This window comes from Mycobacterium sp. MS1601 (genome assembly GCF_001984215.1).
GTDB lineage: Bacteria > Actinomycetota > Actinomycetes > Mycobacteriales > Mycobacteriaceae > Mycobacterium.
Genome location: NZ_CP019420.1, coordinates 1425364 through 1538266 on the forward strand (window position 1 = coordinate 1425364; position 112903 = coordinate 1538266).

Annotated in this window: 110 protein-coding genes, 1 tRNA gene and 5 pseudogenes (2 of these 116 running past the window's edge); 41 read left to right on the top strand and 75 right to left on the bottom strand. The window is 66.2% G+C overall.

The genetic code is table 11. The features are described from left to right. From BVC93_RS06900 to BVC93_RS06960, 13 genes and pseudogenes are all read left to right on the top strand, one after another. Positions 1-768 carry the 3' portion of an SDR family oxidoreductase gene (locus BVC93_RS06900; protein WP_083736512.1) on the top strand. 24 nt of this gene lie to the left of the window's left edge, so 768 of the gene's 792 nt are visible here — the last part of the coding sequence; its start codon lies off the left edge, out of view; it ends in the stop codon at positions 766-768. 92 nt (positions 769-860) lie between these two features. Further along, positions 861-1103 (top strand): hypothetical protein, encoded by a 243-nt coding sequence (locus BVC93_RS06905; RefSeq protein WP_083736513.1) that lies wholly within the window; start codon positions 861-863, stop codon positions 1101-1103. Between the two features lie 11 nt (positions 1104-1114). Next, positions 1115-1375, top strand: coding sequence for a hypothetical protein (locus BVC93_RS06910; protein ID WP_083736514.1), 261 nt, complete (start codon positions 1115-1117; stop codon positions 1373-1375). A gap of 57 nt (positions 1376-1432) precedes the next feature. After that, positions 1433-1675 (top strand): hypothetical protein, encoded by a 243-nt coding sequence (locus BVC93_RS06915; protein ID WP_083736515.1) that lies wholly within the window; start codon positions 1433-1435, stop codon positions 1673-1675. A 60-nt stretch (positions 1676-1735) separates the two neighbouring features. Beyond that, complete coding sequence (locus tag BVC93_RS06920; protein ID WP_083736516.1) at positions 1736-2962, top strand: Nramp family divalent metal transporter; 1227 nt, start codon at positions 1736-1738, stop codon at positions 2960-2962. A 54-nt stretch (positions 2963-3016) separates the two neighbouring features. After that, the gene (locus BVC93_RS06925; RefSeq protein WP_236950415.1) at positions 3017-4021 is read left to right on the top strand and encodes a poly-gamma-glutamate hydrolase family protein; all 1005 of its coding nucleotides are present in this window, start codon (positions 3017-3019) and stop codon (positions 4019-4021) included. A gap of 125 nt (positions 4022-4146) precedes the next feature. Further along, positions 4147-4422: an ANTAR domain-containing protein gene (locus tag BVC93_RS06930; protein WP_083740870.1), complete on the top strand. Its 276-nt coding sequence runs from the start codon at positions 4147-4149 to the stop codon at positions 4420-4422. 59 nt (positions 4423-4481) lie between these two features. After that, a complete protein-coding gene (locus BVC93_RS06935) occupies positions 4482-5783 on the top strand; it encodes an NAD(P)/FAD-dependent oxidoreductase (RefSeq protein ID WP_083736518.1) in 1302 nt (433 codons plus the stop codon). Next, positions 5780-6546, top strand: a pseudogene (locus BVC93_RS06940) (DUF1365 domain-containing protein). Before BVC93_RS06935 ends, BVC93_RS06940 begins: the two are co-directional and overlap by 4 nt. Further along, the gene (locus BVC93_RS06945) at positions 6543-7829 is read left to right on the top strand and encodes a class I SAM-dependent methyltransferase (RefSeq protein WP_083736519.1); all 1287 of its coding nucleotides are present in this window, start codon (positions 6543-6545) and stop codon (positions 7827-7829) included. The pseudogene BVC93_RS06940 and the gene BVC93_RS06945 overlap by 4 nt, the downstream one beginning before the upstream one ends. Then, positions 7826-8611, top strand: a complete 786-nt coding sequence (locus BVC93_RS06950) for a DUF1295 domain-containing protein (RefSeq protein WP_083736520.1) — start codon at positions 7826-7828, stop codon at positions 8609-8611. Before BVC93_RS06945 ends, BVC93_RS06950 begins: the two co-directional genes overlap by 4 nt. Next, positions 8608-9189 carry a sigma-70 family RNA polymerase sigma factor gene (locus BVC93_RS06955; RefSeq protein ID WP_083736521.1) on the top strand — a complete coding sequence of 194 codons (582 nt, stop codon included), beginning with the start codon at positions 8608-8610 and terminating at the stop codon, positions 9187-9189. The genes BVC93_RS06950 and BVC93_RS06955 overlap by 4 nt, the downstream gene beginning before the upstream one ends. After that, on the top strand, positions 9186-9887 hold the full coding sequence (locus tag BVC93_RS06960) for an anti-sigma factor (RefSeq protein ID WP_083736522.1): 702 nt from the start codon (positions 9186-9188) through the stop codon (positions 9885-9887). Before BVC93_RS06955 ends, BVC93_RS06960 begins: the two co-directional genes overlap by 4 nt. Here BVC93_RS06960 and BVC93_RS06965 read toward each other — a convergent pair. Beyond that, positions 9880-10941 (bottom strand): glutamate--cysteine ligase, encoded by a 1062-nt coding sequence (locus BVC93_RS06965; RefSeq protein ID WP_083736523.1) that lies wholly within the window; start codon positions 10939-10941, stop codon positions 9880-9882. The genes BVC93_RS06960 and BVC93_RS06965 overlap by 8 nt on opposite strands. 52 nt (positions 10942-10993) lie before the next feature. Here BVC93_RS06965 and BVC93_RS06970 point away from each other — a divergent pair, with 52 nt between their 5' ends. Further along, positions 10994-11809: a TIGR03621 family F420-dependent LLM class oxidoreductase gene (locus tag BVC93_RS06970; RefSeq protein WP_083736524.1), complete on the top strand. Its 816-nt coding sequence runs from the start codon at positions 10994-10996 to the stop codon at positions 11807-11809. Here the strand turns inward: BVC93_RS06970 and BVC93_RS06975 are convergent. After that, positions 11806-12000 (bottom strand): CsbD family protein, encoded by a 195-nt coding sequence (locus BVC93_RS06975; protein WP_083736525.1) that lies wholly within the window; start codon positions 11998-12000, stop codon positions 11806-11808. The genes BVC93_RS06970 and BVC93_RS06975 overlap by 4 nt on opposite strands. Before the next feature lie 66 nt (positions 12001-12066). Here BVC93_RS06975 and BVC93_RS06980 point away from each other — a divergent pair. Continuing rightward, a tRNA-Arg gene (locus tag BVC93_RS06980) sits at positions 12067-12139 on the top strand. A gap of 295 nt (positions 12140-12434) precedes the next feature. Here BVC93_RS06980 and BVC93_RS06985 read toward each other — a convergent pair. The 3 genes from BVC93_RS06985 to BVC93_RS06990 form a co-directional block, all read right to left on the bottom strand. Beyond that, positions 12435-13286 carry a hypothetical protein gene (locus BVC93_RS06985; protein ID WP_157516808.1) on the bottom strand — a complete coding sequence of 284 codons (852 nt, stop codon included), beginning with the start codon at positions 13284-13286 and terminating at the stop codon, positions 12435-12437. A gap of 184 nt (positions 13287-13470) precedes the next feature. Beyond that, a complete protein-coding gene (locus BVC93_RS32980) occupies positions 13471-13833 on the bottom strand; it encodes a hypothetical protein (RefSeq protein WP_157516809.1) in 363 nt (120 codons plus the stop codon). Between the two features lie 639 nt (positions 13834-14472). Further along, complete coding sequence (locus tag BVC93_RS06990) at positions 14473-14955, bottom strand: hypothetical protein (RefSeq protein ID WP_083736527.1); 483 nt, start codon at positions 14953-14955, stop codon at positions 14473-14475. 755 nt (positions 14956-15710) lie between these two features. Between BVC93_RS06990 and BVC93_RS07000 the strand changes: the two genes are divergently transcribed. After that, positions 15711-16034 carry a MerR family transcriptional regulator gene (locus tag BVC93_RS07000; protein WP_083736529.1) on the top strand — a complete coding sequence of 108 codons (324 nt, stop codon included), beginning with the start codon at positions 15711-15713 and terminating at the stop codon, positions 16032-16034. 20 nt (positions 16035-16054) lie between these two features. Here BVC93_RS07000 and BVC93_RS07005 read toward each other — a convergent pair whose 3' ends face one another. The 10 genes from BVC93_RS07005 to BVC93_RS07050 all read right to left on the bottom strand — a co-directional run bounded on the left by BVC93_RS07005 (position 16055) and on the right by BVC93_RS07050 (position 25955). Then, positions 16055-17131, bottom strand: coding sequence for an MSMEG_0565 family glycosyltransferase (locus tag BVC93_RS07005; RefSeq protein ID WP_083736530.1), 1077 nt, complete (start codon positions 17129-17131; stop codon positions 16055-16057). 2 nt (positions 17132-17133) lie between these two features. Next, entirely contained in the window at positions 17134-17970 is an 837-nt protein-coding gene (locus BVC93_RS07010) for a carbon-nitrogen hydrolase family protein (protein ID WP_083736531.1), read from the bottom strand. A 10-nt stretch (positions 17971-17980) separates the two neighbouring features. Continuing rightward, on the bottom strand, positions 17981-19411 hold the full coding sequence (locus BVC93_RS07015) for an MSMEG_0567/sll0787 family protein (RefSeq protein ID WP_083736532.1): 1431 nt from the start codon (positions 19409-19411) through the stop codon (positions 17981-17983). Further along, positions 19411-20466, bottom strand: coding sequence for an MSMEG_0568 family radical SAM protein (locus BVC93_RS07020; protein ID WP_083736533.1), 1056 nt, complete (start codon positions 20464-20466; stop codon positions 19411-19413). Before BVC93_RS07020 ends, BVC93_RS07015 begins: the two co-directional genes overlap by 1 nt. A gap of 11 nt (positions 20467-20477) precedes the next feature. Next, positions 20478-21914, bottom strand: coding sequence for an AMP-binding protein (locus BVC93_RS07025; protein WP_083736534.1), 1437 nt, complete (start codon positions 21912-21914; stop codon positions 20478-20480). 4 nt (positions 21915-21918) lie between these two features. Beyond that, positions 21919-23193 carry an MSMEG_0569 family flavin-dependent oxidoreductase gene (locus tag BVC93_RS07030; protein WP_083736535.1) on the bottom strand — a complete coding sequence of 425 codons (1275 nt, stop codon included), beginning with the start codon at positions 23191-23193 and terminating at the stop codon, positions 21919-21921. Beyond that, positions 23190-23486, bottom strand: coding sequence for an MSMEG_0570 family nitrogen starvation response protein (locus BVC93_RS07035; RefSeq protein ID WP_083736536.1), 297 nt, complete (start codon positions 23484-23486; stop codon positions 23190-23192). The genes BVC93_RS07030 and BVC93_RS07035 overlap by 4 nt, the downstream gene beginning before the upstream one ends. After that, the gene (locus BVC93_RS07040) at positions 23479-24369 is read right to left on the bottom strand and encodes a carbon-nitrogen hydrolase family protein (protein ID WP_083736537.1); all 891 of its coding nucleotides are present in this window, start codon (positions 24367-24369) and stop codon (positions 23479-23481) included. The genes BVC93_RS07035 and BVC93_RS07040 overlap by 8 nt, the downstream gene beginning before the upstream one ends. A 7-nt stretch (positions 24370-24376) precedes the next feature. Beyond that, a complete protein-coding gene (locus tag BVC93_RS07045; protein ID WP_083736538.1) occupies positions 24377-24898 on the bottom strand; it encodes an MSMEG_0572/Sll0783 family nitrogen starvation response protein in 522 nt (173 codons plus the stop codon). Between the two features lie 265 nt (positions 24899-25163). Continuing rightward, positions 25164-25955, bottom strand: a complete 792-nt coding sequence (locus BVC93_RS07050; RefSeq protein WP_083736539.1) for a helix-turn-helix domain-containing protein — start codon at positions 25953-25955, stop codon at positions 25164-25166. Positions 25956-26036: 81 nt separating this feature from the next. Here BVC93_RS07050 and BVC93_RS07055 point away from each other — a divergent pair, with 81 nt between their 5' ends. From BVC93_RS07055 to BVC93_RS33885, 5 genes and pseudogenes are all read left to right on the top strand, one after another. After that, entirely contained in the window at positions 26037-26735 is a 699-nt protein-coding gene (locus BVC93_RS07055) for an SDR family NAD(P)-dependent oxidoreductase (protein ID WP_083740871.1), read from the top strand. 15 nt (positions 26736-26750) lie between these two features. Next, complete coding sequence (locus tag BVC93_RS07060; RefSeq protein WP_083736540.1) at positions 26751-27137, top strand: YchJ family protein; 387 nt, start codon at positions 26751-26753, stop codon at positions 27135-27137. Positions 27138-27285: 148 nt separating this feature from the next. After that, the gene (locus tag BVC93_RS07065; protein ID WP_083736541.1) at positions 27286-29319 is read left to right on the top strand and encodes a toprim domain-containing protein; all 2034 of its coding nucleotides are present in this window, start codon (positions 27286-27288) and stop codon (positions 29317-29319) included. Positions 29320-29328: 9 nt separating this feature from the next. After that, positions 29329-31458: a DNA gyrase subunit A gene (locus tag BVC93_RS07070; protein WP_083736542.1), complete on the top strand. Its 2130-nt coding sequence runs from the start codon at positions 29329-29331 to the stop codon at positions 31456-31458. Between the two features lie 179 nt (positions 31459-31637). Then, positions 31638-31850, top strand: a pseudogene (locus BVC93_RS33885) (DUF222 domain-containing protein); the annotation flags it as partial. A 49-nt stretch (positions 31851-31899) separates the two neighbouring features. Here BVC93_RS33885 and BVC93_RS07080 read toward each other — a convergent pair. The 5 genes and pseudogenes from BVC93_RS07080 to BVC93_RS34715 form a co-directional block, all read right to left on the bottom strand. After that, positions 31900-34278, bottom strand: coding sequence for an AAA family ATPase (locus BVC93_RS07080; RefSeq protein ID WP_083736544.1), 2379 nt, complete (start codon positions 34276-34278; stop codon positions 31900-31902). A 121-nt stretch (positions 34279-34399) separates the two neighbouring features. Further along, positions 34400-35086 carry an ANTAR domain-containing protein gene (locus BVC93_RS07085; RefSeq protein ID WP_083736545.1) on the bottom strand — a complete coding sequence of 229 codons (687 nt, stop codon included), beginning with the start codon at positions 35084-35086 and terminating at the stop codon, positions 34400-34402. Between the two features lie 100 nt (positions 35087-35186). Next, positions 35187-35621, bottom strand: a complete 435-nt coding sequence (locus BVC93_RS07090) for a hypothetical protein (RefSeq protein ID WP_083736546.1) — start codon at positions 35619-35621, stop codon at positions 35187-35189. A 9-nt stretch (positions 35622-35630) separates the two neighbouring features. Continuing rightward, the gene (locus BVC93_RS07095) at positions 35631-36764 is read right to left on the bottom strand and encodes an ATP-binding cassette domain-containing protein (protein WP_442929073.1); all 1134 of its coding nucleotides are present in this window, start codon (positions 36762-36764) and stop codon (positions 35631-35633) included. After that, positions 36756-37112 (bottom strand): annotated as a pseudogene (locus BVC93_RS34715) (ATP-binding cassette domain-containing protein); the annotation flags it as partial. The gene BVC93_RS07095 and the pseudogene BVC93_RS34715, both read right to left, overlap by 9 nt. Before the next feature lie 229 nt (positions 37113-37341). Between BVC93_RS34715 and BVC93_RS07100 the strand changes: the two are divergent. Beyond that, positions 37342-37782 carry a cupin domain-containing protein gene (locus BVC93_RS07100; RefSeq protein WP_083736548.1) on the top strand — a complete coding sequence of 147 codons (441 nt, stop codon included), beginning with the start codon at positions 37342-37344 and terminating at the stop codon, positions 37780-37782. A gap of 291 nt (positions 37783-38073) precedes the next feature. On the opposite strand, the gene BVC93_RS07105 is transcribed toward BVC93_RS07100, so the two are convergent. Genes BVC93_RS07105 through BVC93_RS07125 form a run of 5 tightly spaced genes read right to left on the bottom strand, consistent with a single transcriptional unit; the run spans position 38074 to position 41684 of the window. After that, the gene (locus BVC93_RS07105) at positions 38074-38796 is read right to left on the bottom strand and encodes a 3-keto-5-aminohexanoate cleavage protein (protein ID WP_083736549.1); all 723 of its coding nucleotides are present in this window, start codon (positions 38794-38796) and stop codon (positions 38074-38076) included. A gap of 17 nt (positions 38797-38813) precedes the next feature. Next, positions 38814-39563 carry a VOC family protein gene (locus BVC93_RS07110; RefSeq protein ID WP_083736550.1) on the bottom strand — a complete coding sequence of 250 codons (750 nt, stop codon included), beginning with the start codon at positions 39561-39563 and terminating at the stop codon, positions 38814-38816. A gap of 30 nt (positions 39564-39593) precedes the next feature. Then, positions 39594-40472, bottom strand: coding sequence for an amidohydrolase family protein (locus BVC93_RS07115; protein WP_083736551.1), 879 nt, complete (start codon positions 40470-40472; stop codon positions 39594-39596). Next, the gene (locus BVC93_RS07120; RefSeq protein ID WP_083736552.1) at positions 40469-40852 is read right to left on the bottom strand and encodes a phage holin family protein; all 384 of its coding nucleotides are present in this window, start codon (positions 40850-40852) and stop codon (positions 40469-40471) included. The genes BVC93_RS07115 and BVC93_RS07120 overlap by 4 nt, the downstream gene beginning before the upstream one ends. A 22-nt stretch (positions 40853-40874) precedes the next feature. Continuing rightward, positions 40875-41684 (bottom strand): hypothetical protein, encoded by an 810-nt coding sequence (locus tag BVC93_RS07125; RefSeq protein WP_083736553.1) that lies wholly within the window; start codon positions 41682-41684, stop codon positions 40875-40877. Positions 41685-41793: 109 nt separating this feature from the next. Between BVC93_RS07125 and BVC93_RS07130 the strand changes: the two genes are divergently transcribed. Then, on the top strand, positions 41794-42441 hold the full coding sequence (locus tag BVC93_RS07130; protein ID WP_083736554.1) for a response regulator transcription factor: 648 nt from the start codon (positions 41794-41796) through the stop codon (positions 42439-42441). Beyond that, positions 42434-43996, top strand: coding sequence for a sensor histidine kinase (locus tag BVC93_RS07135; RefSeq protein ID WP_083736555.1), 1563 nt, complete (start codon positions 42434-42436; stop codon positions 43994-43996). Before BVC93_RS07130 ends, BVC93_RS07135 begins: the two co-directional genes overlap by 8 nt. On the opposite strand, the gene BVC93_RS07140 is transcribed toward BVC93_RS07135, so the two are convergent. The 7 genes from BVC93_RS07140 to BVC93_RS07170 are packed head-to-tail and all read right to left on the bottom strand — an operon-like array spanning position 43993 to position 51838. Continuing rightward, the gene (locus tag BVC93_RS07140; protein ID WP_083736556.1) at positions 43993-45231 is read right to left on the bottom strand and encodes an SAM-dependent methyltransferase; all 1239 of its coding nucleotides are present in this window, start codon (positions 45229-45231) and stop codon (positions 43993-43995) included. The genes BVC93_RS07135 and BVC93_RS07140 overlap by 4 nt on opposite strands. Then, a complete protein-coding gene (locus BVC93_RS07145; protein WP_083736557.1) occupies positions 45228-45665 on the bottom strand; it encodes a type II toxin-antitoxin system Rv0910 family toxin in 438 nt (145 codons plus the stop codon). Before BVC93_RS07145 ends, BVC93_RS07140 begins: the two co-directional genes overlap by 4 nt. Before the next feature lie 3 nt (positions 45666-45668). Next, the gene (locus tag BVC93_RS07150) at positions 45669-45932 is read right to left on the bottom strand and encodes an antitoxin (RefSeq protein WP_083736558.1); all 264 of its coding nucleotides are present in this window, start codon (positions 45930-45932) and stop codon (positions 45669-45671) included. Between the two features lie 18 nt (positions 45933-45950). Beyond that, positions 45951-48329: a cation-translocating P-type ATPase gene (locus BVC93_RS07155; protein ID WP_083736559.1), complete on the bottom strand. Its 2379-nt coding sequence runs from the start codon at positions 48327-48329 to the stop codon at positions 45951-45953. Continuing rightward, positions 48326-49942 (bottom strand): serine hydrolase, encoded by a 1617-nt coding sequence (locus BVC93_RS07160; protein WP_083736560.1) that lies wholly within the window; start codon positions 49940-49942, stop codon positions 48326-48328. The genes BVC93_RS07155 and BVC93_RS07160 overlap by 4 nt, the downstream gene beginning before the upstream one ends. A gap of 33 nt (positions 49943-49975) precedes the next feature. Continuing rightward, complete coding sequence (locus BVC93_RS07165; protein ID WP_083736561.1) at positions 49976-51103, bottom strand: MBL fold metallo-hydrolase; 1128 nt, start codon at positions 51101-51103, stop codon at positions 49976-49978. Beyond that, a complete protein-coding gene (locus tag BVC93_RS07170) occupies positions 51104-51838 on the bottom strand; it encodes an enoyl-CoA hydratase (RefSeq protein ID WP_083736562.1) in 735 nt (244 codons plus the stop codon). A 36-nt stretch (positions 51839-51874) separates the two neighbouring features. Here BVC93_RS07170 and BVC93_RS07175 point away from each other — a divergent pair. After that, positions 51875-53346 (top strand): annotated as a pseudogene (locus BVC93_RS07175) (carboxyl transferase domain-containing protein). A gap of 97 nt (positions 53347-53443) precedes the next feature. Here the strand turns inward: BVC93_RS07175 and fgd are convergent. Next, on the bottom strand, positions 53444-54454 hold the full coding sequence (gene fgd / locus BVC93_RS07180; protein ID WP_083740872.1) for a glucose-6-phosphate dehydrogenase (coenzyme-F420): 1011 nt from the start codon (positions 54452-54454) through the stop codon (positions 53444-53446). Continuing rightward, positions 54451-55677, bottom strand: a complete 1227-nt coding sequence (locus BVC93_RS07185) for an amidohydrolase family protein (RefSeq protein ID WP_083736563.1) — start codon at positions 55675-55677, stop codon at positions 54451-54453. The genes fgd and BVC93_RS07185 overlap by 4 nt, the downstream gene beginning before the upstream one ends. A gap of 84 nt (positions 55678-55761) precedes the next feature. On the opposite strand from BVC93_RS07185, the gene hglS reads away from it, so the two are divergent. Beyond that, complete coding sequence (hglS, locus tag BVC93_RS07190; RefSeq protein ID WP_083740873.1) at positions 55762-57165, top strand: 2-oxoadipate dioxygenase/decarboxylase; 1404 nt, start codon at positions 55762-55764, stop codon at positions 57163-57165. Here the strand turns inward: hglS and BVC93_RS07195 are convergent. The 9 genes from BVC93_RS07195 to BVC93_RS07240 form a co-directional block, all read right to left on the bottom strand. After that, complete coding sequence (locus BVC93_RS07195) at positions 57137-58051, bottom strand: FUSC family protein (protein WP_083736564.1); 915 nt, start codon at positions 58049-58051, stop codon at positions 57137-57139. The genes hglS and BVC93_RS07195 overlap by 29 nt on opposite strands. Before the next feature lie 50 nt (positions 58052-58101). Continuing rightward, entirely contained in the window at positions 58102-58581 is a 480-nt protein-coding gene (locus BVC93_RS07200; protein WP_083736565.1) for a (2Fe-2S)-binding protein, read from the bottom strand. Beyond that, on the bottom strand, positions 58578-59441 hold the full coding sequence (locus tag BVC93_RS07205) for an FAD binding domain-containing protein (RefSeq protein ID WP_083736566.1): 864 nt from the start codon (positions 59439-59441) through the stop codon (positions 58578-58580). The genes BVC93_RS07200 and BVC93_RS07205 overlap by 4 nt, the downstream gene beginning before the upstream one ends. Then, positions 59438-61765 carry a xanthine dehydrogenase family protein molybdopterin-binding subunit gene (locus BVC93_RS07210; protein WP_083736567.1) on the bottom strand — a complete coding sequence of 776 codons (2328 nt, stop codon included), beginning with the start codon at positions 61763-61765 and terminating at the stop codon, positions 59438-59440. The genes BVC93_RS07205 and BVC93_RS07210 overlap by 4 nt, the downstream gene beginning before the upstream one ends. Then, complete coding sequence (locus tag BVC93_RS07215; RefSeq protein WP_236950276.1) at positions 61762-62535, bottom strand: ABC transporter permease; 774 nt, start codon at positions 62533-62535, stop codon at positions 61762-61764. Before BVC93_RS07215 ends, BVC93_RS07210 begins: the two co-directional genes overlap by 4 nt. After that, positions 62532-63377, bottom strand: a complete 846-nt coding sequence (locus BVC93_RS07220) for an ABC transporter permease (RefSeq protein WP_083736568.1) — start codon at positions 63375-63377, stop codon at positions 62532-62534. Before BVC93_RS07220 ends, BVC93_RS07215 begins: the two co-directional genes overlap by 4 nt. Further along, positions 63374-64153 (bottom strand): ABC transporter ATP-binding protein, encoded by a 780-nt coding sequence (locus BVC93_RS07225; RefSeq protein ID WP_236950277.1) that lies wholly within the window; start codon positions 64151-64153, stop codon positions 63374-63376. The genes BVC93_RS07220 and BVC93_RS07225 overlap by 4 nt, the downstream gene beginning before the upstream one ends. Positions 64154-64221: 68 nt before the next feature. Beyond that, entirely contained in the window at positions 64222-65217 is a 996-nt protein-coding gene (locus tag BVC93_RS07230) for an ABC transporter substrate-binding protein (protein ID WP_083736570.1), read from the bottom strand. Between the two features lie 314 nt (positions 65218-65531). Next, a complete protein-coding gene (locus BVC93_RS07240) occupies positions 65532-66524 on the bottom strand; it encodes an LLM class flavin-dependent oxidoreductase (protein WP_236950278.1) in 993 nt (330 codons plus the stop codon). Positions 66525-66689: 165 nt separating this feature from the next. Between BVC93_RS07240 and BVC93_RS07245 the strand changes: the two genes are divergently transcribed. Continuing rightward, positions 66690-67289 carry an SRPBCC family protein gene (locus BVC93_RS07245; protein WP_083736573.1) on the top strand — a complete coding sequence of 200 codons (600 nt, stop codon included), beginning with the start codon at positions 66690-66692 and terminating at the stop codon, positions 67287-67289. Positions 67290-67308: 19 nt separating this feature from the next. Here BVC93_RS07245 and BVC93_RS07250 read toward each other — a convergent pair whose 3' ends face one another. After that, positions 67309-67884 carry a RidA family protein gene (locus BVC93_RS07250; RefSeq protein WP_335583122.1) on the bottom strand — a complete coding sequence of 192 codons (576 nt, stop codon included), beginning with the start codon at positions 67882-67884 and terminating at the stop codon, positions 67309-67311. Continuing rightward, positions 67769-68473 (bottom strand): GntR family transcriptional regulator, encoded by a 705-nt coding sequence (locus tag BVC93_RS07255; RefSeq protein WP_236950280.1) that lies wholly within the window; start codon positions 68471-68473, stop codon positions 67769-67771. The genes BVC93_RS07250 and BVC93_RS07255 overlap by 116 nt, the downstream gene beginning before the upstream one ends. A gap of 178 nt (positions 68474-68651) precedes the next feature. On the opposite strand from BVC93_RS07255, the gene gnd reads away from it, so the two are divergent. From gnd to BVC93_RS07270, 3 genes are read left to right on the top strand one after another with little or no spacing between them, the layout of a single operon-like run. Further along, positions 68652-69665, top strand: coding sequence for a phosphogluconate dehydrogenase (NAD(+)-dependent, decarboxylating) (gnd, locus tag BVC93_RS07260; protein ID WP_192860361.1), 1014 nt, complete (start codon positions 68652-68654; stop codon positions 69663-69665). A gap of 5 nt (positions 69666-69670) precedes the next feature. Further along, positions 69671-71047 (top strand): glucose-6-phosphate dehydrogenase, encoded by a 1377-nt coding sequence (gene zwf, locus BVC93_RS07265; RefSeq protein ID WP_083736576.1) that lies wholly within the window; start codon positions 69671-69673, stop codon positions 71045-71047. Next, positions 71035-73707 (top strand): MGH1-like glycoside hydrolase domain-containing protein, encoded by a 2673-nt coding sequence (locus BVC93_RS07270; RefSeq protein WP_197687533.1) that lies wholly within the window; start codon positions 71035-71037, stop codon positions 73705-73707. The genes zwf and BVC93_RS07270 overlap by 13 nt, the downstream gene beginning before the upstream one ends. 6 nt (positions 73708-73713) lie before the next feature. Here BVC93_RS07270 and BVC93_RS07275 read toward each other — a convergent pair whose 3' ends face one another. Then, positions 73714-73980, bottom strand: a complete 267-nt coding sequence (locus BVC93_RS07275; protein WP_236950281.1) for a hypothetical protein — start codon at positions 73978-73980, stop codon at positions 73714-73716. 162 nt (positions 73981-74142) lie between these two features. Between BVC93_RS07275 and BVC93_RS07280 the strand changes: the two genes are divergently transcribed. From BVC93_RS07280 to BVC93_RS07290, 3 genes are all read left to right on the top strand, one after another. Beyond that, on the top strand, positions 74143-74520 hold the full coding sequence (locus BVC93_RS07280) for a heme-binding protein (protein ID WP_083736577.1): 378 nt from the start codon (positions 74143-74145) through the stop codon (positions 74518-74520). Positions 74521-74749: 229 nt separating this feature from the next. Further along, positions 74750-76537 (top strand): molybdopterin-dependent oxidoreductase, encoded by a 1788-nt coding sequence (locus BVC93_RS07285; protein ID WP_442929029.1) that lies wholly within the window; start codon positions 74750-74752, stop codon positions 76535-76537. Positions 76538-76630: 93 nt separating this feature from the next. Continuing rightward, complete coding sequence (locus tag BVC93_RS07290) at positions 76631-77740, top strand: transporter substrate-binding domain-containing protein (RefSeq protein ID WP_236950282.1); 1110 nt, start codon at positions 76631-76633, stop codon at positions 77738-77740. Between the two features lie 14 nt (positions 77741-77754). On the opposite strand, the gene BVC93_RS07295 is transcribed toward BVC93_RS07290, so the two are convergent. From BVC93_RS07295 to BVC93_RS07330, 8 genes are all read right to left on the bottom strand, one after another. Beyond that, entirely contained in the window at positions 77755-78174 is a 420-nt protein-coding gene (locus tag BVC93_RS07295) for a hypothetical protein (RefSeq protein WP_083736580.1), read from the bottom strand. 51 nt (positions 78175-78225) lie between these two features. Further along, positions 78226-78423: a hypothetical protein gene (locus BVC93_RS07300; protein ID WP_192860219.1), complete on the bottom strand. Its 198-nt coding sequence runs from the start codon at positions 78421-78423 to the stop codon at positions 78226-78228. A 185-nt stretch (positions 78424-78608) separates the two neighbouring features. Further along, entirely contained in the window at positions 78609-79514 is a 906-nt protein-coding gene (locus BVC93_RS07305) for a hydroxymethylglutaryl-CoA lyase (RefSeq protein WP_083736582.1), read from the bottom strand. After that, entirely contained in the window at positions 79511-80893 is a 1383-nt protein-coding gene (locus BVC93_RS07310; RefSeq protein WP_083736583.1) for a tripartite tricarboxylate transporter permease, read from the bottom strand. The genes BVC93_RS07305 and BVC93_RS07310 overlap by 4 nt, the downstream gene beginning before the upstream one ends. After that, positions 80890-81357: a hypothetical protein gene (locus BVC93_RS07315; RefSeq protein ID WP_157516811.1), complete on the bottom strand. Its 468-nt coding sequence runs from the start codon at positions 81355-81357 to the stop codon at positions 80890-80892. Before BVC93_RS07315 ends, BVC93_RS07310 begins: the two co-directional genes overlap by 4 nt. Before the next feature lie 10 nt (positions 81358-81367). Further along, complete coding sequence (locus tag BVC93_RS07320; RefSeq protein WP_157516812.1) at positions 81368-82738, bottom strand: aldehyde dehydrogenase family protein; 1371 nt, start codon at positions 82736-82738, stop codon at positions 81368-81370. 110 nt (positions 82739-82848) lie between these two features. After that, on the bottom strand, positions 82849-83961 hold the full coding sequence (locus BVC93_RS07325; protein ID WP_083736585.1) for a zinc-binding dehydrogenase: 1113 nt from the start codon (positions 83959-83961) through the stop codon (positions 82849-82851). Next, positions 83958-85133, bottom strand: a complete 1176-nt coding sequence (locus BVC93_RS07330) for a CaiB/BaiF CoA transferase family protein (RefSeq protein WP_192860220.1) — start codon at positions 85131-85133, stop codon at positions 83958-83960. The genes BVC93_RS07325 and BVC93_RS07330 overlap by 4 nt, the downstream gene beginning before the upstream one ends. A gap of 117 nt (positions 85134-85250) precedes the next feature. Here BVC93_RS07330 and BVC93_RS07335 point away from each other — a divergent pair, with 117 nt between their 5' ends. Then, the gene (locus BVC93_RS07335) at positions 85251-86144 is read left to right on the top strand and encodes a LysR family transcriptional regulator (protein ID WP_083736587.1); all 894 of its coding nucleotides are present in this window, start codon (positions 85251-85253) and stop codon (positions 86142-86144) included. On the opposite strand, the gene BVC93_RS07340 is transcribed toward BVC93_RS07335, so the two are convergent. Both BVC93_RS07340 and BVC93_RS07345 read right to left on the bottom strand, forming a co-directional pair. Beyond that, positions 86130-87728 (bottom strand): AMP-binding protein, encoded by a 1599-nt coding sequence (locus BVC93_RS07340; protein WP_083736588.1) that lies wholly within the window; start codon positions 87726-87728, stop codon positions 86130-86132. The two genes, BVC93_RS07335 and BVC93_RS07340, sit on opposite strands and share 15 nt — an antisense overlap. After that, on the bottom strand, positions 87725-89419 hold the full coding sequence (locus BVC93_RS07345) for an AMP-binding protein (protein WP_083736589.1): 1695 nt from the start codon (positions 89417-89419) through the stop codon (positions 87725-87727). The genes BVC93_RS07340 and BVC93_RS07345 overlap by 4 nt, the downstream gene beginning before the upstream one ends. Before the next feature lie 57 nt (positions 89420-89476). On the opposite strand from BVC93_RS07345, the gene BVC93_RS07350 reads away from it, so the two are divergent. Continuing rightward, positions 89477-90304 (top strand): helix-turn-helix transcriptional regulator, encoded by an 828-nt coding sequence (locus BVC93_RS07350; protein ID WP_236950283.1) that lies wholly within the window; start codon positions 89477-89479, stop codon positions 90302-90304. A 44-nt stretch (positions 90305-90348) separates the two neighbouring features. Beyond that, positions 90349-91671, top strand: coding sequence for an NAD(P)/FAD-dependent oxidoreductase (locus BVC93_RS07355; protein ID WP_442929074.1), 1323 nt, complete (start codon positions 90349-90351; stop codon positions 91669-91671). Positions 91672-91688: 17 nt separating this feature from the next. Here BVC93_RS07355 and BVC93_RS07360 read toward each other — a convergent pair whose 3' ends face one another. From BVC93_RS07360 to BVC93_RS07375, 4 genes and pseudogenes are all read right to left on the bottom strand, one after another. Then, positions 91689-92573: a DUF559 domain-containing protein gene (locus BVC93_RS07360; RefSeq protein ID WP_083736591.1), complete on the bottom strand. Its 885-nt coding sequence runs from the start codon at positions 92571-92573 to the stop codon at positions 91689-91691. Between the two features lie 33 nt (positions 92574-92606). Beyond that, a complete protein-coding gene (locus tag BVC93_RS07365; protein WP_083736592.1) occupies positions 92607-94424 on the bottom strand; it encodes an ABC transporter ATP-binding protein in 1818 nt (605 codons plus the stop codon). After that, positions 94421-96339 (bottom strand): annotated as a pseudogene (locus tag BVC93_RS07370) (ABC transporter ATP-binding protein). Before BVC93_RS07370 ends, BVC93_RS07365 begins: the two are co-directional and overlap by 4 nt. A 99-nt stretch (positions 96340-96438) precedes the next feature. Beyond that, positions 96439-98313: an ABC transporter ATP-binding protein gene (locus tag BVC93_RS07375; RefSeq protein ID WP_083736593.1), complete on the bottom strand. Its 1875-nt coding sequence runs from the start codon at positions 98311-98313 to the stop codon at positions 96439-96441. 118 nt (positions 98314-98431) lie between these two features. Here BVC93_RS07375 and prrA point away from each other — a divergent pair, with 118 nt between their 5' ends. Together prrA and BVC93_RS07385 are read left to right on the top strand one after the other, a co-directional pair. Beyond that, entirely contained in the window at positions 98432-99142 is a 711-nt protein-coding gene (gene prrA, locus BVC93_RS07380) for a two-component system response regulator PrrA (protein WP_157516813.1), read from the top strand. An 8-nt stretch (positions 99143-99150) separates the two neighbouring features. Beyond that, a complete protein-coding gene (locus BVC93_RS07385; protein ID WP_083736595.1) occupies positions 99151-100503 on the top strand; it encodes a HAMP domain-containing sensor histidine kinase in 1353 nt (450 codons plus the stop codon). On the opposite strand, the gene BVC93_RS07390 is transcribed toward BVC93_RS07385, so the two are convergent. Together BVC93_RS07390 and BVC93_RS07395 are read right to left on the bottom strand one after the other, a co-directional pair. After that, positions 100500-100862 carry an FKBP-type peptidyl-prolyl cis-trans isomerase gene (locus BVC93_RS07390; RefSeq protein WP_083740878.1) on the bottom strand — a complete coding sequence of 121 codons (363 nt, stop codon included), beginning with the start codon at positions 100860-100862 and terminating at the stop codon, positions 100500-100502. The genes BVC93_RS07385 and BVC93_RS07390 overlap by 4 nt on opposite strands. A 10-nt stretch (positions 100863-100872) precedes the next feature. Next, the gene (locus BVC93_RS07395) at positions 100873-101595 is read right to left on the bottom strand and encodes an SDR family oxidoreductase (protein WP_083736596.1); all 723 of its coding nucleotides are present in this window, start codon (positions 101593-101595) and stop codon (positions 100873-100875) included. A 36-nt stretch (positions 101596-101631) separates the two neighbouring features. On the opposite strand from BVC93_RS07395, the gene BVC93_RS07400 reads away from it, so the two are divergent. Continuing rightward, on the top strand, positions 101632-101880 hold the full coding sequence (locus BVC93_RS07400; RefSeq protein ID WP_083736597.1) for a DUF2630 family protein: 249 nt from the start codon (positions 101632-101634) through the stop codon (positions 101878-101880). Between the two features lie 3 nt (positions 101881-101883). On the opposite strand, the gene BVC93_RS07405 is transcribed toward BVC93_RS07400, so the two are convergent. The 6 genes from BVC93_RS07405 to BVC93_RS07430 are packed head-to-tail and all read right to left on the bottom strand — an operon-like array spanning position 101884 to position 105071. Beyond that, complete coding sequence (locus BVC93_RS07405; RefSeq protein ID WP_236950284.1) at positions 101884-102171, bottom strand: hypothetical protein; 288 nt, start codon at positions 102169-102171, stop codon at positions 101884-101886. A gap of 10 nt (positions 102172-102181) precedes the next feature. Further along, a complete protein-coding gene (locus BVC93_RS07410) occupies positions 102182-102481 on the bottom strand; it encodes a hypothetical protein (protein WP_157516814.1) in 300 nt (99 codons plus the stop codon). Continuing rightward, entirely contained in the window at positions 102478-103317 is an 840-nt protein-coding gene (locus BVC93_RS07415; protein WP_083736600.1) for a hypothetical protein, read from the bottom strand. The genes BVC93_RS07410 and BVC93_RS07415 overlap by 4 nt, the downstream gene beginning before the upstream one ends. An 11-nt stretch (positions 103318-103328) precedes the next feature. Beyond that, the gene (locus BVC93_RS07420) at positions 103329-103787 is read right to left on the bottom strand and encodes a hypothetical protein (RefSeq protein WP_083736601.1); all 459 of its coding nucleotides are present in this window, start codon (positions 103785-103787) and stop codon (positions 103329-103331) included. A gap of 1 nt (position 103788) precedes the next feature. Next, positions 103789-104436 carry an MspA family porin gene (locus tag BVC93_RS07425; RefSeq protein WP_083736602.1) on the bottom strand — a complete coding sequence of 216 codons (648 nt, stop codon included), beginning with the start codon at positions 104434-104436 and terminating at the stop codon, positions 103789-103791. After that, the gene (locus BVC93_RS07430) at positions 104433-105071 is read right to left on the bottom strand and encodes an MspA family porin (protein ID WP_083736603.1); all 639 of its coding nucleotides are present in this window, start codon (positions 105069-105071) and stop codon (positions 104433-104435) included. The genes BVC93_RS07425 and BVC93_RS07430 overlap by 4 nt, the downstream gene beginning before the upstream one ends. 50 nt (positions 105072-105121) lie before the next feature. Between BVC93_RS07430 and BVC93_RS07435 the strand changes: the two genes are divergently transcribed. Further along, entirely contained in the window at positions 105122-105730 is a 609-nt protein-coding gene (locus BVC93_RS07435) for a hypothetical protein (RefSeq protein ID WP_236950285.1), read from the top strand. Between the two features lie 9 nt (positions 105731-105739). Here BVC93_RS07435 and BVC93_RS07440 read toward each other — a convergent pair whose 3' ends face one another. From BVC93_RS07440 to pdxH, 7 genes are all read right to left on the bottom strand, one after another. Further along, positions 105740-106159 carry a MarR family winged helix-turn-helix transcriptional regulator gene (locus BVC93_RS07440; protein WP_083736604.1) on the bottom strand — a complete coding sequence of 140 codons (420 nt, stop codon included), beginning with the start codon at positions 106157-106159 and terminating at the stop codon, positions 105740-105742. Continuing rightward, complete coding sequence (locus BVC93_RS07445) at positions 106149-107606, bottom strand: MFS transporter (RefSeq protein ID WP_083736605.1); 1458 nt, start codon at positions 107604-107606, stop codon at positions 106149-106151. Before BVC93_RS07445 ends, BVC93_RS07440 begins: the two co-directional genes overlap by 11 nt. A gap of 87 nt (positions 107607-107693) precedes the next feature. Continuing rightward, complete coding sequence (locus BVC93_RS07450; RefSeq protein WP_083736606.1) at positions 107694-108992, bottom strand: citrate synthase; 1299 nt, start codon at positions 108990-108992, stop codon at positions 107694-107696. Between the two features lie 61 nt (positions 108993-109053). Continuing rightward, positions 109054-109722 carry a TetR/AcrR family transcriptional regulator gene (locus BVC93_RS07455; protein WP_236950286.1) on the bottom strand — a complete coding sequence of 223 codons (669 nt, stop codon included), beginning with the start codon at positions 109720-109722 and terminating at the stop codon, positions 109054-109056. A 39-nt stretch (positions 109723-109761) separates the two neighbouring features. Continuing rightward, a complete protein-coding gene (locus BVC93_RS07460; protein WP_236950287.1) occupies positions 109762-110400 on the bottom strand; it encodes a TetR/AcrR family transcriptional regulator in 639 nt (212 codons plus the stop codon). A 68-nt stretch (positions 110401-110468) separates the two neighbouring features. Continuing rightward, positions 110469-111761 carry an MFS transporter gene (locus BVC93_RS07465; RefSeq protein WP_083736609.1) on the bottom strand — a complete coding sequence of 431 codons (1293 nt, stop codon included), beginning with the start codon at positions 111759-111761 and terminating at the stop codon, positions 110469-110471. After that, the gene (gene pdxH, locus BVC93_RS07470) at positions 111758-112384 is read right to left on the bottom strand and encodes a pyridoxamine 5'-phosphate oxidase (RefSeq protein ID WP_083740880.1); all 627 of its coding nucleotides are present in this window, start codon (positions 112382-112384) and stop codon (positions 111758-111760) included. The genes BVC93_RS07465 and pdxH overlap by 4 nt, the downstream gene beginning before the upstream one ends. 160 nt (positions 112385-112544) lie before the next feature. On the opposite strand from pdxH, the gene BVC93_RS07475 reads away from it, so the two are divergent. Continuing rightward, on the top strand, positions 112545-112903 hold the beginning of the coding sequence (locus BVC93_RS07475) for a citrate synthase 2 (RefSeq protein WP_083740881.1). It continues 769 nt past the right edge of the window; only the first 359 of its 1128 coding nucleotides appear in the window; the start codon lies at positions 112545-112547; its stop codon lies off the right edge, out of view.

A 112903-nucleotide genomic window follows, 5' to 3' on the forward strand; every position in this document is an offset into this window, starting at 1 on the left:
GATGACCAGGTGGCCGTAGTCACGGGAGCGGGACGTGGCCTCGGCGCCGCCATCGCGTTGGCGTTCGCGCAGGCAGGCGCCGATGTGGTGATTGCCTCACGCACCAAATCCGAACTCGAAGCCGTTGCCGCCGCAGTTCAGGAAACCGGGCGACAGGCCCATGTGGTGGTGGGCGACCTCGCCGATCCGGAAACCGCCGCCTCCCTCGCACACGTGGCTGCCGACAGATTCGGCAAACTCGACATCGTCGTCAACAACGTCGGTGGAACCATGCCGGGTGCGTTGCTGGACACCCCCACACAGGCCTTCAAAAATGCATTCACGTTCAACGTGATGACGGCACATGCGCTGACTTCTGCTGCGACGCCACTGATGTTGGAACACAGCGGAGGCGGCAGTGTCATCAACATCACGTCGACAATGGGCCGCCTCGCCGGGCGAGGGTTTGCCGCGTATGGTACCGCCAAGGCGGCGCTGGCACACTACACACGACTTGCCGCCCTCGACCTGGCCCCTCGTGTGAGGGTCAACGCCATCGCCCCGGGCTCCATCCTGACCTCCGCTCTCGAGGTGGTGGCCGCCAATGACGCCCTGCGCACTCCCATGGAGAAGGCCACGCCGATGCGGCGCCTCGGCGATCCGCTCGACATTGCCGCCGCTGCGGTCTATCTCGCCTCACCGGCAGCCAGTTACCTCACCGGGAAAACCCTCGAGGTCGACGGCGGGCTCACCTTTCCCAATCTGGATCTGCCCATTCCCGATCTGTGATCCGCTGTCGATTCCCGACATACCGGTCTTCACTGGCAAAGAGCTGTAGGCTGCCCGTATCCATGATCGATTCGAGGTTAAGGACCCCAGGGATGAAGTCTCGTCTGACCGTCGCCGCAATGCTCGCAGCCGCTGGTGCTGCCGGGGCCATCATGGCCGCGCCGCTGGCGTCGGCTGAGCCCACCAACAACTGCACCCAGGCGGGCAACATCGTCTCGGGTACCAGCACCGTGTGCCAGAGCCCGGGCAACGCCCAGATCACCAGCTCGCCCGGCCAGCTCGGCGAGACACAGTGGGGCATGTGGCCGTGGGGTGGAGGCATGTGGGTCCTCTAGACCCCGGCACCATGCACGTCACAACAGTGTGCGCACCGCCGCTGGCAGCCCTCGCGCTGTCGGCGGCGGTGTTGTTCGCGCCCGCAGCAGCGGCGCGGCCGGAGTGCGGCACCGTCGGTGCACAGCCGAGCACCCCGCAGACCACGCTGTGCACCACCAGCGGCGGCAGCACGCAGATCGTCACCGGTCCGCCGGCCATGGGTCAGCCCACCTGGCCGGGCTTCACCTACCGCTACTGGGACTACCCGAACTACATCGTCCAGTTCCCGTAGCCGCCCTGTTCAGCGCCTATTTTCAGACGTAAAATCGCTCCATCGATCGGAGCGACCATGAGCACCACAACACAACTCTTCGCACCGCCGCTGACAGCCCTGGCGCTGTCGGCGGCGGTTTTGTTTGCACCCACCGCAACAGCCCTGCCACGGTGCGTGGACGTCTCACCGCAGACCACTCAGTGCGAAACCCGCGGCAGCACCCAAATCGCCACCACACCTCCACCCATGAACTACGGCTGGGGTTGGGGATGGGGCTGGGGCTGGGGTGGCCCCGGTTTCGCTATTGGGATCGGCTGAACACAAATTTTCGGCTACCCTAACTTTCTGATTCGCCTCAACGGATAGAGAGTCGGGTAGTTGAACCAAACCACCAGCGCTCCCCTGCGGTCCGGTTTCGTGCTGCTCGGGCCCGCCTTCGTCGCCGCCATCGCCTACGTCGATCCCGGCAACGTGGCCGCGAATGTCAGCGCCGGCGCTCAGTACGGCTTCCTGCTGGTCTGGGTGATCGTGATGGCGAACGTCATGGCCGGATTGGTGCAATACCTGTCGGCCAAACTCGGCCTGGTCACCGGACGGTCGCTGCCCGAAGCCGTGGCCGACCACACGCGCAGGCGCACCCGGATCGTGTACTGGATGCAGGCCGAATTGGTGGCCATGGCAACCGATCTCGCCGAAGTGGTCGGCGGCGCCATAGCGCTGTACCTGTTGTTCGACCTGCCGCTGCTACTGGGTGGGATCATCACCGGCGCGGTGTCACTGGTGCTGCTGCTGGTTCAGGACCGGCGCGGACAGCGGATGTTCGAGCGCGTCATCACCGGGCTGCTGCTGATCATCACGATCGGGTTCGTGACCAGCCTGGCGGTGGCGCCACCCTCGATCGATCAGGTTGCACCAGGTCTGGTTCCCATGTTCGACGGCGCCGAGAGCGTGCTACTGGCCACCGCGATGCTGGGCGCGACGGTCATGCCCCACGCGGTGTACCTGCACTCCGGGCTGGCCCGCGACCGCCACGGCCACCCCGAAGCAGGCGCACCGCGAAAGCGGCTCCTGCAGATCACCAAATGGGATGTCACCCTGGCCATGCTGGTCGCCGGCGCGGTGAACCTGTCGATGCTGTTGGTGGCGGCCACCAACCTGCAGGGCAGGGAGAACACCGATTCCATCGAAGGCGCTTACGCTGCGGTGCAGGACACCCTGGGCTCGACAATCGCATTGTTCTTCGCGATCGGCCTGCTGGCCTCGGGTTTGGCGTCGACGTCGGTGGGTGCCTACGCCGGCGCGATGATCATGGACGGCCTGCTCAAGGTCTCCGTTCCGCTGCTGCTGCGCCGGCTGGTCACCCTGATTCCGGCGCTGGTGATCCTGGGCGTCGGCTTCGATCCCAGCCGCGCGCTGGTGCTCTCCCAGGTGGTGCTGTCCTTCGGCATACCCTTCGCCCTGATCCCACTCGTGCGGTTGACCAGCGACAAACAGTTGATGGGCGCCGACGTCAACCACCGCGCCACCACCTCATTCGGGTGGATTGTCGCCGGGTTGATTAGTGTGCTGAATGTGGTGCTGATCTATCTGACGGTGACGGGCTGAGTGTCGGTCCGCCATCTCTACTTCGCGTACGGGTCCAACCTGTGCGTACAGCAGATGGCGCGCCGCTGCCCCGACGCCGTCGCACCACGTCAGGCCACCCTCGCTGATCACGACTGGCTGATCAACGAGCGCGGGGTCGCCACCGTCGAACCGTTCAACGGCTCGCGGGTGCACGGTGTGGTCTGGGATGTGTCCGACCATGACCTCGCCACCCTCGACAGCGCCGAAGGTGTGCCGGTGCGCTACCGACGTGACCGCATGACGGTCGAGACAGCAGCCGGGCCCACCTCGGCGTGGGTCTACATCGACCATCGGGTGGAACCCGGCGCGCCGCGGCCGGGGTATCTGGAGCGCATCATCGACGGGGCCCTTCACCACGGGCTGCCGGCACGCTGGGTGGAGTTCCTGCGCCGCTGGGATCCCGCACACTGGCCTCGTCAGCTCGGACCCGCGACGGCCCACGCCCCGAAGTCGCTGACGGCGCTGCTGGCCCAGCCCGGCGTCTACGAAACCAGCACGCTGCGCTCACGATTCGGGTTCATGGCCATCCACGGTGGCGGCCTGGAGCGGATGACCGAAGTGATCGCCGAGCGCGCCGCCGACGCCGCGGGCGCCTCGGTGTACTGCGTGCACCATCCCGATCACTACCCCGACCACCTCGCATCAGCGCTGTACCGGCCCGCCGAGTCCGAGCGGTTGCGCGAGTTCCTCGACCACGTGGACACCGTGATATCCGTGCACGGGTATGGGCGCATCGGCCGCAGCACACATCTGCTCGTCGGGGGCTCCAACCGTCGGTTGGCTGCCCATCTCAGCGCCCACGTCGATGTCCCCGGCTACCAGCTGATCACCGAACTCGACCAGATTCCGGGCGGACTGCGCGGCCTGCACGCCGACAATCCTGTGAACCTGCCCGGTGACGGTGGCGTTCAGCTGGAACTGTCACCACGGGTGCGGGGTATCAGCCCACGCAGTGCGATGCCGGGAGACGATGGACTCAGCCCGGCCACGTCGGCGCTGATCCACGGCCTGGCCGCCGCCGCCCGCACCTGGGAATGACACCCCAGGGTCGCCGGTCGTTCACCTCTTGTTGAGACATTGCTGGGTTGTTGGTAAATACCCGTCAAAATTGTTGTCTGCCAACTATTGTGGACCCTTCACCCCAATTGGAAGGTCTCAGCGCGTTGCCTCGGAACTCACACACCCCGTCCGCCGACAGTCGGTATCTGGATATCGCCAAGGGTGTCCTGGTGGCGCTGCGAGGTTGCAGCCCCGATGACGCGTTCAACGAGATCGCCCGCACCTCGAAGCAGTTCGGGCTCGGCACGCTGACGTTGGCGCGCGCCCTGGTCCAACTCGCCGAAGGTTCCGTCGCGGCCGTCGCCGGTCCGGCCGCCGAAGCCGCCGCACAGACCTGGGGTCAGCTGGTCGCCGGGGGCGAGGGCGCCGCGCCGGCCTGATTTCACCCACTCGGGCACCCCTACCCATCCGGCTCGTCGGTGGCTCCGAATAGCAGGATGTGCAGGCCAACGAGACGAGCAGACGATCGGTCGCGGTCATCGGAAGCGGGGTGGCGGGCCTCACCGCCGCCCATGTGCTCTCCGCACGCGACCGGGTGACCCTCTTTGAAGCAGGCACGCGGCTGGGCGGGCACGCCCACACGCACTTCCTCGACGACGGCAACGGCGCCACCATCGGCGTCGACTCGGCGTTCCTGGTGCACAACAACCGCACCTATCCGACGCTGTGCCGTCTGTTCGACGAGCTCGGCATCCGCACCCGCGACACCGACATGTCGATGTCGGTGCGTGCCGACGGCAGCGGGCTGGAATACGCAGGCGCCCGTGGGCTCGGCGGCCTCTTCCCCACACCGTCCAACCTGACGCGGCCGCGCTATCTCCGCATGCTCGCGGAGGTGAAGCGATTCCACCGCAAAGCCACCGAACTGTTGCGCAGCGACACCGGCGACAGCGAGACCGTCGGTGATTTCTTGCACACGCACAGGTTCAGCGCGTACTTCGCCGAGCACTTCATGACTCCCCTCGTCGCCGCGGTGTGGTCGTGCGCGCCTGACGTCGCCCTGGACTACCCGGCGCGGTACCTGTTCACGTTCCTCGAACACCACGGCATGCTGACGGTGTTCGGATCACCGACGTGGCGGACCGTCGTCGGCGGTTCTGCCACCTATGTGCAGGCGATCGCGAGACGAGTCGACGAAGTCCTGACGGCGCGGCGGGTGGTATCGCTGCGCCGCGTCCCCGGCGGCGTAGAGATCACCGCGGCTGCCGACGAGCCGCGTTTCTTCGACGCCGCGGTGGTGGCGACACATTCGGATCAGGCACTGGCGCTGCTGGCTGAGCCCACCGCGGCCGAGCGCTCGGTACTCGGCGCCATTCCGTACTCCACCAACCGCGCGCAACTGCACACCGACGAGTCCGTGCTGCCCCGCCGGACCCGTGCCCGCGCGTCATGGAACTACCTGCTGACGCCGGAGCAGGACTCCGTGCTGGTCACCTACGACATCAGCAGACTCATGCGACTGTCAGGGCCCAGGCGTTTCCTGGTGACCCTTGGTGGGCACCAGCACGTCGATCTGGCGGCGGTGTTGGCCGAGATGACCTATCAGCATCCGCTGTACACACCGGAATCGGTTGCTGCCCAACAACTCCTCCCCTCGTTGGACGACGATCGCATCGTGTTCGCCGGCGCTTATCACGGCTGGGGGTTCCACGAGGACGGCGCCGCCGCCGGCCTGCGGGCCGCGCAGCACCTGGGCGCACAGTGGTCGGCTCCGGCGGTCACCGAGGAGGCGATGGCATGAGCACGCCGGCGCTGTACCGCACTCGCATCACACACCTTCGCCGCGCACCGGTGCACCACTACTTCGAGCACAAGAGCTACAGCTGGTACATCGACATCGACCAGCCACCACAGTTACCCAAACCGCTGCGGGCGTTCGCACGGTTCGAGGCGGCCGATCATTTCCAGGCGCCGCCGGACGGTCCGGACACCCTGCGCAGGCGTGTCGAGACATTCCTCGCCAACCACGACGTCCACCTGCCAGGCGGGCGAATCACGGCGCTGATGCAGGCGCGGGTGCTCGGGTATGTCTTCAACCCGCTGAGCCTGTTCTGGTGCCACGACGCCGACGGCGAGGTGCGCGCCGTCATCGCCGAAGTGCACAACACCTACGGCGGCAGGCACGCCTACCTACTCCCCCTGACCAGGGCCGCCCCATCACGGTGGCCAAGAAACTGTACGTCTCTCCGTTCAACGACGTCGACGGCCACTACCTGGTGCGCGCACCCCGCCCGGATTCCACTGTGGACGTGACGATCTCGCTGCACCGCGAACACCAACCTGCGTTCGTCGCCACTCTGCGCGGAACCCGGCGCAAGGCCACCACCGGACGGGTGGCACGACTGCAGTTCACCGCCCCGCTGGCGCCCCTGATGGGGGCACTGGCCATTCGCACACAGGGCATCATCCTGTGGTTGCGTCGCGTGCCATTGGTGCCCCGCGACGCAGGTTGTCCCGCCACCGCCAACACCGTCACGGTATCTGAGAGGGCTCACCAATCGTGACCATCCACGCCACCGGAACTCACTATCCGACAATCGATTCCGACCGCTGGCCCGGCCTGGAACGGATCCCCGCCGGACCAGTCGCCGCATTGTCAGCCAAGGTCGCCGACAACCTGCTGCGCCGCGCAGCCCAGCGGTTGCCGCTGCGCCTGGCCTACCCGGACGGCACTGTGGTGGGCGCCGCAGACTCGACGCTGCCCACTCTGGTTCTGCACCATCCCGACCGGCTCGCCCGCCGGGTCGGCAACAGCGGCCTCATCGGGTTCGGCGAGTCCTACATGGCGGGCGAATGGTCCTCCGATGACCTGGCCGGCGTCCTGACCGCGTTCGCCACGTCGGTGGCCGACCTGGTACCCAAGAGCCTGCAGGCCATGCGTCCCATCGCGCTGGCGCGGCAGCCCCGTACACACCACAACAGCCGAGACCATGCCCGCCGCAATGTCTCTGAGCACTACGATCTGTCCAACGAGCTGTTCGCCGAGTTCCTCGACGAGTCTTTGACCTACTCCAGCGCCTGGTTCGACGACCGGCCGGCAACGTTCGGCGAACTGACCGCCGCCCAGCACCGCAAGATCGACCGCCTGCTCGACCGGGCGAATGTCGGACCCGGTACCCGACTGCTCGAAATCGGTACCGGCTGGGGTGAATTGTGCCTGCGGGCGGCTGCTCGCGGCGCCCAGGTGCGCTCGGTGACACTGTCGACCGAACAACAGCAATTGGCCCGACGCCGCGTCGCCCAAGCCGGCTTCGGCGATCGGGTGGACATCGATCTCTGCGACTACCGCGACGACTCGTTGCTGGCCGGGGGGCGGTTCGACGCAGTGATTTCCATCGAGATGATCGAAGCCGTCGGATATCAGTTCTGGCCCACCTACTTCCAGACGCTGGACAACCTGGTGACACCCGGCGGGCGCGTCGCCATCCAGGCCATCACCATGCCGCATTCTCGGATGCTGGCCAGCCGCAACACCCACACCTGGATCCAGAAGTACATCTTCCCCGGCGGACTGCTCCCGTCGACGGAGGCCATCTTGGGAATCACCCAGCGGCACACCCGATTGCGCACCGTCGACATGTTCTCTCTGCAGGAGGACTACGCCGAGACGCTGCGGCTGTGGCGCGAGCGGTTCGTGCAGCGGCGCACCGCGGTGGCGGCACTGGGCTTCGACGACGTGTTCCGGCGGATGTGGGAGCTGTATTTGGCGTACTCGGAGGCAGGTTTCCGCTCCGGCTATCTCGACGTCTACCAGTGGACCTTCAGCCCGTCGGGAGGTCGTTGGTGAACTTCGCCACCGTCACGCTCACCTCACTGACCGCGGTGATCGCGGTCTTCACAGCCACATTCGTCATCGGCAGGCGCCTGGGGCGCTACAACGTCGTCGACATCACGTGGGGGCTGGGGTTCGTGGCGGTGGCGGCGACGGCCGCGGCGGTGGGCAACGGCGATCTGGTACGACGACTGGTGATGCTGGCTCTGGTGTCGATCTGGGGACTGCGGCTGGCGTGGCACATGTACGGCAAAACCCGAGGCAAGGGCGAGGACCCTCGCTATCGCAACATCCTCGGTGAAAACCCGTCCCCGGCCACCGTGATCCGCAAGATCTTCGCCGTCCAGGCGTTCGCCTGCTGGTTCATCTCGCTACCGGTCCAGGTGTCAGCGGTATCGGGACCGACGCCGCCCGCATTGATTCCGGTGCTGGTCTTCGGTGTGCTGGTCTGGGTATTGGGTGTGACATTCGAGGCCGTCGGCGACTACCAGCTGAAAGCATTCAAAGCAGATTCCGCCAACAAGGGCGCCATCATGGACCGCGGGTTGTGGTCATGGACCCGGCACCCCAATTACTTCGGCGACGCCTGCGTGTGGTGGGGCGTCTGGCTGAGCAGCGTCACTGGATGGGTCGCGCTGTTGACGATGCCTGCTCCGATCCTGATGACCTACTTCCTGGTGTTCGCCACCGGGGCTCGGCTCACCGAGAAGCAGATGGAGGGTCGGCCGGGCTTCCGCGAGTACCAGGAGCGGGTTTCGTTCTTCGTGCCTCGTCCACCGAAAGCGCGCGTGACATGACGATTCTGGCCGCACCGCCGGTTATCCTCATGCTCGTGACGGACCTCGACGTGCTGCTACGCCGGGTGGCGCGCCAGGACGCCGAGGCGTTCGCGCAGTTCTATGACCACACCCGCGCCAGGGTGTACGGCCTGGTCACCCGGGTGCTGCGTGACCCCGGCTACAGCGAAGAGACCACCCAGGACGTGTACCTGCAGGTGTGGCGGTCAGCCGACAATTTCGACCCCGCCGCCGGATCGGCGCTGTCCTGGCTGATGACCTTGGCGCACCGCCGGGCGGTGGACCGGGTGCGTTCCGAGCAGGCGGCGACGTTGCGTGAATCACGCTATGGCGCCGCCAACGTCGAACTCGCCGGTGACCACGTCAGTGATGCCGTGATCTCCCGCGAGGAGCGCCAAGAGGTCGTCGCCTGCCTCGACGGCCTGACCGACCTGCAGCGCGAATGCATCCACATGGCGTACTACGACGGTCTCACCTACGTTCAGGTGTCTGAGCGGCTGTCCGCAAATCTGGCCACCATCAAGTCCCGCATGCGTGATGCGCTCCGTGGGCTGCGCAATTGCCTGGGGCTGCGATGACAAACCCCTCAGAGCCGGATGTCATGGACCTCGCGGTGCCCTACGCGCTGCATGCCCTCAGCGCCGAGGAGCGCGACGCCGTGGATACGCAGGTGGCGCAGAGCGGTCAGGCATCGGCGTTCTACGACGAGGTCCGCGCCGTCCGGGAGGTGATGGCGCGACTGTCGGCGACCACGGCCATCGAACCCCCACAGCACTTGCGCGCGTCGGTGCTGTCGGCCGCCCTGGGCGACAATGTGCGTACGCTGCCCCGCCGTAACTGGCGCCAGGTGGTCTTGGCGGCGGCCGCGGCGGTGGTGATCGGCGTCGGCGCCCTCGGGGTCGGCCTGGCCTTGCGACCCGCGCAGCAGCCGTCGACCACCGAGCAGATCTTCGCGGCTCCCGACGTGCGTACCGTCTCCGGCGAGCTGCCCGGTGGCGGTCAAGCCACGCTGGTGTTCTCGCACGAGCGTGACGCCGCGTATCTGGTGATGAACAACGTGCCGCCCCCATCGGAGGGCACGGTGTACCAGATGTGGCTGCTGCACGACGGGCAGGCAACCTCCGCGGGCACCATGGACGCCGCCGCGGTATCCCCGTCCACCACGGCTCTGGTTCCCGATATCGGTGAATCGACCGCGCTGGCCTTCACCGTCGAGCCGGGCACCGGGTCGGACCAGCCCACCAGCGAGCCCTTCGCGAGTCTGCCGCTCAGCTGACGGTGGCCGCGGCCACTTCGGCCAGGACGTCGTCGATACTGTTGCGCCGCTGCCATGCTCGACGTTGCCGGGCGGCGCCATTGCCGTCCCGCAGAACACGCTGCAGTTCGGCACTCGCGTAGTCGTAGTCACCGGCCGCCTCCAATGCGGGACGCAGTTCGTCGACGAACGCGGTGAGCAATACGGGCATCTTCCCCTGCGTCCCGTCTCGGGCGCAACGCCAATAGGCAGCGCGCAGAACGTGATCCGAGGTCACCCGGTCCAGGTCGGGAAGGCGCAGCGCCGTCATCACCGCGGCGCGGATCAACACGGCCAGCAGGGTGGCGTCGGCGGCAGTGGCCGAGACGTCGGCGGCCCGGATCTCCACTGTCGGGAACTTGGCCGACGGTCGGGCGTCCCAATAGACCATCCCGTCATCGACAATGGTTCCGGAGTCCTGCATTTCAGCCACCACGGTGTCGAACTCGGCAGCCGAATGCAGGTGCGGCGGTGGCCCGGCGCTGGGCCACCGGTTCCACAAGATGTGACGCCAGCTCGCGTAGCCGGTGTCGGCATTGCGATAGATGGCGGAGTTGGCGCTCAGTGCCAGCAGCAGGGGCAGCCACGGCCGTAGTCGCGTACAGACGCGAACAGCGGTGTCTCGATCGGGCACTGCGACGTGCACGTGGCAGCCCGAGATGCCCTGCTCGTGGGCGATCATCCCGAAATCGGCGGCAATGCGCCGGTAACGGGGTTTGTCGGTGATGGGGAATTCGTGCGGAACAGTCGGTGGCAGCGCCACAGCCAGCAGCCGCGCATTCGCCTTCTCCGCGGCGGCTGCGCTGATGCGGCGCAGGCGGGTGATCGCGTCATGCACCTCACCTGGTGTGCGAAGAACGTCGGTGGCGGTCTCCACCTGGCAGGTGGTCAGCTCCATCTGCAGATCCACCCCCTGCTCAGCGGCGTTCTGGGCCACCTCGGTGTTCAGTGCGACGGGCGCGCCGGTATCCGGGTCGACGAGCAGAAACTCCTCCTCGACGCCGATGGTCGGTGGATCGCCGAAATCAGCTGTCATCGCGCCGGGATTCACCGATGTGTGCGCAATCAAACGCGTAGCATCCGACGCGATGAGCGGGAACTTTCGATTCGGGGTCGGCGTCAACCGCGTTCATTCGGGTGCGGCGCTGGTGGAAAATGCAAGGCGCTTCGAAGATCTCGGGTACGACGTGTTCATCGTGCCGGACCATTTGGGCGCCATCGCACCGTTTCCCGCACTGGCCGCCGCGGCGGCGGTGACGTCGACGATCCGGCTGGGTACCAATGTGCTCAACGCCGGGTTCTACAAACCTGCCCTGTTGGCACGCGATGCCGCCGATGTGGACGTGATCAGCGAGGGACGACTGGACCTCGGTCTGGGAGCCGGGTACGTGCGCGAGGAGTTCGAGGCGGCCGAGTTGCCCTACCCGACGGCCGGGCAGCGGGTGCGGCACCTCGAACACACCGTGAGCTATCTGCGGGAGCACCATCCGTCCATCCCGCTGCTGGTCGCAGGTAACGGGGATCGGGTGCTGACGCTGGCTGCACAGCAGGCGCAGATAGTCGGTCTCACGGGCTCGGACATCGGCAAGGGTGTTGATGATCCGCTGGCCGAGCGGGTGGATTTCGTGCGGGCCGCCGCGGGTGACCGCGACGTGGAGTTGAATCTGACGGTCACCGCTGCGCCTGGTGATGCGTCGGGCAAGCCTGATCTGACACTAATGCGGCGGTACGCGCCACAGTCCTCCGACGCGGATCTGCTGCGGTTGCCAGGTGTGCTGTCCGGCACGCCAAAAGATATGGCCGACCAGGTGCGTCACCTGCAGAATCGTTACGGGATCAGCTACCTGACGGTGATGTTCCGGCAGGCAGATCAGTTTGCGAAGGTCATCGCCGAGCTGCGCTAGCGGGTGGTGCGGGAACGGCGCCCCCGGACGGTATCCTTGAGCTTCTCGCCAGCCGAACGCACACCGGCATTCATGCGGTCCGCCTTGCCCTCGAACTGCATGCGCCGATTGCCGGTGGCCTTGCCCACCTTCTCCTTGGCGATGCCGGTGAGCTTGTCGACCTTGATCCATGCCTTGTCTGCTGTGCTCATGGGCTCAGGGTTACCGGACCTCCGCTGGCTGAAACCACCGCCTGCGCCAAGTACACTGCCACCGTCGCCCCCGTAGCTCAGGGGATAGAGCACGGCTCTCCTAAAGCCGGTGTCGCATGTTCGAATCATGCCGGGGGCACGTCGCGTTTTGTCTTGGGTCGGGTGATGCCTGACTTTTCGCCTCCGGTTGATGGGCGACAGTGCTTCGGTTGATCCTTGACACTCCGCTCAGGGAGGTCATGAGCGGCTGATGGGCCGTAATAGGCCTTGTTGGCGGTGTAGCCATTGGGTGGTCGATTTCGCGGTCGCCTACGGTGAACAGCCTCTGGAGGCATCCGGAACACGCCAGGAGCACCGGGGCAGGACGGCGGTTCGTGGAGAAGGCCGCGGAGTAGACCAGCTCAGCGCACCGCTGATTTGACCTTTGGAGTGTGCTACACCATGGCGGCCACGGTGTCGTAGTACACACCCTTGTGTGCTCCCGTGGTGGTCGTGATCCCGTAACCACCTCCATCGCCTGCGGTGTCTTGGTAGCAGAAGAACCACGTGACCGGAAAGTTGGGGTCCTGGTTGGCCAGCTGCCAGGTCAGCCAGTTGGACGCATCCTGTTCGGTAACCTTGCCGGGCGTAATGTAGCCGACCTCGGTGAACGCCATCGGCCGTGTGTCGCTGTGGGATGCCTGGACTGCTTTGAGCGCGTTGATCTGTGCGATGCCGAACGGATTGGTCTGCGGATCCACGAACGTGGCGTTCTGGTCGTCCTTGATGCTGTAAGGGTGGTAGCCCAGCAGATCGTAGTCGCCGTTCTCGCCGCCGGCATACATGCCGTTGAGCCAGTCCACCGGTGACCAGTTCTTGCCCAGCGGGGACTGGAAGGTCGGGTAAGCGGCCATCCCACCTGAGATCACCTGTGATCCGACAGCTCTGATGTGCGGAGCCGCGGCCTTGAGGTAGGTGACATAGGTGGCGGGTGTGCCGATGTAGAACGCAATGAGGTTGGGCTCATTCCACACCTCGTAGTACGGAACATCGCCGAAGATTTCCACGCACTTGCCCACGAAGTTTCCGAACGCCGTGGCATTGTGGTTCAGCGGGTAGTGGATACCCAAGCAGGGCATAGGTATCAAATCGCGAGCAACCAGCGCATTCTTCACCGCAATCACCGGGGCATAGTTGGTAGAGCCGAAGATGTTGCTCAGGTAGCCCCAGTCGACGGCGAATCGTACGGATTCGAAGCCCATTGCCGCGATCTCGTCGAGTGTGGTGGCCAGTTTCGTCGCCGTCATCTGGCACAGGTTGCTCTGATTGATCCCCAGGCTCATACCCGATTTGCCCTTCCTTCCAAGTGTTTCGCCCTACATGAGTGGGCGATTCTGCAGTGGGCCTGCAGTTTTGAGGTAGGTATCGCGTCAGCGTAGGCCCATTCACTGACAAGGGTCGCCGCCCTGACACCGACTGGGCACAGGGCAGTCACCCGATGAAAACCGTTATCCGGAAGGTTAATTCGGCGACGTTGGTTTGGTCGGTTTTTCTGTATCTCGCGCTGCGCTTTAGTCGTTCGGTGCGGAAGTCTTCGCATATCCCATCGTTATTACGATCAATCTTTCGGAATCTGGCGCACATCAACTGCTTCAGGGTGTCGAGGGCGCGGTCAGTTTCCTGCCAATGATGATTCCTGCCGGGCACCCGCCAGGACGTGGATCCGTAGCCATTCGGGCCGGGTGGTCCCGGACGGGCGGCCCATACTGGTTGCAACGCTGCCGGGTAGCCGTCGTTGCGCACCCGCGTCACCGGTGCCGTACGCGTCAGGGTATGCAGCCATGCTCTGATCACGCGCCCCTCCCGCCTCGCGGGTCACCATTTGGGCGAAAACTCACACCAGTTTCAGATTGCGGTGCATATGCTGTGAGCCATGGGGGCGGCACCTTCGGTCTATTTGCTGGTCGGGTTTCTTCGGAATCAAGGGCGATGTCAGTGTGGCTGGACCGGCAAGAGTCGTTGGTTGCGAGGATCGGCGATGGTCGACGTCTTCGAGCACTCCCACCGGACCGGTCACCTGCCCGCCGAGATCGTGGTCAGGCAGTCGATGAACGCGCTATGACCTTCGAATCGATGTCCGGCCAGTCGCCGACACCGCCGCACTCACCGGTTGGTGAAGACGCTGGTTTGGGCGTCCGCCATGTCGAAACGTTCGTACCTTCCGCCAGTGCTTGCGCGAAGTCCCTCAACTCCGAGGCCACCGAGCGCCGATTGTCGACACCGACCGCGGGTGACGTCTCGACCGGCAGCCCAGCCATCACCAGGATTACCGGATACGTTAGCCGTCAATGCTTTTCGCGCCGCAACACAGATACCGAACCGCCGGACACCGTGGTGATGCCGGCGTCCTCGTCCACATCTGCCCCACGTTCACTCGTCGTTGTTGGCAGGCAATCGTGCTGGGGCACTCCCGAACTGCGCTGACCGGCGCAGTCAGTCGGCAGTGACATAGTGGATCCAGACCAGATCTTCGGAGCCGATCCGACGCCGTGATGGTGTGCTGCCCGCCGTGAAATACACAGTGGCCGGTCCGAAGCCGTCGTCGACACTCAGTGGAACCACCGTGTCGATCAGCAGCGCGGCTCGCACGTCCCGATCGGTCCAGTCGATCAGGCTCAGGTACACCTCCAAACCGTCACGCTGCAGCTTGGCAACGCGTTCGGCCAGGTATCCACCTTCAATCTGCAACGAAATCAGTTTTGGCACCCCGCGAGCTTGTTCTCGTTGCTGCCGCTGCGCCGAGAGGGGTTCGGACGGCAGGGTGTCGGATTTCGCTCGATGAAGCTGTCGTTGACTCGGTGGCATCAACTTGCGGCTGCGCGCGAACACCGAACCTCGTCGTAACGGGTCGGGTTGGGGCGCGGCGGCGTGGTGTTCCTCGGTGCCGCTGAGGTCTCGCAATTCTCCGCTGCTCATGGTCTTTATTGTGTGGATCGTCATCTGCATCGTCGGGGCGGTTGAAGCAGCCCGCCCCGGGGAACATGCTGCCTCAGTGAGGCTTTGGCGTCTGGGACGGCCGTCACAACGGTGCCATCACGCCTCGTCGAAGCCCCGGGTGGCGGGCTGAACTGTCCTACGGTGATGCCTCACCCCCTTTCGTCGGTTATCTGCTGGCTGTTCGCGGAGGGCTGCGCTGGTTTACCCACACCCGGCACGCCGGACGACGCCAGACTCGTTCTGCGGGGTGCGGGGCCCGACCAGCCCACCGGGGCATGGGAGTGGCGCACTCTGTGGCTGGCGGTGCCGGCGGAGGAAGGCGCGGAACCATCCTTTCCGCTGCAGCGCACAGGATGGCGTCGACTTCGGCGAACAACCCGATCACTTCGGGCCGGAGCGGCGATTCCAGGACAGACTCGCCGGAACGTCCTCCGTCTGCCGGCACACACTGGATACCGAGCTCCAGCAACGCATTGTCGCCCACGCGCCAGGCGTCCATGGGCATTACCGCCGGACGGGCCGCTGTCCCCGAAACCTGCTGGTTGAAGCGGTCCAGTTCCTGAGATGGGTCGCTACGCACCAACATTGCCGTCTCCCTCCAACACTCCTTTCCAGGTCACTCGGCCTCCTCAAATCTGTGCCAAATGACATAGTTTTTATATAGCTCGAATAGGATGTGACCGCAAGTGCTCGAGACACTTTTTTTGATGACGACGTTGAGGAGCTCGCTCCCCATGACTGACCCCGCACACGACAACAGACCAGCGCCGCATCAGCCGGTCTACGCGATCTCCGTTGCGGCCGAATTGTCCGGAGCACCGGTCCAGTCCATCCGCCTGTGGGAACGGCGAGGGTTGCTCAACCCGCGCCGCAGTCCCGGTGGAACCCGCCGATACAGTGCCGACGATCTGGACCGCATTGCGCGCATCACCAACCTGGTTGCTGCTGGGGTCAACATCGCCGGCATCGGCCGAATCCTCGATCTCGAAGACGAGAACACAGTCCTTCGGGGTGCCCGGCAACAGATCGTGGGCCAACACAAGTCATCGCGCCCGTGAATCCCCGTCGACCAGGAACGTCAGCCTCCACACTGACGGTAGAACTCGACATGTGCGGCGGCAGCAGCGTCCCAGGTCATGCTCTCCGCCAGCGCGCGCCCAGGGCCAGGGTCGGGCGGGTAATCCACGGTCGCCTGCAACGCTGCGGCGAAGTCAGCCGCCGACGAGGCGAAAGCCACTGTATCGCCGAATACTTCACGCAGCACGGGCAGATCCCGTGCCACCAGCGGACGCCCGGCGGCCAGGGCTTCCATGGCGGCCAGGCCGAAGCCTTCCTTGGTCGAGGGGAAGGCGAAGACCTCGCAGGCAGCCACCAGACTCGGCAGTTCGGTATCTTCGACAGCACCGAGTATCACCGGCCTGACGCCCAGCTCCACGCAGCGCCTTTCGAACGTGGCGCGGTAGTCTCGGTAGTCGAACAGCGTCTCTCCACCGGCGATCACCAGCGACAAAGCGGGGTCGCGCTGCTGCAACAACGCCATGGCCTCCACCAGATCGACAGTGCCCTTGCGGGGTTCGATGCCCCCCACCGCCAGCACATAGCGACCCAGCCGAGAACGCCAGTGATCCAACGCCGAAGTATCCGATGAAGCAGCGATGAAGCGCTTCGCCTGAACACCATTGGGGATCACCGTGGGTGATAAACCCCAGCCCGCCCGCACTTCGGCGGCCACTGCCTCGGACACGCAGATCCGCGCGTACGGCTCGACGATGGCACGCTCGTGACACTCGGCCAACACCGGCGTGGTGAACTGATCCAGGTGATGGATGGTGCGTATGCACCGGCCGACGGCGTTGGCGCTGATGCAGTCCTGTGCATGCACGATGTCATACTCTGCAACGGAGAACGCTTCTCGCATCGTCGAAATGGAGCGCACTATCCGATCGGTCACGGTGTCACCGGGCAGGTCCACGAACTCGACCAACTTCACCGTCACCGCTGGGTCGACGTCGCGGAAGAAGCCGCGGTCGCCGGCGCGAGCCAGCGACCACACTGTCACGTCGACACCGCAGGCAGCCAGCGCCTCAGCCAGGTTCAGCGTATGCACCACGCCACCACGGGGTTTCGTCGAGTACGTCAGCAGCGCGACGCGCATCCTCACAGCCTGCTCCGATACGTGGCTGGACGAAGCTCAGCCAGATGGTTGAGCACCTTGCGGGCCCGGGCGATCTCGGCCTCGACGTCGATCTCGACCTTGGCCAGCCCACCCTTGGCGCGCGTGGTCGCCAGGATGTCACCGCCGGGCCCCACCACCTTCGCCTGTCCGAGGAACCGCAGATTGCCCATCACCCCAGTCTGATTCGACGACACCAGCACCACCTGGTTCTCGGCAGCCCGGGCGCAGTCGTACAGATCGAACAGCCGGGATTGCCTGTCGGCGGGTAGACGCGAGGCACGATCGGTGATGCTGGCCGGCCACGCCGACAGTGCGGCGATGATGTGCGCGTCGGCGGTGGCCAGCGCACGGGCAGCTTCGGGGAAGGTCTTGTCGTAGTCGATCAGCATGCCGAGCCGGCCGACCGGGGTGTCGAACGCCGAGAACGCGTCACCGGCCAGGTACGTCAGCGATTCACCGGCAGGCTGATGCACCTTGCGGTATGTGCCCAGCACACCGTCGCCCGTCACGCAGATGGCAGCGTTGTACCGACCACCACCGGGTGCGGCTTCGGCGTAGCCCAGGCACACCGTCATGGGCCCCGCGGCGGCAATCACGGCGGCGATCTCGGGGCCGTCGGGATCCAGCGCGGGCGGCGGGTCCTCTGGATCGGGGGCGCGGAAGTCCCCGATGTACCCACCCAGGCAGGCATCGGGGAACACCAACAGGTCGACGCCCTCCTGCCGTGCGGTCCCGACGATGCCTACGGCTTTCTCGACACAGCGGGGCAGGTCGCGCCCGAAGTGCGCTGCTACCGCAGCGAGGGTCACCATTGCCATCGGGAGTACTCTACGACGATCCGAGGCCGGTCACCGCAGGCGCCAGCACACTCGTCACCACCCCGTCGGGCCAGCGCAGTCGCACGCCGGGTTCGGCTGTCAGCACACCACATTCGGCACTCACCACGCCGGCGGGCAACTCGACAGTCGACTGCTGGCCGGCGGTCAGCATCCCGTAGCCGGGGAAGCAGGTCAGCCAGTCCCCCACCGACGCCTGCGTGGGCCGCGGCACAGCGGCGACGTCGATCTGCGCACCGGTGCCACAGGCCTCGGCCATCATCCCGAGGGTGCCCGCAATGCCGGCCATGCTGACATCCTTGGCCGCCTTGGGCGCCGCATCCGCCACCAGCGACGTCATCGCGACCAACTCCGTACTACCGCGCGAGCTGGTCGAATCCCACTGCCTGCCATGATATCCCGATCGCCACCGGCCGGTGATGTCGGTAGTCAACCGCACCGGGTCACCGACGGATCCACCACCGGCCCGCACGGGCGCACCCGTTCGGCCCAGCGCGGTCACCGACAGCGCCGCGGGCACACCGAGTTGGGTGTGCCCGCCCAGAACCGGCACCTGCCAGGCCGCCGCGGCCCGTGCGACGCCGGCGATCACCCGATCCAGGATCTGTCGCGTGGGGGCTCCGACGGCGTCGAGCAGACCCACCGGGGTGGCTCCCATGGCGGTCAGGTCGTTGACGTTGACCAGCACCGCGCACCAGCCGGCCCATTCGGGATCGCGCTCCACCATCGACGGCACGATCGCGTCGCACGCCGCGATGAGGTCACTACCCGGTACCGGCACTCCGTCGTCACCGACGAACCCGGCCGGCCCCAAGCCCCCGGGAACGGTCCGCAGCGGTGCCAGACTGCCGCCGAGGAAGGACTTCGTTGCGGTGGCGGCCCGTTGGATGGGGTCCATCGGCCAGCGCACCCACGCATGCTCCTGCCCGGCCACCAGACGGGTACCAAGGAGGTTCCAGCCCAGGTGAGCGAACAGTCGCGCATAGCGCTGCTGCACGGTCGCCTCGAAGCGCAGCACGCCCGCCGTCTCGACGTAGGCGCAGGCGGCTCGCACCAGCGCGGGCCCGACACCGCTGGCGCGCACAGCCCGGTCGACCACCAGACGGCTGCCGGTCCACCAGCCGATGTCGGTGGCCATCCCACAATGGTGGGCCGGGGCCAGTCGCACGCCGCCGAGGATGTTCCCATCGGCAGTGGTGGCCACCAGCACCACGGTGCGCGGGTCGTCGTCGAGGTCGTCGCGGTCGGTACCGGCGAACAACCCTTGTTCGGCGACGAACTCCTCGCGCCGCAGCCGCCGGTAGGCGGCCAGCTCTGCGGCGTTTGAGACGGGATTGATCAGAAACGGCGCCTCGGTGCGCGGGGTTCCGCACAGGATGGACAGCCCGACGGGTGCATGAGTGCTGGCGGTGAACGGGATCATCAGGCCCCCAGATTCTGCAGAACGCTGCAGGCTCCGCACGCGGCGCAGCCGGCCCGCTGGTCGGCACCAGTCATTCCCGCCGACTGCAACAGCAGCGCCACCTCACGGCTGACTTTCTCGACCACACCGGCCTCCGGTGCGCGGGCACCGTCGACGTCGACGGCCAGTGAGCCGGCTTGGGGACGGAACGGGACGACAAACGGGTAGACGCCCATGGTGATGAGTTCGGCTGCGCCGGCGATCAATTCCTCGGGATCCTCGCCGAGGCCGACGAGCAGGTAGGTGGATACCCGGTTGCGGCCGAACACCCGAACGGCCTCCTGCCATGCCTGGCGGTAACGCTCCACGGTGACCGTGGCTTTGCCGGGCATCCAGCGCTTGCGTACCTTTTCGTCGAGGGATTCGATGTGAATGCCGATGGCGTCGGCGCCGGCCTCGCGCAGGTCGGTCAGCACGGACAGGTCGGCCGGGGGTTCGCACTGCACCTGGATGGGCAGCGACGGGACGGCAGCCTTGACCGCTCGGACGCAGCGGGCCAGGTGGCGGGCTCCGCGGTCGCTGCCGGCGGAGGTGCCGGTGGTCATCACCATCTGGGTCACGCCGTCCAACCGGACCGCGGCGGCGGCCACCTCGGCCAGTTCGGCTGGTCGTTTGACGGCGGTGGTGGCGCCGGAGCGCAGCGATTCCTCGATGGTGCAGAAACGACAGCGCTGGTCTTCGGCGTAGCGGATGCAGGTCTGCACCACGGTGGTGGCCAGGACATCGCGACCGTGCAACCGGGCCAGCTTTTCGTAGGCAACGCCGTCGGCGGTGGTCAGGTCGTAGAAGCGGGGCCGGTGCACCACTTCGACGTCCAGACCGGTGTCCTCGCCGTCGAGGATCACCCGGGTGCTGTCGAAGACGAAGGGACTGTCCGGGTTTCGCGGAATCGCGGCGCTGAGACCATCGATCACCAGGTGGCCGTCGACGCTGGGGCCGGCGCCTGCTGTGCGGGTGACCGGCGGGGCACCGCGGAAACCCAACAGTGCCAGATCTACTCGGGTGGATACAGACATCTGCGGACCTCTCACACGATGGATGGAATCGGTGCGCGGAAGGCACTGCGGCGGACCTTGCCTGCGGAGTTACGTAGCGGATTGCGGGTCAGTGCGATATGGGTCGGTACTTCGTGGGCGGCGAGCTGAGACCGCACCGCCGACAACAGGGTGGCGGGGTCGATGTCAGCGTCGGCGATGTCCACCACGGCGCACACCTGTCCGTCCTCGGAGCCGTACACGACCGCGTCACGCACGCTGGCATGGGTGTGCAGTGCATGCTCGATGCGGGCGGGATACACCGGATTCCCTTTGTGGTGGAAGACATCTGCGGCACGGTCCATCAGGAACAGGTAGCCCTCGTCATCGAGGAAACCGAGATCACCCAGGGTGTCCCAGCCCTGCGGTGTTCGTCGTGAGACGCCGCCGAGATAGGTGTACGCGGGCTGCTCCCCGCGGCGCATCCAGACCTGCCCGATCTCGCCGGTGGCGGCATCTGTTCCGTCGTCGCGCCGGATGCGCACGACGGTGCCTCCGATGGGGGTGCCGACGCTGCCGGGCTTACGGAGCCAGTCGGCGCCGCTGATCATGGTCAGGCCGTTGGATTCACTGCCGGCGTAGACCTCGACCACCCGGTGGGGCCCCAACCAATCCAGCAGTGCCCGCTTGTCCACCGGCGCACACGGGGCACCGAGGTGCAGCAGCGTCCGCAGCGACGGCAGGTCACTGTGCCGGGCACCGCGCAACACCCGACGGATAGTGCTGGGTGCCAGCATGGTCCAGGTGACGCGGTGAGTGTCCACCAGGTCGGCGAACCAGCGCTCGTCGAAGCGGTCGGTGAGCACCAGCCGGTGGCCGGTCAGCAGACCGCGCATGGCGTAGGTGAACTGCGCGGAGTGCCACAGTGGTGCGGTCACCAACTGAACCGCCCGAAGCGGCAGGAATGGCGCCACCTGCTGGTGCGGGTTCACCAATGCCGGGGCGGCGGCCTGGACGATCTTCGCCGTGCCGGTGCTGCCGGAGGTGGTGGTGGCCTTCCAGCTGTCGGCCCAGGCATCGGGCAGTGGCGCTGCGGACTCCGCGGCGCCTGCCGAGGCAGGTAGCCACGGAATTGCCGCGCTCATCGCGGGCCTGCCGATCACCAGTGCCGGCCGGGCCAACGCTTCGAGGTGGGAGCGGGTGTCCGGCGGCAGCTCGGGCGACACGGGGTTGGGCGTGGCCCCGAGCTTCCAGATCGCCGCGCATGCCACCACGAAGTCCACGGTGTTGCTCAAGACCACCGACACGATGCTGTTGTGCTGCACTCCGGCAGCCCGGTAGGCACGGGCACGCCGGTTGCTCTCGGCGTCCAGCTCAGCAGCGCTGCAGGTGATTCCGTGGTGGTCGTCGACCAGCACGATATCCGTGGGCTGCTCCTTCGCCCGCGCCGCGAGAACGCGGGCGAAGGACTGGCGATCACCGGACGCCATGGGGTCAGCTTCCGACAGCGAGCCGCAACACCGACTCGTGGTAGCCGCTGATGATGGTGGCTGCGATGTGGGACGCGTCGCGGTCGATGCCCAGGAAACGGCCCGATCCCCAGGTGTGCATCCACGGCAGTCCGATGAAGCTCAGGCCCGGCACCGCGGTGACACCGCGGGTCTGCATGGGCCGGCCACCTCCGTCGAACGCGCTGGCCTCGATCCACCGGTAGTCCGGCCGGTATCCGATGGCCCAGACGATGCTGGTGACTCCTTCGGCATCGAGATCCAAAGTGGTGGCTTCGGTTTCGGGTTCCCACACCGGCTCGTAGCGGGTGGCCTCAGGAGCCTCGATACCTTCACGCTCGATATAGGTGTCGATGTCCGAGCAGATCGAGTTGTACACCGAATCGGCATAATCCAGCGCGCTGCGCAGCGTCGGCTCGAACTGCAGCGTGCTGTCCTTGCCGTCGGCAAGCGCACCGTAGAGCTTCATGCCCTCGGCCGCAAACTGCCGCAGATCCACGTCGCGGCCGCCGTCGCGACCGGTGACGTAGTGGTTGGTCTTCTCGATGGCCGCTTTTCCACCCGGATACTGCTGTGCCGCACGGTCATACAGTCCCATATCGGACAACCAGGTCATGCAGTCGCGGCCACGGTAGAAGCGGGCCACCCGCGGTGCGTTGCCCACCGCCAGGTGCACCTGACGACCGGCCAGGTGCAGGTCTTCGGCGATCTGCGCCCCGGACTGGCCGGTGCCCACCACCAGGACCGCGCCGTCGGGCAGTTGCTCGGGGTTTCGGTACTGCTCGGAGTGGATCTGCGTGACGCCGGTGTCCAGGGATCCTGCGAAGGCCGGCGTGACGGGAAGCGGGTAGCCGCCGGTGGCGACCACGGCGTTCTCGCACGTGAGACTCTCGATCCCCGATGGGGTTTCGAGCGTGAGGGCAAACCCACCCTCAGGGCGCTGCGCCAGCTTGGTGACGCGGGTGTGAGTGCGCAGCGGCGCATCGAAGGTCTGCAGCCAGCCCTCCAGCCAGGCCACCACTTCGTCGCGGGTCATGAACCCGTCGGGGTCCGGTCCGGCGTAGGTGTAGCCGGGCAACTTGCAGTGCCAGTTCGGGGTCACCAGGGTGAAGTTGTCCCAGCGACTATCGGTCCACGCGTGCACCGGGGTGTGTGCCTCGAGCACCACGTGCTCGATGCGGGCGCGGCTCAGATACCAACTGACCGACAACCCGGCCTGTCCGCCGCCGATGATCGCCACCGGCACGTGTGTGCCTGTCATGATCTCTCCAGTTCGGGTTGCATGGCAATGATCGTGATCTCTTCGTCGGCGGCAAATCGGCTGGCGGAGAGGGTGATTTCTTCGGTGGTGGCTGCGGCCGAGGTGCAGGCGAAGCCGTACTTCGCGCGCACCCGGTCACTGGCCTGCTGCAGTGCGCTGCTGGCACGATCCACCAGATCGCCGACGGTGTACCGCTGCCCGGTGGTCAGGAAGTCGTGCATCACCAGGCTCGGCGAATAGCACGATTGAGTGGAGCCGTCGGGCCAGCGGATGTCGAACGTCATCTCAGGCATGCGCCAACTCCGCCCACTTCATGGCGTCGGCGTCGGTCAGCGGGCCGTAGACGTCCGGCCTGCGGTCACGCAAATGGAACATGCCTGCCCGCATGGTGCGGAAGGTCTCGTCGACGTCCACTTCGGCAACCGCCATACCGCTTCCCAGCAGGGTGGTGGCCAGGATGTTGCCACCCGGGTCCACCACTTTGGAGTTCCCGACGTAACGCAGCGACCCGAAGGTGCCGCTCTGGTTGGCGGCCACCCAGAACACCTGGTTGTCGAGGGCCCGAGCGATGTCGAACTGGTTGAACCGGTAGGTCCAGCGATCGTCCTGCAGGTTCTCCGCGGTGGCGGTGCGCGCCGCCGGCCACGCCGACAGGCTGGCGATGATCTGAGCGCCGTCGAGTGCCATCATGCGGGCAGCCTCGGGGAACGCCTTGTCGTAGCAGATCTGCAGGCCGATCCGGCCCGCCGGGGTGTCATAGACGTCGTAGCGGCTGCCCGCCGAGTACGACATGCTCTCCCCCAGCGGCTGGTGCACCTTGCGGTAGACACCGTAGATGTTGCCGCCGTCGAGCAATGCTGCTGCGTTGTAGCGTGTTTCGCCATCATCGGCCAGTTCGCAGAATCCGATGGCGACCACCAGGTCACCGGCCAGGTGCTGCACCCGTTTGATCTCGGGCCCGTCGATCCGGATGGCCGGCGGCAGTGATCGGGTGGTGGTCTTGACCGTGTCGCCGTGGTTACCCAATGACGACAGGTATCCGCCGATAGCCGCCTCCGGCAGCGCCAGGAAGTCGACACCGCGTTCGCGCGCCTCGTCGGCCAGCGACGCGATCAGGGCGTAGTTCTGGTCCAGGTCTCTGGTGAAGTTCGCGGAAACCGCTGCGAGAGTGGTCATCGTGAACTCACACCATGTAAGTGGAGTTGATGATGGCGCCCTTGCGGGCGTAGTAGATGAGGGCGTCCTGGACGTCCAGCGGATGCGCCGGGATGACGCCCTCGATCAGGTCCTCTTCGCGGCCGCCGTGCAACGCAAGCCCGAAGCGGCAGGCGAACACCGTGCCGCCCTCGGAGATGAAGGTGGCCAGCGCGTCGTTGATGTTCTGCTCGCCGGGGAAACCCGAGTCACCGGTGGTGGGGAATCCTCGGGTGGCCAGGCAGTTGATGGCGCCGGGGCCGTAGAAGTAGATGGCGGACTCAAATCCCTTGCGCAGGGCGCGAGTTGCCTGCAGGACGGCGACGAAGCTGACCGACGACTCGTGGGCGATGCCGTGCACCAGGGTGAAGTAGCTCTCGCCCTCTTCGGCCTGGTAGTCCGGGAAGATCTTGGTGCCGCCGTAGATGTTGCTGCCCTTGGGCAGCGACGGGTGCGGGATCTCGGCGAGCGAGGTGGCGATGTTCTCGGCGATGGATGCGTCAAATGCCATGGGGGACTCCGTTTTTCAGGGGATTTCGGTGTTGGCGAGCGGCATTGCCCGCCGGTGTGAGGATTTCAGCCGTTCAACTTCGGCTGACACCAATTACAGGCCCGCACTATTTCCTTTTGGTTATCGATGGAAGACGTCTGCGTTGCCGGATGCTCTCCTGGCGTAATGCGGCCGTAACGCAGCCGCTTGTGCACAGCCGGTCACTGCATGGCGGAAACTCGGCCGGAAACCCGCCACAGAGTGACTGGGTGTTACGCCTCTGCGTTCAGGGAGCCAGCAACCCCATCCGCTGCGCGGTCTCGGTCCCCGGCACCGCGTGGTAGAGGTGCAGGTGTTGACCACCGGAGTCCGGGATGGGCAGCCGGGTGCGCCGCAGACGTAGCTCGCCGACCACGGGATGGCGCATGTGGCTCTCGCCCGCCGGCCGGTAGCCGACGTCGGCGCGGTGCCACAGCGTCCGGAATCGTGGGCTCAGCTCGCACATTTCCTGCACCAGGTCATCGAGTCGCGGATCTCTGGCCTCACCACCGGCCACCTGCCGCAACCCGCCGACCACGCCTGCGGTGACGTCTTCCCAGTCGACGTGCAGCAGTCGGTCGGCGGGGTCGAGGAACAGTTGCCGCAGCACGTTGGTACCGGCCACGTAGTTCGGTGACAGCGCGCGGGCCAGAGCATTGGAGGCCAGGCAGTCGACGCAGCGGCCCACCACCACGGCGGGAACGCCCAGCTGGTCGATGAGGCTCAAGACGTCGGCGGACACCACCTCGGCGCCGTCGTAGACCGGTTGGTTCTCGCGAGCCAGCTGATGCAGGTGCGCGGTCCCGGCGTCGTCGAGCCGCAACGCGCGGGCCAGGGCGTCGAGGATCTGGTCGGAGGGGTTGGCATTGCGGCCCTGCTCGATGCGCAGGTAGTAGTCGGCGCTGATCCCGGCGAGAGCAGCCAGCTCCTCGCGGCGCAGCCCGTCGACTCGGCGACGCGGACCAGGCACCAGGCCCACGTCTTGCGGCCGGATCTGGCCGCGCCGAAGTCGCAGGTACTCGCCGAGCGAACTCACCATCTGAGCATAAGGGTGGGTTTGCCAGTACCCAGGATCGATCAGGTGTACCCACCGCGGCCGGACCGCGACGAACCTGGAGTCATGACAACAACACTCATCACCGGCGCCAACAAAGGCCTTGGTTACGAAACCGCCCGCCGCCTCATCGCGGTGGGCCACACCGTGTATCTCGGAGCGCGCGACCCGCAGAAGGGCCAGGCTGCCGCCGACCGCCTCGGTGCCCGCTTCGTCCACCTCGACATCACCGACGACGCGTCCGTCGACGCGGCCGCCAGGACCATCACCGAGCTGGACGTCCTGGTGAACAATGCCGGCATCGAGGAGCGCACACACGACGGTGGATTCGTCCCCACCGCCGACGTCACCGCCGACTCGTTGCGAACATCATTCGACACCAACGTCTTCGGCACGGTCCGGGTGATCCACGCCTTCCTACCGCTGCTGGCGAAGTCCAGCACACCGGTGATGGTCAACGTCAGCAGCGGCCTGGGGCTGCCCCGGGTGCTCATCGACCCCGCCTCTCCCGCACACTTCTACCCCGGCGTGGCCTACCCCGCCAGCAAAGCGGCCCTGAACATGATCACCGTGCAGTACGCCAAGGCCTTCCCCGACATCCGGATCAACGCCGTCGAACCCGGCTTCACCAAGACCGACCTCAACCACAACACCGGCACCCAGACCGTCGAGGAGGGCGCCGAGGTGATCGTGCGGATGGCACAGATTGGCAGCGACGGCCCCACCGGCGGATTCTTCCACTCCAGCGGTGCGCTGGACTGGTAGGAGCAAAATGGATCCATGCACCCCACCGACCCCTGTCCGTGCGGCAGTGGAGAAGCCTTCGGGTCCTGCTGCCAGCCCATTCACCACGGTGAGCTCGCCCAGACCGCGGAAGCCCTGATGCGCTCGCGCTACAGCGCCTACGCGGTGGGCAACCTCGACTACATCTGGGCGACGTGGGATCCGGGCACCCGGCCGGTGGGCACCATGCCCGACGCGGTGCTCCCGTGGGTGGGGCTGGAGATCGTCGATACCGTGGCAGGCGGCCCCGAGGACGACGAGGGCGTGATCGAGTACCGGGCGTTCTACCGCGACGGTGAGGGCTCGTCCGTGCTGCACGAACGCTCCCGCTTCACCCGCCGGGCCGGGCGCTGGTTCTACGTCGACGGCGACCTGTACGAATGATCACCGACGGGCTGGGCGCAGGTGGGGCGCCCCGGGGAACTCACACGCTGTTTCCACTCCTTTAACGCGCCGCCACCTGCGCAATGAGGCACTGTGTCGACCCCTCAGGGCAGAATGTAGGCCGCCTGAGAGGGAAGGACCAGCAGCAGTGAGCTACAACGCCGCAGACATCACCGAGCTCGATGATGTCCAGCACACCCGCCTGCGGCCGGCGGTCAACCTCGGTCTCGACGTGCTCAACACGGCACTGCGCGAGATTGTCGACAACGCCATCGAAGAGGTCGCCGTACCGAGCCACGGTGGGGCGCACGTCACCATCACCCTGCATGCGGACGGGTCGGTGAGTGTCGCCGACGACGGCCGCGGCCTGCCTGTGGACTCCGACCCGATCACCGGGAAGAACGGCATCGTCAAGACGCTGGGTACCGCGCGCGCCGGCGGTAAGTTCTCCGAACATGCCGACGCTGCCAGTACGGGCGCGGGACTGAACGGAATCGGTGCTGCCGCAGCGGTTTTCATCTCAGCACGTACCGATGTGACCGTGCAACGGGCCGGAAAGACCTATCTGCAGAGCTTCGGGCGCGGCTACCCGGGTCAGTTCGAGGGCACAGAGTTCGACCCGGAGGCCCCGTTCACCCGCTCCGACACGCAGAAACTGCGTGGTGTGGGCAACCGCAAGCCGAACGCGCACGGCACCACGGTGCGCATCCTGTTCGACACCGCCGTGGTGCCGGATTCCAGCCTCGACATCGGTGAGGTGCTGCTGCGGGCCCATGCCGCCGCACGCATGTCGCCCGGCGTGCACCTCGAGGTCATCGACGACGGTTGGCCCGGCGACGAGATCGCACCTGCACTGCTCGAACCATTCACCGGCCCATGGGGCAGCGACACCCTGCTCGACCTCATGTGTACCGCCGCCGGCACGCCTGCACCCGGGGTGCGGGCCGTCGTGGAGGGCCGCGGCGAGTACACCACCGGTCGCGGCCCCACTCCGTTCCGGTGGTCACTGACCGCCGGGCCGGCCGAACCGGCCACCGTGGCCGCCTTCTGCAACACCGTGCGCACCCCCGGTGGCGGGTCCCATCTCAACGCGGCGATGAAGGGACTGTCCGAAGCGCTGGCCGACCGCGCGTCCCGCATCCGCGACCTGGGGTTGGCCAAGGGTGAGGACGGACCGGAACCGCAGGATTTCGCCGCGGTCACCGCACTCGCCGTTGACACCCGCGCCCCCGATGTCGCCTGGGATTCCCAGGCCAAGACCGCGGTGTCCTCGCGGTCACTGAACGTGGCGATGGCTCCTGACGTGGCGCGCAGCGTCACCATCTGGGCGGCCAACCCGAGCAACGGCGACGCCGTGACGCTGTGGACCAAGCTGGCGCTGGAGTCAGCGCGGGCCCGGCGCAGCGCCGAGGGTGCCAAGGCCCGCTCGCGTGCGGCGTCCAAAGCCAAGGGCCTGGGCACCAATCTGTCGCTGCCGCCCAAGCTCCTGCCCAGCCGTGAGACCGGCCGCGGGTCGGGCGCCGAGCTGTTCCTCTGCGAGGGCGACTCGGCGCTGGGCACCATCAAAGCCGCACGTGATGCCACGTTCCAGGCTGCTTTCCCACTGAAAGGCAAGCCGCCCAACGTCTATGGGTTCACGGTGAGCAAGGCACGGGTCAAGGACGAGTTCGATTCGATCGAACGCATCCTGGGCTGCGGCCTGCGCGACAGCTGCGACCCCGAACTGTGCCGGTATGACCGGATCCTGTTCGCCTCCGACGCCGACCCCGACGGCGGCAACATCAACTCCAGCCTCATCTCGATGTTCCTGGACTTCTACCGGCCACTGGTGGAGGCGGGCATGGTCTACGTGACGCTGCCGCCGCTGTTCGTGGTCAAGGACGGCAATGAGCGGATCTACTGCCAGGACGAGTCCGAGCGGGACGCCGCCGTGGCACAGTTGAAGTCCAGGTCCAAGCGCAAGGTCGAGGTGCAGCGCAACAAGGGTCTCGGTGAGATGGACGCCGACGATTTCTGGAACACCGTGCTGGATCCGCAGCGGCGCACCGTGATTCGAGTACACCCCGATGACGGCGAAGCGAAGCTGCACCACACGCTGTTCGGCGGGCCGCCGGAAGGCAGGCGCACGTGGATGGCCGATGTGGCCGCCCGTATCGACACCGCCGCTCTTGACCTCACCTAGGACCTCACCATGACTGCAATCATCGAGCAGAACCCGGACCTGGTGCTTGACCAGAGTGCCGACGACTACTGGAACCACTACCAGCTGACCTTCGCGCTCTACAGCGTCAGTGACCGTGCCATCCCCTCGGCGTTCGACGGGCTCAAGCCGGGCCAGCGTCGCCTGCTCTACCAGATGCATGACTCCGGCCTGCAACCCGGGAACAAGCCGCAGAAGTCCTCCAAGATCTGCTCGGCTGTCACCGGCAATCTGCACCCGCACGGCGGTGCGTCGATGTACGGGGCGGCAGCGCTGATGGCCGCCGAGTTCCAGCGCGTGAAAGTCATTGACGGACAAGGTGCTTTTCCCCGGATCCAGGGTGACATCCCGGCCGCCGACCGCTACACCGAAATGCGGCTGTCCGCCCCGGGTGCCGCGCTGACCGCCGAGCTCAACGACCACGCCGTGCCAATGGTGGCGACCTTCGACGGCGAGTGGATGGAGCCGACGATGCTGCCCGCCCAGTGGCCGGTGCTGTTGTGCAATGGCGCCGTGGGCATCGCCGAAGGCTGGGCCACCAAGGTGCCCGCACACAATCCGCGTGAGATCATGGCCGCCTGCCGGGCGCTGTTGAAGACCCCGAACATGACCGACGACCGGTTGCTGAAGCTCATCCCCGGTCCCGACTGGGGCTGCGGAGCAACCGTCGTCGGCACCGCTGGACTGCGCGAGTACATCACCACGGGCCGCGGCCAACTCACGGTTCGCGGCACCGTCTCCGTCGACGGCAAGAACTGCATCATCACCGAGCTTCCTCCCGGTGTCGCGAGTAACACTGTGCAGGACAGGATCCGGGCCCTGGTCGAGTCCGGCGAGATGTCGGGTGTGGCGGACATGTCGGACCTCACCGACCGCCGCAACGGCCTGCGCATCGTGGTCACCGCCAAACGTGGCCACAGTGCCGAGCAGATCCGCGACCAACTGCTGGCCCTGACCCCCCTGGAGTCGACGTTCGCCGCCAGCCTGGTGGCCCTCGACGAGAACCGGGTGCCGCGCTGGTGGAACGTTCGCGAACTGATCGGCGCCTTCCTGCACCTGCGCGATTCGGTGGTGCTGCACCGTAGCGAGTACCGACTGGACAAGGTCACCGCGCGACGGCATCTGGTGTCCGGTTTGATGCTGATCCACCTGGATATCGACACCGCTGTCGCGATCATTCGCAACTCCGACACCGTCGACGACGCCCGCCGGGGTTTGCAAGATCATTTCAACATTGATGAAGAGCAGGCCAATTACGTTCTGGCGCTGCAGCTTCGCCGGCTGACGAAGCTGGACGTCATCGAGCTGCAGGCCGAAGCGGACAAGCTGGATGCCGAGTTCGCCGAGCTCACCGAGCTGGTGTCCAATCCGGACGCCCGCCGCGCGGTGATCGACCACGAACTGGTGGAAACCGCAAAGCTGTTCAAGAGCCCGGAGTTCGACCGCCGCACAGTGCTGGACCTCGACGCCACCCCGGTGACCTCAGGCACCGACGAGGACGGCGCACGTGAGCGCAAGGTCAACACGTCCTGGCGTCTCGATGACCGCGGGGTGTTCTCCGACAGCCACGGCGACCTGCTCAGTTCCGGTCTGGGCTGGGCGGTGTGGACCGACGGCCGGATCAAGTTCACCAACGGCAACGGGTTGCCATTCAAGACCCGCGACATCCCGGTGGCCCCGGACATCACCGGGCTGCTGCGCTCGGGGGTGCTGGCCGAGGGCTATCACCTGGCGCTGGTGACCCGGCGCGGCAAGATCCTGCGCATCGATCCTGCGGCGGTCAATCCGCAAGGTGTGGCGGGCAACGGTGTCGCAGGCATCAAGCTGGCAGGTGACGGCGACGAGGTCATCGCGGCGCTGCCGGTCAGCTGCGGCAATGGCGAGGCCATTCTGTCGAACTCCGAAAAGGCCTGGAAGGTAACCGAAGTCGCCGATATCCCGGTCAAGGGCCGCGGTGGCGCCGGGGTGGGGTTCCACCCATTCGTCAATGGCGAAGACGCACTACTGTCGGCTCAAATCTCGGCGACGGGCTTCGTGCGGGGCGGCAAGCCCGTGCGGGCCGAGAAGCGGGCGAAGCCATCGGTGAAGAGCGCGGGCACAGGCATCACACCAGCGTCGTAATTTGTCGGTGGTCTCTGTTTTGATGTTGGTATGTCCACTGAAACAACGTCTTTCGCCGCTGATGGGGTAAGCCCCACGCAGCGGATGGAGGCGTTGTTCGAGGAACTGGCCGAACTGTCGGGCCCCGCAATGCCATCGACGGGCGCATCGTCGACTACACCCACGACCACACCAAGGAATCCGACACCGACCGCCAATACCTACTCTGTGATGCCACCGGCGAAGTGTGGTTCCAACGCAACAGCCACCCCCTGGGCGCCGGACGCGCCACCCGCACCATCAGCCGTCGCCTGCGCCGCGCTCTGGAGCACCACGACCACCGCACCTGCGTCATCCCCGGCTGCGGCGCCACCCGCGGACTGCACGCCCACCATCTACAACACTGGGAGGACGCTGCGACTGGTGTTGGTACACCCCATACCAACCACCACCAACAGCGGCCTAGCGCGACTCCAGCCACGCGAAGAACTCGTCAGCGGAGAACACCGCCTTGCCGTAATCCAGCGCCTTGCGCGCCTTTCCGGACTGAGTACCTTCTTCGGCGGTGACCAGGACCTCACAGCGGGTTTTGGTCACCGTCTTCACCGGTACCAACCCGGACGCCGCGGCCAACTGCTCCATCCGCTCGCGTGGCACCTCCCGGCCGGAAGCGTCCAATGCTGTTCCGGTGAAACAGATCCGGGCCCCGGGTTCCAGCACAGCCGCGATGTCGTCACCGGCATCGGTGAGCATCGCGGCATCCACCACCTCGACACCCAGCAGCTTCTCCGCCTCCCGTAGGCGGGCCAGTACGGCGTCGGTCAAGCGCACCCGTGAAGCGGCGCAGCGTAATTGGTAGGCGGCGGTGTGCCGGGCGGCGGCCAGCCACGGCGTGCTGTCCAGTTCGGGGGCCGAGTCGGTGAGCAGCACCTGGCTGACCCCACGGGACACTTCCAGCAGCGCTGTCAACGCGGGCAGTGTCACCGACGCCGGCGTCGGCACGTCGTGGTCTCGAGTCAACAGATGCCCGAACGCCACATCCGGATCGGGCTCGTCGAATGGCGTCGACGCAGCAGTGCTCCCGGTGAACGCGGCCAGTACCGACCGAGCCCGCTGCAGCGCCGTCGCGCCGGAGACACGATGGCGCAGTTCGACTCCCAGCGGCATCACGGTGACGTGCCCCAACCTCTTCAACTCGAAGTCCAGCAACCCCAGCGTCTCGTCGATACCGGGGCCCACCGGCGTGCAGCCGGCGAGCATGGGAGCCAGCACACCCCAGGCCTCAGCCAGGGTAGGGGCCAGTAGCACGTCGGCAACGCTGATCCCGTAAGCAGCTCTGGCGTCGGCCAGGTCGCGCTGCGGGTTGATCACCGAACTGATGGCGGTTCCGTCGTCAAAAGCCACCGCGAGCTCGACGGGCCGGGGCCGCGACATCCGCCCCTCGTCGCCGACGGTCAGCATGCCGATTGCGCAGAAACGGCGGGGACGCTGGTCCACCACAGAGCCGTGCAGGAAGCGGGCGATGCGCCGGTCGGTCTTGAGGTCGTTGGCCAGCACAGGCCGCTTGAGCACAAGGCCTTTCATGGACGTGGCGCGGCTCAACGCGACGTACAGCTGACCGGTGGAGAACATGCCGCCGGTCAGGTCGACGATCAGCCGCTCCAGCGTCTGGCCCTGGCTCTTGTGGATCGTGATGGCCCACGCCAGTTTGAACGGCAGCTGCGTAAAGGTACCCACCACCTCGTGGCGTAACGATCCCCCGTCCACCACCGGCCGGGTGGCCTCCCAGCTGAACACGCCGACCTCGGCGTCGGTACCGTCGGTGAAGTCGACTGTGACACTGAGTTCCTTTCGGTCCCAGTGGATCTCACTGATCCGACCCAGAGTGCCGTTGACCCAACGGCCCATCTGGTCGTTGTTGAGCATCATCACCTGGGCGCCCACTTTGAACCGCAGCACCTCGTCGGCAGGCGCGTCGAACAGACTGAGGTCGCCGTGTTGTGCGGCTCGGGAAGTGAACTCGTCACCGTCCAGCAGCTCAAGGCGTTGCCGATTGCGGGCCGTAACCAACCGGTTCGTCGGCGCCAGCGTCAGCCAGAACTCGTCGTCAGGTGGCACAAAATCCGGGTCGGTGCGCGCATTGAGCTGTTCCTGCGCATGCCCGAGCAGCAAACCCTCGCGGATCTCGTTGAGGATGGCAGCCATTCGGTCGTCGCCGAGCTGACGGAATACGGTGGTCAGCGCCACCGTCGGGAACTCGGCGCGATCGAAGCTGTCGGCGGAGAAGAAGTACGGTGTCTCATACCGGGTGGCGAAGAACGTCGCCTCACCCTCTTTGACCACCGGCGGCAGCTGGTACAGGTCACCGACGAGCACGATCTGCACGCCGCCGAACGGGGTGCCGGGCGCGGGCCCGAATCGGCTCAGTGCGGCAGCCAGCATGTCGAACAGATCAGCCCGCACCATCGACGCCTCATCGATGATCAGGGTGTCCAGCGCGCCCAGTGTCTTGGTGAACCGGCCCGGCCGGTAGCTGCCGGTGCGGACATCCTCCAGGGTGGTGGTAGCGGTGAACCCGAACAGCCGGTGCACGGTGTAGCCGTCCACGTTCAGAGCCGCGATGCCGGTCGGCGCCACCACCACGACATTCTTCGGCGTGGAGGCCATGAACCGCCGGATCAGTGTCGACTTACCGGTGCCCGCCTTACCTGTCAGGAACAGATGCCTGCCGCCACCGAGAAGTTCCAGCGCCACCCGGAACTCGTCGGTGAGGACGTATTCCCCAGCCGGTCGCCGAGGCGGCGAGGGACGAGCCGGGGAGAGCGGGCCGGCTGCATCCACCCCAGCCGGTCGCCGAGGCGGCGAGGGACGAGCCGGGGAGAGCGGGCCGGCTGCATCCACCCCAGCCGGTCGCCGAGGCGGCGAGGGACGAGCCGCCGAGAGCGGGCCGGCTGCATCCGTCTCACGCACCGCGAGTGTCGATGACCTGTTTGGCGATGTCGACGAGCTTGACGTTCTCGGACTGGGACAGTTCACGCAGCATCTCGAAGGCGCGCACCGCGTCGACGTTGTAGCGCTCCATGATGATGCCCTTGGCCTGGCCGATCAGATCACGGCTGGACAGCGCCGACTGCAGTTGCTCTTCCTGACGGCTGGCGACGATGGCGGCCGCGGCGTGGGCCGCCAGCACCGACCCGATGGCCTCGGCCTCGGCGTCGAATGCCTTGACCTGGGAGGAGAAGATGTTCAGCGCGCCGGCGTTGCGCTGCGCGGTGTACAGCTTGAACGACAGGGCGCTGCGGATGCCGATATCGACCACCAGCTTCGAATACTCCGGCCAGCGGACCTCTTGCTCGAAGTCGTCGGTCCGCACGATCAGATCATCGATGGCGGCTTCCACACACGGGCCCTGACCAGTGCTGATCTGCATCGCATCCAGCTTGTACATCAGGTCGTCGGTGGGTACCAGGGTTTCGTACTTGCCACCCTTGCCCAGCAGCAGCAGGCCGGCGTACTCGGCACCGGGCACCAGCTCCAGCACTGCGTCGGTGACCCCCCGCAACACGTCGTCTATCGCGACGGGTACCGCCACTTCGCGGGCCAGTGCCGCCATGCGCACCGCCAAGTCATGTTTCGACTCAACCGTCATCCGCACACTTTCCCACAACCGGGCGCCTGCGGAGTAATACCGTCGCGACGATGAGGGGCATTTGACTCCTCGGGGGGCTACCGGAGCGTCTTCACCCGGCTCACCGCGCGACCCGCCGGGCTTTGAGCAGGGAGTCCACCACGGCCCACACCGAGCAGGCCACCGCAGCCGCCGCGGCGCCCGCGCCGATGTAGAGGCCGTAGGCAGCGACTATCGGCGCCGCGACGTGCAGGCGGTAGTAGGCCGCCGTCAGCGCGGCGATCAACACCGAGATCGTCAGTGCCGCCGCCGCGGCGGTACGCGGCGAGAACCCGCGCGCGGCCATGGCCCCGGCCACCAGCAGGGTCGACGCCAGCAGTGCGATCAGTTGGCCGGCCCCGAATCCGGAGCTGAGCTGCACACTGCCCACCGAGCCCCCGACGGCGTTGGCGCGTCCGCCGCCGTCGGCGCTGGTGGTGATCCACGGCAGCCACACGCTGACGGCCAGGATGATGGCGCAGAGCGTCACCAACCAACCGGGGCGGGGGCTTGGCATGCACCGACCCTATCTGTCTTCGATGACCCTTTCACTCACGCAACCCGGCCCCGCCATGGTCAGTGTCCGGTCCAGATCCAGCCTGCTCAGGAAGCCGTCGTCGTGGCTGACCACGATCAGCGCCCCCCGGTAGCTACGCAGCGCGTCCACCAACTGTTCGACGCTCGTGAGGTCCAGGTTGTTGGTGGGTTCGTCGAGGATGACCAGCTGCGGCGGCGGTTCGGCGAGTAGCAGCCGGGCCAGTGCGACACGGAACCGCTCGCCACCCGACAGGGTTCCGACGCTGCGATAGACGCTGTCGCCGCGCAGCAGGAACCGGGCCAGCTGCCCGCGGATACGTTCCGGGCTCGCATCGGGAGCGGCGGCACACACGGTGTCGAGCACTGCTGCGTTGTCGTCGAGTCCGTCGATACGCTGCGGCAGGTAGCCCACCCGGTCGGTCCGCAGTCCGTCGGAGCGCAGCAGCGCCTCCAGGAACGTCGTCTTCCCGGCACCGTTGGGTCCCACCAGCGCCACCCGCTCCGGGCCGCGCACGACGACAGGGCGCCGTAGTCCGGGCAATTCGGCGATCACACGCGACTGCGCCACCCCGGGGTCGGGCAACTCGACGCGGATGTGTTCATCGTCGCGAACCCGGGCGGTGGCGGCCTCGGCGACCTTCCGCGCGGCCTCGATGCGGTCGTCGTGGTTGCCGCGCAACTTGCCCGCCGACACCTGCGCGGCCATCTTCCTGCCTCCTGCCACGATCTTGGGCACCCGCTTCTCGGCGTAGGCCTTCTTCGCGGCACGGCTGCGCCGTGCGAGTGTGGTCTCGGCCTCGATGCGCTGGAGTTTCTCGGCCTTGAGGGCCTGTTCGGCGGTGCGCGCCGCCTGCGCTGCGGCCGCCTGCTCGGCATCCAGGTGTTCCCGCCACTGCGAGTACGGGCCGCCGAACACCGTCAGCGCGTTGCCGTACAGCTCGGCTGTGTTGTCCATCTGATCCAGCAGAGTCACGTCGTGACTGACGATCACCAGGGCACCGGGCCAGCCGGAAAGGCTGTCCGACAGCGCCGCCCGGGTCTCGCGGTCCAGGTTGTTGGTCGGCTCGTCGAGCAGAGTGACCGCCGCACGGCGCAGCCGCAAGCCGGTGATGGCCACCAACATCGCCTCCCCACCGGACAAGGTGCCCACCCGTCGATCCAGATCGATTGCCGTCAACCCGATTTCGTCGAGTTCGGCACGGGCTCTGGCTTCGATGTCCCAGTCGTCGCCGACTGTGTCGAAGTGAGACTCGTCGGTGTCGCCGGATTCGATGGCAGCCAGAGCGGCCATGGTGTCGGAGATGCCCAAGAGTTGGGCCACCGTCGCATCGGTCGCCAGCAAGAGGCCCTGCGACAGGTAGGCGACGTCGCCACTGGTGGTGATGCTGCCTTCGGTGGGCTGCAGTTCGCCGGCGATCAGGCGCAGCAGGGTGGACTTGCCGGATCCGTTGGTTCCGACAAGTCCGGTGCGGCCGGGGCCGAAGGCGGCAGTGATTCCCGACAGCGCGACCGAGCCGTCAGGCCAGGTGAATCCCAAGGTGGAAAGGACCACGCTTGTGAGATGGGTTGATGACATAGGTACTCCGGTGCAGGTCCGACAGAAGGCGTGCAGAACCGGAGTTGTTGATCATGGCCGCCACGGTAGCCAACGGCTTTCGGACCGGGCAACCGAATATTGGTGGCTGGGTACTGTGAGCCCCATGACCGATCTCCCGGACTGGGCACGGCAACTGGACCTCGCGCCGCATCCGGAAGGGGGCTGGTTCCGCGAGACGTGGCGCAGTGAGCTCACCATCGGCCCGACGGCGCTGCCGCCGGACTACACCGGGCCCCGCAGCGCCGGGACGGCCATCCTGTTCCTCTTGATGCCAGGACAGCAATCCGCGTGGCACACCGTGCGCAGCGCGGAGCTGTGGCTCCACCACCGCGGCGGGCCGCTGATGCTGGAAATCGGCACCGAACAGTCCAGCGCCACAACACATCTGCTGGGCAGCGACATCACTGCCGGCGAAAGCCCGCAGGTACTCGTGCCGCCGGGGCACTGGCAGCGCGCCAAACCTCGCGATGACGAGCCCTGCCTGGTGAGCTGTGTGGTGGTGCCCGGGTTCGACTTCGCGGACTTCGCGCTGCACGCGCCCTGATCTCCGGTAGCCCGGCCGGCTCGTCTCTCACCGCATCGGCGACCGGCCTGATCTACTGCAGCCCGGCCCTGCCTCCCCGGCTCGTCCCTCACCGCATCGGCGACCGGCCTGATCTACTGCAGCCCGGCCCTGCCTCCCCGGCTCGTCCCTCACCGCATCGGCGACCGGCCTGATCTACTGCAGCCCGGCCCTGCCTCCCCGGCTCGTCCCTCACCGCATCGGCGACCGGCCTGATCTACTGCAGCCCGGCCCTGCCTCCCCGGCTCGTCCCTCACCGCATCGGCGACCGGCCTAACTGAGCAGCTTCACCGCCGCCGCCACCAGGTCGGCGTTGCCTTCAGCAACAGACCCGTCGGGCAGTTTCAGCGTGTCCTCCATGCCGATGCGGGTCGCCACATTGCGCACACCGGCATGCTCGAGCAGCGGCCAGCAGCTGTCGTTGAGGCCGTGCAACAAGATCTGCGCGGGCGAATTGGCCGAGCGCACCAGATCCAACAGCTCGTCGGCCAGGTCGGCGTCGTCCTCGTCTTGCAACTCGATCATCACCCGCAGACACTTCGCAGCGAGGTCGGAGGCAGCCCATGACCTGGCGGCCTCCGCGTGGAAGATGCCCACCTCGATGCCCATGCCCCTGGACAGGATCAACTCCCCCAGCTCGGGTGACCCGGGCTCATGCCAGTTCAGCGACGTGAAATCCGGGAGCACTTCCCAAGCCGAAACCGCGTCCCAGCGCTGCTGGGCATCGGGCAGCGCCCAGTACCCGGTGGTGACGCCCAGTGGCATCGCGGGCAGCACGCCACGCACCGCGGACACCGCCGCGGCCACCGTCTCCGGAAGCAGCGAGTCCTTACCGTCGGCGCCCTTGGGGTGCATGTGCACAGCCTGGGCGCCTTCTCGGACCGACTCCACCGCGGCGGCCGCCAGCTGCTCGGCGGTCACCGGCAGGCTGGCGTGTTGGTCGGGGGTGCGTGCACCGTTGATGGCTGCCTGGACGAAAATCTTCGGACCACTCATGGGTCCATCTTTGCCGACTACTGCGGTGACGACAGATTGAACGTCGCACCCGTGGGATCCGCCACAGCGGCAAGCCTGCCGTACGGGGTGTCCTCAGCGGCGCGCAGAATGGTCCCGCCGTTGTCGGTGATGAGCGCGCAGGTGGCGTCGACGTCGTCGGCGGCCAGGAACACCGCCCAGTCCGCAGCCGTCCCGAACGACGCGCCGTCCATCACACCGAAGCCCGGCTCACCACCGAAAATAGCGTTCGTATAACGGAATTCGGGAGTGTCGGCCTCCACCTTCGTGGTGATGCCGAACACCGTCGTGTAGAAGTCCAGGGCCCGCTGGTAATCGGTGGCGGTCAGCTGGAACCAGGCCGGGCTACCCGCGGTGCCGGTGGCCTCGAAGCCGCCGTGCCCGCCCGGCTGCCACAACCCGGTCAGTGCGCCGGTGGCATCGTTGAAGATCGCCATGGTGCCTTTGGCGGGGATCTCCATCGCACCACTGCAGGACTGGCCACCTGCGGCGGTGATCTTCTGCAGCGTCTCCTCGATGTCGGGGGTGTGCAGGTAGGTGGTCCAGCCGTCCGGGGCGTTCCACTGCGGGTTGTTGGGCATCAGGCCGGCGACGACCTTGCCGTCCTTGGCGGCGGTGAGGTAACCACCGTACTCAGGGCCCGCCGCGGTGAAGGTCCAGCCGAACACTCTGTTGTAGAACGTCTGTGCCCCGGCCAGGTCGGAGGTGGCCAGGTCAATCCAGGTGGGCGCTCCCGCATGTTGTGTCATATCGGTACCGACCGCGGTGGTGGGAAAAACTCATCGCAGGCCGAGCACGCGCAGCGCGTTCTCCTTGTACACCAGATCCGCAGTCGAGGGGTCGAGGTCCAGTGACTCGAAGTCACGCCGCCAGCGCTCGAGTGTGATGTAGGGAAAATCGGTGCCGAACAACACCTTGGTCTTGAGCTGTCGCGTGATCGCTTTCACCAATTGCGGCGGGAAGTACTTCGGCGAATAGCCGGACAGATCCAGGTAGACGTTGGCCTTGTGCGCGGCGATGGCGATCTGGGCGTCCACCCAGGGCACCGCGGGATGGGCCATCACGATGGTCAGCTCCGGGAAATCTGCGGCCACGTCGTCGAGCAACATGGGATCTGAGTAGCGCAGCTTGATGCCATGCCCGCCCGGCAGTCCCGAACCCATTCCCGTCTGCCCGGTGTGGAACAGCGCGGGCAGCCCGGCCTCGGTGATGGCCTCGTAGATGCCGTAGAAACGGCGGCTGTTCGGTTCGAAGGCCTGCATGCTGGGGTGGAACTTGAAGCCGCGCACCCCGAGCGCGACGAGTTCGGTGACCCGCTGCACCGCGCCCGGATTCCACGGGTCGACGCTGCCGAACGGGATCAGCACGTCGTTGTGTCGGGCTGCGCCGGCGACCAGATCTTCAACGGAATTGGGCCGATGCCCCATCGCTGTCTCGGCGTCGACGGTGAACACCACCGCCGCGGTGTTCTGGCTGCGATAGAGCCGCGCCAGATCGTCGACGGTCGCGGCTGCGGTGTCGCCCATCTTGAAGTAGGCGCGGGTGGCCTCGACCAGTTCGTCGTCGTACGCCGAGTGGCCGTGGCAGTCGATTTCGACGTGGGTGTGGATGTCGATGGCGGCGACGGCGGCGAAATCGACTGCGCAGCTGTAGGTCACGCTTTCTGCGGCTTTGCGTCCTTGAGTACGAGCTTGGGCAGCAGCACGGTGGCCACCGCCGTCACCAACCAGACCACCACGGTGGCCGCGATCCAGGAACCGACGCCGCGGATGGCCAACCCGTTGCTGAACAGCGTCGCCAGGAACAGCGCGGCGAAGGTGGTGAGCAGCCCGATTCCGCCCAGCAAGGCCGAGGCATACCGGTCAGCGAGCTTGGTGAACAGCGGAGCCAGCACCGCCTGGGCCACGGCGAAGATCACGACGGCCGCGATGAACCCCACGATCGACAGGGAAACACCTCGCACCAGCCACGCCGCCACCAGCAGCCCAAGTGCCGCCGAGCCCAGAAACACCCCGAGGCGCAACAGGAATCGAGTCATGCGCTGAGCATAGTGAGACTGCTCACCAATCGGCGCTCATTCGCATCTCACCGGTCGGGGCGGCCTGCGCGATCTCCGCGACCAGACGTCCGGCGGTGTCGAACCAGTCCACCGGGACGACGTCGACCGGCGGCCAGTCGGTGGGCACACGCAGCACCAACATGGGCCAGCGGGCGTGGCGCTGAGGATGATCCGCGGCGGCGGCTGCGGTGAGTGCGGCGATCTCGTCGAGCGCGACATACAGCGCCGCGGCGAAACAACGGTGCAATTCCTGGGTGTCGTGCGGGCAGACGCCCGAGCCGATCTCGATGGGTTCCCACCCGCGTTGGCGGAACTCCGCACGCACCTCATCCCGGCTCATCGTGGGCTGGTACAGGATGGGCAGCACCGCGCCGTCGACCCGGGGATCGTGCAGCGAGCGAGCCTGCCACGCGGTGACGGCCTCGTCCTCGTCCACCAGCGCGGCAACTGTCAGTCCCGGCTCGTCCAGCGCCATGCCCACCGCGTAGGCCAGTGCATAGGAGCGGCCACCGACGCTGGCGAAGCCGCCGGTGGGCGGGTCGCCCGCGCGGGTTCCTTCCAGTCGCGCCACCGCCTCGAGTGCGGCCATGCCGTCACGCACACCGAGCACGAAACCGAACCGTTGTTGCCTGCGCACGATCATCCGGTTCAGGTGCGCGTAGGTCAGGGTCACCGCGGCCACCCCCGGGCGGTTGCCGCCCGGAAGCCCGGAGGCGACGTGGTTGGCCGCCCGCCACCAGGAGTCGACCCGCTCGAGCGTCGTACGGGTCTGCGGAAGGCTGAGGCGGTAGCGTTCGAACAGATCGGTCATGCAACGAGACTGCCCTGGTCAGCACGACCGTTCCAGTGTGCTCGGGACACCGTTGCGTAGGACTTAAGTCCCTACTTGTTCCACCGGGGACAGCATTACTGTGTGTTGCGTGATCTCCGTGTTCCTGGTCGACGACCACGAAGTGGTGCGCCGCGGGCTCGTCGACCTGCTCTCCGGCGACCCGGATCTGACCGTGGTGGGTGAAGCCGGTTCGGTGTCCGAGGCCCTGGCGCGCATCCCGGCGGCCCGTCCCGATGTCGCCGTGCTCGACGTCCGGTTGCCCGACGGCAACGGCATCGACCTGTGCCGTGATCTGCTGGCAGCGCTCGACGATCTACGATGCCTGATTTTGACGTCGTTCACCGACGAGCAGTCCATGCTGGACGCCATCCTGGCCGGCGCCAGCGGCTACGTGGTCAAGGACATCCGCGGCATGGAACTGGCCACCGCCATCAAAGAGGTGGGCGCGGGAAAGTCGTTGCTCGACAATCGGGCCGCGGCGGCTCTGATGTCGAAGTTGCGTCGCGATACCGAGGCAACCGAAGACGACCGGTTGCGTGACCTGTCCTCCACCGAACGGATCTTGCTGGAACTGCTCGGCGAAGGCCTGACCAACCGTGAGATCGGCGAACGGATGTTCCTGGCGGAGAAGACGGTGAAGAACTACGTGTCCCGGCTGCTGGCCAAGCTGGGCATGCACCGGCGCACCCAGGCCGCGCTGCTGGCCGCCGAGCTGCGACAGAAAAGCGATGGCTGACAGGGATATCAGCAGTGGTCTGATCGAGGCCATGCTGGCAGTGACGGCCGGCTTGGACCTGGAGCAGACGCTGCGCACCATCGTCGAGACGGCGATGCGTCTGGTGGACGCCAAGTACGGCGCGCTGGGGGTGATCGCCACCGAGCCTGGTCCGCGGACTCTGGAGCGTTTTGTCTACGACGGTATCGACGACGTGACCCGCGATCTGATCGGTCCCTTGCCTGCCGGTCACGGTGTGCTGGGTCTGCTGTTCCAGCATCCGGAGCCGGTGCGCATCGAGAACCTCTCGCAGCACCCGGTGTCGGTGGGTTTTCCGCCCAACCACCCGCCGATGCACACCTTTCTCGGTGTGCCGATCCGGATCCGCGACCAGGTTTTCGGCAACCTGTATCTGACGGAAAAGGCTTCGGGTGAAGTGTTTTCCGCCGATGACGAGGTGTTGGTGCTGGCCCTGGCCGGCGCGGCGGGTATCGCGATCGAGAACGCCCGGCTCTACCAGGCCGCCCACACTCGCCAGATCTGGATCGAGGCCACCCGCGACATCAGCACCAACCTGCTCGCCGGCGACGACTCCACCGCCGTACACCGTCAGATCACCGCACAGGCCACCGGCCTCACCGGGTGTGACGTCACCGCGCTGTTGCTGCCTGACGGCCAGGGTGAACTGGTGGTCACCGCAGCCACCGACGCCACGCTGGTGGGTGTGTCGCTCCCGGTCCACGGGACCGCAGTGGGTCGCGCCTACAGCGAGCGTCTTCCACTGCGCACCAAAGCTTTCAGTGAGATCGGCGTCGACGGGCCGGCTCTGATCCTGCCGCTGCGCGAACCAGAGGACACCATTGGGGTGTTGGTGTGTGTGGGCGGCACGGGTTTCAGCGCCGACCAGTTGGACATGATGGCGGCTTTTGCCGACCAGACCGGACTGGCACTGCATCTGGCAGGTGTGCAGAGCCGGGCGGTGGCCACCCTGCGGGAGCTCGACGTGCTCTCCGATCGTGACCGGATTGCCCGCGACCTGCACGACCACGTGATCCAACGACTGTTCGCCGTCGGCCTGTCACTGCAGGGCTCCCGCGGCGGGCAGAGTCCGGACACCGCCCGCCGGATCTCCGGCGCTCTCGACGATCTGCAGGAAGTGGTGCAGGAGATCCGCACCGCCATCTTCGATCTGCACGGCGGCAGCGTCACCCGGTTGCGCCAGCGTCTCGAGGAGGCGGTGACGCGGATGACGGCCGATTCTCCGGTGCGCGCCTCGTTGCATGTCAGCGGGCCGTTGTCGGTGGTGGACGCCGCTCTGGCAGATCATGCCGAAGCCGTTGTCCGCGAAACCATCAGCAATGTGGTGAAGCATTCGCAGGCGTCCACCGTGGTGGTGAACGTGACCGTCGACGACAACCTGACCATCGTGGTATCCGACGACGGCATCGGCTTCGCCGACGGCATCACCCGCAGTGGGCTGGCCAACCTGGCCGCGCGGGCCGAGCAGTGTGGTGGACAGTTGCGCGTCGACGGTGACAGTGGCGCCGTGGTTACCTGGACAGTGCCGCTGCCCTAGAACCCGCTGACACCCGAGGCGGTGGTCTTGACGGCCAACACCTGATCGACACCCATGCGGCCTTCCTCGAACGCGAGCCGGCCACCGACGAGATACAGCCGCCACACCCTGGCCACCTCGTCGCCCACCAGATCGACGAACTGCTGCTGATGGGTGTTGAACGTGTCGATCCAGGCGTCCACGGTGCGCACGTAATGCTCGCGCATCGCCTGCACGTCGCGGATCTCGAAACCCGCGTCCTGCAGGTAGCGCAGCGTCTGCCACAACGGGCGCATGTGCATGTCGGGAGCGATATAGCGTTCGATGAACGCCCCGCCACCCGGTGCGGAGTCACGGTGCCGCGACATCTGCTGCAGCAGAAGGCGTCCTCGCGGCTTGAGCGCGCCGAACATGACGCAGGCGTAGGTGGCGTAGTGCGACTCGCCGACGTGCTCACCCATCTCGATGGAGCTCACCGCGTCGAAGGTTTCATCCGGGTCCGGGATCTCGCGATAGTCCTGCAGGCGGACGTCGATCTTGTCACCGAGCCCGCGCTCGGTGGCCCGCACCGCGATGAAGTCACGCTGCTCCTGCGACAACGTGACACCCGTGGCGTGCACACCGTAGTGCTCGGCGGCATACAGGATCAGCGAACCCCAGCCGCAGCCCACGTCGAGCAGTCGCATCCCTTGTCGCAGACCGAGTTTGGTGCAGATGAGGTCCAGCTTGGCGGTCTGCGCATCGTGCAGACCCTGATCATCTGAGGTGAAGTAGGCGGCCGAGTACGCCAGGTGCTCGTCGAGCAGCAACGCGTAGAAATCGTTGGACAGGTCGTAGTGATGGGCGATCGCGGCCCGGTCTCGCAACCGAGTGTGCAGACCCCCGGTCAGCCTGGCCTCTGCCGCGGGCGCTGGGGGTGGCAGACCCAACGCACCCAGCCTGGCTGCAGCCGTTGCCGCTTTGACACGGGATACCCGGACGCCGGAGGACGGGCGGCTGCGGGCAGCCTGCCAGGCCCGGCGGAAGCCGTCGGCCAGATCACCTTCGACATCGATGTCACCGGCCACGTATGCCCGGGCAAGACCCAGTTCACCTGGTGCCCACAGCAGTCGGCGCAATGCCCGACGGTTGCGGATCACCACCACCGGCGCGTCTCGAGGTCCGGACTCGGTGCCGTCCCACGCGCGCAGCCGGACCGGCAGCGGGCCGCCGGACACCTCGCGGATGAGGTCCGCCAGCCGCGCCGCGACCGTCATACTGCGCTGAAGACCGTCTTGAACCGCTGCAGCGATTCGGCGATATCGCCCTTGAGCGCCCCGGCGACCAGCATGCCGACGGGTCCGAACAGCGCGGGCCCGCCCAGGTGGATGTCGAACTGCACCACGGAACCGTCACCGGAGGGCTTGACCTTGCCCATCAGTTTGACCTTCACTCCGCCGCGGCCGTTGCCGTTGAGTGTCATGGACTCCGGCGGCTTGAAATGCACAATGGTCCAGCTGACCCGGTTCATCATCCCCATCACCTCGACGATGGAGTCCAGTGCCGTGCCCTTTTCCAGGGTCTCGGGAATGGGGCTGCGCCACACCCGGTGAATGGAGAGCCACTCCTTGTACCGCGACAGGTCAGAGGCGCACTCCCAGGCCTGCTCGGGCGACAGTGGTACGTCGACCGATACCGACAGTTTCGCCATGGCTCAGTTCGAGGTGGGTGGCGCCGGAGGGGCGGGAGGCGCCGGCGGGCTCTGCGGGGGAGGCGGGCTCTGGGGAGGAGGCGGGGTGCCCTGCTCCTTGACCACCTTCTTGGCCTGCTCCTGCACCTTGTCGACGGTGCCGGCGTACTTGCCCTGCGTCTTCTTGTCCACCAGATCGCCCGCCTTCTCGATGACCTGGTCTACCTTGTCGGCGTTCTTGCCCAGCAGGTCTTTGCCTGTTTTGAGGGCCTTGTCGAGGAATCCCATGATGTTCAACCTACCCGCTCAACCCACCCGCCAGAGCTGGCGTTTCTCCCCCAGAATCCGCCCCTGCAACCACCACAGCACCTCGATGACCAGTGCAGCCACCGCCCCGATGATCAGCGCCGTCGTCGTCACCTCGGTGTTCGACGGGTCCAGCATGAATTTCTCCCTGGCCAGCGGGATGGCGAAGATCACCACATAGGCCAGCCCGGACGTCGCCACCAGCGCCACGCGCCACCATTCATAGGGCCGGGCCACGCAGGCCAACACCCACACTGCCGACACCAGCAGCGTGATCAGCGCCGCCGTGGAGGCCTGGGTCTGTACCTGCACCGGCGCGTCCTGCCCCTCGTAGGCCAGCAGGTAGGACACGAATGTCGCCACACCCACCACCAGACCCGTCGGCAGCGCCGCCACCATGACCCGACGGACGAAGCCGGTGTGGGCCCGTTCGGTATTGGGCGCCAGCGACAGCACGAAGGCGGGGATGCCGATGGTGAACCAGGCTGCGATGGTGACGTGAATGGGCTGGAACGGGAACAGCAGCGGGTCGCTTCCGAACAGTTCGGAGCCCAGACCTGCGATGCCGACCAGCAGCGCCAGCAGCACCGAGTACACCGTCTTGGTGAGGAACAGGTTGGAGACGCGCTCGATGTTGCCGATGACACGACGCCCCTCGGCCACCACATACGGCAGGGTGGCGAACTTGTTGTCCAGCAACACGATCTGTGCGACGGCCCGAGATGCCGGGCTGCCGGAGCCCATCGCCACGCCGATGTCGGCATCTTTGAGCGCCAACACGTCGTTCACGCCGTCGCCGGTCATCGCGACGTTGTGGCCGCGCGACTGCAGCGCATGGACCATCGACCGCTTCTGGTCGGGGCGCACGCGACCGAAAGTGGTGTACTCCTCGAGGGTGTCGGCCAGCTTGCCAGGCTCGGCGGGCAGTTGGCGGGCATCCATCGCCTGCCCCGCCAGGCCCAGCGACCCGGCCACCGCACCCACCGACACCGCATTGTCGCCGGAGATCACCTTCACCGAAACTTTTTGTTCGGCAAAGTATTCGAGGGTTTCACGGGCGTCGGGGCGAACCTTCTGTTCCAGTACCACCAGCGCCGCGGGGGTGACGCGCCCGGGTGCGTCTGCGGCATCCACCGATTGTTCACACGACCCGAGCAGCAGCACCCGCAGCCCCTGGGCACCGATACGCTCGGCTTCCTCCGCATCCGGGGTGGACGGGTCCAGCAGCACATCAGGTGCGCCGATGACCCAGTTGCCGTGCTCACCGAAAGAGATGCCACTCCATTTGGTGGCGGATTTGAACGGCGCACTCGCGGTCGCGACCCATCCTGGCGGGTTCGGGTAGGCCTCGGCGATGGCGAGCATGCTGGCGTTGGGCCGGGTGTCATGGTGGGCCAGGCCCGCCAGCGCATCGGAGATGTCCTGAGCTCCAAGCTGTTTGACCTGCGACAGTCGCATCCCGTTTTCGGTGAGGGTGCCGGTTTTGTCGGCGCACACCACGTCCACGCGGGCCAGGCCCTCGATGGCGGGCAACTCGTTGACCAGGCACTGACGTCGCCCCAGCCGCACCACACCGACGGCGAACGCGATGGATGTCATGAGCACCAGCCCCTCGGGCACCATCGGGACCAGCGCGCCGACCATGCGCAGCACCGATTCCCGCCAGCCGGCGTCGGTGGTGAACAGTTGGGTGTAGATGATCAGCGCCCCGGCCGGCCACAGCAGGTAGGTGATGAATCGCAGAATGGTGTTGATACCGCTGCGAAGTTCGGATTTCACCAGGGTGAACTTGCTGGCTTCCTCGGCCAGCTTCGCGGCGTACGCTTCGCGGCCCACCTTGGTGGCGCGGTAGGCACCGGTGCCGGCAACCACGAAGCTGCCCGACATCACCTGATCGCCGGCGTCTTTGGCAATCGGGTCGGCCTCGCCGGTGAGCAACGATTCGTCGACTTCGAGGTTGACCTCCTCGACGATCTGGCCGTCCACCACGATCTGGTCGCCAGGTCCCAGCTCGATGATGTCGTCGAGCACCACTTCGTTGGGCGGCAGCGGCCGCGTGCCCGACTGGCGGCGCACTGTCGGTTTGGCCTGTCCGACGATGGCCAGCGCGTCGAGGGTTCTCTTGGCCCGCAGTTCCTGGATGATGCCGATGCCGCTGTTGGCGATGATCAGCAGCCCGAACAGGCCGTTGATCAGCGAGCCCGTCGCAAGGACGATCAGGAACAGCACGCCGAGAATGGCGTTGATCCGGGTCAAGACGTTGCCGCGGATGATCTCCGAGACGCTACGCGCCGCGCGGGTGGGCACGTCATTGGTCTGGCCGTCGGCAATCCGCTGAGCCACCTCTGCATCAGAGAGACCTGCTGCTGTGTCGATCATCTCAGGAACGTCCCCATCCCTTCGTCGTCGTAGTACTCCAGTGTCAACCGGTCCCCGTCGAACGTGGCCTTGGAGACGCTGCCCGGCGGCGAGTTCTCGGAGACGAATTGGAACGTGAAAACGTTTCCGTCCCAATGCTTCAGTGGCCACACCTCACCCTTGGGCCCCAGTGTCAGGCCAAGGGTGCCACCGGCTTCGGTGACCGTGGCCGAACCCCAGTAAGGGTTGTTGTAGGTACCCGCCAACTGTTGCACCGGCGGCGCTGGTGCCGGGTTCGGTGGCGGTGTCTGATCCACCAAGTCGCCCACCGGGGCATCCATGTGGGCGAATGCATCGGCGTAGAGAGTGCGCCAGTCTTCGCGGACCTCACCGAACTGCACGAGATCGGCGAACTCAGCGCTGATCGTTTCCACCAGCCCGATCGGGGTCGAGTTCGACAGGGCGATGATGCCGACGTCGGCAGAAGGGAGGATCAGGACGTTGGTGGCCGCCCCGGTCTCGAAGGCACCGGAGTGGCTGAGCTGCGTACGGGCCCCCGAGGTGGTGCCGACATTGAATCCGTAGCCGTAGAAACCCGTCCGCATCGCAGGTTCGGAGGGCGGGCTGGAGACGATCTGCGGGCTCAAGGCAGGCAGCAGCGCTTCCGGGGAAGCGATCTGGGTGGTTTTCCCCGACGCACTGTAGGTGCCGTCGGCCAGGACCATCGTCAGCCAGCGAGTCATGTCGTTCAGCGACGAACTGACACCACCCGCGGGAGCCTGTGCGTCGGCGTTGCGCTGATACAGCGGCTGGTAGCCGCCGTCGATCGCGATGTGCACCAGCGCCTTGTCGGGCCTGGCCTCGTAGTCGGCGAACCGGGAACTGGTCGACGTCATGCCCAACGGCCGGTAGAGCACCTCGTCGCAGAGATCCTCCCAACTCTTGCCCGCACTGGCGGCCACCGCCTCGGCGCCCGCGGTGAGTCCGAAATTTGTGTAGGCGTAGGAGATCCGGAACGGATCCAGCGGCAGTTCTCGCAGCTTCTCGAGCACCTGACGCCGGTCGTAACCCAAGTCCTCGAGCTTGTCCCCGGCGTGGTCGGGCAGCCCGGACCGGTGCGAATACAGATCACCGACGGTCAGTTGGCCGGTCACCGCCGGGTCGGCCAGCGAAAACCACGGCAGCTTGTCCACGACCCGGGTGTCCCAACCGATTGCGTTGGTCGTGACCTGATGAGCGACGACGGTGGCTCCCACGGGTTTGGACAGCGACGCCAGTTGGAACACCGTGTCCGGGTCCACCTTGTTCTCCGGAGAATCGCCGGCCCGATTGTCCTTGACTCCGAAACCCTTGGCATACAGCGTTTCTCCGCCGTGCACCACCGCCACTGCCAGCCCTGGTATCCCCGAGGAGGACATCAGCTCATCGATGATGCCGTCCAGCTTGGCCACCGCGTTGTCGACGGCGTTCTCCGGCAGCGGCATGGCGGGCACCAACGGTGGCGGCACCTGCGCTGTGCTGGTGGCGCTCTCCGGTGTTGTGGTGGTGGCGGCCGGCTGCGATGCCGTCGCGCATCCTGCTGCCAGCAGCACGATCGCAGCAGCAACTCCGGCACGAACCAGGCTCGAGTTCACAGCGAGAACCGTAACCTTTCAAACCGCCACCGGTCAGAACCGCCACCACGGATCCAATTCAGGGTCCGGCGTGGCCGCCAGGTCGGCGCCGACCCGTTCGCCGGGACGCGGCACCGCCGCGGTGACGTTCTCCGCCCGCGCCGCCACCAGCATCCGCTCGACAGGTTCGGACCACGGATGCGGCGCCAGCCGGAAGGTGGCCCAGTGGATCGGCACGAACAGTCCTTTGCCTGCATCGGTGAGGTCGCGATGCGCGCGGACCGCCTCTTCGGGGTTCATGTGGATGTCAGGCCAACCCGGGTGGTACGCACCGACCGGCATCAACGTCAGGTCGAAGGGTCCGTATTCGGCGCCGACGTCTGTGAAGCCCGAGGTGTATCCGGTATCCCCGCCGAAGAACGCCCGGTGCTTCGGCCCGATGACGGCCCATGACGACCACAGCGTGGTGTTGCGGGTGAGGAACCGTCCGGAAAAGTGCCGCGCCGGGGTGCAGACCAGTTTGAGTTCACCCAGTTCACCGGCCTGGCCCCAGTCCAGTTCCACGATCCGCTCCGGCGGGACATGCCATTCCCGCAGATGGGCGCCGATGCCGAGCGGAACGAAGAACGTCGACCGCTGACTGCGAGCCAGCGCTTTGATGGTGTCGACGTCGAGGTGGTCGTAGTGGTCGTGGCTGATGATCACCGCGTCGATGGCGGGCAGCGCCTCCAGTGGGGCCGGCACCTGATGCAGGCGCTGCGGGCCGATGGTCCGGGACGGCGAGCACCGCTGGCTCCACATCGGGTCGGCCAGGACGCGGTAACCGTCGACTTCCAGGACCGCCGACGAATGCCCGTACCAGGTGACCGCCAGCGCCGCGGCCTTGGCGGTGGAGACCGGGGTGACCAACGGTATCTCCCCGCCGGGGTGCCCGGTTGCGCGACTCATCAGCAGGTCACGGACCAGCATGCGCTGTTCCTGGGGTGAGAGTTTGATGGTCGACGACGGCTCGGCGTTGTGGAATACACCGTCGCGGAAGTTCGGGGACGTCTGCGCCGTGGCGGCGATCACGGCGGGTCCCGCGCCCAGCGCCGACGGGGTGCCGTGCAAGGCCCGCAGCGCCCATCCGCCCGTCACCAAGGTGGCGGTCCCGCCGACCAGTCGGATCGCGCCTCTCAGCATCTACGCTCCCTGGAAGTTCGGCGGCCGCTTCTCCATGCGAGCCACCTGAGCTTCGATGACGTCCTTACTGCCCCAGGCGGCGTCGAAAAGCTCCTTGTGGTGCGCAGGCATCTCAGCCAGGTAGGCGCCGTCGTCGTTGAGGATCCGCTTGGAACTCCGGATCGACAACGGCGCCAGACCGGCGATCTCGGCAGCCCATGCCTGCGCGTCTTCCAGCGTGCCGAGCCGGTTGGCCATCCCGGTTTCGAGCGCAGTCTCGGCGCTGAGCCGCTCCGCCCCGAGCAGCATGCCGCGAGCCCGCCCGTAGCCCACCAGGCTGACGAGGCGGTGCACACTCCAGTTGTCGAGCGCCAGGCCGTATTTCGCGATGGGAAACCAGAAATAGGCGTCCGGGGCCACCACACGGAGGTCGCAGATCATGGCCAGCTGCAGGCCCGCGCCGATCGCCGGGCCGTTGATGGCGGCGATCACCGGCACCGGCACCTGGTCGATGGCCTTGTTCAGCGCCACCGCCTTGTCGGGGAAGTCGGCGGCGAAGACGTCTCCCGAGAGGTCGGCGCCCGCGCAGAACACCGTGCCTGCGCCGGTGAGCACGATGGCGCGGACGTCTTCGGCGGCCTCGCGCTGGACGGTTTCGCGCAGGCGGTCGACGAGTTCGCTGTTCAGCGCGTTGCGTCGCTCCGGACGCTGCAGCTCGATGGTCGTGACGTTGCCGACGCGGGTGACACCGATCATGTGGTCAGGGTAGCCAATCGCACTAGCCTCATCTGCGTGAGCCGCATCAGCGCCGTCGCGCTTCGGGACGCTGTCCTGGACAAGGGATCGTTCGTCAGCTGGGACGTGCCACCCGTGGACGTTGGTGCGAACTCGACATACGCGGCCGAGCTGGCCGCTGCGCGGGGACCACCGGGCTGGACGAATCGGTGCTGACCGGCGAGGGCACGGTGTTCGGCCGCCGGGTCGCCGTCGTGGCCTGCGAGTTCGATTTCCTGGCCGGATCCATCGGGGTGGCCGCCGCCGAGCGGATCACCACCGCCATCGAAAAGGCCACCACGTTGGGACTGCCGCTGCTGGCGTCGCCGAGTTCTGGCGGCACCCGCATGCAGGAGGGCACCGTCGCGTTCCTGCAGATGGTCAAGATCGCCGCTGCCGTCACGCTGCACAAGCGGGCTCAGCTGCCCTACCTGGTGTACCTGCGGCATCCCACCACCGGTGGGGTGTTCGCGTCGTGGGGGTCGCTGGGCCACATCACCGTGGCCGAGCCCGGCGCGCTGGTGGGGTTCCTGGGGCCGCGGGTGTACGAGCATCTCTACGGCGAGCCCTTTCCTCCTGGAGTCCAGACGGCCGAGAACCTGCAGCGGCATGGGGTGATCGACGGCGTGGTGCCGCTGTCGCTGTTGCGACACACGCTGGATCGGGCCCTGAAGGTGGTCTCCGATACGCCCGACCCGGCTCCGGTGGCCGAGCCGTCCGGTGACCTTCCCGATGTGCCCGCCTGGACGTCGATCGAGGCATCGCGGCGACCCGACCGCCCCGGCGCCGCCCATCTGTTGCGGCACGGTTGCACCGAACGGGTGCTGCTGTCCGGAACGGGGCAGGGTGAGACGGCGACGACGTCGTTGCTGGCGCTGGCCCGGTTCAATGGTCAGCCCGCGGTGGTGTTGGGACAACAGCGGGTGACGGGCGGCCTGGTGGGGCCGGCGTCGCTGCGCGAGGCGCGCCGCGGAATGGCACTCGCTGCCGGACTAGGGTTGCCGCTGGTGTTGGTGATCGACACTGCCGGGCCTGCGTTGTCCACCGAGGCCGAGCAGGGTGGGCTGGCCGGTGAGATCGCCCGCTGCCTGTCCGATCTGGTGACGTTGGAGGTGCCGACGGTGTCGGTGTTACTGGGGCAGGGCAGCGGCGGCCCGGCGCTGGCGATGGTGCCCGCAGACCGGGTGCTGGCCGCGCTGCACGGTTGGCTGGCGCCACTTCCGCCGGAAGGTGCCAGTGCCATCGTGTTCCGCGACACCGACCATGCGCCGGAACTGGCTGCCGCTCAGGGAGTTCGGTCTCGCGACTTGCTGGCCAACGGGATCGTCGATGCGATCGTCGGCGAGTATCCCGATGCCGCCGACGAACCGGTGGCGTTCTCGCAGCGGCTGTCCCGGGCGATTGCCGTCGAGTTGGCCTCGCTACGGGAGCAGCCTGCCTCGGCGCGCATCGCGGCGCGGTTGAACCGGTACCGGACGTTGGGACTGTAGGCACTCAGAACGGTGCCGGATCATCGGCATCGGCGCCATTCACCGCTCGGCGAAAGCAGGGCGCGCTACCGGTGTTGAGCCAGTCCACCCCACCGGATCAAGCAAGCTTGCGTAGGCGGGGTTCCAGGTCGCGTTGGAACAGCTCCAGGAACCGGCGCTGATCATGACCCGGGGCATGAAACACCAAATGATTCAAACCCCAGTCCAAATAATCCTTGACCTTCTCGACCGCCTCATCAGGATCCGAAGCCACAATCCAACGCTTGGCCACCTGCTCAATCGGCAACGCATCAGCAGCCTTCTCCATCTCGATCGGATCCTCAATCGAGTGCTTCTGCTCAGCAGTCAACGACAACGGCGCCCAAAAACGAGTGTTCTCCAACGCTGCCTCAGGATCAGTGTCATAGGAAATCTTGATCTCGATCATCCGGTCCACACCATCAGGATCCTTACCCGCCGCCTCAGCACCCTCACGCATCGCCGGAATCAACTTGTCCCTATACAACTCCTCGCCCTTACCCGAAGTACAGATAAACCCATCACCAGCACGACCGGCGTACTTGGCCACCTGCGGCCCACCCGCAGCAATGTAAATCGGAACACCACCCTCAGGCACGTCATAAATCGAGGCACCCTTGCTCCTGTAATACTCACCCTCAAAATCGACCCGATCCCCCAACCACAACTCCCGCATCAACCGCACCGACTCCCGCAACCGGGCAAACCGCTCCCTGAACTCCGGCCACTCACCGGTAAAACCCGTCGCAATCTCATTGAGCGCCTCACCCGTACCCACACCCAAGAAAACCCGGCCCGGATACAAACACCCCATCGTGGCAAACGCCTGCGCAACCACCGCCGGGTTATACCGAAACGTCGGCGTCAACACCGACGTCCCCAACAGCAACCGCTCAGTACGCTCCCCCACCGCCGTCATCCACGCCAACGACCACGGCGCATGCCCACCCTCATGACGCCACGGCTGGAAATGATCACTGACCGTCGCACTATCCATCCCATGCGACTCAGCCAACACCGCCAACTCCACCAACTCACGCGGCGCAAACTGCTCCGCCGACGCCTTGTAACCCAATTTCAGTTCCATCAGCAGCAGCCACTTCGTGGTGTGGCGGTCGGGGCCACGGAAGCGAGTACCGTTGCGCCTCGCCAGGTCACACTGCGCGACGGCGGCGGTGTCTGCTCGCTGCGGGTCTCGACCAGCGGAACGCCGTCGACCACCACCGAGGCGATACCCGGAAGGTCGCCCAGCGCAAAGCATTCCAGGCCATCTGTGGCGGTGGAGCCGGTGATGGGACCCAGCACCAGGAAATCGGCGGGACGTCCGAGCTCGAGCACACCGGTGTCCAGACCGTGGGCCGCGGCGGTCTGCCCGGTTCCCGCAGCCACTGCGGCCACCGGATCCAGGCCACACACCGAGGCGAGGAAGCAGATGTTGCGCAGCATGCCGCGCGGGATCACACCGGTGCCGCCTGGGGTGTCGGTACCCAGAGTCAGACGCTCGATCTGTCCACGCGAGATCAGCTGCTCGACAACCAGTTTGGTGGCGCGATAGTTCATGGAACTACACACCTCGAGCCTGGCCGACGGCAGCTCCTCGATGATCGCCAGGATATCGGCGTCCGGCGCGGGGATGGGCCCACCGGAGATGTGGCCGACGATATCGGGCTCGACGGCCAGCACGACGTCGCGACCGGCCACTCGGCTGGACCCCGAGCGCGAGACGCCGCCGGAGTGCATCTTGACCGTCATCCCGCGCTCGTGCGCCCAGGTGACATACTGCTGGGCTTCACCGTCACCCAACCTGTTCCAGTCGTAGAAGATGAACTTCAGCTGGTCGATGCCCTCGCGCGCGGCCCGGTCGAAGTGCTCCTCGGTCATCCCGGGTACCAACAGAATGGTGCCCGCGTTGACCTTGACGCCCGAGGGCCGCATCCGGCCCGTGGTGTGCTTGGACGTGATGGCGATACTGAGCACCAATTCCGGTGTCAGCGCGGTGAAGTCGAGACCCGGGATGTGCAGTTCGCCCGCAGACACCATCGAGGTGGACCCGCCGTGAAGGTAGTTGTGGAACCAGCCGACCGCGTTCTGCGCCGGCGTCCACTCCCCGAAGGTGGGGTGGACGTGCCCATCCACCAGGCCCGGGATGACGGTCAGGCCGCCGGCCGAGAGCACCTGGTCGGGCGCCGGGTGATCGGTCCCGATTCCGGTGATCACCCCGTCCTCGACCACCAGGCTGGTATCACGCAGCGGTGTCCGGTTCCGGTCGCCCTGCACCAGGACACCGATGTCTTCCACGAGCAGAGTTGCCATCGTCCCACTTTCGCACGGATTGGATCCAGTATACGGTACAGGTGCATGCCCCGCCGGGGGAACCAACGCGAGGAGACGCATCGGATGGCCACCGTCAGCTCATGGGAACTGCGCGCACGGTTCGCGCGGTCACTGTCACAGATGTACGGCAACGAAGTTCCCGCCTATCTCGATCTGGTCGAGGTGGCAGCCGAGGTGAACCACGAGGTGCTGGTTCGTCGCGGCGCCGACGCCGAAAGACTGGGCAGCGCAGGACGAGTGGCCGACGAACGCCACGGCGCCATCCGTGTGGGCACCGCCAGGGAGATGCGCCAGGTGGCGACGATCTTCGGCGGTTTCGGGATGCACCCCGTCGGGTTCTACGACCTGCGAGAGGCAGCGTCGGCCGCAGTGCCCGTGGTGTCCACCGCTTTTCGGCCCATCGATCCCGAAGAGCTGGCGCTCAACCCATTCCGGGTCTTCACCTCCATGCTGGTGATCGACGATCGCAGGTTCTTCACCGAGGAACTGACCAACCGCCTCGACGAATTCCTCCAGGCCCGAATTCTTTTCGACGATGAACTGCTGGAACTGGCCGCTGCGGCACAGGCCGACGGCCAGCTCTGCGACGGCGACGCCGACCGTTTTGTGGCCCTGGCCACGGCGGCCTTCGAGCTGTCCGACGAGCCGGTGGACCGGTTGTGGTACGAGACGCTGGACGCCATCTCCTCGGTGGCCGCGGACATCGGCGGCGTGAGCACCACCCACATCAACCATCTGACCCCCCGGGTGCTGGACATCGACGAGCTCTACCGCCGGATGGAAGCCAGGGGCATCACCATGATCGACGACATCCAGGGCCCTCCCGGCTGGGAGGGACCCGATGTGCTGCTGCGCCAGACGTCGTTCAAGGCACTGGCCGAACCGCGCCGCTTCCGGGAGGCGGACGCAACGGTGCGCACCGACTCGCTGCGGGTGCGCTTCGGTGAGGTGGAAGCGCGCGGCGTGGCCCTGACGCCGGCCGGGCGCGACCTCTACGACGTGATGGTGGCCAAGACCGACGCCCGCTTGGCCGAGGAGCCGGGTGCGGTCCGTCAGGACATCGCGCGCGAGGTGTGGCGGGAGTTCCTGCCGACCACCGAACTCGAACTGGCTGTTGCCGATCTGGCCTACTTCACCTTCACCCTGGCTCCGGAGTCCGAGCGCGCCGGGCCACTGGAGGCGAACCTCAAGACCCTGCTGCACCGGGGCTGGCTGGTGCCACACCCCATCGTGTACGAGGACTTCTTGCCCCGATCGGCCGCCGGTATCTTTCAATCCAACTTGTCCTCCGAAGGGCAGAAGGACGCCTCGGTGGCCGGCACCGACCGCACCATCGAGTGGATGTCGGAAATCCTGGGCCGTCAGGTCGCCGATCCCAACGAATTGTATGCCGCACAACGGCAGCGCTCTCTTGATGAGGTGTCGCGGCAACTCGGACTCACGTCCCCACTGCGCGCCACACCCTAGGCACTCCGAAAACGACGGCGACGACGACCAACGCACCAACAACGTTCATCAGCAGTCGGACCCCGCCCTCATACCACGGGAAGACGGCGGGGTACTCGCTGGTCAGCAACAGCACCGGCGGCCCGGCGATCGCCCACCAGGTGTAGTTCACCGGGCGCAGCGCCATGGCCAACAGGAACAGCACCACGATGGCGATCACCAGTGCGGCCGCCGACGGGTGCGTGGCGAGGATGACCGCAGCCAGCACGGCGCCCACCAGATTGCCCGACAACCGTTGCGCCAGGCGAACACCCGTGGCCGACGGATCGGCCTGGATGGACAACACCACGCTGGTGACCAGCCAGTGTGAACCCACCACATCGTCGGGTACCAGAGCCGCGACGGCAGTGGCGATTGCGACGGAGACGCCCATGGCCGCGACGTGGGTGTAGCCCGCCCTGGTGGGCGAACGTGTGCTCTCCACCGGAGTCGCCTTGCGCACGGCCACGACGGACACCCACACCACGGCCGCGCCGATGAGGTACAGCACCAACACCGGCAGAGGTGCGGGCTCGGCCATCCGCCCCATGTGCAGGTCCATCAGCACCACCGCCAGCGCGGCAGTGGCACCCAGCTTGGGGAACACCGCCCCGAGCATCGCCGCCGCCACGGTGCAGGCCGCCAACACCGGCACCCGACCGTCACACAACTGCACCACCACGGCGCCCAGCACCACCGCAACGCTGCGCAACGTCAACACTTCCGCTGCCGCAGAGAGTCTTTCGGGAATCACCGGCACGGCCGTCAAGACAAAGCCCAGAGCCACGCCGGCCCCGCTGGACGACTGCCCCAGCTGATCGCACACCAGGAACACCGCGCCCAGGGCGACGGCCAGCACCGCGGCCATAACCCAGTCGGCGCGGCCGGTCGGGCGAAGCAGCCGCCTCGTCGAGGCGCCTAGTCCGATGTCTCGGCCGCTTCCAACACGGCGTCCACGATCCCCTGATACCCGGTGCAGCGGCAGATGTTGCCCGACAGAGCTTCTCGTACCCCTTCCTCGGTCAGAGGCTTCTGCTTGTCGGTGTCACGGATCAATTCCAGCGCGGATACCAGGAACCCAGGGGTGCAGAACCCGCACTGCAGCCCACGTTGCTTGGCAAAACACTCCCGCAGTCGCGGCGCTTCCTCGAACTCGTCCAGGCCCTCGACAGTGGTGACGCTCCGTCCGTCCACCTGCGCGGCCAACGTCAGGCACGCGCGCGCACTGCGTCCGTCGATGAACACCGAGCAGGCCCCACAGACCCCGTGCTCACACCCGAGATGTGTTCCGGTCAAGCCGAGTTCGTCGCGAAGAAAGTCCGCCAGCATCATTCGCGGCGGCACGGAACGCTCGAACACCTTGCCATTCACTCTCACCGAGATCTGCACGGTTGTCATGCCATCTCCCGTTCGTGCGTCAATCTCCCCGAGGCCACCGTCATCGCCTCCTCCAACGCCACGGCACAGAGCCGCTTCGAGTACGCCACGTCGTCGGTTGACGGTTCGGTCTGCGCAGCCCACTCGGCGGCCAGATGTTCCCAGAGCGCAGCTGACGGCTGCTCCCCGACAGCTCCGGTGAACAACAATGGCCGATCAGCGGCGTTGAGCACCGCGGCCCGCAGCCCCGCGACTCTCCCGGCGGTGTCCAGTGTCAACACCGCACCCGCGCCTGCCATGCCGTAATCGCCGTGCTGATGGGCATATTCGACAAATCCCCAACTCTGCTCCGGCTTGATCGCGGGCAGTGAGATCCACGTGATCATCTCGTCGGGTTCGAGCGAGTTGGTGTAGAAGGACACAAACATGTCCTCGGCGGCCACCTCCCGGCGCCCTCGGGCCGCCGACTCGACGTGACAGGTTGCGCCCAACACCAGTGCAGCCAACGGCATCTCGGCGGCCGGGTCGGCGTGCGCGATGGAGCCGCCGATAGTGCCGCGGTTGCGGATGCCGACGTGGCCGATGTAACCAGCGGCATCTGCCAACAGTGGTGTGCGCGCGGCGATCAGCGGATCGGTCTCCACCGTCCGGTGCGTCACCATGGCGCCGAGGATCAAGTCATCGGTGTCGTCGAAGATGCGGGTGAGCTCGGGCAGGCCGCCGAGGTCGATCACTGCGCCCGGCCGGGCCAGGCGAAGATTCATCAGCGTCAGCAGCGACTGCCCACCCGCCAGCATTTTCGCATCCGGTTGCCCGGCAAGCAGTTCCAGAGCCTGCGCCACGGTTTCGGGGCGATGATAAGAGAACTCCGCCGGTTTCATGCGATCGCCCTGGCAGCGTCGAGTTCCCGGCACAGCGCGCCGGTGTTGATGGGGGTGGCGGTCACGTGGAATCCCGTGCCCAGTGCGTCGTCGACCGCACTGGCCACCGCGGCGTAGACGGCGATGGTGCCGCTCTCCCCCGCACCGCGCACACCGATCGGGTTGACTGGGGTGTCGACGTGCAGATGCCGCACCGCCACGCGCGGCATATCGGTGGACAGCGGCAGATGGTAGGCCGCGAATGTCGTCGACAACGGTTGTCCGGCAGGCGAGTAGCTCCACTGCTCGAACAGTGCGCCGCCCACACCCTGGGCCACACCGCCCACCACCTGGCCTTCGACCACCTTGGGATTGATCTCACGCCCACCCTCGTGTGCCACCGCGTATCGCAGCACGGTGACGATGCCGGTGCGCCGATGCACCCCGAGGATGACGGCGTGCACACCCATGGTCCAGGTCACCGTCGGCGGACGGAAGACCGCTGTCACATCCAGGGCGCCGCCGCCTTCCATACCGCCACCCACGGCCTGCGACTGCGCGAGCTCACGCCAGCCGATGCTGCGGTCACCGGCGGTGAACACTCCGCGGGCGTAGCCGACTCCCGACGACACCCCGAGTACCGCTGCGGCCCGGACGGTGGCCAGCTCGACGAGTTCGCCTGCCGCCTGGTGGATTGCCGAGCCGGACAGGATGGCTGACCGGCTGGCGAAGGTACCCACCCCTTCGGGTAGCCGCTCGGTGTCGGCGGGCACGTAGCGCACCATGTCCAGCGGCACCGCCAACGCGTCGGCGGCCACCTGGGCAAAGACGGTTTCGTGCGCCTGCCCGGCACTGGCAGCTCCCGAGGTGACTTCGAACTCGCCGCTGTGCAGTACCCGGATGCGGGCGGTCTCGTGCGGGCCGCGACCGGTGGCCTCGAGGTAACTCGACAGCCCGTATCCGATGGCGTGATCCGGGTATTCGGCGGCCATCAGTTCCACCTCCGACGGCGGCAGTTCGTCCATGACCGATTCCAGACAGGCGAGGTAGTCGGCGCCGTCGTAGACGACGGGCACCCCGTCGCGGTACGGAATGGGCCGCGAATAGGGCAGATCCGCGTCGGTCAGCAGATTGCGCCGCCGGATCTCGGCGGTGCTGATACCGAGTTCGGCTGCCGCGGCGTCGAGGCTGCGCTCGAGAGCGAACGTCGCTTCGGGTCGGCCTGCGCCGCGGTACTGAGCCACCAGGGTCTTGTTGGTGAGCGCAGCGCGACCCGAGATATGGGCGGCGGGAACGCGGTACGGCCCCAACAGGTGGATCGCGGTGTTGGCGACGATGCCGGCCACCCACAAGCTGCCCGCGCCGATGTCGACCAGGAAGTGGTCCTCCCAGGCCATGATGTGTCCGTCGCTGTCGACGGCGAGCCGGGTGCGGTGCAGCTGATCGCGGCCCTGTGCGCTGGCCGCGAGGTGTTCCTGACGGTCCTCCACCCAGATCACGGCGTAGCCGGTCTGCCGGGCCAGCACCGCCATCACGATCTCTTCGCTGTACACGTTGGCTTTGGTGCCGAAGCCTCCGCCGACGTCGGGCACCACGACCTTGACCTCGTGGGTGGCCCAACCGGTGACCCCACAGATGGCCTTGCGCACCATGTGGGGTACCTGGGTGGAGGTAGCGAGCTCGAGTTGACCTCGGCGCGAGTCGAACTCGGCACGCACACCTCGGCACTCCAGCGGAATCGCACCGTGCCGACCCATCCGGTAGGTACCCGTGACAACCCGGTGCGCCGCGTCCATGGCCGCGTCGGGATCACCGAACGAGTACTCCAGGCTGGCCGCCTCGTTGGTGGACAGATGGTCGAACAGCACCGGGCTGTCCGGGGTCAGTGCATGTTCGACGTCGGTGACCACGGGCAGGGGCGCGTACTGCACCTCCACTGCCTCCAGGGCGTCCTCGGCCCGGTAGCGATCCTCGGCGATCACCACCGCTATCGGCTGGCCTACGTAGTGCACCCGGTCGGCGGCCAGGATCGGCAGGCGCTGCTCGGCCAGCACACAGTTGGTGGCATCGCTGAACTCGGCCTCTGGACGGGTGAGCAACGGGATCGGTACACCGTCGAGACCCAGATCGGCCGCGGTGAACACCCCCAGCACACCCGGCATCTGGCTTGCGCGGGTACCGTCGATCCGCTCGATGCGGGCATGGGCCTCGCTGGAGCGGACGAACACCACGTGGTGTGCACCGGCGGCCTGATCGGCGAGGAACTGCCCGCGCCCGGCGAGCAGCCGCTGGTCTTCACGCCGTGGTATCGACTGGCCGATGTATCCGTCCGACTGCCCACTCAATGGATTCGTTTCTCCCACTGCCACAATGCAATCGAGATCACGAACGACACGGTGATCAACAGCAGGATCGTGGCGACCATCGATGGATACTCGCCATGACTGTAGGACTGCAGCACCACCCGCCCCAACCCGCGCCTGGTGGCGAAGAACTCCGAGAGCACCACACCCACCACCGCCAGGCTGACCGCCAGCCGGATACCGGTGAGCAGCGGACGCCGGATCGCCGGGAAGATGATGTACACCAGCCGCTGCCAGGCATTTGCCTGCACCGACTTGGCCAGTTTCCAATAGACCTTGGGGATCTCCTGCACGCCGGTGGAGACGTTGATCAGCACCGGGAACAGCGCGAACAGCACGCCCATCACCACTTTGGAACCCGACAGCGAGAAGATAGGGAGCAGAACGGGATACAGCACGATCTTCGGAATGCCGTTGAGCATGATCAGCGTCGGCTCGAAGATCAGCCGCAGCTTCTCCGACAGACCCAGCAGCAAGCCCAGGCCGCCGCCGATGGCGGTGCCGATGACGAATGCCAGCACCACAGACTGCGCGGTGACCTGCATGTCGAACAGGTAGGCCGAGTTCGTCAGGTTCTGCAGCAGCACGGTGATGGTGGCTGCCGGCGACGGGATGACGAACGTCAGTCCGGAGACGATCTCCCAGATCAAGACCATCACCGCGGCCAAGGCCACGGACCCGAAGAGCTGGCCGCCGAGGAAGGTGCGGACGCGGCGGGAGGCGAGTGACGGTGGCGCTACCGCGGATGTCACAGGTTCCGTCCTTTCAGCAGCACCCGCTCGAGCAGTGCCAGGAGCACAGTGAGCAGACACGAGAACATCAGCACGACGACGATGTAGGCGAACATCGCTGTGTTGTCGAAGGTTTCATAGAGATACCGGATGCGGTAGCCCAGACCTGCCTGCGCGGTGGTGAACTCCATGGCGATGGTGCCGATCAGGGCGTACACCACGGCCAGCCGCAGGCCGGCGACGATGAACGGACCTGCCGCCGGGATGGCGACGGAGAACAAGACCTGGCGTGGTGAGGCGTTCAGTGAGCGCGCCAGCTTCATGTACACCGGCCGCATGCCCTTGAGACCGACGGTGGTGTTCAGTGCCATCGGGATGGCCGCCATGATGGTGGCCAGGATGATCACCGACATGGCATTGATACCGACGAGCACGATCATCACCGGGTAGAACAGCACCAGCGGCACCGCGTAGAACGACACCAGGTACGGCTCGAAGATCCGGCCGATGTAGGGCAGCTTCCAGAACGTCAGGCCCGCGGCCAGGCCCGCCACGGCGCCGAACACCAGCGACACGGCCACCTCCACGCCCGTGCGTGCGGCGTCATCCCAGAACTGGGGCAGCGCCATCTGGGTGGCCAGCTCGGCGAAAACGGTTGACGGAGCGGGTAACACACTCTCGTTCCACAGACCGGCGCGCACCCCGATCTCGCAGACCGCGATGAACGCCACGATCAGCCCGACGGTGGACAGTGCGCTCAGCGCGCCCTTGCTGATCCCGCGCTTGCGCGGCGCCGGTGCGGGCTGGTGCGCCGGCAACGTCTCGGCCGGGAGGTCGTCGGTAGCGACGTACGAGGAGGTCATGTCGCGGCGGTCTCCTGTTGCTTGAACCCGCGCATGGATTCGGCCTGCAGCGAACTCCAGATCCGGTTGTGCAGATCGTTGAACTGCGGCGTGGAGACCACGCTGGCATCGCGGTTCTCGGGCAGGTCGATGTCGACCACATCGATGATGGTGCCCGGGCGGTACGACATCACCCAGACCTGTTGCGACAACAGGATCGCCTCGGAGATGTCGTGGGTGACGAAGACGATGGTCTGGTTGGTGCGTGCCCAGATCTGGCGTACCTCGGCGCCGAGGAACAGTCGGGTCTGCTGATCGAGTGCCGCGAACGGCTCGTCCATCAGCACCACCTCCGGCTGCACCGCCAGCGTGCGGGCCAGGGCCACCCGCTGGCGCATACCGCCGGACAACTGCGATGGGTAGGACTTCTCGAAGCCGGCCAGCCCCACCAGATCGATGGCGTCCTTGGCCCGCTTGCGCTGCTCGGCCTTGTCGACGCCGATCATCTGCATGGCGAACCGGACGTTCTCCTCGACGGTGCGCCACGGCAACGTCGAATCCTCCTGGAAGACAACACCGATCTTCGGGTCGGGTCCGGTGACCGGTTTACCCGCCACGCTGACCGATCCGGAGGACGCCTTCTGCAACCCGGCGATCACCGCGAGCAGTGTCGACTTACCGCAGCCGCTGGGGCCGACGATCGACACGAAACTGGCGTGTGGCACCTGTTGGGTGACGTTCTTGACAGCGGTCACGGTGGCCGCCGCGGTCTCGAAGACAACGGATACGTCGTCCATCTGAATGCCTTGCGGCTGCATGCTTTTCTCCGATCATCGGCGATGCGATCAGGCTGGGGACAGCCGCGTCACAGGGTGGCGCGGGCGTCCTCGGGCAGGTACTGCTGGTCCAGCACGGTGGCCCAGTCGATTGGCTCGGTGATCTGACCGGCACCGACCATCAGGTTGGAGAGATTCTCCAGACCGTCCTTGTCGACCGTCAGCGAGTACCCCTTGGCCAGGTCCGGGGTGGCTGCCAGCGATGCTTTCATGACCTCTTCGCTGACGCCGACCAGCGGGGCAATCTCGGCGGCGGCGGCGTCCGGCTCGGCGACCACCCATTCGTTGAGGCGGTCAGCCACCTCGAAGAAGGCCTTGAGGTTGTCCGGGTTGGCTTCGGCGTAGTCGTTGTTGACCGCCACCAGATCGGCGGGCAGATCGCCCAGGATGTCGCGGGCGTTGACCAGAACCTCGGCGTTCTCCTCGGCTTCCTTGGCCGCGATGAACGGCTGCATGGCCCAGCCCGCGGTGATCTGGTCGGCCTTGGCGGCGGTCCAGTTGTCACCCATGCCGCCGACTGCCTGGGCCCGCACACCGAGATCCTTTTCCAGTCCCTTTACCAGCAGCTCGGTGGACGAACCCGCGGAGCTGAAGCCGAGCACCGAGTTGTTGTCCAGGGTGCGTCCCGGCGGGGCGATCCAGGCGAAGTCGTTGAGCTGGAACCACGGCGCGATGACCGTCAGGTTGGAGCTGGGCTGCTGAGCGGCCAGCAGGACCGAGGTGTTTCCGGCGATGGCCATATCGGCGTCGCCGCTGGTGACCACACGCAGCGTGTTGCCGCCACCGCCGCCGGAGAACAGGTCGACCTCCAGGCCCTTCTCCTCGAACCAGCCCTTGTCGATACCCACCTGCAGGATCGCCATGAAAGGCAGGCTGTCGACGCCGGTGGCCGAGATGCTCAAGGTCTTGTCACCGCTGCCTTCGGCGGCGGTCTCCGGGCCGGCGGACTCGTCGGCACACGCGGCGGTACCAATGGTGAGCACCGCAGCCAGACCTGCCACGGCACATTTCCTGACGAACGACATTTCAGAACCTCCAGGGTGAATTCTTGTGTTCAACTATCCGGCTCGTCGCGAGCCGCATTTGCGGTTTCGCCGTCGTTGGCGACTGATCAACCGCGCGATTTCCAGTCCGACCGCGACACCGGTCATCGCTGCCGCGGCCGTCAAATTTGTTGGCGCAGTGCTGCTGTCGTGTGTGGCAGACTGCGGTGCCGCCACCGCATCCACTGCGGGCTGGGCCGGTGACCCGTCTGCGGGGGTCAACGCACGTTTCAGCGCCGGCGGTGCGCCGGGCACACCACTGCCAGGAGAGGGAAACGACGCGCCGGCAGACATCGCTACAGGCCCGCGACAATGTCCGCGAAGGTGCGGATGGTCGTCTCTTTGCTCTGGCCGGGCCGCACGAACGGCACGATCGACACCTGGTTGACGCCCAGGGACTCGATCTCCTTCAACCGCTGTGCACATTCATCAGGGGTTCCCGCCAAAGCGAACAAGTCCACCAGTTCGTCGGGCACCAGATCGGCATGCGAGGCCTCGGTGTCCATGTGGTGGTAATAGTCGTACGACTCGCGGATGCGGTTGATGGCGGCCTCCAGCGCCGGGTCCACCTTGGCGGGCAGCGGCCGGATGGCCACGCGAGAAACGTGCGCGCGCACCAGATCCCGCGCCTCGGTGCGGTCCGGGCCGATGGCCGTCGGCGTCCACAGCACGATGTGCAGATCATCGAGCGTGCGTCCGCTCTCCTTGGCGCCCTTCTCGATGGTGGCCAGGGCGGCTTCGATGAAATGTGGTGCGGTGCCGACCAGGACGATCACACCGTCGGCGATGCGGCCCGACATCTGCAGAATCTTCGGTGCCGATGCCGCGATGTAGATCGGGATGTTCATGGGCTCGGTGAGGTAGTTGAGGTGGTATTCGGCCCCGCTGTTGGGCTCGACCGCCTTTTCCCCACGGAACAGGGTGCGCAGTTGGCTGATCGACTCTTCCAGCTCGGCCAGCTTCTGCGGCTTGAGACCCATGGTTCGCAACGAGGAATCACCGGTGCCGATGCCCAAAGCCACACGGCCACCGGTGTATTCGGCCAGGGTGGCCCAGGACGAGGCGAGCAGCGACGGGTGGCGGGTCACTGCGTTGGTGACGCCGGTACCGAAGATCACCCGCTCGGTGCCCACTGCCGCGGCACCCATGACCGTCGACGACTCGCGCCAGATGTTCTGCGAGTCACCGATCCACACATTGTCATAACCCAGGGATTCACACAGATGGACGTAATCGCGCATCGCCCCCACCGGTTCGGTGGGGAAGAGTCCGATTCCTTTACTCAGCACCTGGTGCAGCCTTTCTTGCCATCTTTCATGCCACTGTCGGGGACCTGATCCAGCCTGTCCGACTGCCCGATGGCTGATACTGTATATCGGATCCAATCGCCTCGCAGCGTAACTGCACGATTCCCTTCACCGCGCCGAAACCCACAGGTCATCGAGGAGACAGCCATGCAGCTGATCAACGAATTCACCGTCGACGCATCGCTGGAGTCGGCCTGGACGGCTCTCACCGACATCCCCCGGATGGCGTCGTGCATCCCCGGTGCGGAGATCGACGCGGTGGACGGCAGCAACTACGACGGCCGGGTGGCCGTGAAGGTGGGTCCCGTCGGTCTCACGTTGCAGGGTTCGGCGGTGCTGGTGAGCCAGGACGACGACGCCCACACCATGGTGGTGCGCGGCGCCGCCAAGGACCGCAAGGGACAGGGCTCGGCCGAGGCCACCATCTCCATCGCGGCACATGCCGACGCCGGGCGCACCGCGGTGGTGGTGACCACCGACCTCGACCTCGGTGGCCGTATCGCCCAGTTCGGCAGCGGAGTGATCTCCCAGGTCAGCGGACGCATCATCAAGCAATTCGTGAGCCGACTGAACATCATGATCAGCACCGGCGACAACCCCGCGGATACCGCGGCGCCGACGTCCGCCCCGACCGCCCTGCCGGCGGCCATCGCCGAGCGAGGGGCACTGGTGCAGGTGGGCGCCACCATGCTGGCCGGCATCGCGCTGGGCCTCGCCGTAGGGCGGGCCGTCTACACCACCCGCTGACGCAGCCGGCAACCGCGACTCAGCCGCCAACCGCAACGACGAGTTCGAGTTCCACGCACGCTTGCCCTGGCAGGGACGCAACCCCGATCGCGGTGCGCGCATGCGCGCCGACCTCGCTGCCGAACACGGCCAACAACAGCTCTGAAGCGCCGTCGATGACACCGGGCTGGCTGTCGAAATCCGGCACGGCCCGCACGTAGCCCCGCAGGTGCAGCACGGCGTTCACCGCGTCCAGCCCCACAGCCGCGTCGATGGCGCCCAGGAGATTCAGCGCGGCGATGCCCGCCTGTTCCCTGGCCTGGGCCGCTGTCACGTCGTCACCGACCACACCCCGCAGCCCGGGACCCGCCACGGTGCGGGCGGTGGCACCCGAAACCCAGAGCTGACCGCCGTGCAGTCGGGCCGGAAAGTAGGCCCCTTGGGCGCCGGTGACGGTGGGACCTCGATGCCGAGTTGGCTGAGCCTGTTGTACGGCGAGGTCAAGAAGCTGACCCCTGCTCCGATCCGAGGACGGCCTTGAGGTGCTCGATCGAGTGCGAGCGGTGCTGGCTGTTGAGCGCGACGGCTCGGTCCACATCACCGGCGACCATCGCATCGGTGATCAGAACGTGCTCGCAGTTCACCTTTTCGAGATCCATCAGATCCGAGTACAGCGGACGATACGGGTCGGCCATGTTCCACAGCTGATTGACTATGCGCTTGGTGCGGGACAGTTCGCTCTGCTCGAAGGTCAGATAGTGGAACCGCCGGTTCGCGACGCCGACGGCAACCAGATCACCGTCTGCACCCGCACGGTCCATCTCGTCCATCAGCATGCGCATCTCGTCGATGATCCCCGGAGCCACCGGGATCCGCATGGAGTCGCGGATCAGTTCCTCTTCCAACAGCGTTCTGAGCCGGAAGACCTCGGTGAGTTCTTTCAGACCCAGCTTGACCACGCGATAGCCGCTGTGCGGCTCATAGGTCACATACTCTTCGGCTTCGAGGCTTTTGAGTGCCTCGCGGATCGGAATACGGGACATTCCAAGCTGTTCGGCCAGCGCCTCCTGCACGATGGGAGTCCCTGGAGCCAACCGGCCGGAGGTGATGTCGTTGCGCAGCAATTCGACAACCGCCTGCTGGGCCGTCTTGGGCCGGACGAACCCCGATCTGGGCTCGTGCGCCTGCCTGGCACGTGTCGGCACGGCGACCCCCTTTCTCAAGCAATTGGATACTCTATGCGATAACCGGTCAGGGCGGTGCGTCGAAGCCAGCAAAGACGCAATGGAGAGCTCCAACCACCGCTTCCCGGGGTCAATAGGATCAGGGCCGACCATCGCTAGTTCGCGACTCTGAGGAGAACACGTGACCACTTCGACACCGATGCAGCTCGGAATGGTGGGGTTGGGCAGGATGGGCGCCAACCTCGTCCGCCGCCTCATGGCCGACGGGCATCGATGCGTGGGCTACGACGTGAACCCCACTGCGGTGGAAAGGCTGGCCGGCGAAGGCGCCGCCACGGCGACCTCACTCGAGGACTTCGTGAGCAAGCTGGAAACACCCCGCGCCATCTGGCTTATGCTGCCCGCCGCCATAGTCGACCGAACCCTCGATGCGCTCGTTCCCCTGCTGGCACCTGACGACATCGTGATCGACGGCGGCAACTCTTACTACCGCGACGACATCACCCGGGCTCACAAGCTCGCCGACAACAGCATCCACTACGTCGACTGCGGCACCAGTGGCGGAGTGTGGGGTCTGGAGCGCGGCTACAGCCTGATGATCGGCGGCGAACCCGAAGTGGTGGACCGGCTGGGCCCCATCTTCAAGTCGATCGCCCCCGGCGCCGCCAGTGCCACCCCGACCCCCAACCGGAAGCCCGGTGTCGGCACTGCCCAGGACGGGTACCTGCACTGCGGCCCGAGCGGAGCCGGCCACTTCGTGAAGATGGTCCACAACGGAGTCGAGTACGGGATGATGGCGGCTATCGCCGAAGGGCTGAGCATCATCAAACATGCGAATGCCGGCACGGTCGACCGGCACATCGACGCCGAGACCACCCCGTTGCGCGACCCGTGGGCATATCAGTACGACATCAATGTCGGAGAGGTCGCCGAAGTGTGGCGGCGCGGCTCCGTGGTCGGTTCATGGCTGGTGGACCTGATCGCCGACGCGCTCGCCTGCTCACCCGATCTGGAGCAGTACTCGGGCCAGGTGTCCGACTCCGGCGAGGGGCGCTGGACCGTGCTGGCGGCCGTCGATGAAGGCGTTCCAGCGCCTGTCATCACCGCCGCACTCAACCAACGGTTCGAATCGCGTCAGCTCGGGCACTTCACCGACCAGGTCCTCTCAGCCATGCGCTCCGAGTTCGGTGGGCATGCGGAAAAGTCGAGCTGACACCGATGAACTCCCACCATGCCGATGTCCTGGTGGTCTTCGGGATCACCGGCGATCTGGCTCGGAAGATGACCTTCCGCTCGCTCTACCGATTGGAGCGCCGCGGCCTTCTCACCTGCCCGGTCATCGGTGTGGCGATCGACGACTGGTCCGCTGATGCGCTGCGGGAACACGCCCGCGCCGCGATCGAGGCCACTGGCGAACCCGTTGACGAAGACATCTTTGCCCGGTTCGCGACCCGGCTGTCGATGGTGTCAGGTGACTTCTCCGAAGCTGCGACATACGACAAAGTGGCCTCGGCGATCGCGGGGCGGGCACATCCGGTGTTCTATCTGGAGATACCGCCGAGCCTGTTCGGCCGTGTGGTCGAAGGGCTGGCCGGTGCCGGATTGACCGAAAACGCCCGCGTGGTGGTGGAAAAGCCGTTCGGGCATGATCTTTCGTCGGCCAAAGCACTCAACGACCAGCTCAGCGCGCACCTGCGGGAATGGCAGATCTACCGCATCGACCACTTCTTGGGCAAAGAGCCGTCGATGGACATCCGCTACATCCGCTTTTCCAACTCGATCTTCGAACCGCTGTGGAACCGGGACCGGATAGAGGCAGTGCAAATCACGATGGCCGAGAACTTCGGCGTCGACGATCGTGGCCACTTCTACGATCCGGTCGGTGCGCTGCGGGACGTGGTGCAGAACCATCTGTTGCAACTCGTCGGATTGATCGCCGCCGAACCCTCCAGCGGCGGCCCGGACGGATTTCGGGACAAGCGCGTCGAGTTGTTCCGGTCCATCCGGCCAGCGGATCCCACGCGCTACATCCGCGGTCAGTACCAGGGTTACCTCGATGTCAACGGCGTCGCACCGGGCTCACACACCGAAACTTTCGCCGCTCTTGAACTCCGCATCGACAACTGGCGCTGGTCTGGGGTGCCGTTCTTCATCCGCGCCGGCAAGTCACTCCCCGTGCGCGCCACCGAGATTCGGGTGATTTTCAAGAGACCACCCGAACTGCCGTTCCTTCCGGCCATCGACGCACCCAACGAGTTGATCTTCCGCATCGACCCCGACGCGGGAGTGGATCTGGTGCTCAACGCCAAGCAGACAGGCGCCAACGCCGCTCGTCCGGTCAACTTGTCGCTGGTCTTCGCAGACCAGTTGCAAGAGGCGCCCGAGCCTTACGAGAGACTCCTCGGTGATGCCATGCGCGGGGACTCTGGCCAGTTCATCCGAGAGGACGGAGTCGAGGAGACCTGGCGCGTGGTACAGCCGCTCCTGGAATCGCCTCCCCCGGTGCAGGTCTATCGGCCAGGCACCTGGGGACCAGCCGCTGCCGACGATCTGGTGGCGGGGTATCCAGCTTGGCGTCAGCCGTGGCTTCCTTGAGCTCTGCTGAGCACCGCCGTCTCGACGAGGCGAAATCCGGTGCGGTGCAGTGGCGCCGATGGGGTACCTACCTCAGCGAGCGGGCCTGGGGAACAGTTCGGGAAGACTACAGCGCCGATGGGCAGGCGTGGTCCTACTTTCCGTTCGACCACGCCCGCAGCCGGGCCTATCGCTGGAGCGAGGACGGCCTGGCTGGCTGGTGCGACCTGGACCAGACCATCTGCCTCGGTGTCGCGCTCTGGAATGAACGCGATCCCATCCTCAAAGAACGTCCCTACGGGCTGACCAACGCCGACGGCAACCACGGCGAAGACGTCAAAGACTATTGGTTCTACACCGACAACGTGCCGACCCACGCCTACGCCGCGATGGTCTACAAATACCCCCATGCGGCGTTTCCTTACGAGGATCTGCTGCACACCAACCAATCTCGCGGACCCGATGCGGCCGAGTACGAGCTGTTCGACGCACTTCACGACGAGTGGCTGGCCCAACGGTACTTCGATGTCGCGGTGTCCTACGCGAAGGACGGCCCCGAAGATGTGTACTGCCGCGTGACTGTGACCAACCGTGGGCCGGAGTCCGCACCGATCCACATACTTCCGCAGCTTTGGTACCGCAACACGTGGTCATGGAATATCGGTCAACAGCGACCCCGTATCACCGCGCACGGCACCGGCACCGCACGCACCTGGCATCCAGCCCTCGGTGAACGCTGGTTCAGCGTCACCACATCAGACTCAAGCACACCACGACTGCTGTTCTGCGAAAACGAAACCAACAACCAACTGCTGTTCGGCGCACCGAACACGTCGTCCACCACCAAGGACGGCATCAACGACCACGTAGTCCACGGGATCGCCGGGGCAGTACATCCCACCGAAGGCAGCAAGGTCGCCGCACACACGACCAGAACTCTGCAGCCGGGCGAGACCTTCACCGTCACTGTCCGTTTCGCGACAGCACCATCCGGCACGGATGCGGACACGGTACTGGCGACCCGCAAGTCCGAGGCCGACGAGTTCTACGCCGACGTCGCGGCGCCGGATCTCACAGACGACGAACGGCTGGTACAGCGCCAGGCCCTGGCGGGGTTGCTGTGGTGCAAGCAGTACTACAACTACTCGGTACGCCGCTGGCTCAAGGGTGACCCCGGACAGCCCATCCCACCACAAACCCGCTGGACAGGACGCAACAGCCGGTGGCAACACTTTGCCGTCACCGAGGTGATCCTGATGCCCGATGCCTGGGAGTACCCCTGGTTCGCAGCCTGGGATCTCGCGTTTCACTGCGTGGCGATGGCACTCATCGATCCCGAGTTCGCCAAAGCCCAGATCCTGGTCCTGCAGAGATCCACCGCACAGCACCCGCACGGCCAGATCCCGTCCTATGAGTGGAAGTTCGGTGACACCAATCCGCCGGTTCATGCCTGGGCGGCGTGGCAGGTGTATCAACTCGATCGACTGCGCACCGGTGTCGGCGACAGGGACTTCCTGGCCAACGCCTACCGCTCGTCCACGCTCAACGCCATGTGGTGGCTCAACCAGCGCGACAGCACCAACCGCGGAGTGTTCGGCGGCGGATTTCTCGGCATGGACAACATCGGGGTTTTCGATCGCGACGAACCACTACCAACCGGCGGGCAATTGGCACAGGTGGACGGCACAGCGTGGATGGCCGCACTGCTGATTCACCTGCTGGAGATGGCGATCGAACTGTCGCACGACGACCCGAGCTACACCTACATGTTCAGCCGCTGGGTGTGGGATATCTGGCTTGTCGCCAACGCGCTGGAGAAAGGTACCTACCAGGTCAGCTTCTGGAATGACAAGACCGACTTCTACCACGATGTCATCGAGATGCCGGACGGGAGCAGCCGGTCGCTCGAAGTCTTCTCGATGCAGGCGATCGTGCCACTGTTCGCCGCCGTCGCCATTCCCGTCGGCGCCACCGACGTGATCTCAACCGTCCGGGACAATCTCGACGCGCTGGCCCGCATCTATGAGCACACCGCCGACGACGTACGGCTGGCGATGAGCGGCGGGGACGGCACCCACGTGATGATCGGCGTCGTGCACCAGGAGCGGCTCAACTCGATCCTGCGACGCTTACTGGACCCGGAACAGTTCTTGTCCCCCAACGGTATTCGCTCACTGTCGAGGTTTCATCGCGAAAACCCGTACACGTTCCGCGTAAACGGAACCGACTATCTTGTGGACTACCAGCCCGCCGAATCGGACAGTCGCATGTTCGGCGGGAACTCGAACTGGCGCGGTCCGGTATGGCTGCCGACGAATTTCCTACTGGTGCAAGCGCTCGACTCCTACGCCCGCTTCTTCGGTGACACCTACCATGTCCCTGACCCAGCTGCCCCCTCCTCTCAGATCACGCTGGGAGAGGTGGCCGACCGGATGGCGCGAAGACTCAGCGGTCTGGTGGTTCGCGATCCGGCGGGGCGACGACCTGTGTTCGGGAACAACGAGTACTTCCAGAACGACCCGCACTGGCGTGATCTGGTGCCGTTCCATGAGTATTTCGACGGCGACACCGGCCGTGGTCTGGGTGCCAGCCATCAAACCGGCTGGACCGCCACCGTAGCGCTACTGCTGCAGTTCAGAGGCAAATTGCATTTTGCCGGTGACGGACCCGCGGCTAGCTGAAACGCCTCAGAGGACGCCGATACCGCCACCCCAGGGCCACATTCCGAACTGTGTCTCCCCCAGCTCACCGGGAGAAGTGGTGAGCTGGGCGTTACCGGGGCTTTGACAGACCGTCGAAGTACCCGAAACGATGTTGCCCGCATTCGTGCAGGACGGCATGTCCGGCTCCTCGGCCGATGCCAGGGGTGCAGCCACCGTGCACCCGATCGCACCGGCGGCGAGCAACGTTGCGACTGTCCAACGCGACTTCATCTTGACGACCTTTGGTTGCATCCGATGATGATAGGCCCTAGATCGAGAACCCTGGAGAACCAGCCCGCGCGCAGCATGAACCGGCCTCGGCGACACACTGTTCGGGGGCATGCCGGTACCGCTAATCACCTCACTGGCATAGAGTGACATTTCGACCTAACACTCTGCAGGAGGAGCTGAACGATGTTGCTGACCACCCGTCGAGTAGTTGTTGGTACCGCGGGGAGCTTGGCCGCCGGCATCGTCATCCTCACCTCTGCACAGTCAGCCGTCGCCGAGCCGGCAGCACCGCCGGCAAACTGCAGTGCTGCCGATCTCGCAGGTGTGGCTGCCGGCGTATCGACAGCAACGTCGGCGTACCTGTTCGCTCATCCTCCGGTCAACGACTTCTTCACCAGCCTGCAGCCGCTCGGCAATGATCAGAAGCAAGCCAAGGTGGACGAGTACTTCATCGCCAATCCCCAGGTCGCCGGCGAGCTCAAGGCGATTCGTAAGCCACTACAGGATGTCAAGATTCGGTGCGGCGACACCAATGGCGACGGCGTCGTCGACATTCTCTGATCCTGGCGTCGCCCGGTCCGCAGCCCTTGGCTTCGGGCCGTTGGAGTGGCAACGCAACTGTCGGCTTTGTGCAGGTAAGACAACGGGCGCTCCTGGCTCCTGACGGATGCCGCTGATTTGCCAGATGTGCTGGACGGCGACTGTGCGGCAGGCCCAAACCGAATGCGGATGCTGCTGCAGAAGTTTGTTGCCATCGCCACTTATCCACAGTCAAGCTACGGTGAAGCGCGTGGGAAACAACGGCACTGCAAATTTGGGGACCTCCACCGAAGGCGCTTCCACTCCCGCACCAAGCCAACAATCCAGCGAACGCATCCGGCTGGGTGAGTGGGCAGGCGGCATCGCCGACGAGCCCGCCCACCTCCCGTCGATTCGCATCGGGCGACGCTGGATCAGTTCTGTGTGGCTTGTGCCGCTGGCACTCGTCGGGTTGATCGTGGGTGTTGCCGTTGCCCAGCATCTGCGACAGTTCGGCTGGATGCAGGACTTCATCCTGCGCTACCCCGGGACAACGGCCACCAGAGGCGCCATCGATCCCGGCATCCCGGCCTGGCTGCGGTGGAGCCACCTGTTCAACATCGTGTTCATGATGTTCATCATCCGGGCGGGTCTGCAGATCCTGGCTGATCACCCACGCCTGTACCTCAATTCGGGCAGCACCCCCGGCACCGCCTGGTTGCGGTTGCGCGGACCCGTGCCAGCAGATCGGCTGAATCCGACCGAGCCGGCCCGCGTGTGGACCGCCAAAGACGACTCGGTGTCACTGCCCAAATGGATCGGCATACCCGGGGTGCGTCATACGATCGGCTTGGCCCGCTGGTGGCACTTCACTTTCGACGCTCTCTGGCTGCTCAACGGAATCATCTTCTATGTATTGCTTTTCACAACCGGACAGTGGCGACGGATCGTGCCGCAGTCCTGGGACGTGATCCCGAATGCGATATCGACACTGGTGCAGTACCTGTCGTTGGACTTCCCGGCCAATGACGGTTTCGTGGCTTACAACGGGCTGCAATTGCTTGCCTACTTCCTGACGGTGTTCGTCTTCGCCCCACTGGCCTTCGTCACGGGCATGCTGCAGGCACCGGCAATCGCCGCACGTTTCGGCTTGGGCAGCGGCCCAGCCAATCGGCAGATCGCCCGCTCGATTCACTTTCTGGTGCTGGCCTGGATGGTGTTTTTCATCGTGGTTCACACCGTCATGGTCTTCAGTACCGGACTGATCGGGAACTTGAACCACATCGTGTTCGGTACCAACACCCAGTCATACTGGGCGCTGGCGATCTATCTGGTTGCGATGTCGGCCATCGTGGCGTTGTGGCTCTTGGCCTCGCCCGTCACCATCCGACACCCACGCGCCGTCCAGAAGATCGGCCAAGCGTCGATAGGCCGGATCAAGGGGCTGATGGAGTGGTTTCATCCCCGCGCCAACTACTCGGAAAAAGACATCTCGCCCTACTTCTGGGCCAACGGCACGCTTCCGACATCCAAGCTCTATCGTCGACTTCAAAGTAGCAACTGGGCTGATTACACACTGCGCGTACATGGATTGGTCGAGCATCCCACCGATTTTCCGTACGCCGAACTGCTGGCAATGGACAAACACGAGCAGATAACCCAGCACTACTGCATCCAGGGTTGGTCCGGCATCGCCAAATGGGGCGGCGTCCGAATGGCCGACATCGTGCAGATCGTCAAGCCGTTGCCATCGGCCAAATGGGTGGTATTCCGTTCCTTTGCCGATGGTTCGGAACCCGGCGGTGGCCGCTACTACGACTGTCACAAGATCGAACACATGCGCCATCCGATGGCCCTCCTGGCCTACGAGATGAACGATGCGCCGCTATCCGAAACCCACGGGGCACCGTTGCGGTTGCGCAATGAAGTCGAGCTGGGTTTCAAACAGGTCAAGTGGATAGAGTCCATCGAGTTCGTCGAGGGCTTCGAGCACATCGGTAAGGGACACGGCGGATACAACGAGGACCACGAGTATTTCGGCTACCGAATGCCGATCTGACTCCGCAAGGGCCCGCCGCTGAAGTCGCCGGCCACCATCATGGGGATCACAAAGACAGGGAGTGTCAGAGTTTTGGGTGTGCGAAGCCGCGTATTGGCCGCGATCGTGTTCTGGCTTGTTCTCGTTTCCGGGACACCGCCGGCCAGCGCAGAACCCGCGCTCGACAGCGATCCACAAACCAAAACCATCGCCGTACACACCCTGGAACCGTTTGTGATGAAGAACAGCAGCGGTCAGCTGACCGGCTTCAGTATCGATCTGTGGAACGAGGTCGCGCTGCGGCTCGGTTGGACCACCGAGTTTGTCGAAACCGCCAATGTCGGAGAGCAGTTGGCAGCCATATCCGATGGGCGCGCCGATGTTGCGGTGGGCGCGATCTCGTTGACCTCCGAACGAGAGCGATCTTTCGATTTCTCGCAACCGACTCTTGATGCCGGACTTCAGATCATCGTGCCGGTGCATGACACCCGACCGTCGGTCCCCGGCCTCGGTGGCTACCTCGACCTACTGCTGTCCTGGACGATGCTCGTGTGGCTCAGTGCCGCTGTAGTCGTCAGCATCGTGCCGACTCATGTCTTTTGGCTGATCGAGCGGCGCAGCAAGAATCCGGTGGTCTCACGATCGTATTTCCCCGGTATCTTCCAATCTTTCGGCTGGGGTATCGGATCGCTGGTTGGACGTCAAAGCACGTCAGCAACAAGGACTTTCACCAAGGCTCTGGCGATACTATGGGGCTTCGCCGGCATCGTATTCGTCTCGTTCTACACCGCGAACCTCAGCGCCACGCTGACCGTCACCAAGTTGGACGCAAAGATCACCGGCCCGGCCGACCTGTATGAAAAGTCCGTCGCAACCGTCCGAGACACCACTGCGGCCGCCTACCTACACAACATGGGCATCGAGGCCACCCAAACCGACACCATCGAAGACGCCTATCACCTGCTTCGCGAAGAGGGTTATGACGCAGTGGTGTTCGACGCGCCGGTACTGCGTTACTACGTCGCACATCGAGGTGAGGGGGTGGCGGTCATGGCCGGACCGGTCTTCCAGGACGAGAACCAGGGCTTCGTCTTCAACATCAACAGCCCGCTGCGTAAGCCGATAAATCAGGCGCTGTTCCAAATGCGAGAAGACGGAACATACAACATGATAAAAGAGAAGTGGTTCGGAGACGATGTGGCGACCGCAGGTGACGCTGGCTGAGTTCGCCCGCGCTCCTACGCCGGATCACCGCCGGCACCGGAGAGTCTGTTCGCTTGGCCGCGGGTGCGGTACACCAGGACCGCCATCGCAGCGGCCACCTCCACCGCGGCAATCACGGTGGCGGTGCCCATCAACCTCGATGGGGTTGTGCCCACGAGCTGAACCGGGACACCGTGCCGGTGGCCTGCACTGCTCAGGTGCAGGGCCACCATGCCCAGGTTCATCAGCGCCACCAGCATCCACGCGCGGATTGAGCCGGCGCGCCACAGCTCCCACGCACAGAACAGGCACACCCCCAGCATCGTCGACAAGAGCACGGCCACTGCCAGGGAACCCGCGTGCCCCAGCATCAGCGCATGCAGCACCGCCGAGGCGACTGCCAACAGCGCGCAGACCCGCCTGGCGGTGAGCACGCACGCGGGCCTTATGGACATGGCTCAACTGTGGCAGGCCCGGCCGACATCCGCTGGCCGACCGGGGAACTCTCAGACTCGGTGCGCCACCGCCAGCGGCTCGGACACCTTGTCGGTCGAGATCAGACCACGCTTAGGCAGTTCCGGGAACAGCAGTTCGGCGATGTCGGTGAAGGTGTGCGGACGGACCGCATGGAAGACGTTCACGCCGGCGATGCCGGCGTCGCGCCATTCCTCCAGTTTGTCGGCCACCTGCTCCGGGGTGCCCACGATTCGGCTGCTGCGTTCCAAGGCGCGGCCCGGGTCGGCGACCGTGGGGTCATCGGTGCCCGCGGACTCACCCTGTGCCCGAGCGCGAGTTTCTTGGATCAGACTCCGCGCCCACGCGGGTTCGGGGCTCGAGATGCACCCCGGGCCACCATGGGAGCGTGAGCACGCACCGTCGGCAGTTGCAATCAGCGTGGTTGCAGCGCCGCTGCCACCCGCGACTGGGTGGGCTTGCCCAAGGCCCGGGTCATCGCGGCCCCCGCGTCGACGACAGCTTCGAGGTTCACACCCGTCTCGATGCCGAGTCCGGTCAGCATCCACAGCAGATCCTCGGTGGCCAGGTTTCCCGTGGCCGAGCCGGCAAAAGGGCAGCCGCCGATGCCGCCCGCGGAGGCATCGAACGTGCTGACTCCGGCCCGCAGTCCGGCGTGCACATTGGCCAGCGCCTGGCCATAGGTGTCGTGAAAGTGCAGCGCCAACCGGCTGACATCGGCGTGCGCTGCGACCAGTGCCGCGACATGTCCGGCGGTGCCGACTCCGATGGTGTCGCCCAGCGACACCTCGTAACACCCGGCGTCGAACAGCTCCTGAGACACCGCCGCGACGGCCGACGGTGCCACAGCCCCTTCCCACGGGTCGCCGAAGCACATCGACACGTAGCCACGCACGGTCAGACCGTTCTCCAGCGCAGCCACGGTGACAGATTGTGCCGCCTCGATGGCCGCCGAACGTGTGCTGTTGAGATTGCGCTTGGCGAAAGACTCTGTGGCACTGACAAACACCGCGACCGATCGAGCCCCCGACTCCAGGGCTCGGTCCAGGCCGCGGCGGTTCGGCACCAGCACCGGATACGGCGTCAGGTCCGGTCCGAGGTTGGCGAGCACCTCGGCGGCATCGGCCAACTGCGGCACCCAGCGCGGTGAGACGAAGCTCGTCGCCTCCACGATGGGCAGGCCGGCCGCCCGCAGCGCCCGGATGAAGGCGACCTTCTCCCCCGTCGGCACCACGGCTTTCTCGGCCTGCAGCCCGTCGCGCGCACCCACCTCGTAGACGGTGACGCGGCTGGGTAGTCCCGGCTCCGGGTACACCGTCATCCGAGCAGCACCGGCACCGACAGCACGGAGACGTAGTACGCCATGCACTGCACGCCGACGTGCATGCCGATCACCTTGTTCATGATTCCGCCCACCAGGCCGACGGTCAGCATGACGATGACACCGTAGATCCCGCCCTCGTACATGGCGACGACGAGCACCAAACCGGCGAACGCCCCTATGACGGCCTCATGGGACAACCGTCGAGCCACGAACAGCGCCGCCTGGCGGGCGTAACGCACCACCAGGGGGTAGGCCACCAGACCGGCCAGCAGTACACCGATGAGACTGAAGATGAGGAATTGCGGCGCGGTGAGCATGGTGTGCAGGTTGTTCATCTCCTGTCCCTGTCCACCGACGGTGAACACCGGCGGCGCGTTGAACAGCGGTGCGGCGGCGCCGGCGGCGATGGGGCTCAGCGGCAACCCGATGGCCACCAGCGGGATCAGCGTCTCGGCCAGATAGGTGGAGTCGGTGACACCGTTGCGCACCGAGATCACCCTGGTCAGGCGCTGGTAGGCGTGTTTGACCCTGGCACCCACGATGTCACCCACCAGGATCGCCATGGCCAGCGGGCTCACCACGAAGGTGAGGCTGGTGGCGGTGGCCGCCACCGCGGTGTCCCGAGTCTCCTTGCGGTTCAACACCGTCAGCGGGTTCGGCATCCGCCTGCCACCCGACTCGGCCATCTCCGGCGCCAGCCAGAACGTCGGCCGTTTGTCACGGACCAGCGAGCGGCGAGTCAGCGGTGACGACAGCCCCACCAGGTCGATGATCATCGGACCGATCGCCAGGCCGACGAAAAAGCTGATGGCCAAGGTCTTTCCGGTCTGCTCGGCCACAAAGGTGTTCAGACCCGTGATCATGGCCGTCAGCGGCACCAACGCCAGCACCGACGCCCAACGCCCCTTGGACAGATAGGCGATGACGACGGCGATGACGGGGAACAGGTACGGCACCACGGCGCGCAAGTCGTCGGCCACCGTGGCCAGCAGGCTGGCCGCCCCCACCGCCACGGGTACAGCGATCAGCGCCGCGATCAGGGCCGCGGAGATCATCTTGCGCAAGGCGATGTGTGGGACACCCAGGCGGCGAAGGTAATTGGCCTCTTCCATCAAGGCGATGGCCATGGTGTCGCCCGGGATGCCGAGCAGTGTCGTCGGCACGGCGTGGGTCATGTGTTTGGCGGCGGCGCCGGCGATGAAGAACGCCAGCACGCCGGCGGGCGGAACACCCAACAGCACCACCGCCAATGTCAGCGGCGCCAGGGTGGCCGTCTCGTCGGTACCCGAGACCAAACCGAGCAGCGAGAAGATGACGGCCCCGGCCAAGCCGCCGAGCAACGCGGCCATCAGGCCGTCGAAGATCTCGAGTGTCATGCCTTCTCGTCCACCTTCTGCAGCGCCAGACGGCGTTCGGCCTCGGCGAACACGTCATAGAGCCCGAGCCTGCGCATCTCGCCGCGTTCGGCTTCACTCAGCGAGGACAGGGTCCCCAGCCCCAGCGGCAGCTGCGCCAGGTCCATGGCGGCAGCGATCTGCTCTTCGGGATCGAGTTGCCGCTCGGTCACGATGCGCTTGGGTTTGAAGAACTTCGCGGAGATGACCGCGGCCAGCAGACAGGCGAACAGCCCCGCCAGCATGGCGTAGGTGCGGGCCAGGTCCTGGTTTTCCATGGTGGTGGAGAACAGGGCGCGGGCGCCGAGGAACGACGGCACCGCCAGCACCACGCTGAGGGCGACGGCGCTCTTGACGTGGCGTTCATCCACGGTGTCACCCCAGACCTCGACCAGCCGGGAGTCGTCGATGGAGCCCTCGGACCGCTCCGTTGTTGCTTTGGTCATCATGTTTCTCTCAGGCGATGTCGATGAAAAGAGTTCTGCTGCGGGAATATTCGCGGAGTGCCTCGACGCCCTTCTCGCGGCCGTAGCCGCTGTCGCGGGTGCCGCCGAACGGCAGTTCCACACCCCCGCCGGGGGCGTAGCCGTTGATGTAGGCCTGCCCGACGTCCAGGGTGCGTGCGGTGCGCAGCGCTCGGTCGACGTCCTGGCACCACACCGCGGCGGTGAGGCCGTAGCGGCTGTTGTGGGCGGCGGCGACGGCCTCGGCGTCCGAGCCCACCGCGGTGACCGCCAACAGCGGCCCGAAGACCTCTTCGGCGAACAGTTCGGTGTCCTGGTCCACCGAGTCGAACAGCACCGGCGCCACGAAGTAACCGGTGAGGCCCTCGGCGTCGGCGGCCCGGGCGGCGATCACCGCACCCGCGGCCTGGGCGCGCTCCGAGAAGCCCTGCACCCTCTTGGCCTGCTGCTCCGAAACCACCGGTCCCACAGTCGGATCGGACAGACCGTGGCCAAGCGTGGCGGCTTCGAAATAGGGCGCCAGGGCCGCGACCAGCTGACGGTGTAACGACTCGTGCACGATGACCCGGGTACCTGCCGTGCAGGTTTGGCCGGCATGCAGCAGCAGGGCGCGGGCAATCACCGGGGCGGCCCGGTCGATGTCGGCGCCTTCGAGAACCAGATGGGCGGATTTGCCGCCGAGTTCCAGCAGCGACGGCCGACCGCGTGACGCGCATGCCGCGGCGACCGTGCGCCCGGTGGCCACCGACCCGGTGAACGAGATGTGCTCGACGTGCGGATGGGCGGTCAGTGCGGACCCCGCCTCTGCTCCGCCGGGCAGCACGTTGAGAACGCCTGCGGGGAAACCGGCCTCGCGGGCCAGCCGCGCGTAACTCAATGCCACCAGTGGGGCTTCGTCGGCGGGTTTGACAACTGTGGCGTTACCGACCGCCAGTGCGGCGCCGACCGAGCGGGCGGTGATCTGCGCCGGGTAGTTCCACGGGATCACGTGACCGGTGACACCGTGCGGCTGGTGCTCGACCACCGCCAGCGAATTCCGGCCCAGCGGGATCGAGTCACCGAGGAAGCCCTCGACGACGGAACCGTAGAAATCGAAATACCTTGCGGCGGCTTTGATGTCAGCGCGGCCCTGGGCCAGGGGTTTGCCGGTGTCGCGGGTCTCCAGCCGGGCCAGCACGTCGGCGTCGCGGCGCACCAGGTCGGCAAGCCTGCGCAGCAGGGTGCCGCGTTGACCGGGCGCCAGCGCGCCCCACTCGGGGCTGCCGACCGCGCGGCGGAAACAGCGTCGTCGACCTCTGAGGCGGTCGCGGATCCGACGGTGGCCAGGGTGTCTGCAGTGGCCGGGTCGATGTTGTCCACCCAGCGGGTGGGCTCGCGGAGTTCACCGCCGATGTCGAGGGCGAACCGCTGCGGCAACGGCGAGTTGTGGTCGTCCAGCGCAGGACGCAGTACGTCGAGTGTCATAGCCTTCCTTCAGGATTCACGGCCGGGACGAATGATCGGCTTGATCTCGTCCATCCGTTTCATGGCGGCCATGGCCTCGGCGAGGTTGTCGAGGCCATAGGTGTTGCCGAGCATCCGATTCCAGTCGAAGCGGTGCTGGTAGCGATCGAGAAACTGCATAGCGGTGTGGTAGTCGCCGATCTCACCGCTCATCGAGCCGATCACGGTGATGCCGCGGGTGACGATGGCCGAGACACTGACCTCCTGTGGTGATCCGCCGAGAGTGCCGAGCATGACGTAACGGCCACCGCGGGCCATCATCTGCACACCCTCCGTCATCACACCGGGAGCGCCGGCGAGCTCGAAGGCCACCGAAGCGCCGCGACCGGTGATGCGCTGCACCTCGGCGATGCGCTCGGCCGGATCGGCCGCGGGGTCCACCGCGACGGTATGGGTGGCGCCCCACTCGCGGGCCAGTTCGAGGCGGTCGGCGGGTCCGCCGACCACGACGAGTCGCCGCGGCTCGTGCAGCGACAGCATGGCGGTGGCGAACAGGCCCAGCGGTCCGGCGCCCTGCACCACCACGGTGTCGTCGCGGTCGATCCTGCCCGCGAGGTCCAGCGCCTTGACGACGGTGCGCAGTGCGCAGCTGCCCGCCGACGCCCAGGCCGAGTCGACGCCGTCGGGAATGCGGACGCGGCCGGCACCGGGACGGACGATCGCGTACTCGGCGAACGTGCCGGTGAAATGCGGGGCGTCGGCGCAACTGGTCAGGTAGGCGATGTAGCGCTTGGCGCACAGCACGGGCCGGCGCAGCACCGTGCACTCATGGCAGTGCCCGCACGGCATGTGCGCCCAGACCACGCGGTCACCGACCGTCAGCTGTTGGCCCACGCTGTCCACCTCGGCGCCGTCACCGATCTCGATGATGCGCCCGGCCATCTCATGGCCCAGGATCAGCGGCGGGTCCACCGGCAGCGACAGGTTGCCCTGCCAGGCGTGGACGTCGGAGCCGCATACGGTGGCGACGTCGATCTCGACCACGAGCCCACCGGGCGCCGCGCCGGGGCGCGGGTACTCACAGATCTCGAAATCGGCCTTGTAGTCGTACATCACGGCGGCCCGACCCGTCGGTGTCGTCATACGCCCTCCTTCATCTGGATGCTCTCACCGATCTCGGCCAGCACAGCATCCGTGTGTTCCCCGAGATCCGGCGCCCGCCCCAACTCACGTGTTCCGATGGGTCCCAGAGGTGACCGTGGGATCAGCAGTCCGTCGTCGTCGGTGATCAGTCCCAGTGCGGCCGACTGCGCGCTGCGCGCCGCCTCGGCCGGAGTGCGCACCGGTGCCACCAGAACACGGTGCGCGCGTAAGCGTTCCAGCAGCTCAGCCACGGTGAAGCCGCCGACGGCGTCCTGGATGGCAGCGTCGACGTCGTCGCGCGCGCTCACCCGGGCCGCGTTGCCACTCCAGTCGGGACGCCCCAGCGTCGCGCCCGCGTCGAGGGCGGTGACCAGCCGGGTGAACATGGCGTCGTTGGTGGCGCCCAGCACCACGTGGCCGTCGGACGCGGTGAAGGCGCGATACGGGACGATCGAGGGATGGGCGCTGCCCCAGGCCTTGGTGGCGCCGCCACCGGCGGAGGTACCGGCGATGACGGTGCCCAGCGCGCTGACCGCGGTGGCGTACAGGGAGACGTCCACGCGTCGTCCGCGTCCTGTGCGACCCCGCTCGATGAGCGCGGCAAGCACAGCGTTGACCAGGGCCGCTCCGGTGGCGAGATCCACCATCGCGACGCCGAAGCGCACCGGTTCGTCGCCGGGCTGACCGGTGATGCTCATCAGCCCGGATTCGGCTTCGACGATGACCTCGGTGCCGGCGTCCTGCGCCATCGGGCCGGCGATGCCGAAGCCGGTGATGGAGCCGTAGATGACCGAGGGGTGCCGGGCCAGTACGGCCTCGGCGCCGATACCGAGCCGTTCGGTGACACCGGGGCGGAAGTTCTCGACGACGACGTCGGCGGTGCCGATCAGAGCGTCGACAGCGGCCCGCCCTTGCGCGCTGCTCAGGTCGAGGGCGACGCTGCGCTTGCCGCGGTTGACCGCGTGGAAGTAGGCGCTGGTGTGCTCGACAAACGGCGGGCCCCAGGCGCGGGTCTCGTCGCCGACCTGCGGCATCTCGATCTTGATGACGTCAGCGCCGAGTTCGGCCAACAGCATGGTCGCGTAGGGCCCGGCCAGGACGCGGGTGAAGTCGACGACGCGGATTCCCGCCAGCGGCTGGAAGGTAGCCAGTGGTTGGAGGGTCTGAGTCATCGGGGTGGGTCTCCATTCGTTCGCATTTGTGGCCGCGGTCACGATACGAGTGGAATTAATGCGTCCGCACGCTACGATTTGCATCGTTTGTTGCGTCTGACTCATGAATAGGAAGTTGTGGACCCCGATCTGAGCCTGCGCGACCTCCGACTCATCCTCGAAGTCGCAGCCCGCCGCTCGTTCACCGATGCCGCCCAGGCCGTGCACATGTCGCAGAGTGCGCTCAGCCGCGCGGTCAACGACGCGGAACGACGGCTCGGGGCCCGGCTCTTCGAACGCACCACCCGGTCGGTGGAACCCACGGCCGTCGGCGCCGAGTTCATCCGCATCGGGACGTCGATGCTGGCGCAGTACCAACGCGGCCTGCGCGAATTCGCTTTGTTTCGAGACGGATTCGGCGGTGTGGTGCGGGTGGCAGCGCTGCCGTCGATCGCGGCCACCGTGCTGCCCGCGCTGGTGGCCACCATGAAGACGGACAACCCCGGCATCGTGATCGACATCGTCGACACCTTGGCGCACGTGGCCACCGAACAACTGCTGGCCGGGCAGGTCGACTACGCCATCACCGTCGACGAAGGCCTGCCCGACGAGGTCGCGTTCACGCCGTTGACCAAGGACCGGTTCCACGTGGTGTTCCGCGACGACCATGCCTTTCGGGGGCGACGTCAGGTGGCGTGGCGCGAACTGTCCGGCCAGCCGTTCGTCAGTTTCGGCGAGGACAGCAGCCTGCGGGCGCTGACCGACGACACCTTCCGGCTAGTGGGCATCACCCCCGAGGTGTCGTTCGAGGCGCAGAACATCGCGGTGATCGCCGGCCTGGTGTCGTCGGGGCTGGGAGTGGCCGCAGCACCGGCGATGGTGCTGCCGTTGATGTCCTTCGCCGGGCTGAGCACGGCCGAACTGGTGGAGCCGACGGTCGACCGCGACATCGGCCTGGCGTATGTGCCGGGCCGGTCGCTGTCGCCTGCGGCTCAACAGGTTGCGCAGGCACTGTCGTCACAGCTGCAGTAGCCGGGTGCTCTCCTGCCGCATCGCCACCTTGCGCACCTTGCCGGTGACGGTCATGGGGAACTCATCGACAACGTGCACGTAGCGGGGAATCTTGTAGTGCGCCAACTTGTCTGACGCGAACTCTTTCAGCTTCGCCGCGTCGATGGGCTGGCGTCCCGCGCGCATCCGGATCCACGCACAGATCTCCTCGCCGTACCTGGCGTCGGGAACGCCGATCACCTGTGCATCCTCGATGTCGGGATGGGTGTAGAGGAACTCCTCGATCTCGCGCGGGTAGACGTTCTCACCGCCGCGGATGATCATGTCCTTGATGCGGCCCACCACGTCGCAGTAGCCGTCCTCACGCATCACCGCAAGGTCGCCCGTGTGCATCCAACCGTCGGAATCGATTGCCTGGCTTGTCTTCTCCGGATCCTCCCAGTAACCGAGCATCACCGAGTAACCCCTGGTGCAGAACTCGCCCGGCGCGCCGCGCTCCACCACCTCACCGGTGTCGGGGTCGACGATCTTGATCTCGACATGCGGATGCGCCCGACCGATCGATGACGTCCGGCGCTCGAGATCGTCGTCGATCAGGGTCTGGCACGACACAGGGGACGTCTCCGTCATGCCGTAGGCGATGGCCACCTCGGACATGTGCATGTCGGCGACGGCACGTTTCATCACTTCGACCGGACACACCGCACCTGCCATGATTCCGGTGCGCAACGAGCTCAGGTCCTTGTTCGCGAAATCAGGGTGTCCCAGCATGGCGATGAACATCGTCGGGACACCGTAAACGCCGTTGCACCTCTCGGTTTCGATCGCATCCAGGGTGGCTCCCGGATCGAATCCCGGGCCGGGAACAACGATGGTGGCGCCGTGACTGGTACAGCCGAGATTTCCCATCACCATGCCGAAGCAGTGGTAGAACGGCACGGGAATACAGAGCTTCTCCCCCGGTTGCAGTGCGATCATCTCGGTCACGAAGAAGCCGTTGTTGAGGATGTTGCGGTGCGAGAGAGTGGCTCCTTTGGGGAAACCCGTTGTTCCCGACGTGTATTGAATGTTGACCGGGTCGCTGTTACGCAGACTGGCTTTCCGCGAGAGGAATTCGTCGTCCGAGACGCCGCGTTCACGAAGACGCCGCCAATCCTCGGTTCCGAGGAAGATCACGTCCTGCAGATCTTGGCCCACCTCGGCCACCATCGCCACGTAGTCGGAGGATTTGAAGGATGTCGCGGCGATCAGCGTGCGCACTCCGGACTGCTCCAGCACATAAGACAATTCGTGGGTGCGGTAGGCCGGGTTGATGTTCACCAGGATGGCCCCGATCTTGGCCGTCGCGTACTGCACCAGCACCCACTCGGCACAGTTCGGTGACCAGATGCCCACCCGATCGCCCTTGGCGACGCCCAGGGCCATCAGACCACGGGCCACCACGTCGACCTCGGCATCGAGTTCGGCGTAGGTCCATCGCTTTCCGGCGGCCACGTCCACCAACGCCTCGATGTCCGGGTGAGCAGCCACGGTGTTCTCGAAGTTCGCCCCGATGGTGGTCTCGAGCACCGGGGTGTCGGTGGGTCCGCAGTCGTGAGACTTCACAGCAGGTCCTCGTAGCGATACTCGCCCTCCATCGAGGTGCCGGTACGGTGCGCATCCTCCTCCCGGCGACGAAGTTCAACCCGGCGGATCTTGCCCGAGATCGTCTTGGGCAGCTCGAAGAACTCGACCCGCCGCACCTTCAGATAGGGAGCCAGGTTGTCGCGAGCGTGCTCCAGGATCGCCTTGGCTGTTTCCTCGCACGCCTCCCAGCCCGCCGCCAGCGACACGTACGCCTTCGGCACCGCGAGCCTGGTCTCGTCGGGCTGGGGCACCACCGCAGCTTCGACCACCGCCGGGTGCTCGATCAGCACACTCTCCAACTCGAACGGAGACACCTTGTAGTCCGAGGACTTGAACACGTCGTCGGTGCGCCCGATGTAGGTGATGTAGCCGTCCGAGTCGCGGCTGGCCACGTCACCGGTGTGGTAGTAGCCGCCGGCCATCACCATGGCATTACGCTGCTCGTCTCCGAGGTAACCCGTCATCAGGTTCAGCGGGGTGCGGCTCAGATCCAGGCAGATCTCCCCCTCGTCGGCCGGGTCCCCGCTGATCGGATCCACCAGCACCACCGGCACACCGGGCATCGGCCGTCCCATCGAGCCGGCCTTCACCGGGGCTCCCGGCGTGTTGCCGATCTGCAGAGTGGTCTCGGTCTGGCCGAAGCCGTCGCGGATGGTCAACCCCCATGCCTTCTCCACCTGGGCGATGACATCGGGGTTCAGCGGCTCGCCCGCGCCGAGGATCTCGCGCAGCCCACGGGGTTTGTCCCCGAGGTCGGCCTGGATGAGCATCCGCCACACTGTCGGCGGCCCACAGAAGGTGTTGACCTGCGCGCGATCCAGCTGGTGCAGCAGGGCCGCGGCGTCGAAGCGGGCGTAGTTGTAGACGAAGATCGTGGCCTCGGCGATCCACGGCGCAAAAAAACAACTCCAGGCGTGTTTGGCCCAGCCCGGTGAACTGATCGCCAAATGCACGTCACCGGGTTTCACCCCGATCCACGCCATCGTGGTCAGGTGCCCCACGGCGTAGCTGATCTGGGAGTGCTCCACCAGCTTCGGCTTGCTGGTGGTGCCCGAGGTGAAGTAGATGAGCATCGGGTCATCAACCGTCGTCACCGTGTCGAAGGTCGCCGGCGCGGTGTCGTAGGCCTCGGCGTAGGTGTGCCAGCCGTCGGCCTCCCCGATCGAGATCCCGGTGTAGTCACCGGCCACCTTCTCCAATTCCGGGGCGTCGAACTTGGCGGTGTCGGCAGCGTTCGCGATGACAAACCGGGCGCCGCCGCGCTCGATGCGATCGGTCAGGTCAGCCGGCCCCAACGCTCCCGTGGTGGGCATGATGATGGCGCCCAGCTTCGCGATGGCCAACATGGACTCCCACAGCTCGACCTGGTTGCCGAGCATCAGGATCACCCGGTCGCCCTTGCCGACGCCCTTGTCACGCAGCCAGGTCGCCACCTGGTTGGAGCGCTGCGCCATCTCGGCGAAGGTGACCTTCTGTTCGGAGCCGTCGGCTTCGACGATCCACAGAGCAGGCCGGTCGTTACCGTCGGCGATCACGTCGAACCAGTCGATGGCCCAGTTGAACGCGCCGGTCAGCCGGGGCCACTCGAAGGTCTCGAGGGCTTTGTCGTAATCGCCGATGACCTCGACGAGATGGTCGCGCGCACTGCGATACAGATCGGTATTGCTCATACCAACTAGGATCTACATCACACTCACCCGACCACTACCCCGAAAGAGGGTGATTTCGTGACCGTGCTGCGACCACGCGACTGTGACGCGGTGCGCGCCGAACTGCGCGGTGTGGCGGCTCAGACCGCGATGCCGGTGCTGTTCGGCGGTGAGGTGCATGGCGACACCTTGCTGATCACCGAACTGGTGGGCACGCGCACCGTGGGCCTGCGCGGATTGGCGGTGCGGTCGAGCTCGGGTCTGGGTGGGGCGAGCATGGTCGCAGGCCGGCCGCTGTCGGTGTCGGACTACCGCAACGCCGCCTCGATCACCCATGACTACGACGGCCCGGTGCTCAGCGAGGGCATCCACAGTGTGCTGGCCGTACCGGTGGTGGTCGACGGGCAGGCCCGTGCGGTGCTGTACGGGGCGCACCGGGGCAGCTCTCCGATCGGCGGACGCACCGCCGACGTGATGCTGGCGTCGGCGCGTCGGTTGAGCCGTGAACTTCTCATCCGTGACGAGGTGGACCGCCGGGTGCGACTGCGAGAAGCTGCGCTGGCCGGCACCGGTGACGAAGGTGTGCGCACCGCCTACGCCGAACTGCGCCGACTGGCCGCCGCAGCGCAGACCCCGACTCCCGAGCAGCTGTTGGCGCTGGCCGATCAGCTTGCCGGGGCGCTGACGCCACCGAGCGCTTCACCGGGCCGCTCCACACTGAGTGCACGCGAACTGGACGTACTGGCCCAGGTGGCCCTCGGATGCACTAATGCCGAAGCAGCACAACGACTTTCAATAAAACCAGAGACCGTCAAGAGCTATCTGCGCAGCGCAGGAGCCAAACTGGGCGCCCGTACCCGCCACGAGGCCGTTTCGAAAGCCAGGTTAGCGGGGATGCTGCCTTAGTGATCGAGGCGGACTACCTGGTGATTGGCGCAGGCGCCACAGCTATGGCGTTCGTCGACACCCTGATCAGCGAGACTGCCGCTCGCGTCGTGATGGTGGATCGTCAGGGCCAACCCGGCGGACATTGGAACGCCGCGTATCCCTTTGTGCGGCTGCATCAGCCGTCGGCCTACTACGGGGTGAACTCGCAGCCGCTCGGCTCCGACACCATCGACACCGACGGTCTCAACGCTGGGTTCTACGAGTTGGCCGGCGGCCCCGAGGTGTTGGCGTACTTCGATGCCGTGATGCGGCAACGGCTGTTGCCATCCGGACAGGTGTCCTACTTCCCGATGTCCGACTACCTCGGTGAACGTCGGTTTCGAACCCTCGGCGGTGACGTCATCGAGGTGGCGGCTGGGCGAGTGGTCGACTCCACGCACGTCGGGGTGACCGTGCCGGCGATGCAGCCGCCGCCGTATCCCGTGGTGTCCGCAGTGACGTGCATACCCCCGAATGACCTGCCCCGCATGGCACCCCGCGATCGTTATGTGATCGTGGGTGCGGGCAAAACCGCGATGGACAGCTGCTTGTGGTTGCTGCGCCACGGCGTTGCCCCCGAACGGCTGACCTGGATAAAACCCCGCGACGCATGGCTGCTGGACCGCGCCGCCATCCAGCCGGGCCGGGAATTCGCCAAGCGGGTGATGGCCGACGTCAGCGCGCAGTTGCGTGCCGTCGAAGCTTCGGCTTCGGTTCCGGATCTGTTCGAGAAACTGGACGCTGCCGGGTGCCTGCTGCGCGTCGACGAGTCCGTGACCCCGACGATGTACCGGTGTGCCATCGTCTCGGCCGCCGAGCTCGAACAACTGCGCCGGATCGAGCACGTGGTACGGCTGGGTCGTGTTCAGCGCATTGTCTCGGGAAAGGTTGTTCTGGAACAGGGTTCGATCGCAGTCGATCATTCGGCGCTGTTCGTCAACTGCAGTTCCGACGGTCTGGGCAGCCGAGGTGTGGCCACCGTGTTCGACGGCGACACCATCACGTTGCAGACCGTGCGCACCTGTCAGCCGGTGTTCAGCGCGTCGGTGATCGCGCACGTGGAAGCCACCCACCACGACGATGCGGTGAAGAACTCCTACTGCCGGCCGGTACCCAATCCACATGAACCGCTCGACTGGCTGCGGATGATGCTGGCGTACAACAGCAATCAGCTGACCTGGTTCGGCGATCCGGACATGATGGCGTGGCTCGATTCGGTACGGCTCAATGTGCTCAGCCATGCCAATGCCGGGGTCAGCGAGCGCGCCAGGGCCAAGATCATCAACATGCTGTCCGCTCAGTTGGTGCGGACCAACACCAAGCTCGAGGCACTTCTGGGGCCCTGACTGTCACGAGATCGACGTTAGGCAGCCAATGTTCGAGTAGACCGCTGCTTTTCGTCGATCTCGCGGCATCCGCGCCGGCGCAGAGCCTCCCGGACCCTGCGAAGTACGGCAACGGGTTCGTCCTCTTTCACAACGCGGATGACGATCCAACCCAGCTCTTCCAGCATGGCGATCCGCCGGATGTCCTTGACGTACTGGCGACGGTGGGCCCGGTGCTGGTCACCGTCGTACTCGAGCGCAACCTTGTACCGTTGCCATCCCATATCGAGGTAGGCCACGGTGAGGCCGAACTCGTAGACCTGGATCTGCGTACTCGGCCTGGGCAGGCCGTCCCTGACGAGCAGCAACCGCAACCAGGTCTCCTTCGGCGACTGCGCGCCCGGGTCCACCAAGGGCAGTGCCATCCGCAGGTGCTTGTTGCCGCGGGCGCCGGGATACCGGCTTGCCAGGTCGACGACGTCAGCGGTGGAAAACCTGGTAGCCCGGGCCAGCGCGTCGAGGCGGGCTATCGCCTCATTCTGGGGAAGGTGGCGTCCCAGGTCGTAGGCCGTGCGCGCAGGAATGGTCGCGGGCACACCACCCAGGGACACGATCTCGTCCTGCGCGATTCGCTCGTCGCGGATGATCAAGCCCTGCTGCGCTCGCGCACTGGGCATGATGAGTTCGACGGCGATGTCGTCCTGGATCCACTTCGCGCCGTGTAACGCTGCTGCGGCCACGCCGGTGATGACCGCCGTTCGGCGCGAGGCGAGGTAGGCCCCTTCGATCCTGTCGAACAGGGTGGGCTGACGATTCTTCGGGACGAGCACGTCCCGATACAGCGGCCGGTACCAGCGACGAAGTTCATGGCGGGTCAGCGCCCCACTGCGAAGCGCCTCGCTCCCGATGAAAACGTGCGACATGGGCTCAGTGTGCCCAGTAGCACCGACACATCTTCAGGCCAGAGAACGCACCCAAGCCTGGTGCAGTCCGGCGTAGTGGCCGTCGCCGGCGATGAGGTCGCCCGGAGCGCCGTCCTCGATGATGCGGCCGTGTTCGAGCACCAGCACCCGGTCGGCCACCTCGACCGTCGAGAGGCGGTGGGCGATCACCAGAGCGGTGCGGTCGGCCAGCACCGTCTCCAGCGCCTGCTGCACCATCCGCTCGCTCGGGATGTCCAGCGACGAGGTGGCCTCGTCGAGGATCAGCACAGCGGGATCGGCGAGAAACGCCCGCGCAAAGGCCACCAACTGCCGCTGCCCAGCCGACAGCCGGCCGCCGCGCTTGGCGACGTCGGTGTCGTAGCCCTGCGGCAGCGCTGTGATGAACCGATCCGCACCAACGGCTTCAGCGGCCGCGCGCACTTCGGCGTCCGTGGCCGACGGCTTGCCGAAGCGAATGTTGTCGGCGACCGTACCGTCGAACATGAAGTTCTCCTGCGTCACCATCACGACGTGGGTGCGCAGTTCGGTCTGGTCGAGATCCCGTAAGTCGGTGCCGTCCAGAGTGACCGAACCCGTCGTGGGGTCGTAGAAGCGGGCGATCAGCTTGGCGATGGTGGTCTTACCCGCGCCCGTCGTCCCCACCAGTGCGACGGTCTGTCCGGCAGGCACCGTCAACTCCAGCCCCGGCAGCACCGGGCGCCCGGGTACGTACTCGAAGGTGACCTCACGCAAGTGCACCTCGCCCAAGACGTCCGTGAGCTTCAACGGGTGCTCGGGATCGGCGATGGCCGGTTGGGTGGCCAGCACTCCGGCGAGCTTCTCCAACGCCGCAGCCGCGGACTGGAAGGTGTTGAAGAACTGGGTGATCTCCTGCATGGGCTCGAAGAACATCCGCAGATACAGCAGAAACGCGGCAAGGGTGCCAATGGTCATCTCGCCGTGCAGCGCCCGGTATCCGCCGTAGAGCAGCACGACGCCGGTGGTGAGATTGCCGACCAGTTTCACGCCGGGCATGAAGATCGCCAGCAGTTTGAACGTGCGCTCGTTGACGTCCTTGTAGCGGTCGGCGACCTCTTCGAAGATCTCCTGGTTACGCGGTTCGCGGCGGTAGGCCTGCACCGCCTTGATACCGGTCATGGTCTCGACGAACTGGACGATCACCAGCGCGGCGCTCTCGCGCACCTCGCGGTAGGTCTTCGCCGATTCCGACCGGAACCACGCCGACAGCACAACCAGGATCGGAAACGCGACCAGGCACATCAGACCGAGACGCCAATCCAGCACCACCAGCAGCACCGCCGTGCCGAACAAGGTCAGCACCGCGGTGATCAGGCTGTCGAAACCGTTCTGCAGCATCTCCTGAATGGCGTCGACGTCGTTGGTGGAGCGGCTGACCACCCGACCGGAGGTGTAGCGGTCATGGAAGGCGACGTCGAGGCGGCCGAAGTGGATGAACAGACGGCGGCGCAGTTCCAGCAGCACACTCTGCCCGATGCGACCGGAGCGACGCAGGAAGAACATCCGGCTGACGGCCTGCACCACCACCACACCGCACAACGTGGCGACGATCAGGATCAGCTCACGAGACGAGTTGCCCTCCACGATCGGCGGGATGCCGTGATCGATACCGCGCTGGATCAGGATGGGGACGGTAAGGCGTGCGGCGTTCTCGATGACCACCACGACGGCCAGGATGTACACCGCCGTCTTGAATGGCCGCAACAGATCCCACAGCAGGGCCTTGGCCTCGCGGCGGCGCGGTGCGAACTCATCGATCGGCACCTCGTCCTGCTGGTCGTCGAACTGGCCGCGCCACTGGCTGGTGCTCATCGCCGCTCTCCTTCGGCACCGGCGAACTGGCTTGCCGCGCAGGCATCTTCGGTGGCGTGCTCTTCGCAGTGGGCATGCTGCAGCGCAGCCCGCTCGTGATCCCAGTCCCGGTCCGGCTGGGCGCCGTCGTCCAATTCGTCATCCGCGGCCAACAGGTAGCGGTAGGCGGGGACGGTCTCCAACAACTGTGAGTGGGTGCCGACGTGGGTGACGGTGCCACGCTGCAGCAGCGCCACCTGATCGGCCAGCAGCACCGTGGACGCGCGGTGCGCGACGATGATGCCGGTGACCGACACCAGTACCCGGCGCAACGCTTCGGTGACGGCGGCCTCGGTGTGCACGTCGAGTGCCGAGAGGGTGTCGTCGAGCACCAGGATGCGCGGTCCGGCCAGGATGGCGCGGGCCAGCGAAAGCCGTTGCCGCTGACCGCCGGACAGGCTCATGCCCTGTTCACCGATGCGGGTGTCCAGGCTGTAGGGCAGGTCGTAGACGAATCCGGCGGCGGCGACGTCGATGGCCTCTTCCAACTCGGCATCCGAGGCGTCCGACCGCCCCAGCCGAAGGTTCTCGGCCACCGACATGGAGAACAGCGTCGGGTCCTCGAAGGCGGTGGCGACAGCTTCCCGAAGCGCGGGCAGGCTGAGCTCGCGGATGTCGGTGCCGTCGATCAGGATCTGGCCCTCGGTGACGTCATAGAGCCGCGACAACAGCGCCGCCAACACCGACTTGCCTGATCCCGTCGCCCCCACCAGCGCCATGGTCTGTCCGGGCTCCACGGTGAGGTTCACGTGCCGCAGCGCCCAGTCGCCGGGGCAGAATCCGGGAATCGGAAACTGACGTCCACCAGTTCGAGCCGACCTCCGCGGGGTGCGGTGTCCTCGGGGCCGTCGGTGATCTCGCGCGGGGCGTCGAAGATCTCGGCGATGCGATTGGCCGCGGTGAACGACTCCTGCATCATCGACAGCAGGAATCCCAGTGACGCGATGGGCCAGACCAGCGACAGCATCATCGTGATGAACGCGACCAGAGTGCCCATGGTGACCGCACCCGTGCCCGCCGCGTAGGCGCCGAAGCCGAGCACCACGATGAGGGTCAGGTTGGGAATGATTTCCAGCAGCGTCCAGAACTTCGACGAGACCCCCACCTTGGCGAGCTGGGTTTCGTACAACGCAGTGGCGCGCTCGTCGAACCGGTCGTAGGTGTACTGCTCGCGGCCGAAGGACTTGACCACGCGGACACCGAGAGCGGACTCCTCGACGTGCGTGGCGACGTGGCCGGCCTGGTCCTGCGCCCGCCGCGACAGCCGGGTGAACTCGTGTTCGAAGTGCACGACGGTGAGCGTGATGGGCACGATGGACAGCACCACCACCACACCCAGCGGCCAGTACATGGCCAGCAGGATGCCGGTGACGACGACGATCTGGATGGCATTCAAGATCAGGAACACCAGGCCGAACGACAGGAACCGGCGCAGCGACGACAAATCGTTCATCACCCGCGACAGCAGCTGACCGGACTCCCAGCGGGTGTGGAAGGACATCGGCAACACCTGTAGCCGGGCGTAGAGATCTTTGCGGATATCGGCCTCGACACCCATGGTGGCGCGCGCGACCAGCCAGCGCCGGATGAACCACAGCACCGCCTCGGTGATGCCGACACCCAGAGCGGCGGTGCCCAGGATCCACAGGCCCTGCTGGTCCTGGTTGCGCACCGGGCCGTCGATCACGGCCTTGGTCATCAGCGGGATCGAGATGGTGGCGACCAAGCTGAGCAGCGCGATGGTGATCATCGCGACCCAACGCGCCCGGTACGGCATCAGATAGGGCAGCAGCCGAAGCAGGTCCGAATACGCGCGGCGACGCGACGGCGGACCGGCAATGGCCGGCGCCGAGCGGAGCCCGTCCTGCGCGCGCATCAAATCACCCCTCAACAAGTCTTAGACCCCAACCCCGACACCAACGAAGAGCACGACCCCCGCATTCCAGATAACCACGACTGTCTAATCAATAACCCCTCAAGCGGCCTGGGTTCCGAACTGCGTCTCGTACAGCTCGGCATACCGGCCGCGGCGGGCCAGCAGCCGCTCGTGGGTGCCGCGTTCGACGATGCGGCCGTCCTCGACCACCAGGATCCGGTCGGCGGCACGGACCGTGGACAGCCGGTGCGCGATCACCAACGACGTGCGGCCGGCCAGCGCTTCGGAGAGTGCCTGCTGCACAGCCACTTCCGAGGACGAGTCCAGCGCGGCAGTGGCCTCGTCGAGCACCACCACCCGCGACTTGCCCAGCAGCAGGCGGGCAATGGTCAGCCGTTGCCGCTGCCCACCGGACAGGCGGTAGCCCCGCTCACCGACCACGGTGTCCAGGCCGTCGGGCATGTCGGCCACCACGTCGGCCAGTCGCGCCCGCCGCAGGGCGGCCCACAAGTCGTCGTCGCCGGCTTCCGGATTGGCCAGCCGCAGATTGGCGCCGATGGTCTCGTGGAACAGGTGACCGTCCTGGGTGACCAGGCCCACGGTGTGGCGCAGGGATTCGGCGGTGAGGTCGCGGACATCGACACCAGCCAGGCGCACTGCCCCGGAGTCCACATCGTAGAGCCGGGCCAGCAGCGACGCGATGGTGGACTTGCCCGCGCCCGAGGATCCCACCAGGGCGATCATCTGTCCGGGCTCGGCGCGGAAGGAGATGCCGTGCAGCACCTCGTCGCCGCCCCGGGCATCGAGGACGGCAACCTCTTCCAGCGAGGCCAGCGACACCTTGTCGGCGGAGGGATAGCTGAAGCGGACGTCATCGAATTCCACGGCGACCCCGCCTTCGGGCACCGGCCTGGCGTCGGGGGCGTCCTGGATGAGCGGCACCAGATCCAGCACCTCGAAGACCCGCTCGAAGCTGACCAGCGCGGAGGCGATCTCGATATGGGCGTTGGCCAGCGCGGTCAGCGGCGCGTAGAGCCGGGTGAGCAGCAGGGCCAGGGACACGATGGCGCCGGCCTGCAACGCCCCGCCGATGGCCAGCACACCGCCGAGGCCGTACACCAGCGCCAGTGCCAGCGCCGACATCAGCGTCAGCGAGTTCATGAAGGTGGCCTGCAGCATCGCGGTCTTCACCCCGATGTCGCGCACCCGTCCGGCCCGCGTCGCGAACTCCGCGGACTCGGCGGCCGGATTGCCGAAGAGTTTGATCAGCGTGGCGCCGGGAGCGGAGAACCGCTCGGTCATCTGCGTGTTCATCGTGGCGTTGTGGATCGCGCTCTCCCGGCTCAGCCGAGCCATGGTGCGCCCGATGCGCCGGGCGGGCAGCAGGAACAGCGGCATCAGCACCAGCGAGAGCAGCGTGATCTGCCAGGAGATGCTGAGCATCACCACCAGCGTCAACGTCAGCGTCACCAGGTTGGTGACCACCCCGGAGAGGGTGTCGGAGAAGGCGCGCTGGGCGCCGAGGACGTCATTGCCCAGGCGGCTGACCAGGGCGCCGGTGCGGGTGCGGGTGAAAAACGCCACCGGCATGCGCTGCACCTGGTCGAACACCGCGGTGCGCAGGTCCAGGATCAGGCCCTCGCCGATATGTGAGGACAGCCACCGCGTCACCAGGGCCACGGCCGCCTCGGCGACGGCCACCCCGGCGATCACCAGCGCCAGGACCACCACCACGCCGGTGGCTCCGCCGCGGACGATCTGGTCGACCACCCGGCCGGCCAGCAACGGGGTGGCCACCGTCAGCAGCGCGCTGAGCACGCTGACGCCGATGAAGACGGCCAGCTTGCGGTGATGCCGGCCGGAGAAGACCCAGATGCGCCTGAGCAGCGATGTGTCGGCCAACGCACGCAGGTCGGCGCGGTCTGACTTGATCTGCCGGTACAGCGAGTGCCGGGCGACGGTCTCGATGCTCATGTATTCACCGTAGGACCTGAACAAATGTTGAGGTCAAAGATTCCCGGCGTCGGAATCCCGCACAGGTGAGCAGGGCCGCCACCGCGCCTCCCCGACCCACTGCACTCGATCAGGCAAGATGTCGGGCATGGACAGTGGTGCGGGCTCACCCCGAGTCTTGGTGGTCGACGACGATGCCGACGTGCTTGCGTCGCTGGAACGCGGGCTCAGACTCTCCGGTTTCGAGGTCTCCACCGCCGTCGACGGCGCCGAAGCACTGCGCAGCGCCACCGAAACCCGACCTGACGCGATCGTGCTCGACATCAACATGCCCATCCTGGACGGGGTCTCCGTAGTCACGGCGCTGCGGGCGATGGACAACGACGTGCCGGTGTGTGTGCTCTCGGCGCGCAGCTCGGTCGACGACCGGGTGGCAGGCCTGGAAGCCGGCGCCGACGACTACCTGGTCAAGCCGTTCGTGCTGGCCGAGCTGGTGGCCCGGGTCAAGGCGCTGCTGCGCCGCCGCGGCGCCACCGCCACGTTCTCCTCGGAGACCATTGCGGTGGGACCGCTCGAGGTCGACATTCCGGGCCGGCGGGCCCGCGTCAACGGCGTCGACGTCGACCTGACCAAACGTGAATTCGACCTGCTGGCCGTCCTGGCCGAGCACAAGACCGCGGTGCTCTCCCGGGCCCAGCTGCTCGAGCTGGTCTGGGGATACGACTTCGCCGCCGACACCAACGTCGTCGACGTCTTCATCGGCTACCTGCGCCGCAAACTCGAAGCCGGCGGCGCTCCACGGCTGTTGCACACCGTGCGCGGGGTGGGATTCGTGCTCAGGACCCAGTAGGCGCACCCGTGCCGTCGCGGATCCTCACTCGGACGCCCTCGCTGCGGACCAGGGTGGCGTTTGCGACAGCCCTCGGTGCGGCCATCGTGGTCACCATCGTCGGCGCCATCGTCTGGGTCGGCATCACCAATGACCGCAAGGAACGCCTGGACCGCCGCCTCGACGAGGCCGCAGGCTTCGCGATCCCCTTCCTGCCGCGCGGACTCGACGAGATCCCCCGCTCCCCCAACGACGCCGACGCGGTGATCACCGTGCGCCGCGGCAGCGAGGTGAAGTCCACCAGCGACGTGGTGCTGCCCGAGCTGGGCACCGACTACGCCGACACCGAAGTGGACGGGGTGCGCTACCGGGTCAGGACGGTCGAGATCGCGAGCCCGACCGGTCCGATGTCGGTGGCCGTCGGCGCCACCTACGACGACACCATCGCCGACACCAACAACCTGCATCGGCGGGTGCTGCTGATCTGCGTGTTCGCCGTCGGCGCGGCGGCAGTGCTGGGATGGCTGCTGGCAGCGTTCGCGGTGCGGCCGCTGCGCCGGTTGGCGCAGAAGACCCGAACCATCGACGTCGGCGATGACCAGGCCCCCGAGATCGAGGTGCGCGGCGCTTCCGAAGCGGTGGAGATCGCCGAGGCGATGCGCGGCATGGTCCAGCGGGTCTGGACCGAGCGGGCGCGCACCCAGGAGGCGCTGGCCTCGGCACGCGACTTCGCGGCGGTGTCGTCGCATGAACTGCGCACCCCGCTGACCGCCATGCGCACCAACCTCGAGGTGTTGACCACCCTGGACATGCCCGATGAGCAGCGCAAAGAGGTTCTGCAAGACGTGGTGCGGACCCAGTCGCGCATCGAGTCCACACTGTGGGCGCTGGAACGGCTGGCCCAGGGCGAACTGTCCACCTCCGACGACCACACCGCTGTCGACATCACCGAATTGCTGGACCGCGCCGCCCACGACGCGATGCGCATCTACCCCGATCTCGAGGTGTCGCTGGAACCCGCGCCGACGGTGATCATCGTCGGGTTACCTGCCGGGCTGCGGTTGGCGGTGGACAACGCGATTGCCAACGCCGTGAAACACGGCGGGGCCTCCCATGTTCAGCTCTCTGCGGTGAGCTCCCGGGCCGGGGTGGAGATCGCCGTCGACGACAACGGGGTGGGGTTGCCCGAGGAAGAACGCGAACTGGTCTTCGAGCGGTTCTCGCGTGGCTCCACCGCCTCGCATTCCGGCTCCGGCCTGGGGCTGGCCCTCGTCGCGCAGCAGGCCCACTTACACAGCGGGACAGCGAGTTTGGAAGTCAGCCCGTTGGGTGGGGTCCGGATGATGCTGCGCTTGCCGGGCCCCGGTCCCACCACTCGCTAGCGGGTGCCGAGCAGGTCGATCACGAAGATGAGCGTCTTGCCCGACAGGCGGTGCCCACCACCGGCGGGACCGTAGGCCTGCTCCGGCGGGATGGTCAGCTTGCGGCGACCGCCCACCTTCATGCCGGGGATCCCGTCCTGCCAGCCCGGGATCAGGCCACGCAGGGGGAACTCGATGGACTGGCCACGGTTCCACGAGCTGTCGAACTCCTCGCCCGTGTCGTACTCGACTCCGAGGTAGTGCACCTCGACGTTGGCGCCGGGAACGGCTTCGGCGCCGTCACCGATCGTGATGTCCTCGATCACCAGCTCGGCGGGGGCGGGGCCGTCGGGAAATTCGATCTCCGGTTTTGTGCTCACAGTGCTCACCCTACTGGGGTGTCTGAAGCCATTCGGTCGGTCTGAGCAACACGACTTCGGGCACGATGCACGCCGGTGACAGGCGCGTGGTCATCCGCACCACTTCGGCCACGTCGGTGGGCGCGATCATGGTGTGGGCCGGGATGTCATCGCGGTAGGGGTCGGCCATCGGGGTGTCCACCACACCGGGGCAGATGGCCGTCGCCCGGATTCCCGAGGTGGACAGCTCGTCGTGCAGCGCTTCGGTGAAGCCGACCACCCCGAACTTGCTGGCCGAGTAGGCGCCCAGGGTGGACTCGCCGCGCTTGCCGGCGTTGGACGCCGTGTTGATCACCTGCGCGCTCCCCCGCAGGCCCACCGCTTTCCGCAGCATCGGCATGGCCTTCGCGGTCAGCAGAATCGGTGCGCGCAGGTTGACCGCCAACTGCTCGTCCAAGAAGTCGGCAGTGATGTCGGCAACCGCCCGATGTCCGGCGATGCCTGCGTTGTTCACCAGGACGTCGAGGGCACCGAACATCTCCTGGTGCCGGGCGACGATGTGGTCCAGGAAGGCCTCGTCGGCCAGTGACCCGGACAGGGTCTGCACATCGGCCAGGCCGTCGGCGGCCGCGGCGAGTCTTGCGCCGTCACGACCGACCAGCGTCAGCCCGAACTTCTCCTCACTCAAGACGCGGGCAACGGCGAAGCCGATTCCGCTGGACGCACCGGTGACGAGGGCACTACGCAATTCCATCTGCGGATTATCGCCGGTGTCGGGCAGACTGGTCAGGTGGCGACAGATCAAGACATTCTCTCCGAAGTGCACAAGCTCGTGGCTGAGGAGAAAGAGCTGCGAGACAAGTTGCAGCACCACGAGATCGACGAGACCGAGGAGCACCAGCGGCTGCGTGCGGTCGAGGTCCAACTGGACCAGTGCTGGGACCTGCTGCGGCAGCGGCGCGCACTGCGTGAGACCGGGTCCGATCCGTCGGCCGCCCAGGTGCGCCCGGCCGACCAGGTTGAGGGCTACCTCGGCTGAGCGCTACTGCGAGCCGTCGGCCGGGCAGTTGATCATCACGTAGGCCAACGGTGAGGCGTGCGTGTCGATGCTAGTGACAGTGCATTCCGACAGCGGGATGTTCGACGGCTCGCCCGCGGTGTACTGAGCCTTCACGTCGTAACCCAGCGCGGTGAGGCTGCGCATGGTGTCACCCGGCGACTCGCTGCCCGCAGGCGGCGGTGGGGGCAGCGTCGGCGACGGCTCCGCCGACGCCGGTGCGGCAGCCGCCAGGATCACAGCGGTGGCGGCGACGATCATCCTGACCAGCAACGGTCTCCTCCTACTGGGACGTGTCCGGTGGGCAGGAGATCATGATGTACGCCAATGGGGGCGCGTGCACGTCGATGTTGGTGACCCGGCAGTACTTGAGCGGAATATTGGACGGATAGCCGCTCACCCACTCGATCTCGACGTCGTAGCCCTGCTTGCCCAGCGTCTCGACTGCATCCATCGGCGCCTGTGTGCCCGCCATCGGCGGGGTGGGCAGCTGAGTCGTCGTGGGGGTGGGATCAGCCGCCGCCGGTGCCGCGGTGATCACCAGTGCGACGGCGGCGACCACCCAAGAAACAGGCAGTGTCACTCGGCGACCGTGGATTCGTCGGCCTCGGGCCCGGCGTTCCCGGTCCCGTTGTCCACCGCGGTGGGCACCTCTTCGTCGGCGGGCTCCTGTTCGTCGGTGGATTCCTCTTCGACGGTGGGCTCTTCGTCTGCGGATTCCTCTTCGACGGCGGGCTCTTCATCGACAGGAGCTTCTTCGGCCGACTGGTCATCGCGGGTGTCGTGCCGATCGGGCTCCGCCTCGCTCGGCGCAGCGGAATCCACACTGGAAACCGCGGGATCGGAGTCCGCGTCCGGCAACTCGGTGGCGGGCACGTCATCAACGGGCACGTCTTCGATCTGCTCCTCGGGTGTGGTCGCTTCGGCCTTGTCCTCCACCGGATGTTGCGCTGACGGCACGGGGATCGGGGCGATCGAGCGGCCCACCAACTTCAAGATGGTGTTGACCGCCTGGATGAGGTTGTTCAACGAGACCACGACGTCCTCGGATTGGCCGGTGATCACCTGGAACGGGATACTCACCAGCAGCAGCGGCCCGGCGACAGCAAGATAGGCCGCAGCGCCGATGGCATCCAGGTAGTCGATCGGGGTCAGCCCGGTGGACGCCGGGTCGGACTCCACAGCTTCGGTGACAACAGGCTGAGCCTGTTGACGATCACCCGAATGAGCAAGCACCACTTCGCGGTACACCACCGGCAGCGCCGGCGGCGCGACAAGAGGTGCAGTTGACGCCGTCAACACGACGGACGATCGGTGAGCCGCGGGCGGGTCTGCGGCGGGCAGCTCCACGCCGCACAGCACCAGACAGGACGCCGCAGCTGCGGAGAGCACGGGCCGAACCAGAATCGTTGCGCGCATGCGGTTTTCTCCTAAGGCAGGGACGGTTCTACGGGCAGTGGTTTACCGACACCCTCGACGGGGTTCTGTCCCAGCAGGCCACCTTCCAGACCGCCGTCCCGGTAGGTGTCGATCAATCGCTTCAGGTAGTCCAGGCGGGAGACATCGGCGTTCTCCTGACCGGGCGCCACTCCGACGATCACACCGTCACCCGGCGCCGCCGGAGTCTGGTTCTGCGACAACAGGTACTGGTTGTTCCAGGGATTCAGGTTCGGCGCTACCGTGGCCGCGGTACCGGGTGCCGACGGTACTGCATGCTGGCCCAGCACATCGGGACCTGTGATGGGCACCGACGGCCCGTTCTGCTGCAGCGGGAACAACGGACTGGCCGGCGGTGGCGGTGGCGGTGGAACCGGATCAGCATGGGCGGCCGCAGCGGCTGAGATCCCGATGGCTGCCGAGACCATGGCTGCCATAAGAACTTTCACCATGTCAGACCACCTTCGCCACGCCGTAGTAGGCGACGATGTCATCGGCGGTCTCGGTGGAGCTAGTCAGGATCGCATACGACCGCAGGAACGACTGACCGACGCAGCCGTCGATCTTGATGTGGATGTCTTTGAGGGTGACGCGAGGAGCAGTGCCCTCGAAGCTCTTCGTGGTCACCGTCGACGTGATCACCTCACCCGGCTGCGGGAACACCTCCATCTGGGCGGTCACCGGAATGTTGGTGTTGCCCAGCCCTGTCGGCCCGACTGACGGCTGAAAGCCCACCGAGCCGTTGAGTTTGACCACGTTGAGTTCGATACCGCAGCCGATCTGGTAACCCACCTCGAGGGTGCCGCCGTCCAGCGCGGCGCTGCCGTTGCCTGCGACGGCGCCGGTGAAGGTGCCGCCCACCAGGTACTCCCGCGACGACGCCGCCGTGGTCAGGGGTGCGACGGCCAGCTGGGTCTCCTCCTGGGCGCCAACGGTCAGTTCCCAACCATCAGGTGTGACAACAAATCCCGGAGGATCGGAGACCACCGCACCGCTGGGAGGTGCAGGAGGCGACACATCGGCGACCGGCTCCGCGGAGACCGGCGGCGCGGCGACAAAGAGCAGCGATACGAAGACCCACCCGGTCAGTGCGATTCTCATACGACGGTGACCTGACCGGCGTAAGTGACGATGTCATCGGTGTCGCTGCTCGAGCTCTTGAAGGTCGCATAGGACTGGATGAAGGACTGCCCCACGCAGCCGTCGACCCTGACCCGGAAACCCGTCACCGTCACCCGCACCTGTTCGCCCTTGACCTCCTTCTGCCCCACCGGCACGGTGGTGACCGTCCCTGGCCGCAGGTTGACCTTGATCTGTCCGTTGACCGGGAACTGCACTGCCCCGATCACCGCGTTGGAGCCGAATGTCGGTGTGGCTCCTACTGATCCGAGCATCTCCACCGGACCTCCGATGATGCCGCAGCCAATTCGGTAGCCGACCACCAGCGATCCTCCGCTGAGGGTCGTTGACCCGCCGCCACCGACGGTCCCGGTGAACGTGCCACCCACCAGGTACTCCCGTGAGGTCAGTGCTGTCGTCAGCGGTGCGACCGCCACCCGCGTCTCGTCCTTGCCTTCGACCGACAACTCCCACCCGTCCGGCGTCTGCAGGATGCCGGGGGCCGCGGGAGCAACCGCGCCGTCGGGCGGCGGTAAGGGCTCCGCAATCACTTGGGGCGCAGCACACAACGCCGCCGAAACCGCGGCCGCAGCCACGGCCGTCGCCCGCATCCGCATGTAGATGACGTCCTCCAGAATTCGATTGGCCTAAATCATCGAGGTGACAAATGTCGGGACAGCGAACACCCGGAGAACTGTGCGCACACAACCGCCGTCGCTCACTGGTTTCCGGCGTGGCACCGGCAGTTCATCCGCGTGTCAACCACACGACGCCGTCACACCCGATCGTCATGGACGCCCACGCCGAGATCGAGGAGGTTGCCATCAACGTCGTCACCACAGGGTTGGCCGTGTGTGGGGTCGCCCTGTTGGCCACCGCACCGGCCGCGGCCGAGCCGGCGCCCGCCGCCGAGGCGGTAGCGGCGTGCACTCGGTTCGCCACGGCCCTCGACATCGCCTCACTGAGTTATCAGGGCTTTGCCAACGGCCTCGCCCTGGGCGACGAGCACGGCGATCCCACACTGAACGCCGACAACGAGTCAGGACGGACGGGTCTGCGTCACGCGGTCAGCACCGCGCTGGCCGCTTCCCGGACGCCCGGGGTGGCGCCGGAGATCTCCGCACCGATGCGCGCCTGGTCGTTCGACGCCACCAAGTTGGTGCTGCTCATGGGATTGCGCGTTGATGTCGACCGCTACAACTCGGCGGCCACCGAGCTCAACGCACACACCGAGGCAGCACAATCGGCCTGCGCGGCGGCGGGAACGCACGCCTAGGTCGACGCCTCAGCCCGAGCTCAACCGGTCCAGGATCCGCCGCAACGCAACGAGGTCGTCACCGGAGAGTGCAACAAGCTCTGCCGGAGCTGGATCCTCGACGGCATCGATGTCAGCCAGCACCGCCCTTCCGGCCTCGGTCAGTGATACCAGTTTGGACCGCCGATTCGACGGGTCGATCTCGCGGACCACCAGCCCACGAGACTCCAGGTCGTTGACAGCCACCGTGGCCGCCGGCGCATCCATCATGGCGTAGTCGGCCACCTGCTTGACCGTGAGAGGCGAGCGCTTCAGGCGGCGAACGATCCGCACCCGGGAGAACGGCAACCCGGACACCTCGACCACGGCGTGGCGCCAGGTGTCACGGTTGTCGAAGACGAAGCGCAGCAGGCCTTTCCACACTTCCTCAGCGGTGGGCTCAGCAGACATGCACCCGCCCTCCCGGCGCCGGCACCTCGCCGATGAGCGGTGCCACCCGGTCGGCCGACCGTTGTGCACGCCCGGATGTCGAGAACAAGCCCAGTGCCACGATCACCAGTCCGAAGGCAGCCACCACGAACCACAGCGGTCGCGCCGCGGCACCGAAATCGGCATGCGGCGACTCCAATGCCGCACCTGCCACCGAGCCACACAGTGCCACACCGATACTCACACCGACCTGTCTGCTGGTGGAGGCCACCGCCGACGCCGCCCCGGCGCGGTCCAACGGCATCCCGCTGACCGCGGTGTTGGTGATCGGCGCGTTCACCACCGCAAAGCCGATGCCGAAGAGCGCGAAGATCACCAACACCGCCCAGATAGGGGTGTCGGACCCGAGGAACGACAGCAGTATCGCCGCCGTCGTCAACAGCACACCCGATGCCAGCAGCGACGGCCTCGGGCCCCAGCGGCCCACCACCCGGCCCGACAGAGGCGAAAAGACCAGCGCACCAAGGGCGATCGGCAGGTACAGCAGACCGGTCTCCAGCGCGGTGAAACCGCGGAAGCCCTGCAGATACAGCGCCATCATGAACAGGAACGCACCCCAGGACGCGAAGGCGCACATCGCGATGACGGTGGCGGAGGCAAAGGGGATGCTCCGGAAGAAGCGCAGGTCGATGAACGGGTCGTGGTGACGCGCCTCGTAGCGCAGGAATGCCGCGAAAGCAGCGACGGTGATCACCAGGGCCGCCAGGGTGACGGGGTGAATCCAGCCGAGGCCGGGGCCTTCGATCAGGACGAAGACGATGCCGAACAGGAATGTGGCGCCGAGGATCTGACCGATGGGGTCCAGTGTGCGCATGGTCGCCGACTTGCTCTGCGGGACGAACAGCGCCGTCAACACCAATGCCAGCGCACACACCGGCAGGTTGAGCCAGAACACCGCACGCCAGTCGACATACTGGATCAGCGCACCTCCGACGGTCGGTCCCAACGCCATCGCGATACCGAGCACCCCACCCCACAGTCCGATGGCCCTGGCGCGTTCGACCTTGCCGGTGAACACCGACGTGATGATCGACATCGCAACGGGATTGAGCATGGACCCACCGATCGCCTGCAGGAAGCGGGCTGCGATCAGCATCTCGATGGTGGGAGCGACGCTGCACAGCAGTGATCCGAGCGCGAACACCGCCAAGCCGATCTGGAACACACTGCGGCGACCGAATCTGTCCGCGGTGGCACCGGCCAACATCAGCAGAGAGGCCAGCACCAGGGTGTAGACGTCCAGGGTCCACTGCAGCTGGGTAGCGGACGCGTGGAGGTCGGTACGGATGGTCGGCAGGGCGACGTTGACGATCGTCGCGTCCATCGACACGATCAGCAGACTCAGGCAGCAGGAGAACAGAATGACCGCCTTGCGGCGGCCACTGAGCTGCCCAACAGTTGTAGACACACAACTATTGTGAAACTACAACCGTCCTTGGCGCAAACAAACTGGTCAACGGGGTGTCAGTTCCTTCGTCGCCACATCGGCAACTGTCTAGCGGTCGCCCATCCCGATGTAGTCACGCTCGGTGTAGCCGGTGTAGATCTGGCGCGGGCGGCCGATCTTGTTGGGCTCGCCGTGCATCTCACGCCAGTGAGCGATCCAGCCCGGGAGCCGGCCGAGCGCGAACAGCACGGTGAACATGCGAGTGGGGAAGCCCATGGCCCGGTAGATCACGCCGGTGTAGTAGTCGACGTTGGGGTAGAGCTTGCGCTCGACGAAGAAGTCATCGGTGAGCGCGATCTCCTCGAGCTCCTTGGCAATGTCCAGCAGCGGGTCCGAGACCCCGATCTTGCCGAGGATCTTGTCGGCCTGCTCCTTGACGATGCGGGCGCGGGGATCGTAGTTCTTGTACACGCGGTGCCCGAAGCCCATCAGCTTCACGCCGTCTTCTTTGTTCTTGACCTTCTTGACGAAGGTCTGAACGTCGTCGTCACCGGCTTCGATCTTCTTCAGCATCTCCAGCACCGCCTGGTTGGCGCCGCCGTGCAGCGGGCCCCACAGGGCGTTGATACCTCCGGAGATCGAGGTGAACAGGTTGGCCTGCGAGCTACCGACCAGGCGCACCGTCGACGTCGAGCAGTTCTGCTCGTGGTCGGCGTGCAGGATGAACAGCATGTCCAGCGCCCGGACGATCTCCGGGTCCACCTCGTAGGGCTCGGCCGGGAAGCCGAACGTCATGCGCAGGAAGTTCTCCACCAGGGTCAGCGAGTTGTCCGGGTACAGGAACGGCTGCCCCTCGGACTTCTTGTAGGCGTACGCCGCGATGGTGGGCAATTTGGCGAGCAGCCGAATGGTGGACAACTCGACCTGCTTGGGGTCGAAGGGGTCCAGCGAATCCTGGTAGTAGGCGCTCAGCGCATTGACCGCACTGGAGAGCACCGGCATCGGGTGCGCGTTGCGGGGGAAACCGTCGAAGAACCGCTTCAGGTCCTCGTGCAGCAGCGTGTGGCGCTGGATGTTGTTGGTGAACTTCTCCAGCTGGTCGGCGGTGGGCAGCTCACCGTAGATCAGCAGATAGCTGACCTCGATGAACGTCGACTTCTCCGCCAACTGCTCGATCGGGATACCGCGGTAGCGCAGGATGCCTGCGTCACCGTCGATGTAGGTGATGGCCGACTTGGTGGAGGCGGTGTTGACGAAACCGCCGTCGAAGGTCGTGTAACCCGTTTTTGCCAACAACGATCCGAGCGCGATCCCGTCGTCACCCTCTGTTGCATGGACAATGTCCAGGTCTATCTCTCCACCCGGATACCGGAGAGTGGCGGTGTCCTGGGATGAACTGTCGGCCACAAGAACCCCTTCTGCGCTCGTCGGCGAAGACGCAAGCTGTCTGTACCTAGGAAGGTAGTCGCTACGGTGTCGGCCCGCTTGCGGGGGGTTGTTGGATCGGTTGCGAAGTCGATTCCCAAGGTTGCCAAGTTCGAACGAATGTCTGGTAGGCCGCACTGATACGAGACCGGACCACCTCCAGTTCGATGGGCGGGTGGCCGGGCCGACCCAAGCCGTAACACGCGGCGTTCATCACCGCGGTCCAACTCTCGATCACCAGGTGCACGGCATCGTGATCGGTGGGCAGGCCCATCCGCTTGGCGGTGACGACCACGGTGGGGAACCGGTCGGGGTCCACACGGAACGGAATGGTGGACATCGCCAGATTCGCCGAGGAGTTGACAATCTGGATCAACGCCGCATGCCTGCTGAAGTGCGCGGACACCGACGCAAGGTGCGCGCGCCGCAGGGCTTCGTACTCGGTGATGCCCAGTGGCTGCGCGGCCAGTTCGGCAGCCACGAACTGAGCGACGTCCTCGATGATCGCCATGATCACCGCGTCCTTGGTGGGAAAATACCGGCTGAACGTCCGCGGTGACACGTCGGCAGCGTCGGCGATCTGCTCGACGGTGGTGTTGTCGTAGCCCTGACGCAGACACAGCTCGGCGGCCTTGTCCACCAACGTGGACCGCGTGCGCATTTTTTTGCGCTCCCGCAAACCCGGAGCTCTGCCGCTCACGCCGTCAACCACAGCTGCAATGCTAGCCGCTGGCTGGATCGCCACCGACGCTCAGCTGGTCAGTTCGGTGGCGATACCGACGAATTCGGCAAACATCGCGTCGATTCTGGAAACCATCAGATCCGGGCCGAGTGCCAGGCCGTCGCAGTCCACCACGAGGTCCCCGCAGGCAGTGACGATGATGGCCGACCACACCGACATCACCATCCAGACCTTGCGGTCGGCCGGGTCACCGCCCATACGCTCGGCCAGCGCATGCACGGTGGCCTCGGGCCGGAATTCGGTGGCGGCCGCCTTGAGCGCCGGAGTCGAGTTGATGATGCGCAGCATCAGCACGATGCGCTCGGTGGTCAGATCCGGCACCGCCCCGTCGGACACAGCCCGCAACACCCTGACATGTGCCTGGTACAGCGCTTCGAGCACCGGCACCGAGAGCGGGATGAGGGTCAGCTCGACGGCGATGGCGTCCACCAGGTCCTCCAGCAGCGTCATGACGACGGCGTCCTTGGTGGCGAAGTAGCGGCTGAAGGTGCGAGGTGAGACGTCAGCGGCGGCCGCGATCTGCTCGACGGTGGTGCGTTCGTAGCCCTGCGTGAGGCAAAGGCTCACGGCGGCGTCGATCAACGTCGCTCTGGTGCGCTGCTTCTTGCGTTCACGCAGCCCGGGTGCGGCTCCCCCCAGCACGTCCACGGTCACGGATCGTAGCCCGCACTACGCGGCAGATGTGGCGAACTGCCGAGATCCGCATTTTGCAGTCGTCATAATTTGTCAGTGTCAGCCGGTTTCGGGTTTTGGGGCATGATGCTGACGCGGTAGCGCACGAAGGCGGGGACCGCCAGCGCCGCGATCACCACACACACGACCACCGCTGCTCCCCCACCCGCGGCGGCGACCGCGGTCCCCATGGACGCCGCGGCGGCACCGTGCAGAGCGTCGGCGATCCGCGGACCACCGGCGACCACCACGACGAACACCCCCTGCAGCCGGCCCCGCAACTCGTCGGACGCGGCCTGCAGCAGGATCGTGTTGCGCAGCGCCGAGGACACCATGTCGGCCGCTCCGCCGACGGCCAGACAGCCCACCGCCACCCACAGCAGCGCCCCCGCCTGTCCACCGGCCCAGCCCGCCGCCACACCGAAGCCAACGATGGCCAGGCCCCAGACGATGATGGCGACCACTACCGCCAGGCCCTGCCTGCGCACCCGCGGCAGCCACCCGGAGAACACACCACCGGCCACCGCACCCACCGACATGGCCGCGGCCAGCAGCGCCATCGTGACACCGCCATCGACGGGTCCGCCGAAGTTCTCATGGGCCATCTGCGGGAACAACGCCCGCGGCATGCCGAGGATCATCGCGATGAGATCGACGACGAATGACATCAGCACCACGGTGTTGCCGGCCAGGTAGCGGAACCCGTCGAGCACCGCCGCGATGCCCAGCGTCGACCCCACCTGAAGCGGCGGCATCGCCGCGAGTCGGAACGTGGCCCAGATGGGCAGCAGACAGGTGATGGCGTCGATGAGATACAGCGTGGACAGGTCCACCCAGGCGAGCAGCAGGCCGGCCAGCAGCGGTCCGACGATCGCGCCGAACTGGGTCACGGTGATGTTCAGTGAATTGGCCGCGGCGATCTGGTCACTGGGCAGGATCCGCGGGATGGCCGCCGATCGGGTTGGCGAGTTCACCGCGTAGAAGGCCTGCTGCAGCGCCAGCAGTCCGAGCACCACCCACACGTTGTTCAGATGCAGTGCCGCCTGCACCCACAGCAGCACCGAGGACACCGCCAGACCGCAGGACGCGACGATCAGCAGCAGACGCCGGTCCATCGCATCGGCCAGCGCACCGCCCCACAGTCCGAACACGATGAGCGGTACCAGCGCGAACACCCCAGCCAGACCCACGTAGGCCGAGCTCTGCGTCAGCGCGTAAACCTGAACTGGGACAGCGAAGATGGTGAGGTTGGCACCGATGACGGTGGGGATGCCCGCCCACCACAGCCGGCGGAAGTCGCGATGTCGCAGCGGCGTCGTGTCAGCGAACAGCCTCACGGCTGCAGACGCTCGATCAGCCCGTCAGTGACACGAATTCGGTTGTGCACGCGGTTTTCTCGACCCTGCCAGAACTCGACCACTTCCGCAGCGATCAGGTAGCCACCCCAGTTCGGGGGTGCTGGCACCTCGGTGTCGCCTGCGAAGCGCTCGGTGACCTCGGCCAGTTGAGCCAGCAGTTGCGCCCGTGAGCCGATGGGCCTGCTCTGGTGTGAGGCCCAGGCTCCCAGCTGGGAACCACGGGGACGCTTGGACCAGTAGCTCTCGGTGGCAGCGCGATCGACCTTGGTGACCGGCCCGCGGACGTGCACCTGCCGGCCCAGCTGGTACCAGGGGAACGTCACCGACGCATACGGCGTGGCGGCGAGTTCGTCGCCCTTGTCGGACTCGTAGTTGGTGAAGAACGAGACCCCGGCCTCGTCGACCCCCTTGCACAGCACCGACCGAGTCACCGGACGGCCGTCGCGCACGGTGGCCAGCACCATCGCGTTGGGCTCGGCAACACCTGCCTGCTCGGCCTCGGCAATCCATTTGCGCAGCAACACAAGCCATCCGACCGACAGCCAGTCGACATCCAGGTCGGGACTGCCGTCCTTGCCCACCGAGCCGTACTCCACCCGCATGGCCGCGAGATGCTCGCGTTCCGGTTCCACCACCGGGGTAACGGTACGCCCAGCTGGTCTCGTCACGGCGGCCGCGACGCCCGCAGACGTCGCGCACCATGTCATCGCCCGTTACCGGCCAGTAGACACAGATGTGCTGGCAGGTGCGACAATCGGCGCCATGACTGAGGTGCCCAAGGATTTCGTGCCCGGCTTGGCGGGCGTGGTCGCATTCGAGACCGAGATCGCCGAACCCGACAAGGACGGTGGCGCACTCCGGTACCGCGGCGTCGACATCGAGGACCTGGTGGGCGAGCGGGTGACTTTCGGCGACGTGTGGGCGCTGCTGGTCGACGGCGCGTTCGGCCGCGGACTGCCGCCCGCCGAACCGTTCCCCCTGCCCATCCACACCGGCGACGTCCGCGTCGACGTCCAGGCCGGACTGGCCATGCTGGCACCCATCTGGGGTTACGCACCGCTGCTCGACATCGATGACGAGACTGCCCGCGACCAACTGGCCAGGGCCTCGGTGATGGCGCT

Excerpts from the sequence above, each read along its gene's own strand:
- BVC93_RS06905 (WP_083736513.1), top strand. The coding sequence starts at position 861 with ATGAAGTCTCGTCTGACCGTCGCCGCAATGCTCGCAGCCGCTGGTGCT.
- BVC93_RS06910 (WP_083736514.1), top strand. The coding sequence starts at position 1,115 with ATGCACGTCACAACAGTGTGCGCACCGCCGCTGGCAGCCCTCGCGCTG.
- BVC93_RS06915 (WP_083736515.1), top strand. The coding sequence starts at position 1,433 with ATGAGCACCACAACACAACTCTTCGCACCGCCGCTGACAGCCCTGGCG.
- BVC93_RS06925 (WP_236950415.1), top strand. The coding sequence starts at position 3,017 with ATGGCGCGCCGCTGCCCCGACGCCGTCGCACCACGTCAGGCCACCCTC.
- BVC93_RS06955 (WP_083736521.1), top strand. The coding sequence starts at position 8,608 with ATGACGATTCTGGCCGCACCGCCGGTTATCCTCATGCTCGTGACGGAC.
- BVC93_RS06960 (WP_083736522.1), top strand. The coding sequence starts at position 9,186 with ATGACAAACCCCTCAGAGCCGGATGTCATGGACCTCGCGGTGCCCTAC.
- BVC93_RS06965 (WP_083736523.1), bottom strand. The coding sequence starts at position 10,941 with ATGACAGCTGATTTCGGCGATCCACCGACCATCGGCGTCGAGGAGGAG.
- BVC93_RS06970 (WP_083736524.1), top strand. The coding sequence starts at position 10,994 with ATGAGCGGGAACTTTCGATTCGGGGTCGGCGTCAACCGCGTTCATTCG.
- BVC93_RS06975 (WP_083736525.1), bottom strand. The coding sequence starts at position 12,000 with ATGAGCACAGCAGACAAGGCATGGATCAAGGTCGACAAGCTCACCGGC.
- BVC93_RS06985 (WP_157516808.1), bottom strand. The coding sequence starts at position 13,286 with ATGACGGCGACGAAACTGGCCACCACACTCGACGAGATCGCGGCAATG.
- BVC93_RS06990 (WP_083736527.1), bottom strand. The coding sequence starts at position 14,955 with ATGAGCAGCGGAGAATTGCGAGACCTCAGCGGCACCGAGGAACACCAC.
- BVC93_RS07000 (WP_083736529.1), top strand. The coding sequence starts at position 15,711 with ATGACTGACCCCGCACACGACAACAGACCAGCGCCGCATCAGCCGGTC.
- BVC93_RS07005 (WP_083736530.1), bottom strand. The coding sequence starts at position 17,131 with ATGCGCGTCGCGCTGCTGACGTACTCGACGAAACCCCGTGGTGGCGTG.
- BVC93_RS07010 (WP_083736531.1), bottom strand. The coding sequence starts at position 17,970 with ATGGCAATGGTGACCCTCGCTGCGGTAGCAGCGCACTTCGGGCGCGAC.
- BVC93_RS07015 (WP_083736532.1), bottom strand. The coding sequence starts at position 19,411 with ATGATCCCGTTCACCGCCAGCACTCATGCACCCGTCGGGCTGTCCATC.
- BVC93_RS07020 (WP_083736533.1), bottom strand. The coding sequence starts at position 20,466 with ATGTCTGTATCCACCCGAGTAGATCTGGCACTGTTGGGTTTCCGCGGT.
- BVC93_RS07025 (WP_083736534.1), bottom strand. The coding sequence starts at position 21,914 with ATGGCGTCCGGTGATCGCCAGTCCTTCGCCCGCGTTCTCGCGGCGCGG.
- BVC93_RS07030 (WP_083736535.1), bottom strand. The coding sequence starts at position 23,193 with ATGACAGGCACACACGTGCCGGTGGCGATCATCGGCGGCGGACAGGCC.
- BVC93_RS07035 (WP_083736536.1), bottom strand. The coding sequence starts at position 23,486 with ATGCCTGAGATGACGTTCGACATCCGCTGGCCCGACGGCTCCACTCAA.
- BVC93_RS07040 (WP_083736537.1), bottom strand. The coding sequence starts at position 24,369 with ATGACCACTCTCGCAGCGGTTTCCGCGAACTTCACCAGAGACCTGGAC.
- BVC93_RS07045 (WP_083736538.1), bottom strand. The coding sequence starts at position 24,898 with ATGGCATTTGACGCATCCATCGCCGAGAACATCGCCACCTCGCTCGCC.
- BVC93_RS07050 (WP_083736539.1), bottom strand. The coding sequence starts at position 25,955 with ATGGTGAGTTCGCTCGGCGAGTACCTGCGACTTCGGCGCGGCCAGATC.
- BVC93_RS07055 (WP_083740871.1), top strand. The coding sequence starts at position 26,037 with ATGACAACAACACTCATCACCGGCGCCAACAAAGGCCTTGGTTACGAA.
- BVC93_RS07060 (WP_083736540.1), top strand. The coding sequence starts at position 26,751 with ATGCACCCCACCGACCCCTGTCCGTGCGGCAGTGGAGAAGCCTTCGGG.
- BVC93_RS07070 (WP_083736542.1), top strand. The coding sequence starts at position 29,329 with ATGACTGCAATCATCGAGCAGAACCCGGACCTGGTGCTTGACCAGAGT.
- BVC93_RS07085 (WP_083736545.1), bottom strand. The coding sequence starts at position 35,086 with ATGACGGTTGAGTCGAAACATGACTTGGCGGTGCGCATGGCGGCACTG.
- BVC93_RS07090 (WP_083736546.1), bottom strand. The coding sequence starts at position 35,621 with ATGCCAAGCCCCCGCCCCGGTTGGTTGGTGACGCTCTGCGCCATCATC.
- BVC93_RS07095 (WP_442929073.1), bottom strand. The coding sequence starts at position 36,764 with ATGTTGGTGGCCATCACCGGCTTGCGGCTGCGCCGTGCGGCGGTCACT.
- BVC93_RS07100 (WP_083736548.1), top strand. The coding sequence starts at position 37,342 with ATGACCGATCTCCCGGACTGGGCACGGCAACTGGACCTCGCGCCGCAT.
- BVC93_RS07105 (WP_083736549.1), bottom strand. The coding sequence starts at position 38,796 with ATGAGTGGTCCGAAGATTTTCGTCCAGGCAGCCATCAACGGTGCACGC.
- BVC93_RS07110 (WP_083736550.1), bottom strand. The coding sequence starts at position 39,563 with ATGACACAACATGCGGGAGCGCCCACCTGGATTGACCTGGCCACCTCC.
- BVC93_RS07120 (WP_083736552.1), bottom strand. The coding sequence starts at position 40,852 with ATGACTCGATTCCTGTTGCGCCTCGGGGTGTTTCTGGGCTCGGCGGCA.
- BVC93_RS07125 (WP_083736553.1), bottom strand. The coding sequence starts at position 41,684 with ATGACCGATCTGTTCGAACGCTACCGCCTCAGCCTTCCGCAGACCCGT.
- BVC93_RS07135 (WP_083736555.1), top strand. The coding sequence starts at position 42,434 with ATGGCTGACAGGGATATCAGCAGTGGTCTGATCGAGGCCATGCTGGCA.
- BVC93_RS07140 (WP_083736556.1), bottom strand. The coding sequence starts at position 45,231 with ATGACGGTCGCGGCGCGGCTGGCGGACCTCATCCGCGAGGTGTCCGGC.
- BVC93_RS07145 (WP_083736557.1), bottom strand. The coding sequence starts at position 45,665 with ATGGCGAAACTGTCGGTATCGGTCGACGTACCACTGTCGCCCGAGCAG.
- BVC93_RS07150 (WP_083736558.1), bottom strand. The coding sequence starts at position 45,932 with ATGGGATTCCTCGACAAGGCCCTCAAAACAGGCAAAGACCTGCTGGGC.
- BVC93_RS07155 (WP_083736559.1), bottom strand. The coding sequence starts at position 48,329 with ATGATCGACACAGCAGCAGGTCTCTCTGATGCAGAGGTGGCTCAGCGG.
- BVC93_RS07165 (WP_083736561.1), bottom strand. The coding sequence starts at position 51,103 with ATGCTGAGAGGCGCGATCCGACTGGTCGGCGGGACCGCCACCTTGGTG.
- BVC93_RS07170 (WP_083736562.1), bottom strand. The coding sequence starts at position 51,838 with ATGATCGGTGTCACCCGCGTCGGCAACGTCACGACCATCGAGCTGCAG.
- BVC93_RS07185 (WP_083736563.1), bottom strand. The coding sequence starts at position 55,677 with ATGGCAACTCTGCTCGTGGAAGACATCGGTGTCCTGGTGCAGGGCGAC.
- hglS (WP_083740873.1), top strand. The coding sequence starts at position 55,762 with ATGGCCACCGTCAGCTCATGGGAACTGCGCGCACGGTTCGCGCGGTCA.
- BVC93_RS07195 (WP_083736564.1), bottom strand. The coding sequence starts at position 58,051 with ATGGCCGCGGTGCTGGCCGTCGCCCTGGGCGCGGTGTTCCTGGTGTGC.
- BVC93_RS07200 (WP_083736565.1), bottom strand. The coding sequence starts at position 58,581 with ATGACAACCGTGCAGATCTCGGTGAGAGTGAATGGCAAGGTGTTCGAG.
- BVC93_RS07205 (WP_083736566.1), bottom strand. The coding sequence starts at position 59,441 with ATGAAACCGGCGGAGTTCTCTTATCATCGCCCCGAAACCGTGGCGCAG.
- BVC93_RS07220 (WP_083736568.1), bottom strand. The coding sequence starts at position 63,377 with ATGACCTCCTCGTACGTCGCTACCGACGACCTCCCGGCCGAGACGTTG.
- BVC93_RS07225 (WP_236950277.1), bottom strand. The coding sequence starts at position 64,153 with ATGGACGACGTATCCGTTGTCTTCGAGACCGCGGCGGCCACCGTGACC.
- BVC93_RS07230 (WP_083736570.1), bottom strand. The coding sequence starts at position 65,217 with ATGTCGTTCGTCAGGAAATGTGCCGTGGCAGGTCTGGCTGCGGTGCTC.
- BVC93_RS07245 (WP_083736573.1), top strand. The coding sequence starts at position 66,690 with ATGCAGCTGATCAACGAATTCACCGTCGACGCATCGCTGGAGTCGGCC.
- BVC93_RS07250 (WP_335583122.1), bottom strand. The coding sequence starts at position 67,884 with ATGCGATGGTCGCCGGTGATGTGGACCGAGCCGTCGCGCTCAACAGCC.
- gnd (WP_192860361.1), top strand. The coding sequence starts at position 68,652 with ATGCAGCTCGGAATGGTGGGGTTGGGCAGGATGGGCGCCAACCTCGTC.
- zwf (WP_083736576.1), top strand. The coding sequence starts at position 69,671 with ATGAACTCCCACCATGCCGATGTCCTGGTGGTCTTCGGGATCACCGGC.
- BVC93_RS07275 (WP_236950281.1), bottom strand. The coding sequence starts at position 73,980 with ATGCAACCAAAGGTCGTCAAGATGAAGTCGCGTTGGACAGTCGCAACG.
- BVC93_RS07280 (WP_083736577.1), top strand. The coding sequence starts at position 74,143 with ATGTTGCTGACCACCCGTCGAGTAGTTGTTGGTACCGCGGGGAGCTTG.
- BVC93_RS07295 (WP_083736580.1), bottom strand. The coding sequence starts at position 78,174 with ATGTCCATAAGGCCCGCGTGCGTGCTCACCGCCAGGCGGGTCTGCGCG.
- BVC93_RS07305 (WP_083736582.1), bottom strand. The coding sequence starts at position 79,514 with ATGACGGTGTACCCGGAGCCGGGACTACCCAGCCGCGTCACCGTCTAC.
- BVC93_RS07310 (WP_083736583.1), bottom strand. The coding sequence starts at position 80,893 with ATGACACTCGAGATCTTCGACGGCCTGATGGCCGCGTTGCTCGGCGGC.
- BVC93_RS07315 (WP_157516811.1), bottom strand. The coding sequence starts at position 81,357 with ATGACCAAAGCAACAACGGAGCGGTCCGAGGGCTCCATCGACGACTCC.
- BVC93_RS07325 (WP_083736585.1), bottom strand. The coding sequence starts at position 83,961 with ATGACGACACCGACGGGTCGGGCCGCCGTGATGTACGACTACAAGGCC.
- BVC93_RS07330 (WP_192860220.1), bottom strand. The coding sequence starts at position 85,133 with ATGACTCAGACCCTCCAACCACTGGCTACCTTCCAGCCGCTGGCGGGA.
- BVC93_RS07345 (WP_083736589.1), bottom strand. The coding sequence starts at position 89,419 with ATGAGCAATACCGATCTGTATCGCAGTGCGCGCGACCATCTCGTCGAG.
- BVC93_RS07355 (WP_442929074.1), top strand. The coding sequence starts at position 90,349 with ATGGCGTTCGTCGACACCCTGATCAGCGAGACTGCCGCTCGCGTCGTG.
- BVC93_RS07360 (WP_083736591.1), bottom strand. The coding sequence starts at position 92,573 with ATGTCGCACGTTTTCATCGGGAGCGAGGCGCTTCGCAGTGGGGCGCTG.
- BVC93_RS07365 (WP_083736592.1), bottom strand. The coding sequence starts at position 94,424 with ATGAGCACCAGCCAGTGGCGCGGCCAGTTCGACGACCAGCAGGACGAG.
- BVC93_RS07375 (WP_083736593.1), bottom strand. The coding sequence starts at position 98,313 with ATGAGCATCGAGACCGTCGCCCGGCACTCGCTGTACCGGCAGATCAAG.
- prrA (WP_157516813.1), top strand. The coding sequence starts at position 98,432 with ATGTCGGGCATGGACAGTGGTGCGGGCTCACCCCGAGTCTTGGTGGTC.
- BVC93_RS07395 (WP_083736596.1), bottom strand. The coding sequence starts at position 101,595 with ATGGAATTGCGTAGTGCCCTCGTCACCGGTGCGTCCAGCGGAATCGGC.
- BVC93_RS07415 (WP_083736600.1), bottom strand. The coding sequence starts at position 103,317 with ATGCGCGCAACGATTCTGGTTCGGCCCGTGCTCTCCGCAGCTGCGGCG.
- BVC93_RS07420 (WP_083736601.1), bottom strand. The coding sequence starts at position 103,787 with ATGGTGAAAGTTCTTATGGCAGCCATGGTCTCGGCAGCCATCGGGATC.
- BVC93_RS07425 (WP_083736602.1), bottom strand. The coding sequence starts at position 104,436 with ATGAGAATCGCACTGACCGGGTGGGTCTTCGTATCGCTGCTCTTTGTC.
- BVC93_RS07430 (WP_083736603.1), bottom strand. The coding sequence starts at position 105,071 with ATGCGGATGCGGGCGACGGCCGTGGCTGCGGCCGCGGTTTCGGCGGCG.
- BVC93_RS07435 (WP_236950285.1), top strand. The coding sequence starts at position 105,122 with ATGTCGGGACAGCGAACACCCGGAGAACTGTGCGCACACAACCGCCGT.
- BVC93_RS07440 (WP_083736604.1), bottom strand. The coding sequence starts at position 106,159 with ATGTCTGCTGAGCCCACCGCTGAGGAAGTGTGGAAAGGCCTGCTGCGC.
- pdxH (WP_083740880.1), bottom strand. The coding sequence starts at position 112,384 with ATGCGGGTGGAGTACGGCTCGGTGGGCAAGGACGGCAGTCCCGACCTG.